The sequence below is a fragment of the Pseudomonas sp. TMW 2.1634 genome, assembly GCF_001703595.1.
In the GTDB taxonomy this organism is placed as follows: Bacteria; Pseudomonadota; Gammaproteobacteria; order Pseudomonadales; family Pseudomonadaceae; genus Aquipseudomonas; species Aquipseudomonas fragi.
The window spans coordinates 1,083,468-1,198,810 of sequence record NZ_CP016849.1 but is presented as its reverse complement, the minus strand read 5'-3'; the positions used below and the strand labels follow the sequence as shown (position 1 = coordinate 1,198,810).

General features: G+C 58.6%; 99 protein-coding genes, 2 pseudogenes and 2 riboswitches (2 of these 103 cut by a window edge). Of the genes and pseudogenes, 62 read left to right on the top strand and 39 right to left on the bottom strand.

The features are described 5' to 3' along the window. On the top strand, positions 1-293 hold the 3' end of the coding sequence (modB, locus tag BFC21_RS05695) for a molybdate ABC transporter permease subunit (RefSeq protein WP_088377389.1). The gene continues 388 nt to the left of window position 1, outside the view; 293 of the gene's 681 nt are visible here — the last part of the coding sequence; the start codon falls outside the window, past its left edge; it ends in the stop codon at positions 291-293. Between the two features lie 2 nt (positions 294-295). Then, positions 296-1,384 (top strand): molybdenum ABC transporter ATP-binding protein, encoded by a 1,089-nt coding sequence (modC, locus tag BFC21_RS05690; protein WP_088377388.1) that lies wholly within the window; start codon positions 296-298, stop codon positions 1,382-1,384. Here the strand turns inward: modC and BFC21_RS05685 are convergent. Continuing rightward, positions 1,359-2,651 carry a Wzz/FepE/Etk N-terminal domain-containing protein gene (locus BFC21_RS05685; RefSeq protein WP_256557650.1) on the bottom strand — a complete coding sequence of 431 codons (1,293 nt, stop codon included), beginning with the start codon at positions 2,649-2,651 and terminating at the stop codon, positions 1,359-1,361. The two genes, modC and BFC21_RS05685, sit on opposite strands and share 26 nt — an antisense overlap. Before the next feature lie 354 nt (positions 2,652-3,005). On the opposite strand from BFC21_RS05685, the gene BFC21_RS05680 reads away from it, so the two are divergent. Continuing rightward, the gene (locus BFC21_RS05680) at positions 3,006-3,941 is read left to right on the top strand and encodes a LysR family transcriptional regulator (RefSeq protein ID WP_083369518.1); all 936 of its coding nucleotides are present in this window, start codon (positions 3,006-3,008) and stop codon (positions 3,939-3,941) included. On the opposite strand, the gene surE is transcribed toward BFC21_RS05680, so the two are convergent. After that, on the bottom strand, positions 3,938-4,714 hold the full coding sequence (gene surE / locus BFC21_RS05675) for a 5'/3'-nucleotidase SurE (protein ID WP_088377386.1): 777 nt from the start codon (positions 4,712-4,714) through the stop codon (positions 3,938-3,940). The genes BFC21_RS05680 and surE overlap by 4 nt on opposite strands. A gap of 59 nt (positions 4,715-4,773) precedes the next feature. Beyond that, positions 4,774-5,748: a porphobilinogen synthase gene (hemB, locus tag BFC21_RS05670; RefSeq protein ID WP_016780925.1), complete on the bottom strand. Its 975-nt coding sequence runs from the start codon at positions 5,746-5,748 to the stop codon at positions 4,774-4,776. A gap of 237 nt (positions 5,749-5,985) precedes the next feature. On the opposite strand from hemB, the gene BFC21_RS05665 reads away from it, so the two are divergent. Next, positions 5,986-6,489: a PaaI family thioesterase gene (locus tag BFC21_RS05665; RefSeq protein ID WP_095004921.1), complete on the top strand. Its 504-nt coding sequence runs from the start codon at positions 5,986-5,988 to the stop codon at positions 6,487-6,489. A 61-nt stretch (positions 6,490-6,550) separates the two neighbouring features. On the opposite strand, the gene BFC21_RS05660 is transcribed toward BFC21_RS05665, so the two are convergent. After that, complete coding sequence (locus BFC21_RS05660; protein ID WP_256557627.1) at positions 6,551-6,859, bottom strand: RcnB family protein; 309 nt, start codon at positions 6,857-6,859, stop codon at positions 6,551-6,553. A 208-nt stretch (positions 6,860-7,067) separates the two neighbouring features. Between BFC21_RS05660 and BFC21_RS05655 the strand changes: the two genes are divergently transcribed. The 8 genes from BFC21_RS05655 to BFC21_RS05620 all read left to right on the top strand — a co-directional run bounded on the left by BFC21_RS05655 (position 7,068) and on the right by BFC21_RS05620 (position 15,370). Then, on the top strand, positions 7,068-7,841 hold the full coding sequence (locus BFC21_RS05655) for an SDR family NAD(P)-dependent oxidoreductase (RefSeq protein ID WP_095004920.1): 774 nt from the start codon (positions 7,068-7,070) through the stop codon (positions 7,839-7,841). A 36-nt stretch (positions 7,842-7,877) separates the two neighbouring features. Further along, positions 7,878-9,176 (top strand): MFS transporter, encoded by a 1,299-nt coding sequence (locus BFC21_RS05650; protein WP_088377384.1) that lies wholly within the window; start codon positions 7,878-7,880, stop codon positions 9,174-9,176. Between the two features lie 105 nt (positions 9,177-9,281). After that, the gene (locus tag BFC21_RS05645) at positions 9,282-10,439 is read left to right on the top strand and encodes a DUF1624 domain-containing protein (protein ID WP_088377383.1); all 1,158 of its coding nucleotides are present in this window, start codon (positions 9,282-9,284) and stop codon (positions 10,437-10,439) included. Between the two features lie 32 nt (positions 10,440-10,471). Continuing rightward, positions 10,472-10,671, top strand: a riboswitch (cobalamin riboswitch). 114 nt (positions 10,672-10,785) lie between these two features. Beyond that, positions 10,786-11,799 carry an ABC transporter substrate-binding protein gene (locus BFC21_RS05640; protein WP_120265781.1) on the top strand — a complete coding sequence of 338 codons (1,014 nt, stop codon included), beginning with the start codon at positions 10,786-10,788 and terminating at the stop codon, positions 11,797-11,799. Beyond that, positions 11,796-12,812: an iron ABC transporter permease gene (locus BFC21_RS05635; RefSeq protein ID WP_088377381.1), complete on the top strand. Its 1,017-nt coding sequence runs from the start codon at positions 11,796-11,798 to the stop codon at positions 12,810-12,812. Before BFC21_RS05640 ends, BFC21_RS05635 begins: the two co-directional genes overlap by 4 nt. After that, positions 12,809-13,570 carry an ABC transporter ATP-binding protein gene (locus BFC21_RS05630; RefSeq protein ID WP_088377380.1) on the top strand — a complete coding sequence of 254 codons (762 nt, stop codon included), beginning with the start codon at positions 12,809-12,811 and terminating at the stop codon, positions 13,568-13,570. Before BFC21_RS05635 ends, BFC21_RS05630 begins: the two co-directional genes overlap by 4 nt. A gap of 22 nt (positions 13,571-13,592) precedes the next feature. Next, positions 13,593-14,030, top strand: a complete 438-nt coding sequence (locus tag BFC21_RS05625; RefSeq protein ID WP_088377379.1) for a pseudoazurin — start codon at positions 13,593-13,595, stop codon at positions 14,028-14,030. Then, positions 14,027-15,370, top strand: coding sequence for an OprD family porin (locus BFC21_RS05620; RefSeq protein WP_120265780.1), 1,344 nt, complete (start codon positions 14,027-14,029; stop codon positions 15,368-15,370). Before BFC21_RS05625 ends, BFC21_RS05620 begins: the two co-directional genes overlap by 4 nt. A 167-nt stretch (positions 15,371-15,537) precedes the next feature. Here the strand turns inward: BFC21_RS05620 and BFC21_RS05615 are convergent, their stop codons facing one another. Continuing rightward, on the bottom strand, positions 15,538-16,002 hold the full coding sequence (locus BFC21_RS05615; RefSeq protein ID WP_088377377.1) for a copper chaperone PCu(A)C: 465 nt from the start codon (positions 16,000-16,002) through the stop codon (positions 15,538-15,540). A 29-nt stretch (positions 16,003-16,031) separates the two neighbouring features. Beyond that, positions 16,032-16,637, bottom strand: a complete 606-nt coding sequence (locus tag BFC21_RS05610; RefSeq protein ID WP_016780913.1) for an SCO family protein — start codon at positions 16,635-16,637, stop codon at positions 16,032-16,034. A 411-nt stretch (positions 16,638-17,048) separates the two neighbouring features. On the opposite strand from BFC21_RS05610, the gene arnT (BFC21_RS05605) reads away from it, so the two are divergent. Beyond that, positions 17,049-18,749: a lipid IV(A) 4-amino-4-deoxy-L-arabinosyltransferase gene (gene arnT / locus BFC21_RS05605; RefSeq protein ID WP_120265779.1), complete on the top strand. Its 1,701-nt coding sequence runs from the start codon at positions 17,049-17,051 to the stop codon at positions 18,747-18,749. Beyond that, complete coding sequence (locus tag BFC21_RS05600; RefSeq protein ID WP_371914938.1) at positions 18,746-20,272, top strand: ArnT family glycosyltransferase; 1,527 nt, start codon at positions 18,746-18,748, stop codon at positions 20,270-20,272. Before arnT (BFC21_RS05605) ends, BFC21_RS05600 begins: the two co-directional genes overlap by 4 nt. 107 nt (positions 20,273-20,379) lie before the next feature. Here the strand turns inward: BFC21_RS05600 and pssA are convergent, their stop codons facing one another. The 3 genes from pssA to BFC21_RS05585 all read right to left on the bottom strand — a co-directional run bounded on the left by pssA (position 20,380) and on the right by BFC21_RS05585 (position 25,006). Further along, on the bottom strand, positions 20,380-21,723 hold the full coding sequence (gene pssA, locus BFC21_RS05595; protein ID WP_088377376.1) for a CDP-diacylglycerol--serine O-phosphatidyltransferase: 1,344 nt from the start codon (positions 21,721-21,723) through the stop codon (positions 20,380-20,382). Between the two features lie 938 nt (positions 21,724-22,661). Then, a complete protein-coding gene (locus BFC21_RS05590) occupies positions 22,662-23,798 on the bottom strand; it encodes a glycerate kinase (protein WP_088377375.1) in 1,137 nt (378 codons plus the stop codon). 110 nt (positions 23,799-23,908) lie between these two features. Further along, positions 23,909-25,006, bottom strand: coding sequence for a sugar diacid recognition domain-containing protein (locus BFC21_RS05585; RefSeq protein ID WP_120265778.1), 1,098 nt, complete (start codon positions 25,004-25,006; stop codon positions 23,909-23,911). Between the two features lie 158 nt (positions 25,007-25,164). Between BFC21_RS05585 and BFC21_RS05580 the strand changes: the two genes are divergently transcribed. The 3 genes from BFC21_RS05580 to rarD (BFC21_RS05570) all read left to right on the top strand — a co-directional run bounded on the left by BFC21_RS05580 (position 25,165) and on the right by rarD (BFC21_RS05570) (position 28,746). Next, positions 25,165-26,478 carry an MFS transporter gene (locus tag BFC21_RS05580; RefSeq protein WP_088377374.1) on the top strand — a complete coding sequence of 438 codons (1,314 nt, stop codon included), beginning with the start codon at positions 25,165-25,167 and terminating at the stop codon, positions 26,476-26,478. A gap of 180 nt (positions 26,479-26,658) precedes the next feature. Then, complete coding sequence (rarD, locus tag BFC21_RS05575; RefSeq protein ID WP_088377373.1) at positions 26,659-27,543, top strand: EamA family transporter RarD; 885 nt, start codon at positions 26,659-26,661, stop codon at positions 27,541-27,543. Between the two features lie 321 nt (positions 27,544-27,864). Continuing rightward, positions 27,865-28,746, top strand: coding sequence for an EamA family transporter RarD (gene rarD / locus BFC21_RS05570; RefSeq protein ID WP_029611407.1), 882 nt, complete (start codon positions 27,865-27,867; stop codon positions 28,744-28,746). A 16-nt stretch (positions 28,747-28,762) separates the two neighbouring features. Here the strand turns inward: rarD (BFC21_RS05570) and BFC21_RS05565 are convergent, their stop codons facing one another. Both BFC21_RS05565 and BFC21_RS05560 read right to left on the bottom strand, forming a co-directional pair. Continuing rightward, positions 28,763-30,058 (bottom strand): ATP-binding protein, encoded by a 1,296-nt coding sequence (locus BFC21_RS05565; RefSeq protein ID WP_088377372.1) that lies wholly within the window; start codon positions 30,056-30,058, stop codon positions 28,763-28,765. Between the two features lie 4 nt (positions 30,059-30,062). Beyond that, positions 30,063-30,764, bottom strand: a complete 702-nt coding sequence (locus BFC21_RS05560) for a response regulator transcription factor (protein WP_016780901.1) — start codon at positions 30,762-30,764, stop codon at positions 30,063-30,065. Between the two features lie 170 nt (positions 30,765-30,934). Here BFC21_RS05560 and BFC21_RS05555 point away from each other — a divergent pair, with 170 nt between their 5' ends. Genes BFC21_RS05555 through BFC21_RS05545 form a run of 3 tightly spaced genes read left to right on the top strand, consistent with a single transcriptional unit; the run spans position 30,935 to position 35,881 of the window. Next, a complete protein-coding gene (locus BFC21_RS05555; protein WP_086797110.1) occupies positions 30,935-32,089 on the top strand; it encodes an efflux RND transporter periplasmic adaptor subunit in 1,155 nt (384 codons plus the stop codon). A gap of 2 nt (positions 32,090-32,091) precedes the next feature. Next, the gene (locus BFC21_RS05550) at positions 32,092-35,193 is read left to right on the top strand and encodes an efflux RND transporter permease subunit (protein ID WP_095004907.1); all 3,102 of its coding nucleotides are present in this window, start codon (positions 32,092-32,094) and stop codon (positions 35,191-35,193) included. 52 nt (positions 35,194-35,245) lie between these two features. Then, positions 35,246-35,881: a DUF1345 domain-containing protein gene (locus tag BFC21_RS05545; RefSeq protein WP_088377370.1), complete on the top strand. Its 636-nt coding sequence runs from the start codon at positions 35,246-35,248 to the stop codon at positions 35,879-35,881. A 164-nt stretch (positions 35,882-36,045) separates the two neighbouring features. On the opposite strand, the gene hppD is transcribed toward BFC21_RS05545, so the two are convergent. Further along, the gene (gene hppD, locus BFC21_RS05540; RefSeq protein WP_120265777.1) at positions 36,046-37,122 is read right to left on the bottom strand and encodes a 4-hydroxyphenylpyruvate dioxygenase; all 1,077 of its coding nucleotides are present in this window, start codon (positions 37,120-37,122) and stop codon (positions 36,046-36,048) included. A 335-nt stretch (positions 37,123-37,457) separates the two neighbouring features. Between hppD and BFC21_RS05535 the strand changes: the two genes are divergently transcribed. The 3 genes from BFC21_RS05535 (at position 37,458) to gloA (ending at position 40,854) form a co-directional block, all read left to right on the top strand. Further along, positions 37,458-39,005: an EAL domain-containing protein gene (locus tag BFC21_RS05535; protein ID WP_088377368.1), complete on the top strand. Its 1,548-nt coding sequence runs from the start codon at positions 37,458-37,460 to the stop codon at positions 39,003-39,005. 237 nt (positions 39,006-39,242) lie between these two features. Further along, on the top strand, positions 39,243-39,602 hold the full coding sequence (locus BFC21_RS05530) for a histone-like nucleoid-structuring protein, MvaT/MvaU family (protein ID WP_088379470.1): 360 nt from the start codon (positions 39,243-39,245) through the stop codon (positions 39,600-39,602). Between the two features lie 730 nt (positions 39,603-40,332). Beyond that, entirely contained in the window at positions 40,333-40,854 is a 522-nt protein-coding gene (gene gloA / locus BFC21_RS05525) for a lactoylglutathione lyase (RefSeq protein WP_016780893.1), read from the top strand. Between the two features lie 58 nt (positions 40,855-40,912). Here the strand turns inward: gloA and ahpF are convergent, their stop codons facing one another. The 3 genes from ahpF to BFC21_RS05510 all read right to left on the bottom strand — a co-directional run bounded on the left by ahpF (position 40,913) and on the right by BFC21_RS05510 (position 44,277). After that, on the bottom strand, positions 40,913-42,475 hold the full coding sequence (gene ahpF, locus BFC21_RS05520) for an alkyl hydroperoxide reductase subunit F (RefSeq protein WP_088377367.1): 1,563 nt from the start codon (positions 42,473-42,475) through the stop codon (positions 40,913-40,915). A gap of 127 nt (positions 42,476-42,602) precedes the next feature. After that, entirely contained in the window at positions 42,603-43,166 is a 564-nt protein-coding gene (gene ahpC / locus BFC21_RS05515) for an alkyl hydroperoxide reductase subunit C (protein WP_016780891.1), read from the bottom strand. 172 nt (positions 43,167-43,338) lie between these two features. Next, positions 43,339-44,277: a site-specific integrase gene (locus tag BFC21_RS05510; RefSeq protein WP_086797102.1), complete on the bottom strand. Its 939-nt coding sequence runs from the start codon at positions 44,275-44,277 to the stop codon at positions 43,339-43,341. Positions 44,278-44,456: 179 nt separating this feature from the next. On the opposite strand from BFC21_RS05510, the gene BFC21_RS05505 reads away from it, so the two are divergent. The 21 genes from BFC21_RS05505 to BFC21_RS05405 all read left to right on the top strand — a co-directional run bounded on the left by BFC21_RS05505 (position 44,457) and on the right by BFC21_RS05405 (position 66,141). Then, positions 44,457-45,464, top strand: coding sequence for a DNA-binding protein (locus BFC21_RS05505; protein WP_088377366.1), 1,008 nt, complete (start codon positions 44,457-44,459; stop codon positions 45,462-45,464). Positions 45,465-45,742: 278 nt separating this feature from the next. Continuing rightward, on the top strand, positions 45,743-46,585 hold the full coding sequence (gene efeU, locus BFC21_RS05500; RefSeq protein WP_095004902.1) for an iron uptake transporter permease EfeU: 843 nt from the start codon (positions 45,743-45,745) through the stop codon (positions 46,583-46,585). An 8-nt stretch (positions 46,586-46,593) separates the two neighbouring features. Then, positions 46,594-47,787, top strand: coding sequence for an iron uptake system protein EfeO (gene efeO / locus BFC21_RS05495; protein ID WP_088377364.1), 1,194 nt, complete (start codon positions 46,594-46,596; stop codon positions 47,785-47,787). 17 nt (positions 47,788-47,804) lie between these two features. Further along, entirely contained in the window at positions 47,805-49,115 is a 1,311-nt protein-coding gene (gene efeB / locus BFC21_RS05490) for an iron uptake transporter deferrochelatase/peroxidase subunit (protein ID WP_088377363.1), read from the top strand. 26 nt (positions 49,116-49,141) lie between these two features. Next, entirely contained in the window at positions 49,142-49,966 is an 825-nt protein-coding gene (efeO, locus tag BFC21_RS05485) for an iron uptake system protein EfeO (RefSeq protein ID WP_086797094.1), read from the top strand. Positions 49,967-50,445: 479 nt separating this feature from the next. Then, positions 50,446-51,459, top strand: a complete 1,014-nt coding sequence (arnC, locus tag BFC21_RS05480; RefSeq protein ID WP_088377362.1) for an undecaprenyl-phosphate 4-deoxy-4-formamido-L-arabinose transferase — start codon at positions 50,446-50,448, stop codon at positions 51,457-51,459. Then, the gene (gene arnA / locus BFC21_RS05475) at positions 51,456-53,447 is read left to right on the top strand and encodes a bifunctional UDP-4-amino-4-deoxy-L-arabinose formyltransferase/UDP-glucuronic acid oxidase ArnA (RefSeq protein WP_120265776.1); all 1,992 of its coding nucleotides are present in this window, start codon (positions 51,456-51,458) and stop codon (positions 53,445-53,447) included. Before arnC ends, arnA begins: the two co-directional genes overlap by 4 nt. After that, positions 53,447-54,331: a 4-deoxy-4-formamido-L-arabinose-phosphoundecaprenol deformylase gene (gene arnD / locus BFC21_RS05470; protein ID WP_086797092.1), complete on the top strand. Its 885-nt coding sequence runs from the start codon at positions 53,447-53,449 to the stop codon at positions 54,329-54,331. Before arnA ends, arnD begins: the two co-directional genes overlap by 1 nt. Further along, a complete protein-coding gene (gene arnT / locus BFC21_RS05465; protein WP_088377360.1) occupies positions 54,328-55,977 on the top strand; it encodes a lipid IV(A) 4-amino-4-deoxy-L-arabinosyltransferase in 1,650 nt (549 codons plus the stop codon). The genes arnD and arnT (BFC21_RS05465) overlap by 4 nt, the downstream gene beginning before the upstream one ends. Then, positions 55,974-56,318, top strand: a complete 345-nt coding sequence (gene arnE, locus BFC21_RS05460) for a 4-amino-4-deoxy-L-arabinose-phosphoundecaprenol flippase subunit ArnE (protein WP_095004896.1) — start codon at positions 55,974-55,976, stop codon at positions 56,316-56,318. Before arnT (BFC21_RS05465) ends, arnE begins: the two co-directional genes overlap by 4 nt. Next, a complete protein-coding gene (gene arnF / locus BFC21_RS05455) occupies positions 56,315-56,716 on the top strand; it encodes a 4-amino-4-deoxy-L-arabinose-phosphoundecaprenol flippase subunit ArnF (RefSeq protein WP_016780880.1) in 402 nt (133 codons plus the stop codon). The genes arnE and arnF overlap by 4 nt, the downstream gene beginning before the upstream one ends. Beyond that, positions 56,713-58,071: a UDP-glucose/GDP-mannose dehydrogenase family protein gene (locus tag BFC21_RS05450; RefSeq protein WP_088377358.1), complete on the top strand. Its 1,359-nt coding sequence runs from the start codon at positions 56,713-56,715 to the stop codon at positions 58,069-58,071. Before arnF ends, BFC21_RS05450 begins: the two co-directional genes overlap by 4 nt. Before the next feature lie 74 nt (positions 58,072-58,145). After that, complete coding sequence (locus BFC21_RS05445) at positions 58,146-59,753, top strand: glycosyltransferase family 39 protein (RefSeq protein WP_088377357.1); 1,608 nt, start codon at positions 58,146-58,148, stop codon at positions 59,751-59,753. A gap of 169 nt (positions 59,754-59,922) precedes the next feature. Next, complete coding sequence (gene pnuC, locus BFC21_RS05440) at positions 59,923-60,486, top strand: nicotinamide riboside transporter PnuC (protein WP_120265775.1); 564 nt, start codon at positions 59,923-59,925, stop codon at positions 60,484-60,486. Beyond that, positions 60,483-61,037, top strand: coding sequence for an AAA family ATPase (locus BFC21_RS05435; protein ID WP_120265774.1), 555 nt, complete (start codon positions 60,483-60,485; stop codon positions 61,035-61,037). The genes pnuC and BFC21_RS05435 overlap by 4 nt, the downstream gene beginning before the upstream one ends. 351 nt (positions 61,038-61,388) lie before the next feature. Further along, positions 61,389-61,829: a hypothetical protein gene (locus tag BFC21_RS05430; protein ID WP_095004890.1), complete on the top strand. Its 441-nt coding sequence runs from the start codon at positions 61,389-61,391 to the stop codon at positions 61,827-61,829. Position 61,830: 1 nt separating this feature from the next. After that, positions 61,831-62,400 (top strand): adhesin, encoded by a 570-nt coding sequence (locus BFC21_RS05425; protein WP_095004889.1) that lies wholly within the window; start codon positions 61,831-61,833, stop codon positions 62,398-62,400. A gap of 70 nt (positions 62,401-62,470) precedes the next feature. Beyond that, positions 62,471-63,250 (top strand): hypothetical protein, encoded by a 780-nt coding sequence (locus BFC21_RS05420; protein WP_095004888.1) that lies wholly within the window; start codon positions 62,471-62,473, stop codon positions 63,248-63,250. 64 nt (positions 63,251-63,314) lie between these two features. Beyond that, positions 63,315-63,995, top strand: a complete 681-nt coding sequence (locus BFC21_RS05415) for a C39 family peptidase (protein ID WP_095004887.1) — start codon at positions 63,315-63,317, stop codon at positions 63,993-63,995. Positions 63,996-64,038: 43 nt separating this feature from the next. Beyond that, the gene (locus tag BFC21_RS05410; protein ID WP_120265773.1) at positions 64,039-64,779 is read left to right on the top strand and encodes a hypothetical protein; all 741 of its coding nucleotides are present in this window, start codon (positions 64,039-64,041) and stop codon (positions 64,777-64,779) included. 48 nt (positions 64,780-64,827) lie between these two features. Continuing rightward, a complete protein-coding gene (locus BFC21_RS05405; protein ID WP_095004885.1) occupies positions 64,828-66,141 on the top strand; it encodes a hypothetical protein in 1,314 nt (437 codons plus the stop codon). A 50-nt stretch (positions 66,142-66,191) separates the two neighbouring features. Here BFC21_RS05405 and BFC21_RS05400 read toward each other — a convergent pair whose 3' ends face one another. Next, complete coding sequence (locus BFC21_RS05400) at positions 66,192-67,517, bottom strand: sigma-54 dependent transcriptional regulator (protein ID WP_120265772.1); 1,326 nt, start codon at positions 67,515-67,517, stop codon at positions 66,192-66,194. 297 nt (positions 67,518-67,814) lie between these two features. On the opposite strand from BFC21_RS05400, the gene BFC21_RS05395 reads away from it, so the two are divergent. Continuing rightward, positions 67,815-68,081, top strand: coding sequence for a hypothetical protein (locus BFC21_RS05395; RefSeq protein ID WP_016780868.1), 267 nt, complete (start codon positions 67,815-67,817; stop codon positions 68,079-68,081). Positions 68,082-68,130: 49 nt separating this feature from the next. On the opposite strand, the gene BFC21_RS05390 is transcribed toward BFC21_RS05395, so the two are convergent. From BFC21_RS05390 to cobW, 4 genes are all read right to left on the bottom strand, one after another. After that, entirely contained in the window at positions 68,131-68,673 is a 543-nt protein-coding gene (locus BFC21_RS05390) for a VWA domain-containing protein (protein WP_120265771.1), read from the bottom strand. Between the two features lie 110 nt (positions 68,674-68,783). Next, the gene (locus BFC21_RS05385; protein ID WP_095004882.1) at positions 68,784-69,791 is read right to left on the bottom strand and encodes an ATP-binding protein; all 1,008 of its coding nucleotides are present in this window, start codon (positions 69,789-69,791) and stop codon (positions 68,784-68,786) included. A 107-nt stretch (positions 69,792-69,898) separates the two neighbouring features. After that, positions 69,899-73,669, bottom strand: coding sequence for a cobaltochelatase subunit CobN (gene cobN, locus BFC21_RS05380; RefSeq protein WP_120265770.1), 3,771 nt, complete (start codon positions 73,667-73,669; stop codon positions 69,899-69,901). 3 nt (positions 73,670-73,672) lie between these two features. Beyond that, positions 73,673-74,743 carry a cobalamin biosynthesis protein CobW gene (gene cobW, locus BFC21_RS05375; protein ID WP_120265769.1) on the bottom strand — a complete coding sequence of 357 codons (1,071 nt, stop codon included), beginning with the start codon at positions 74,741-74,743 and terminating at the stop codon, positions 73,673-73,675. 93 nt (positions 74,744-74,836) lie between these two features. Next, a riboswitch (cobalamin riboswitch) is annotated at positions 74,837-75,018 on the bottom strand. 200 nt (positions 75,019-75,218) lie between these two features. On the opposite strand from cobW, the gene BFC21_RS05370 reads away from it, so the two are divergent. Next, a complete protein-coding gene (locus BFC21_RS05370; RefSeq protein WP_088377350.1) occupies positions 75,219-76,517 on the top strand; it encodes a glycosyltransferase in 1,299 nt (432 codons plus the stop codon). A gap of 24 nt (positions 76,518-76,541) precedes the next feature. Here BFC21_RS05370 and cobF read toward each other — a convergent pair whose 3' ends face one another. Continuing rightward, positions 76,542-77,294: a precorrin-6A synthase (deacetylating) gene (gene cobF, locus BFC21_RS05365; RefSeq protein WP_088377349.1), complete on the bottom strand. Its 753-nt coding sequence runs from the start codon at positions 77,292-77,294 to the stop codon at positions 76,542-76,544. 163 nt (positions 77,295-77,457) lie between these two features. Next, the gene (locus BFC21_RS05360) at positions 77,458-78,759 is read right to left on the bottom strand and encodes an OprD family porin (protein ID WP_120265768.1); all 1,302 of its coding nucleotides are present in this window, start codon (positions 78,757-78,759) and stop codon (positions 77,458-77,460) included. 282 nt (positions 78,760-79,041) lie between these two features. Here BFC21_RS05360 and BFC21_RS05355 point away from each other — a divergent pair. Beyond that, a pseudogene (locus BFC21_RS05355) lies at positions 79,042-79,893 on the top strand (sensor histidine kinase); the annotation flags it as partial. A 71-nt stretch (positions 79,894-79,964) separates the two neighbouring features. Continuing rightward, positions 79,965-80,240 (top strand): peptidylprolyl isomerase, encoded by a 276-nt coding sequence (locus tag BFC21_RS05350; protein ID WP_083369510.1) that lies wholly within the window; start codon positions 79,965-79,967, stop codon positions 80,238-80,240. 216 nt (positions 80,241-80,456) lie between these two features. Here the strand turns inward: BFC21_RS05350 and BFC21_RS05340 are convergent, their stop codons facing one another. From BFC21_RS05340 to BFC21_RS05320, 4 genes are all read right to left on the bottom strand, one after another. Continuing rightward, entirely contained in the window at positions 80,457-82,709 is a 2,253-nt protein-coding gene (locus BFC21_RS05340; protein WP_088377347.1) for an ATP-dependent DNA helicase, read from the bottom strand. Continuing rightward, entirely contained in the window at positions 82,706-84,355 is a 1,650-nt protein-coding gene (locus tag BFC21_RS05335) for a VRR-NUC domain-containing protein (protein WP_120266684.1), read from the bottom strand. Before BFC21_RS05335 ends, BFC21_RS05340 begins: the two co-directional genes overlap by 4 nt. A gap of 142 nt (positions 84,356-84,497) precedes the next feature. Beyond that, a complete protein-coding gene (locus tag BFC21_RS05325) occupies positions 84,498-85,958 on the bottom strand; it encodes a hypothetical protein (protein WP_120265765.1) in 1,461 nt (486 codons plus the stop codon). Positions 85,959-86,273: 315 nt separating this feature from the next. Then, positions 86,274-87,296 carry a zinc-dependent alcohol dehydrogenase family protein gene (locus tag BFC21_RS05320; protein WP_088377345.1) on the bottom strand — a complete coding sequence of 341 codons (1,023 nt, stop codon included), beginning with the start codon at positions 87,294-87,296 and terminating at the stop codon, positions 86,274-86,276. A gap of 277 nt (positions 87,297-87,573) precedes the next feature. Between BFC21_RS05320 and BFC21_RS05315 the strand changes: the two genes are divergently transcribed. The 3 genes from BFC21_RS05315 to BFC21_RS27760 all read left to right on the top strand — a co-directional run bounded on the left by BFC21_RS05315 (position 87,574) and on the right by BFC21_RS27760 (position 90,507). Continuing rightward, positions 87,574-88,488, top strand: a complete 915-nt coding sequence (locus BFC21_RS05315; RefSeq protein WP_120265764.1) for a LysR family transcriptional regulator — start codon at positions 87,574-87,576, stop codon at positions 88,486-88,488. Between the two features lie 153 nt (positions 88,489-88,641). Beyond that, the gene (locus tag BFC21_RS05310; RefSeq protein ID WP_070413575.1) at positions 88,642-89,910 is read left to right on the top strand and encodes a site-specific integrase; all 1,269 of its coding nucleotides are present in this window, start codon (positions 88,642-88,644) and stop codon (positions 89,908-89,910) included. A 306-nt stretch (positions 89,911-90,216) separates the two neighbouring features. After that, on the top strand, positions 90,217-90,507 hold the full coding sequence (locus BFC21_RS27760) for a LysR substrate-binding domain-containing protein (protein WP_153425704.1): 291 nt from the start codon (positions 90,217-90,219) through the stop codon (positions 90,505-90,507). A 181-nt stretch (positions 90,508-90,688) separates the two neighbouring features. Here BFC21_RS27760 and namA read toward each other — a convergent pair whose 3' ends face one another. Both namA and BFC21_RS05295 read right to left on the bottom strand, forming a co-directional pair. Further along, positions 90,689-91,756, bottom strand: a complete 1,068-nt coding sequence (namA, locus tag BFC21_RS05300) for an NADPH dehydrogenase NamA (RefSeq protein WP_120265763.1) — start codon at positions 91,754-91,756, stop codon at positions 90,689-90,691. A gap of 168 nt (positions 91,757-91,924) precedes the next feature. After that, positions 91,925-92,275 carry a helix-turn-helix domain-containing protein gene (locus BFC21_RS05295; protein WP_153332835.1) on the bottom strand — a complete coding sequence of 117 codons (351 nt, stop codon included), beginning with the start codon at positions 92,273-92,275 and terminating at the stop codon, positions 91,925-91,927. Between the two features lie 275 nt (positions 92,276-92,550). Between BFC21_RS05295 and BFC21_RS05290 the strand changes: the two genes are divergently transcribed. Together BFC21_RS05290 and BFC21_RS05285 are read left to right on the top strand one after the other, a co-directional pair. After that, positions 92,551-92,763 (top strand): hypothetical protein, encoded by a 213-nt coding sequence (locus tag BFC21_RS05290; RefSeq protein ID WP_070413572.1) that lies wholly within the window; start codon positions 92,551-92,553, stop codon positions 92,761-92,763. 61 nt (positions 92,764-92,824) lie between these two features. After that, on the top strand, positions 92,825-93,007 hold the full coding sequence (locus BFC21_RS05285; protein WP_070413571.1) for a hypothetical protein: 183 nt from the start codon (positions 92,825-92,827) through the stop codon (positions 93,005-93,007). A gap of 64 nt (positions 93,008-93,071) precedes the next feature. Here BFC21_RS05285 and BFC21_RS05280 read toward each other — a convergent pair whose 3' ends face one another. Beyond that, positions 93,072-93,890, bottom strand: coding sequence for a CHAD domain-containing protein (locus BFC21_RS05280; RefSeq protein ID WP_070413570.1), 819 nt, complete (start codon positions 93,888-93,890; stop codon positions 93,072-93,074). A gap of 110 nt (positions 93,891-94,000) precedes the next feature. Here BFC21_RS05280 and BFC21_RS05275 point away from each other — a divergent pair. After that, positions 94,001-94,575 (top strand): annotated as a pseudogene (locus tag BFC21_RS05275) (DNA/RNA non-specific endonuclease); the annotation flags it as partial. Positions 94,576-94,688: 113 nt separating this feature from the next. On the opposite strand, the gene BFC21_RS05270 reads toward BFC21_RS05275, so the two are convergent. Beyond that, positions 94,689-95,402, bottom strand: coding sequence for a histidine phosphatase family protein (locus BFC21_RS05270; RefSeq protein WP_070413569.1), 714 nt, complete (start codon positions 95,400-95,402; stop codon positions 94,689-94,691). A 336-nt stretch (positions 95,403-95,738) separates the two neighbouring features. On the opposite strand from BFC21_RS05270, the gene BFC21_RS05265 reads away from it, so the two are divergent. Further along, positions 95,739-96,889 (top strand): IS3 family transposase gene (locus tag BFC21_RS05265; protein WP_088500423.1). Its coding sequence is split into 2 segments (ribosomal slippage): positions 95,739-95,973 and positions 95,973-96,889, totalling 1,152 coding nucleotides; the frame shifts between segments, so codons are not numbered across the junction. On the opposite strand, the gene BFC21_RS27755 is transcribed toward BFC21_RS05265, so the two are convergent. Both BFC21_RS27755 and BFC21_RS05255 read right to left on the bottom strand, forming a co-directional pair. Continuing rightward, positions 96,825-97,118, bottom strand: coding sequence for an EthD family reductase (locus tag BFC21_RS27755; protein WP_120265762.1), 294 nt, complete (start codon positions 97,116-97,118; stop codon positions 96,825-96,827). The two genes, BFC21_RS05265 and BFC21_RS27755, sit on opposite strands and share 65 nt — an antisense overlap. Positions 97,119-97,423: 305 nt before the next feature. After that, entirely contained in the window at positions 97,424-98,491 is a 1,068-nt protein-coding gene (locus BFC21_RS05255; RefSeq protein ID WP_078468115.1) for an LLM class flavin-dependent oxidoreductase, read from the bottom strand. Between BFC21_RS05255 and BFC21_RS05250 the strand changes: the two genes are divergently transcribed. Genes BFC21_RS05250 through BFC21_RS05235 form a run of 4 tightly spaced genes read left to right on the top strand, consistent with a single transcriptional unit; the run spans position 98,468 to position 104,713 of the window. Beyond that, positions 98,468-99,574, top strand: a complete 1,107-nt coding sequence (locus BFC21_RS05250) for a DUF1329 domain-containing protein (protein ID WP_231740685.1) — start codon at positions 98,468-98,470, stop codon at positions 99,572-99,574. The two genes, BFC21_RS05255 and BFC21_RS05250, sit on opposite strands and share 24 nt — an antisense overlap. A gap of 20 nt (positions 99,575-99,594) precedes the next feature. Beyond that, positions 99,595-101,307, top strand: a complete 1,713-nt coding sequence (locus tag BFC21_RS05245) for a DUF1302 domain-containing protein (RefSeq protein ID WP_070413567.1) — start codon at positions 99,595-99,597, stop codon at positions 101,305-101,307. Between the two features lie 8 nt (positions 101,308-101,315). Beyond that, a complete protein-coding gene (locus BFC21_RS05240) occupies positions 101,316-103,715 on the top strand; it encodes an RND family transporter (protein ID WP_070413566.1) in 2,400 nt (799 codons plus the stop codon). Between the two features lie 17 nt (positions 103,716-103,732). Further along, a complete protein-coding gene (locus BFC21_RS05235; RefSeq protein ID WP_070413565.1) occupies positions 103,733-104,713 on the top strand; it encodes a YCF48-related protein in 981 nt (326 codons plus the stop codon). Between the two features lie 76 nt (positions 104,714-104,789). Here the strand turns inward: BFC21_RS05235 and BFC21_RS05230 are convergent, their stop codons facing one another. Together BFC21_RS05230 and BFC21_RS05225 are read right to left on the bottom strand one after the other, a co-directional pair. Further along, complete coding sequence (locus BFC21_RS05230) at positions 104,790-105,080, bottom strand: chorismate mutase (protein ID WP_054895786.1); 291 nt, start codon at positions 105,078-105,080, stop codon at positions 104,790-104,792. Between the two features lie 129 nt (positions 105,081-105,209). Then, positions 105,210-106,076 (bottom strand): fumarylacetoacetate hydrolase family protein, encoded by an 867-nt coding sequence (locus BFC21_RS05225; RefSeq protein WP_070413564.1) that lies wholly within the window; start codon positions 106,074-106,076, stop codon positions 105,210-105,212. Between the two features lie 687 nt (positions 106,077-106,763). Here BFC21_RS05225 and BFC21_RS05220 point away from each other — a divergent pair. After that, positions 106,764-107,714 (top strand): sugar kinase, encoded by a 951-nt coding sequence (locus BFC21_RS05220; protein ID WP_099421682.1) that lies wholly within the window; start codon positions 106,764-106,766, stop codon positions 107,712-107,714. A 117-nt stretch (positions 107,715-107,831) separates the two neighbouring features. Here the strand turns inward: BFC21_RS05220 and BFC21_RS05215 are convergent, their stop codons facing one another. The 5 genes from BFC21_RS05215 to glnT form a co-directional block, all read right to left on the bottom strand. Next, positions 107,832-109,169 carry an ammonium transporter gene (locus tag BFC21_RS05215; RefSeq protein ID WP_054895788.1) on the bottom strand — a complete coding sequence of 446 codons (1,338 nt, stop codon included), beginning with the start codon at positions 109,167-109,169 and terminating at the stop codon, positions 107,832-107,834. Between the two features lie 204 nt (positions 109,170-109,373). Further along, entirely contained in the window at positions 109,374-110,708 is a 1,335-nt protein-coding gene (locus tag BFC21_RS05210; protein ID WP_054895789.1) for an FMN-binding glutamate synthase family protein, read from the bottom strand. 15 nt (positions 110,709-110,723) lie between these two features. After that, positions 110,724-111,407, bottom strand: coding sequence for a protein glxC (locus tag BFC21_RS05205; protein ID WP_054895790.1), 684 nt, complete (start codon positions 111,405-111,407; stop codon positions 110,724-110,726). 11 nt (positions 111,408-111,418) lie between these two features. Then, complete coding sequence (locus BFC21_RS05200; RefSeq protein ID WP_054895791.1) at positions 111,419-112,324, bottom strand: glutamine amidotransferase family protein; 906 nt, start codon at positions 112,322-112,324, stop codon at positions 111,419-111,421. Between the two features lie 73 nt (positions 112,325-112,397). Beyond that, complete coding sequence (gene glnT / locus BFC21_RS05195) at positions 112,398-113,732, bottom strand: type III glutamate--ammonia ligase (protein ID WP_078468117.1); 1,335 nt, start codon at positions 113,730-113,732, stop codon at positions 112,398-112,400. Between the two features lie 275 nt (positions 113,733-114,007). On the opposite strand from glnT, the gene BFC21_RS05190 reads away from it, so the two are divergent. Together BFC21_RS05190 and BFC21_RS05185 are read left to right on the top strand one after the other, a co-directional pair. Beyond that, on the top strand, positions 114,008-114,613 hold the full coding sequence (locus BFC21_RS05190) for a helix-turn-helix domain-containing protein (RefSeq protein ID WP_054895793.1): 606 nt from the start codon (positions 114,008-114,010) through the stop codon (positions 114,611-114,613). A gap of 107 nt (positions 114,614-114,720) precedes the next feature. Further along, positions 114,721-115,343 carry the 5' portion of an AAA family ATPase gene (locus tag BFC21_RS05185; RefSeq protein ID WP_070413562.1) on the top strand. It continues 682 nt past the right edge of the window, so the window shows 623 of its 1,305 coding nt (coding positions 1-623); it begins with the start codon at positions 114,721-114,723; its stop codon lies off the right edge, out of view.

Genomic DNA, 115,343 nt, shown 5'->3' with positions numbered 1-115,343 from the left:
GGGCAACCCCCTGGGACAGTTTTTTCAACGTGATCCTGCCCCTGGCCCGGCCCGGGTTTATCACGGCCGCGATTCTCGGCTTTGCCCACACGGTGGGTGAATTCGGTGTGGTGCTGATGATTGGCGGCAATATCCCGAATAAAACCCGCGTGGTCTCGGTGCAAATCTACGACCACGTCGAGGCGCTGGAGTATGCGCAGGCACACTGGCTGGCGGGGGCAATGGTGGTGTTTTCCTTTCTGGTGCTGCTGGCGTTGTATTCCAGCCGCAAATCGCAAACCAGCTGGAGCTGAAGATGACGTCGCAGATCAACCTTCGCTTGCAGCATCACTATCCAGGTTTTGCCCTGGACCTCGACCTGCAACTGCCAGGCAAAGGGGTGACTGCGCTCTACGGTCATTCGGGCTCGGGCAAGACTACCTGCCTGCGCTGTATCGCCGGGCTCGAACGGGCCAGCCAGGCCTATGTCCAGATCAATGACGAGGTTTGGCAAGACAGCCAGCGTAAGCACTTCGTACCGGTACACCAGCGGGCGCTGGGTTATATTTTCCAGGAAGCAAGCCTGTTCCCTCACCTGTCGGTGCGGGCCAACCTGGAGTTCGGCCTCAAGCGCATCGCCCGCCAGGAGCGACGGGTGGACCTGGCCCATGCCAGCGAACTGCTGGGCATCACCCACCTCCTGCAGCGGGCGCCGCACAACTTGTCCGGCGGCGAACGCCAGCGGGTCGGTATCGCCCGGGCTTTGCTCACCAGCCCCAGGCTGCTGTTGATGGATGAGCCCTTGGCTGCGCTCGACAGCCAGCGCAAGAGCGAGATCCTGCCGTATCTCGAACGCCTGCACGCCGAGCTGGATATACCGGTGCTCTACGTCAGTCATTCCCAGGACGAGGTGGCGCGGCTGGCGGACCATATAGTGCTGTTGAGTGAAGGCAACGTCATGGCTAGCGGCCCGATTGGCGAGACCCTGGCCAGGCTCGACCTACCCCTGGCGCGAGGGGATGACGCCGGGGTGGTGATTGAGGGTCAAGTGGGTGCTTACAACCTCAATTATCAGTTGTTGACCCTGCAGTTGCCCGGCAGCACCCAGCATCTGAGGGTGACCCATGCCTCAATGGCCATTGGCCGGCCGCTGCGCGTCAAGGTGCAGGCACGGGACATCAGCCTGAGCCTGACCCCGGCCGAGCACAGCAGCATCCTCAATAGCTTGCGGGTAACGGTGGTCAGCGAAACCGCCGCCGACAACCAGGCCCATGTACTGATACGCCTGGATGCCGACGGCACCCCCCTGCTGGCCCGGATAACCCGCTATTCCCGGGACCAGTTGGGCCTGCATCCCGGGCAATGGCTGTGGGCACAGATCAAGTCGGTGGCAGTGCTGGCTTGATCCCTTGCTGGCGGCGCTGGATCAGGAAGCGCACGGTCGCGATCGTCAGCCCCAGCAACAGGCCCAGCACCACGGCCAGCCCGACAATCAGTGCCTTTTTCGGCTTGACCGGTTCCGTCGGGGCCTGGGCCTTGCGATCAATACTGACCAGGCCAAGATGGCTCATGTCCGTATTGAGCCGGCCAAGGCGCACCACCTCGGCGCGCAATGGCTCGATATCCTTGAGGAACACATCTTCGTTCGAACGCTTGGCGAGCATTTCGACCTGGCGATTGACCTCAAGCAACTGCATCTTTTTACGAATCTGCGAAATGCGGTTATCGGTAAAGTCATCGGTCGTACGCTTGAGCAGGGCTGCGCGCTCGGCTTCCAGGGCCTGGGAGCCCATAAAATACAAAGGCGTGCTTTGCGAGGTGATTTCGGTGCGCACCACTCTGGATGACGCGCCCTGTGCCGCATCGGCCATAGCTGCCGGCGTGGTCGGGCGGGTAATGCCCAGTGACTTGGCAATCGAAATGGCCTCGTCAAGCTGTTGGATTCGCGATTCGCGCTCCATTTTAAGCTGCAGGCGCAACGCCTTCAGCTCATCTTCCAGGCGGGCTTTTTGCAGCGCGTCAGCCTCGACCAAAGTTGCGATTTTTCCTTCTTTTTCAGAGTGATAGCTTGATCGTGCAGCATTTATCTGGGTGTCCAGCTCCCGGAGCCGGTTACTGATAATAACCTTGAGGTCGGCGCTGATTTGTTCACGCTGGTTATTGATCGCATAGTCAATAAAACCATTGAGGATTGCCACCCCATCAAGCGAGGCCGGGTAATTAAGTTCCAGCCTTATATAAGGACTGCTGGCCCCCCCCTTGTTGGCAGCAGGTTGTACCAGGGTAATGGCATCCCGGTTAAACATTTCGAAGCTTTGCTCCAGTGATCTGCCGGGCTGTTCCAGGGGTTTGAATAACTCCGGGTGATCGCGAAAAAAATTCAAGCGGTTTTCATAGGAATCAAGTGCCAGCCCCACTTTACCCAAAGCCTCAGCGGCAGGCAGGGTGTAGACCTCGGAACGATTCAGGGCATCCAGTTCGTTGATGGCTGCAGGGCGCAGCAGGCTGCTGGTTTGATAGATGTGTTGCGCAAAGGAAACATAGCCAATTGCCACTAATCCGGTTATTACCGCAGTGGCTGCAATCAGTTTTTTTTGTCGCCAAAAAGAATGGATCAATTCAAATAAATCGATCTCAGCGTCAACTTTTCGTCCTTTTGGGTACTGATGAATAGTCAAATGAATGCACCTTGTAGATAAAGCTTAGTCAAGCTGGCTGCTGAGGGCGTATCGACCACATGATGACGCAATGTGTTTGACAGGCTATTCCTAGGAAAATTCGCATCTATATAAATCAAGCACATAGAACAACAAAAGCAAGTAATTAGAAAATGATATCCAACTACTTTAATTGAAATAGGATGCATCCTGCCCTCTAATGAGAATTGCCTCACAAAAAACAGGGTAAAATCGCAGTGTCTTTGTGCCACTTTCATGTAATGCACACGTCACGACGGCACAGTGGCCCGGACTGTGTAATTATTGCCGCCACAAGAAAGCACGCTTACGTGTGGGGTAATAATCAGGATGGATATTTTTCAGGCGATGCGGGTGTTTGTCCGCGTAGTCGAAACCGGCAGCTTTACCGCGGCGGCGCAGGCGCTGGGTTATTCAACGGCGCAAACCTCGCGGCTACTGTCCGAGCTGGAGTCTTCGCTGCAAGCCCGGCTGTTGCAACGCAGCACACGGCGCCTGGCCCTGACCGAGGTGGGTGCGCGTTATCTGGAACGCTGCCGGATGATTCTGGGCGAGATCGAGGATGCCAATGCCGAAGCGGCGGGTGCGCACCTGATCCCCCGTGGCCATTTACGTGTGCAGTCCACCACCGGGCTGGGCATCCAGCTGCTGGCACCGTTGGTGGCCCGCTACACCGAGCTGTATCCGCAGGTACATGTCGACCTCACCCTGTCACAACGCCAGCCCGATCTGCTTGAAGAAGGCCATGACCTGGTGATTACCCTGTCGGCCCATCTGCCGGATTCGGAACTGATCGGCCAGCCGCTGGGCAGCATCTTCAGTGTTATCAGTGCAGCCCCCTCCTACCTCAAGGGCCGGGACATCCCGACGGTACCTGACGATCTGCACCAGCACCGCTGCCTGCACCTGGTCGACCCGTTATTTACCGACAGCTGGACCTTTCGCGATGATCAGGGCGAACAAGTGATCCGCCCCGGCAACGTGTTCCAGGTCAACGTGGCGGAAGCGATGGCCAAAGCGGCCGAGGCCGGGCTCGGGGTGTGCCTGTTGCCCGATTATGTGGCGGTAGGCTCTTATCAGCGCGGCTCGCTGGTGCGTCTGCTGCCGCATTACCGCCTGCACGAAAAAAGCATCTACGCGCTCTACCCTTCACGGCGGTTTCTGGATGCCAAGGTCAAGACCTGGGTGGAGTTCCTCAAGCAGGAAATCCCCAAGGTGCTTGAAGGGCACCAGGCCATCGTCGATGACCCGGCCCATTGGGCTTAACTGGCTTGCAGCGCGCTGCGCAGTTGTTCACGCAGGGTCATGGCGGTGCGATCGAACTCCAGTGGCGTGACCGAGATCCCGCCCTGGGTAACCACCTGGGTTTCGGTGTCGATGGCTTCGGCGTGCTGATGGCGGGTGATGCTGAGCCAGTAGTACTTGGCCTCGCGAAAGTCGGTGCGCTCGATGGCTTCCACACCGTCCATGCGCCCGGCACCCTGGCGGGTGATCTGGATCGGGCCGGCGTCATCGGCAGGTACGTCGGGGAAGTTGATATTCAGGCAGGCCGTTTGCTCCCAGCCCTTGCCGAGCAACTGCCGGATCACGCCGGGGGCAAGGGTGCGGGCGGTATCCCAGCGCACGGCACTGCGACGGGTAAAGTACTGGCTCAAGGCGATAGAGGGCACGCCCATCAACAAACCGGTCATGGCCGCGCCTACGGTACCGGAAAACAGGGTTTCAACCCCCAGGTTGGCGCCCTTGTTGATACCTGACAGCAGCAGTTGCGGCGGTTTGTCCAGCAACTGCTGCAAGGCCATCGCCACACAGTCGGCCGGGGTTCCGGAGACCGAGAAGCGTCGCTCGCCGCGCTGGGTGACGCGCAACGGGTGGTGAATGCTGATGGCCGTGGAGATGCCGCTTTGGTCATGGTCCGGTGCCACTACCCAGACTTCGTCCGCCAATTCGTGGGCCACGGCCTCAAGTGCTGCCAGACCCGGGGCGTCAATCCCGTCGTCGTTGGTAATCAGGATACGTTCGAGTCGGGCGTGGGGCATGGAGATCTCCTTTGGAAGAGGGGCGGCAAGCCAGCACGAGATTGCTTGCCGCCTGCAGCTTAGATGCCCTGCAGCGCCAGATCCATCGCAAAGTAGGTGAGGATCATGTCGGCACCTGCACGCTTGATCGAACCCAGGCTCTCGCGCACTACACGGGCTTCGTCGATGGCACCGGCCTGGGCGCCGAACTTGATCATCGCGTACTCACCGCTGACCTGGTAAGCCGCCAATGGCAGGTGCGAGGCCTGGCGGATGTCGCGGATGATGTCCAGGTACGCACCGGCGGGCTTGACCATCAGCACGTCTGCGCCTTCCTGCTCGTCCAGCAGCGACTCGCGGATGGCTTCGCGGCGGTTCATCGGGTTCATCTGGTAGGATTTGCGGTCGCCCTTGAGCGCACTGCCGCCCGCTTCACGGAACGGGCCGTAGAGTGCCGAGGCGAATTTGGTGGAGTACGCCATGATCGACGTGTCGCTAAAGCCGGCACCGTCCAGGGCGCTGCGAATGGCCTGCACCTGGCCGTCCATTGCTGCCGAAGGCGAGATAAAGTCGGCACCTGCAGCCGCGGCGGCGACCGCCTGCTTGCCCAGGTTGATCAGGGTCGCGTCGTTGTCAACGCCGTGGTCATGCATCACGCCGCAATGGCCGTGAGAGGTGTATTCGCAGAAGCAGGTATCGCTCATCACCACCATGTCCGGCGCGGCATCCTTGCTGATGCGCACCATGCGCGACACCAGGCCGTCTTCGCGCATGGCATCGCTGCCAGTGGCGTCCAGATGATGGGATACGCCGAACAGCATCACCGACTTGAGCCCCGCCCGCGCATAACGCTCGATCTCACCCGCCAGTTTCGACTCAGGTATACGCATCACCCCCGGCATGCTGGTGATAGGCACGAAGTCGTCGATTTCTTCTTCGACGAAAATCGGCAGCACCAGGTCGTTGAGGCTGAATTCGGTTTCCTGGAACATGTCGCGAAGGGTCTGGGAACGGCGCAGGCGGCGCGGGCGTACAGCGGGGAACTGGTTAGGCATCATGGTTCCTGATGGGCAGATTCAAAAAACAGACGAGCCTTGGCTCTATGGCGCAACAAATACAGGATTGATCCTGCAATTGCAAAAGATCCGGCCTATCTGCGGCCGCTTGTCACGCCGGGTTTGCGCAGTATGGCCCCGCTTGCCCTGCTCCTGCCTGACACACATCAAAGCCGTGCATCCATACCAACGTTTACGTTAACGTAAGGCATCCATCATTCCACGGACGATCACGCCATGCCTGAGCTTACCCCTTCGCTACAAGACACTGCTGCGCCAGATGGCGTGTGCTACGGCTGCGGCAGCAGCAACCCCGACGGCCTGCATATCAAGAGCTTCTGGGATGAAGACGGCGTGCATGTGCGCGCCGAGTACCTGCCCGACCCCAAGTACTGCGGCTGGCCCGAGCTGGTGTATGGCGGCCTGGTCGCCATGCTGGTCGACTGCCACTCCAACTGGACGGCAATGGCCTATCACTACCGCATGGAGCACCGCGAAGTGGCCAGCTTGCCGCGCATCAGCTGTGTGACGGGGAATCTGGGGATCAAGTTTATCAAGCCGACCCCGATGGGCGTACCGCTGACCCTGCGGGCCAGGGTCGAGGGCGATGTCGGGCGCAAGACGCGGATCCTCTGCGAGGTGTATGCCGGGGATGTGCTGACGGCGCTGGGTGACTCGATTTTTGTGCGCGTGGACACCGGCCAACTGGCGACTGCTGCCCACGGCCGCGCAGCGGGTTAAGCGCAAACTGGCAGGTACGGCGCGTTCCGGCCATCGCGAGCAAGAACGCGCCGCGCTGTGACTATTTACCCAGTACTTTGCCGTCCCGGGTACGGATTTCCTTGATCACGGCATTGACCCGATTGACCAGCACATAATGCCCGCTGATTTGCACCCATTGTTCATGCTCATCGGGTTGGGGCAGCCCCTTGGCCTTCCAGTCGCTGATCGCAACATCGTCCCGCGTGTACTGATCAGGTGCCTTGTCGCCGTGACCATAGCAACTGCTCAGGTCCATTGATTCGGCCAGGATCTGCCCGGGGTTGCAGTCTGCGGGTTTGGCATCATCGGCCTGCGCGGCATAAGGCGCGACACACAGGAAACCAGCCACTATCGATGCAGAAATCAAGCGCGCATGTTCACCTCAACGTATGGGAGTACAGGCTCAATGGACAAGCGCCGGCTGCAGTACGTTCCACCGCGATAATCAAAAATATTGATCACCATATCAACAATGACGATTGGACTGCACCGCGAGCCTGGGGTGAAGTAACCACAGGGCCGGTCAAAATAATAAACGGCCGTATGTGGAGAACAACATGTCATTCAATATCAGCAGCTTTCAGCTTGAGGGTCGCCGTGCCCTGATTACCGGTTCAGGCCAGGGTATCGGGCTGGAGCTGGCACGCGGACTGGGCGCTGCGGGCGCTACCGTGGTGATCAACACTCGCAATATCGAAAAATCCCTGGCGGTTGCCGCTCAATTACGCGATGAAGGCCTGAAGGCTGAATCCGTGGCCTTCGATGTCACCGACCGCGAACAATTGCTTGGCGCGATCAACAGGTTTGAGGCCGACATCGGTGCCATCGATATTCTGGTCAATAACGCCGGCATTCAGCGCCGCGCGCCGCTGGAGGACTTCAGCGCCAGCGACTGGCACGATGTGATGCGCACCAACCTGGACGGGGTATTTCATGTGTCCCAGGCCGTGGCGCGGCACATGATCGCCCGCGGTCGCGGCAAGATCATCAATATCTGCTCGGTGCAAAGCCAACTGGCACGCCCGACCATCGCCCCTTACGCCGCCTCCAAAGGGGCCGTGAAAATGCTCACCAAGGGCATGTGCGCCGAATGGGCCCGCCACGGCATCCAGGCCAATGGCCTGGCCCCCGGTTATTTCGCCACCGAGATGAACCGCGCCCTGGTCGATAACCAGGCGTTTTCCGAGTGGCTGTGCAAGCGCACGCCGGCAGGTCGCTGGGGGCGGGTTGACGAACTGTGCGGTGCAGCGGTGTTTCTGGCCTCCCCTGCCTCTGACTTTATCAACGGTCAAACCCTGTTTGTGGACGGAGGCCTGACCAGCGTTGTTTGACCCGCACCGGCAAAAAAACAATAACAAGGAACACCCATGAGCAACCTTAACGAACAGGCCCTGCCGGCACTCGCCCCTGGCAGCGCACAAGCAACGGGCAAGGGCTTCGCGACCCGGCGCTGGCTGTACCTGATCCCGCTGATTTTCATTACCTACAGCCTCGCCTACCTCGACCGGGCCAACTACGGCTTTGCCAGTGCGGCGGGTATCGAGCAGGACCTGGGCATTACCAAGGGCATGTCCTCGCTGATCGGCGCGCTGTTTTTCCTGGGCTACTTTTTCTTCCAGGTACCGGGGGCGATCTACGCGCAGAAGTACAGCGTGCGCAAACTGGTGTTCTGGAGCCTGATCCTGTGGGGCTTTTGCGCCATGGCCACAGGGCTGGTGACCAATATCCCGATGCTGATGGTTATCCGCGTGTCGCTGGGGATTGTCGAGGCGGCCGTGATGCCGGCCATGCTGATCTTTATCAGCAACTGGTTTACCCGCAAAGAGCGTTCGCGGGCCAATACCTTTCTGGTGCTGGGCAACCCGGTGACCGTGCTGTGGATGTCGGTGGTGTCCGGCTACCTCATCCAGGCCTGGGGCTGGCGCGAGATGTTTGTCATTGAAGGCGCGCCGGCGGTGCTCTGGGCCTTCGTCTGGTGGCGCATGGCGCGGGACAAGCCCGAGCAGGTCAACTGGCTGAGCGCGCAGGAAAAAGCCCGGCTGGCTGCCACCCTGGCCGATGAACAAAAAGGCATGAAGCAGGTGCGCAATTACCGCCAGGCCTTCACCAGCCCGGTGGTGGTGCAGTTGTGCTGCGTGCATGCGCTGTGGAGCATCGGCGTGTACGGTTTTATCATGTGGCTGCCGAGCATTATCAAACAGGCGGCCGCGGCGGATATCGTCACCGTTGGCTGGTTGAGTGCGGTGCCTTATGTGGCGGCGGTGGCAGCCATGCTGGCCGTGTCCTGGGCCTCCGACAAGACCCAGCAGCGCAAGCATTTTGTATGGCCGCTGCTGGCACTGGGGGCACTCGCGTTCTTTTGCTCGTACCTGCTGGGGTCTTCGCACTTCTGGCTGTCGTTCGCCCTGCTGACCCTGGCAGGGGGCGCGTTATACGCACCCTACGGGCCGTTTTTCGCGCTGATCCCGGAGATTTTGCCGGCCAACGTGTTTGGCGGCGCCATCGGCCTGATCAACGCCTGCGGTGCGCTGGGGGCCTTTGTCGGTTCGTGGATCGTGGGCTACCTGATCGGCCTGACCGGCAATCCGGGCGCAGCCTATATCTTTATGACCGCCGGGGTGCTGTCTTCAGCACTGCTGATGGCATGGGTGAAAGTGCGGCACTAGACACCCCGCCGACATTTGCGAATGTTTCTCGAAGGGATGACAGGGCAAAGAGGAATGTTATACAGTATCAATACTATATAACATTCCCTTGCCAGCGATCCCTCAATGACTGCCACTGCCCCTCCCTCACACCAGCGCCTGCTGTCCATCGATGCCCTGCGCGGGCTGGTTATCCTGTTTATGCTGCTGGACCACGTGCGCGAAACGTTTTTCCTGCACCGCCAGGTGGCTGACCCGATGAATGTCGAGATCACCGACCCTGCCCTGTTTTTCAGCCGTACCCTGGCCCACCTGTGTGCGCCGGTGTTTGTCTTGCTCACCGGCCTGTCGGCTTATCTGTATGGCGAAAAGTATCAGGGCAAGCGCGATGTCTCGGCGTTCCTGTTCAAGCGCGGGCTGTTTCTGGTGGTGCTGGAATTCACCCTGGTCAACTTTGCCTGGACTTTCCAGTTGCCGCCGTCGGTAATCTACATGCAGGTGATCTGGGCCATTGGCGTCAGCATGATCGCCCTTGCTGCCCTGGTGTGGCTGCCGCGCCCGGTGCTGCTGGTACTCGGCCTGGTGATCATCGCCGGGCACAACCTGCTCGACACCCTGCATTTTGCACCGGGGTCAGTGATGCATGTGCCTTGGGCGATTTTGCATGATCGTGGCTGGATTGAGGTGGGCGACAGCTTGCGCATGCGCACCTCCTACCCGGTGTTGCCGTGGATCGGCGTGATTGCACTGGGCTATTGCCTGGGGCCCTGGTTTGCCCGCTGCGCCCCGGCGGCCTTGCGCCAGCGCTATCTATTGCTCGCAGGCAGCGGTGCCCTGCTCGGTTTTGTTGCGCTGCGTTTGTACAACGGTTACGGCGAGGCGCCCTGGGGCAGCCATGCCGAGACCACACAAACCTTGATGAGCTTTTTCAATATCACCAAGTACCCGCCTTCCCTGCTGTTTCTGGCCCTGACCCTGGGCGTGGGCCTGTTGCTGCTACTGGCTTTTGAGCGGGTACAACAACGCAAGTGGATCAGCACCCTCGCCGTATTTGGCGCAGCCCCGATGTTTTTCTATTTGTTGCATCTGTATGCACTCAAAGTGCTGTACCTGGCCTGCGTCGCCCTGTTTGGCCTGAATCAGGCCACCTATTTCGGCTTCGACAGCATCGGTGCGGTATGGTTAACGGCAGTGCTGCTGGCCATTTCGCTGTACTTGCCGGTTCGCTGGTTCGCCAATTTGAAAGCCCGACGCCGGGATATCACCTGGCTTAAGTATTTCTGATTCTGACCGCGGCCCCATTAGCAAACAAGATCGATTATCATCCCACCGCCGGTCCCCCCACGCGGGGGGTTAAAAGGGAATCCGCAGTGCTGTTACAGCACCCAACGGAACTGCCCCCGCAACTGTAGATGACGAGCCTGCTCCGTGTTTGCCACTGGGATAACCCCCGGGAAGGCTGGAGCCAGGTGATGACCCATCAGTCAGGAGACCTGCCGGCAAAGTCCACAAACTAACCGGCGGGGTGTCCGGGGAGGCATCCTGCTTAGTACTGTTGCTGCAGCAGAACCGATGATGCATTCCCGACCGTGCACCTGTGCCCCGTGTACGATCAAATGGAGATTGCATCATGCTGTTGCACCGTGTTGTTACCCTCATGGCCACCCTGGCGTTGCCGGCACTGGCCCATGCCGCCCCCACGCACTACCCCCTGAGCCTGCAGAACTGCGCCAGCCCGCTGACATTCGAGCATGCCCCGAAAAGCGCGGTAACCATCGGCCAGGCCGGCACCGAAATGTTCTATGCCCTGGGGCTGGGCGACAGGCTGGTGGGAACGTCACTGTGGTTCAACGATGTACCTGTGCAATACCGGGCACAAAACGACAAGGTTGAGCGCCTGGCCGACAACGACCCGAGCTTTGAAGCCGTCATTGCCAAGCGCCCGGAGCTGGTGGCCGTGCAACTGGAGTGGATGGTGGGGCCGCAGGGGGTTGTGGGTACCCGTGAGCAGTTTCACGAACTGAACATCCCCACCTACCTGATGCCTTCGGATTGCGAAGGCAAGGACAACCTGGTCGGGGCCGACGGCACACGCCTGCAGCCGTTCAGCATAGACAGCGTCTACAAGAGCATCAGCCAGCTGGCCGAGATCTTCGATGTGCAGCAGCGCGGCGAACAACTCAACAGCCAGCTCAAGGCAAGCCTGGAAAAATCCATCACCTCACTCAAGGGCAAGGACCTGAGTTCCACCAGCGCATTGTTCTGGTTCTCCAGTGCAGACATGGATATTGACCCTTATGTTGCCGGGCGCAAAGGCATCCCCGACTTTATGCTCAACACCCTTGGCGTACGCAATGTCGTGGAGTCCGATGAGGAGTGGCCGACCGTTGGCTGGGAAACCCTGGCCAAGGCCAACCCGACGTTTCTGGTGATCGCACGCATGGACCGCCGACGTTTCCCGGCGGATGACGTCGAGAAAAAACTGGCGTTCCTGCGTACCGACCCGGTAACCCGCACTATGGATGCCGTGAAAAACAACCGCATCATCATCCTCGATGCCCATGCGATGCAGGCCAGCCTGCGCCTGTTCGACGGGATCGAAACACTCGCCACTGCCATCCGCCAACACGACCTGCCTAAATGACTGCACGCTTGCTACTGGCCTTGGCAGCCTGTGTTGCACTGTTACTGGCAGTGCTCGCCGGAGTGGCCATCGGTGAAACTCCGATCGCACCCGGTGTCGTGCTGCAGGTTCTGGCCAACAAGCTGTGGGCCGCCGGGCATGTGCTGGACCCGATCGACGAAGGGATTGTCTGGAGCTACCGCCTGACCCGAGCCCTGGTGGCTGCGGCCTGCGGTGCGGGGCTGGCCACCTGTGGCGTGGTGTTGCAGTCGTTGCTGCGCAACCCGCTGGCTGACCCCTACCTGCTGGGGATATCCGCCGGTGCTTCGACCGGTGCCGTACTGGTGGCAGTACTGGGGTTGGGCGCGGGGGCGCTATCACTGTCGGCCGGGGCCTTTGCCGGAGCCATTTGCGCCTTCGCCCTGGTGATTTTACTGGCACGGGCCAGCGGGCCCACCGGCGCTAGCGCCCAGATCATCCTGGCAGGCATCGCCGGTTCGCAGTTGTTTAACGCAATCACGGCCTTCCTGATCACCAAGTCGGCCAGCTCCGAGCAGGCCCGCGGGATCATGTTCTGGTTGCTCGGCAACCTCAGTGGCGTGCGCTGGCCTGCAGTGTGGCTGGCGGTTCCCGTGGCCGTGGCGGGGCTGGCCGTGTGCCTGTGGCATCGGCGGGCGCTGGATGCCTTCACCTTTGGTGCGGACTCGGCGGCGTCACTGGGCATCCCGGTGCGCCGGGTACAGCTGTTGCTGATCAGTTGTGCAGCGCTGGTCACGGCCGTGATGGTGTCGATTGTCGGCTCCATCGGCTTTGTCGGGCTGGTCATCCCCCACGCCGTGCGTTTGCTGGCAGGTACCGGGCATGGTCGCCTGTTGCCCGCCAGCGCCCTGGGCGGGGCGTTGTTCCTGATCGCCGCCGATGTCCTGTCGCGCACCCTGATAAAAGGCCAGGTGATTCCGGTCGGCGTGGTCACCGCCCTGGTGGGCGCGCCGGTATTTGCACTGATCCTGATCGGCCGGAGACATGCGCGATGACGGTACTGAGCTGTAGCGATCTGGGTTACCGCGTGGGTGATGCTCACCTGTTGCAAGGCATCACCCTCAGCGTGCAGCGCGGCGAGACCCTGGGGATTGTCGGGCCCAATGGCTCGGGCAAGTCCACATTGCTCAAGCTGCTGGCCAACCTGCGGGTGCCCGGCCAGGGCCAGGTGCTACTGCACGATCAGGCGCTGGGCAAAATCAGCCAGCGCACTATTGCGCAAACGCTGGCGGTGGTCGAGCAGCATGCCGACACCCATGACGCCATTGGCGTATTCGATGCTGTTGCCCTGGGCCGTACACCCTGGCTGTCGGCGCTAAGCCCGTGGTCGGCCAAGGACACGGCCATCGTCGAGCAGGCACTGGCCGATGTGGATGCCACCCACCTGCGCGACCGCAGCTGGCGTGGGCTGTCGGGGGGTGAGCGCCAACGCGTGCATATTGCCCGGGCCCTGGCGCAGCGCCCGCAAATCCTGTTGCTGGATGAACCCACCAATCACCTGGACATCCAGCATCAGCTGAGCATTTTAAAAACCGTACAGGCCCTGCCCGTGACCACCCTGATTGCCCTGCACGATCTCAACCAGGCCTTGAGCTGTGATCGCCTGGCAATTCTTGAGCGGGGCCGCCTGATGGCGCTTGGCAAACCCCTTGAAGTCCTGACCCCGCAACGGCTGCAGGCCACATTCGGGGTACAGGCGCACTACCTGACAGACCCTTTTGACGGCGCGCAGATCCTGCGCATGCGCGTTTGAACACTATTTAAGAGAGCCAACCATGCGTATTTCATCCCTGACCCTGCTGCTGACCAGTGCCCTGCTCTGCACCTCGGCACTGGCACAAACCCACGAAGTCAAAATGCTTACCCGCAGCGCCAATGCCGGCATGGTCTATGAGCCGGACTACCTGCAGATCGCCCCCGGCGACACGGTCAAGTTCATCCCCACGCAAAGTGGCCACAATGCTGCGACCCTGCCCGGGCTGCTGCCTGAAGGCGCACAACCCTTCAAGGGCAAGATCAATCAGGCGGTGGAGCAAACCTTCAGCGTGCCCGGCCTCTACGGCATTCAATGCATTCCGCACCTGGCAATGGGCATGGTCATGCTGATCCAGGTGGGCGAGCCCGCAGCCAAGCCCCCGGTACTGCCCGCCACACTGCCCAAGCGCGCACTTGACCGCTTGACTGCCGCACTGCAACAGCAGGTGGCGAAATGAGTGCCGTAAGCACGCGCTCCGCGATCCTGTTCGCCCTCGCCAGCCCCCTGGCGTTGGCGGAGTCGGCCCAGGAGCAGGCCAAGGGCTTGATCGAAGATACTACCTGGAGCGTGGTCAACCGTACGGTCTACGACAACCGTGAGTATCGCCACGGCGCCAGTAACAGCGGCGCTCGCAACGCATACAAACCACGCGCCGAACGCAATGGCTATGCCGAAGAATGGGCCTACGGCCTGATGGGCACCTTGCAGTCCGGTTTTACCCAGGGCCTGATCGGTGTCGGGGTGGATGCCCACGCCTATATGGGCCTCAAGCTGGACAGCGGCGGTGGTCGCGCCGGCAAGGCTCGCCTACTGGGCCTGGATAACGACGGCTACCCCAAGGACAACTACGGCCGCGGCGGCGCGGCGCTCAAGCTGCGGATGTCCAATACGGTACTGTCCTGGGGTGAACAACGGGTCAAGACCCCGGTGTTCAGTTCATCCGACAGCCGCTTGCTGCCGGAAACCGCCACCGGGGTGTTCCTCACCAGCAACGAGTTCAATGCCCTGAAAATGGTCGGCGGGCATTTCACCGAAAGCACCGACCGCAACGCCAGCAGCCACGACCAGGGGTTTGTAGTCAATTATTCCAACGGCCCCAAGGGCGATGCATTCGACCTGGCCGGCCTGGTGTATACCCCGGGCAAAACCTTCAGCGCCAGCCTTTACACCTCGCGCTACGAGAACACCTGGAACCAGCATTACCTGGGCGCCGTCTTCAGCCACGCGCTGGATGAAAACCGCTCGCTGTCGCTGAACCTCAACCTGTACCGCACCACCGATGAAGGCAAGGCGCTGTCGGGTACTATCGACAACACCACCTGGAGCTTGTTGAGCACCTACGCCCAGGGGCCGCACAGCTTCAGCCTGGGGTATCAGAAAGTGCATGGCGACACGCCATTTGACTATGTGACCCGGGGCGCGATCTTCCTGACCAACGCGGTGCAATTGTCTGACTTCAACGCCCCCAACGAACAATCATGGCAAGCGCGCTACGACCTGGCGATGACCCCCTGGGGCATGCCGGGGTTGGTGTTCAGCGCAGCGTATGTACGAGGCAGCCAGATTGACGGTACGCACGTTGACCCGCGGGGCGGCTATGCGTATCTGGGCTATGGCAAAGGCGGGAAACACTGGGAACGGGATCTGGAAGCACGCTATGTGGTGCAGAGTGGTGTGGCCAAGGGCACCATCATGTCATTGCGACACAATGTGCATCGAGGCAACACCGCACAGGCCGAACTGGATGCAGACCAGATCCGCCTTGCGGTCGAGTACCCGCTGACGGGGCGGTTTTGATGATTAACGGCCTATAACACTGTAGTCGCTGAGGAGCGAAGCGAGGCTGCGATCGGGTGCGCAGCGCCCGTAAAATCGAGTAGCGAGGTACACCGAGTGCTCAGGGTTCACGGGCGCAACGCACCCGATCGCAGCCTTCGTTCCTCGGCAGCGACTACAGGAAAACTTTAGTGCATCGAACCATGGTCGTGGTGCATCGGCATGCTGTTGAGTGCCCGCGCCTCGGCCTTGACCTCAATCTGCTCCTTGACCCCTTTGCTGTCTTCAACAATCAGGGTCAAGGGCACTTGATCACCGGCTTTCACCTGGTTCACCAAGTCAATCAGCATCACATGGTAGCCCTCAGGTTCAATGGCCACGCTCTTGCCTGCAGGCAACGCGACCGCTGCCACCGGCTGCATGCTCATCACATCGTTTTGCATTTTCGACTCGTGGATCTGCACCGTCCTGGCCACCGGCGAGCGGACTTCAACCAGCTTGCTGTCGGTGCTCGAAGTAATGTGCATAAAGGCACCGGTCGAAGGCTGGCCGGCCACGGTGGCGCGCACCCAGGCATCGTCCACTACGGTTTGCGCAGAAACATGCAGGCTCATGCCCAGCAGTGACAACAACAGATACTTAACAGGCTTCATAGGGTTGGCTCATTCCAAAGGGCACAGGATCAGCAGACTGACATCACTGTCAGCAGGTCTTCGGCACATTGCTTGGCGGACAGCGAAGGCGACAGGCCAAGGCGCAATACACCACGGGAATCGAACACGAAACTGGTCGCGGTGTGCGACAGGGTGTACGAATCGCCGGTCGGGATCTTCTCGTAAAACACCTTGAATTCCTTGGCCGTGGCCGCGGTTTCTTCCAGGGTGCCGGACAAGGCGATAAAACTCGGGTCGAAGGCTTTTACATACGCATCAAGCATCGCCGGCTTGTCGCGCTCAGGGTCCAGGGTGATAAACACCACTTGCAGGCGGTCACCATCGGGGCCCATCATTTTCTTCGCCTGGGCGGCACGGGCCAGCGCTGTCGGGCACACGGCCGGGCACTGGGTAAAACCGAAGAAAATCATCGGCATCATCCCGCGAAAGCTGCCCAGCATCATCTCGTTGCCTTGCGCATCCCTGAGCTTGAACTTGCGCCCGAGGATTTCATTGCTGAGGTCTTTGCCGTATTTGTATGACAAACCGCTGCCGGGGTCGCAACCTGCGATCAACCCCAGGCTGAGCAAGCCAAGGCCGGTGACTACGCGGCGGCGAGTCAGTAAATCATTCATGTCAGGTTCCTTTAAGCGGCCTTTTTCAACGAACAAGGCCTTTAACCTGCGCACTGTCAGGCAGGTGTGTACGCTGCCCGATGCCTGGAGTGACCGGCTCGGCGCGCACGATTGCTGTGGGGTAGACGTGTTGCATAGGCACGGAATTTACCACTGTCGCAGGTCTGTCGCACGGCAGCCATGCCCCTCAATGGTGCATGGCCTCGCCGCCAGCCCGTAAAACCGTGGGGTACAGCAATACCTGCGACAAATCGACACAGGCACGGTTTCTGGCGGATTCAACGCTTTGCGCTATGGGCAACCACCTGCCGCACCGCTAGACGCGCATTTTTTTCACATCGGCTTCACCTCCCTGCCACCTCCTCCCGATTAACGTGCCGGCCATAACTTACGTTGATAACAGGCGCGCAGATGGAAAGCATGGCTGGCGTTGTACCTCACACTACCCGCACTCAAGGTCTTGAGCGCTGGGCAATACCCGGATTGATCCTGGCGTTTGTGGTGTTTTACCTGTTGCCCCTGATGACCCACGGCTTGTGGATTCCTGACGAAACCCGCTACGCCCAGATCGGCCAGGACATGCTCCATAGCGGCAACTGGGTGGCCCCGCACTTTATGGGTTTGCGCTATTTCGAAAAGCCCATTGCCGGTTACTGGATGATCGCCATCGGGCAAGCCGTATTCGGTGACAACCTGTTCGGCGTGCGTATCGCTTCGGCGCTGAGTACCGGGCTGAGCGTGTGGCTGGTCTGGCTGATCGCCGGGCGGTTGTGGCGTGACCCGCGCAAGCGTTTCGCCAGTACCCTGATTTATATGAGCTTCGGCCTGGTGGCCGGGCAAGCCGGGTATGCCAACCTCGACCCGCAGTTCACTTTTTGGGTCAACCTCAGCCTGGTGGCCGTGTGGTTCGCCTTCGACAGCAGCACTCGGCGTGCGCGCCTGTGTGCATGGGCCGTACTGGGACTGGCCTGCGGCATGGGATTTATGACCAAGGGTTTTCTGGCCTGGTTACTGCCCGTATTGATCGCCGTGCCCTATGCCTTGTGGCAGCGGCGCATCAAGGAGGTGCTGAGCTATGGCCCGCTGGCGATCCTTGTGGCAGTGGCGATCTGCCTGCCGTGGGCGCTGGCGATCCATCATCAGGAGCCGGACTTCTGGCAGTTCTTTTTCTGGAACGAACATATCCGTCGTTTTAGCGCGGCGGATGCGCAACACACCCAGCCCTGGTGGTTCTACCTGCCGATCCTGCTGGCCGCCAGCCTGCCGTGGGCGGCCTTGTTGCCGAAAACCCTGGTGGATGCCTGGAAGCTCAAGCGCCAACCCGCGATCGCTTACCTGTTGCTGTGGTTGCTGCTGCCACTGGCGATCTTCAGCCTGAGCAAGGGCAAGCTGCCCACCTACATAATGCCGTGCCTGTTGCCTTTGGCGCTCCTGATGGGCCATGCCGTGGTGTTATGGAGGGAGCAGGCAAAGGGCCGCACCCTGCGTATCAACGGCCTGTTGAATGTGTTGTTGGCGGTGGCCGGGCTGGTGGGGCTGGCTTACCTGCAATTGAGTCGTCCGGTGTATGAGAACAGCGAGGTCTTCAGCCTGTCGCTGGCCTATATCGTGTTGCTGGGCTGGCTGCTGAGCAATGCCTTGCAAGCCCTGCGCCCGTTGCTGCTGTGGGCTGCACCTGCGGTGGGCATGGGAGTGCTGGTGGCGCTGTTGCCCGCCGCGATGCCCGGGGTGATCGTCAACAGCAAAATGCCCGATCAATTTATTGCCGAGCATGTGCAGGAGCTGAGCGAGACCAACACGCTGCTCAGCAATGACCTGGGCGCGGCATCGGCCCTGTCGTGGCGCCTGGGCCGGCCTGAAATTACGCTCTATAACACCACCGGTGAGCTTAAATATGGTTTGGGTTATGCCGATTCAGCCGGGCGTCAGGTTGATATGGATAACATCGATCGCTGGATGAAGGCGGCACGTTTACGCGGCTCGGTCGGCGTGGTCATGCGGGTTCATTCAGCGCTGGAAACCCACGAAGTCGAGTTGTTGCCGCAGGGCGGCAAGCGCTACGAACGCGGCGATCTGGCGATTTTCATCTTCCCCAAGGTTCAGCCTGAATGACTCTGATCAAACGCTGGAACAGCGAGCAAAAAGCCTTGCTGGTGTTGTTGGCCGTGTCTGCCCTGCTCTTGTTGCTGGGCCTGGGTTCACGGGAGCTGTGGGGGCCGGAAACCCGCTGGGCCAATATCGCCCTGCAGATGCTGCAAAGCGGTGATTACCTGGACCCATACCTCAAGGGTTCGCCCTACTACGACAAGCCCCTGCCCTCGTACTGGCTGATCACAGCCAGTGCCGGGCTGATGGGCGGTCTGGGGCATTGGTCACTGCGCCTGTCTTCAGTGATTGCCGCTTGGCTGAGCGTGTGGCTGGTGTACCTGATCGGCGAGCAGTTGTTTCGCAAGGGTACCGGGCTGATCGCTGGCTGGATGCTGGCCACGACTTTCTACTTTGTGTTCTGGGCGCGGGTGGCCACGGCGGACATCCTTACCGTGTTCGGCTTGCTGGCAGCCGTCTGGTGGTACTGGCGCGGCCCTGATGACACGCGTTTGAGTCGCTACTGCGTGTTTTTCCTGTTGCTGTCCCTGACTTCGCTGCTCAAGGGCCTGATCGGTTTTATCCTGCCAGGGCTGGTGCTGTTGCCTCATCTGCTGAGCGAGCAACGCTGGAAGCGCCATCTCAACGGGCGGCTGTTGCTGGCCCTGGTCATTGCCGGGGCCGTGTACATGCTGCCCTTCGTGCTGTCGCGCCTGTATGGCGCGCCCACCTATGGCGAGAGCGGGCTGGGGCTGGTGCTGCGTGAAAACGTGGTGCGCTTCTTCAACCCCTTTGACCATATGGGGCCGATTTACACCTACCTGATATACCTGCCGGCGTACACCTTGCCCTGGGCGCCGTTCTGGATGATCGGGCTGTGGGTTGCCCTGCGTCAGTGGCGTCAGATCGAGCCCAATACACGCTGGCTGGTGTGGGGGCTGGGTTTGCTGTTTGTGTTCTTTACCGCCAGCGGCAGCCGGCGCAGTTATTACGTGTTGCCGCTGGTGCCCTTTGCGCAACTGTTGGCTGCCTGGTGGGTGACCCGGCGCCTGGCGCAAGGCAAAACCACCCTGCGCCGCTGGAACATCGGTTTCGGCATGAGTGCGACGTTACTGCTGTTGGTGCTGGGGGTGTTCTATCCGTGGTCCAACGGTGGCGGCGGGGTTGTGCAGTTTGGCCAGGACGTCAAGGCGCAGGCCAGCGAGCAGGCGCCCTGGGATCAATGGCGCATGGTGATGATCGATGTGGACAACAAGCTGCCGATGTATGTGCAAAACGGCGGCGAACCGTTTTTCTATGTCGACCAGAGCCAGGATTACCCCCGCGATGGCGGCAGTGCTGCGTTGATGGCCTGGCTGGACAAAACCAGCGGCCAGCATTTCAACCCACAGCGCACGCTGATCTTTGCCCAATATCGCAGTGGCGATCCCCTGCCCCTTGGCTATTTGAGCGTGGATCACCAGACCCTCACCAGCCAGCCGGACAACGGCGACCGGTTATTGCACCAGCGTGAGGGTGGCAGCGTGGTGTATATCCCGCAAATGCGCTGACCCGACTTGGCATACTGTGGGAGCGGGCTTGCTCGCGATGGCATCGACGCGGTTTAGCTGACAGACCGCGCCGTTTGAATCGCGGGCAAGCCCGCTCCCACAAGTGTTTAGAGAATCCGGTAGAGCAGGCGTTCGATCCGCACCCGGCTTACACGACGCAGGAACTTGGCCACCGCTGGCGGGTAATCGACCAGGGTTTCCAGGTCCTTGAAATTGTCGATACGTTGCGTGTGGGCGAAGATCGCCTCCAGCTCCTTGCGCCGCGGCTCCAGCAGTTCGCGGCGCGGGTCGTCGATCAACAGGCCGTTTTCCAGATCCAGGCGGAATGCACGCGGGTTGAGGTTATTGCCGGTCAGCAAGGTGTAGCGGTCATCCACCCACATGCCTTTGAGGTGGTAGGTGTTGTCACCTTCGCGCCACAGATGCAGGTTAAGCAGGCCATTGTCGATCATCCGCTGATGGCTCTTGGCAAACCGGCGCAAGCTCATTTCATACAGGTACGGCAACGCCGCGATAACCCTGAATGGCTCGCTCGGAGGGATATAGAAGTCGTTGGCGGTCTTGTCACCGACCACGATATCAATGCGCACCCCACGCTCCAGGGCGCGATTGATTTCCCGGGTGACCGGCAAGGGCAAGTTGAAATACGGCGTGCAGATGGTCAGCTGTTGCTGGCTGCTGGCAATCAGTTCGCAAATCACCCGGCTCAGTTGATTATTCTTGCCTACCCCCAGCAGCGGGCTGACCGACAGGCCAAAGTGGCCGACCGTACCGGCGCTGGTGTCGTAGCTGGCTTTCTTCAGGTGGCTGCGAAAATCCCCGATGGCACTGCGCAGGCTGCGGGTGGTCGGCAATGTGGGCAGGTCGAGACGATGCACGGCCTTGCTGGCGATCAGGTCGTGTTCGACAAAACGCTGCATGGTGTCGGCCAGTTGCTTGTTGTGCAGCAGGTGGTAACGGTCGAAGCGATACTTGTCGAGCTTGTGCAGGTACACGTTGTTCAGGCTGGCGCCGCTGTAGATCACACAGTCGTCGACAATAAAGCCCTTGAGGTGCAACACCCCGAACAGCTCGCGGGTTTGTACCGGCACCCCATAAATGGGTACCTGGGTGGGGTGTGCTGCGGTTTGTGCCTGGTACCAGGCCGCGTTGCCGGGCTGTTTGCCGGCACCGATCAGCCCGCGCTGGGCGCGCAGCCAGTCAACCACCACGGCAATTTCCAGCTCGGGGCGTGCAGCCTTGGCCGCGTGCAGGGCATCGAGGATTTCCTGCCCGGCTTCGTCCTGTTGCAGGTACAAGGCCACCAGCGTGATGCGATGGCGAGCACCTGCAATGTGCTCCAGCAGGCAGCGACGAAAGTCCGCAGGGCTGGGCAGGATGCTTAGCGCATCGGCGGACAACGGAAAGCTGCGCAGTTTAGGCAGCAAGGAGCGTTTGAAGAGCGACGGCATAGGGCTCGCTAAGGGTCGAATGCGAAGAGCCGTAAAGCTTACACGATTCTGTGATGTGTAGCCTCAATGTGGGAGCTGGCATGCCTGCGATGCAGGCGACGCGGCCTGCCTGGTAAACCGCAGCGATGCCTTCGCGAGCAAGCCCGCTCCCACAGGGGAATCAGGTCAGCATCAGGCCTTGAGTACGCCGCTGAAACTGTGGGAGCTGGTTTGCCTGCGACGCGGTCTGTCTGGCAAACCGCAGCGATGCCTTCGCGAGCAAGCCCGCTCCCACAGGGGAATCAGGTCAGCATCAGGCCTTGAGTACGCAGCTGAAACTGTGGGAGCTGGCTTGCCTGCGATGCAGGCGACGCGGTCTGTCTGGTAAACCGCAGCGATGCTTTCGCGAGCAAGCCCGCTCCCACAGGGGAATCAGGTCAGCATCAGGCCTTGAGTACGCAGCTGAAACTGTGGGAGCTGTCTTGCCTGCGATGCAGGCGACGCGGTCTGTCTGGTAACCGCAGCGATGCCTTCGCGAGCAAGCCCGCTCCCACAGGGGAATCAGGTCAGCATCAGGCCTTGAGTACGCCGCTGAAACTGTGGGAGCTGGCTTGCCTGCGATGCAGGTTACGCGGTCTATCTGGTAAACCGCAGCGATGCCTTCGCGAGCAAGCCCGCTCCCACAGGGGAATCAGGTCAGCATCAGACCTTGAGTACGCCGCTGAAGCTGTGGGAGCTGGCTTGCCTGCGATGCGCGCGACGCGGTCTGTCTGGCAAACCGCAGTGATGCCTTCGCGAGCAAGCCCGCTCCCACAGGGGAGTCAGGTCAGCATCAGGCCTTGAGTACGCCGCTGAAACTGTGGGAGCTGGCTTGCCTGCGATGCGCGCGACGCGGTCTGTCTGGTAACCGCAGCGATGCCTTCGCGAGCAAGCCCGCTCCCACAGGGGGGGAGGTGTATTTAACTCCGGGCCAGCATCAGCAACCGCGCAATGTCTCGCGCCCGGTCGGTGAGCAAAGGCGCCGCCCGGGTGCAGGCGTCCTGCAGGGTCATCGGGCCGCTGGCAATTGCAAACGCCGCATTGATACCGTGCTCGTACAACGCCTGATAACCCTCGCCCAACGTGCCGGCCAATACCACGACCGGGACACCTTCAGCGCGGGCAATGCTCGCCACGCCAAAAGGGGTTTTACCTCGCAGGGTTTGCGCATCAAAACGGCCTTCCCCGGTGATCACCAGGTCAGCGCCCTTCACCGCTTCTGCCAGCCCCACAAGCTCAGCCACTACTTCAACCCCAGCGCGGAACTGCGCGCCAAAAAACGCCTTGGCCGCAAAACCCAAGCCTCCTGCAGCACCCGAGCCCGGCTCGTGGCGCACATCCTTGGGCAGCACATTTGCGCAGTGATCGGCAAAGTGCCCCAGCGCTTGATCCAGCAAGCGCACCTGTTCGGCCGATGCGCCCTTTTGCGGGCCGAAAATCGCCGAGGCGCCATGCTCGCCACACAGCGGGTTGTTCACGTCGGCGGCAATTTCAAAGCGCACTTCGGCCAGACGGGGGTCCAGGCCCGTCAGTTCGATACGCGCCACATGGGCCAGTGCCAGGCCGCCGCGCGGCAGGCTGTTGCCCTGGGCATCGAACAAGCCCAGGCCCAGGGCCTGCAACGCGCCAGCCCCGGCGTCATTGGTGGCACTGCCGCCGATGGCCAGGATCACCCGGCGAGCGCCGGCATCCAGTGCGGCCTTGATCAGTTCGCCGGTACCAAAGGTGCTGGTGATGCAGGCATTGCGCTGCTCCGGTTTGAGCAACTGCAGGCCGCTGGCTTCGGCCATTTCGATAATGGCCGTGTGGCTGTCCGGCAGCCAGCCCCAATGGGCCTCGACCGGTGCGCCCAGCGGGCCTTGCACATGATTGCGGCGCAACTGGCCATTACCGGCGGCGACAATCGCCTCCACCGTACCTTCACCACCATCGGCCATCGGGCATTTAACCAACTGCGCGTGGGGCATGACATCAGCCAGCCCTGCGGCGATCGCGTCGGCGACTTTTTCGGCGCTCAGGCTGTCTTTGAACGAGTCGGGGGCAATCACGATTTTCATGGGGCGAATCTCCAGTTCTTATGCCTTCCATGCTGCCAGCAACGGGGCGAAAACACGCCAGTCGGGCGCACAAGCAATCACGGGCTTTGTTGTTCATTTGGACAAGACGCTCAACCCTGAGGCAGCAGCTGCACCCCCAGATACAAGGCCAGCATGCCATTGAGGCTCAACGGATCAACCCCGCTCAGTTCCGCGATACGCTCCATGCGATAACGCAGGCTGTTGCGGTGGATCCCCAGTGCGTCGGCGCAGGCCTGGCTCTGGCCGTCGTGCTCACACCAACTGCGCAGCGTGGCGATCAGTTGCCCGTTAGCGTCCTTGGCCACCACTTTGTGCAGCGGCCCGAGCAGCTCTTCGAGGGCGTCGTCATTGCGATGGCGCCACAGCATCACCGGCAAGCGGTAGCGATTGAGGGTCAGCAGGCGGGTCTGCGGCAGCACATCACGGCCATAGGCCAACAAGTCACCCACGCGCCGGTAACAGCGCCGTAAGCCCTTGAGCGCATCGGCCTGACCGCCTGCCGCAATGCGCAGCACCTTCCAGCCCTGACCGTCGAGTTTTTCCAGCAGGCGCAGATCATCAATCACCGCCGTGGCCGGCCGGCACCACAACAACGAACCCGTGGCCGGGCACACACACCAGCTGTCGGGGTAGCGCGATTGCAGCCAGGCACTCAGGGCCTCGGCACTCTGCCCCTGGCCCAATTCAAACAGGTATGGAATCCGTGACAACTGCGGCTTGAGCCCCAATTGCTGCGCTTCATCGATCAGCCGCGGAGAATCACCGCCCTCACTGAGCAGCAACGCCACCAGATCATCACAACGCTGGCGGCGCCATTGTTGCTCGGCCTGCTGGAAGCGCTGGCCCACCAGCATTTCAGCGGTCATGCGCACCAGTTCGGCATAGGTGCGCAGCAGCTCGGGTTCGCCAGTCAGGCCCAGCACCCCGATCAGGCGCTGGTCGAGCAGCAACGGTAAGTTGATACCCGGCTGTACGCCTTTGAGGCATTTGGCGGTTTGGGCGTCGATTTCCACCACCCGTCCATTGGCCAGCACCAATTGCGCCCCTTCGTGCCGGGTGTTGATACGCTCTGGCTCGCCACTGCCCAGGATCAAGCCCTGGCTGTCCATGACGTTTACGTTGTAAGGCAATATGGCCATGGCGCGGTCAACGATGTCCTGCGCCAAATCGTGGTCCAGTTCAAACATGGGGTGACTATCCTTGGATACATTTGTTCACGGGCACAGGCGACGGAGCAAAATGCTGTGCGACAGCACAAAGACAGCGGCGTTGTGGTGACCGAGACTCAAGCTGCGGTCAACGTTACCCCTGGATCGTGAAAAAACATAATAAAGAGAGACATAAGATGTCACAGAGCGCCACCGCATCGCCGATCAGCGATGACGATAAAAACGCCATCTACAAGCGCATCACCCTGCGCTTGATCCCGTTTATTTTTATCTGCTATCTGTTCAATTACCTTGACCGGGTAAACGTTGGCTTTGCCAAATTACAGATGCTCGACGCACTCAAGTTCAGCGAAACCGTCTACGGCCTCGGTGCCGGGATCTTCTTTATCGGCTATGTGCTGTGCGGCGTGCCGAGCAACCTGGCCCTGACCCGGTTCGGCCCGCGGCGCTGGATCGCGCTGATGATGATCGCCTGGGGCACGCTGTCGACCTGCCTGATGTTTGTCACCACCCCCACCGGCTTCTACCTGCTGCGCCTGCTGACCGGCGCCGCCGAGGCGGGGTTTTTCCCGGGTGTGGTGCTGTATCTGTCGCAGTGGTTCCCGACCTTTCGCCGTGGCCGGATCATGGCCCTGTTCATGTGCGCCATTCCGGTTTCAGGCCTGATTGGCGGGCCGTTCTCCGGCTGGATCCTCAGCCACTTCGCAGCCGGCCAGGGCGGCCTGGCCGGCTGGCAGTGGATGTTCCTGCTGCAAGGCGTGCCTACCGTCTTGCTGGGCGTGCTGGCGATCTACCTGCTCAGTGACAGTTTTGCCAACGCCAAATGGCTGGGCGCCCACGAGCGGGCGGTACTGGAAGCTGACCACCGGCTGGATGCGGCGAGCAAACCGGCCTCTTCCACCGATTCGCTGCTGGCGGTGTTCAAGAACCCGGCCATCTGGGCCTTTGGCCTGATCTACTTCTGCATCCAGAGCGGCGTGTACGCGATCAACTTCTGGTTGCCGTCGATCATCAAGAACCTGGGCTTTAGCGACACCCTGGTGATTGGCTGGATCAGCGCCATTCCCTACCTGCTGGCAGCGGTATTCATGCTGCTGGTCGGGCGTTCTGCCGACTTGCACAAGGAACGCCGCTGGCACCTGGTGGTGCCGATGCTGATGGGCGCGCTGGGGCTGGTGATTGCGGTGAACTTCGCCACCCAACCGGCCATTGCGATTCTGGGCCTGACCATTGCGACCATGGGCGCGCTGACCGGTTTGCCGATGTTCTGGCCCGTGCCCACAGCGATGCTCAGCGCCGGTGCGGCAGCGGGCGGGCTGGCACTGATCAACTCGATGGGGCAGATGGCCGGTTTTCTCAGCCCGTACCTGGTGGGTTTTGTCAAAGACGCTGCAGGCTCCACTGATGTGGCCCTGTATCTGCTGGCGGCGGTGATCGTGGGTGGCAGCCTGCTGGCACTGCGCATGACCCGCGGGATCAAGAACGCTTAATCAAGCACAACCTGTGGGAGCCGGGCTTGCCCGCGATGGCAACACCGCGGTCTGACAGACAGACCGCAGCTCCCACAGATGCTCTGGCGCCCACAATCAATCAAGGATTTGCCCTACAGCCCGCCGAGCCTCAAGCTACGCACTTCTAATAATCAAAATGCGTGTTTCAACGAGGCTGTTGTGTCCAAAGGTATTGTTCTGTCTGTTCTGGCATCGAGCCTGTTCGGTGTCATGTATTACTTCACATCCCTGCTCTGGCCCTTGAGCGGCGCCGAGATCTTCGGCTGGCGGATGCTCCTGACCCTGCCCTGCATGACCCTGTTCATGTGCTTTTCCGGCGATTGGCGATTGATTCCGGTGATTTTCTCGCGGCTGCGCCAGCAACCCCGGTTCGCTGCGGTGCTGGTAGCATCCAGTGCCCTGGTGGGTGTGCAGCTCTGGCTGTTCCTCTGGGCGCCACTCAATGGCCACAGCCTTGACGTATCCCTGGGCTACTTCCTGCTGCCGCTGACCATGCTGCTCACCGGGCGCCTGGTGTATGGCGAGCAACTGTCCCACCTGCAAAAAATCGCTGCCGCACTGGCCACGCTCGGGGTCGCCAACGAAGTGTACCGGGTGGGCGGGTTCTCCTGGACGACGCTGGTGGTGGCTATCGGCTATCCCTTGTACTTTGTGCTGCGCAAACGCGCTGGCACCGACAACCTCGGCGGCCTGTGGGTCGACATGTTGCTGCTGATGCCGGTGGCCTGGTGGTTTGTGCAAAGCGGCGAGCAAGGCTTTGATGTGGCCAGCCATCGCCCGGCGCTGTATGCGCTGATCCCGATGCTGGGAGGCATCAGTGCCCTGGCACTGATCAGCTACATCCTCGCCAGCCGGATGCTGGCTTTCAGCCTGTTCGGCCTGCTCAGCTATGTTGAGCCGGTGTTGCTGGTACTGGTCGCATTGCTGCTGGGTGAAAGCATCAGCGCGGGGCAATGGCTGACCTACCTGCCCATCTGGCTGGCGGTGCTGGTACTGATTTATGAGGGGTTCAAGCACCTGGTGCGTCAGCGCCGGTCGGTGTAGCTACCCGGTTTCCATGTGGGAGCGGGCTTGCCCGCGATACAGGCGATGGGGTCTGCCCGATGCACCCCGTCCTCCGATCGCGAGCAAGCCCGCTCCCACAATCAGCCGCAAAACACACCGTTAATCAGTTTTTTTGAAAAACACGAACGCACGTTTTAAACGACTTTGGCCCAGTAATTGCTTGCGTTTTTTAAACTTAAACATCACCAACAAGAATCACTCCCAAGTAACTGGTTTAAAAGGCGTTTGCCAATGGCCTCCAACAGCCTCAAGCTATGTGCCCACTCACATGAGTAACGTTGTAGATCCATTGAGGTTGTTGTGTCTAAAGGCATTGTTCTATCGATTTTGGCTTCCTGCTTGTTTGGCGTCCTGTACTGGTTCACTTCCCTTCTCTGGCCCCTCGATGGCCAGGAAATCTTCGGCTGGCGAATACTGATCTCGCTGCCCTTCATGACCCTGTTTATCTGCCTCTCTGGCGATTGGAAATGGGTTCCTATCATTTTCAAGCGCTTACGCGATAAACCTCTACTGATTCCTTGCGTACTGCTCACCAGCTTCCTGGTGGGTCTGCAGCTTTGGATGTTTATGTGGGGGCCGCTCAACGGACACGGTCTGGATGTGTCGCTGGGCTACTTCCTGTTGCCCCTGACGATGATCCTCACCGGCCGCATCGTCTACGGCGAGCACCTGTCGCACCTGCAAAAAATCGCCACGGCCCTGGCCGTGGTCGGCGTGGCCAATGAGCTGTATCGCACCGGCGGGTTTTCCTGGACGACCCTGGTGGTCGCCATCGGTTACCCGATGTACTTCGTGCTGCGCAAGAAGATCGGCATCGACAACCTGGGTGGCCTCTGGCTGGACATGTTGCTGATGGTTCCGGCATCCCTGTGGTTTGTGCTGGCAGGGCCGCATATCGACCTTGGCGAGCAACGCCAGGCGCTGTATGCGCTGGTCCCGCTGATGGGCATCATCAGTGCTGCCGCCGGCTTCTCGTATATCCTGGCCAGCCGCCTGCTGCCCTTCAGCCTGTTTGGCCTGCTCAGTTATGTCGAACCGGTATTACTGGTCGCCGTCGCCCTGCTGCTGGGCGACAGCCTGCAAGACGGTCAATGGCTGACCTACGGGCCGATCTGGCTGGCAGTGGTGGTACTGATCATTGAAGGCTTGAAGCACGTGAGCCGTCAGCGCCGCTCCATCTAGGCCGCAACAGCCCGCTTCAAACCGGTAACCAGAGTTTGAAGCGGGCACCGCCCAGGGGCGATTGCTCGACGTTCAGCGTGCCGCCCTGCGCTTGCAAGGCGCGGCGGCTGATTGCCAGGCCCAGGCCAAAGCCGCCGGTCGCCCGGTCGCGGCTGCGGTCCAGACGGTAAAACGGCTCGAAGATGCGCTCGCGCTCCTGCTCGGGAATACCGATACCATCGTCATCCACCCACAGTTCGCAGCCCTGCGCAGTGACGTTGACCCCCACCTGAATGCGCCGGTCGCAGTAACGCATGGCATTGCGCAGCAGGTTTTGCAGCGCCCGCGCGGTCAGCCGTGGATCAAGGGCAAAGCGCTCCTGAGTACCGTGCAACAGCACATCCAGGACGATTTCCGGGGCCTCCAGCTCCTCATCGAAACTGCCGAGGATGCTGTCGATAAATTCATCCAGCGACACGTCGACCCGTTCCGGCAGCAACGCCGGGTTCTGCAGGCGGCTGAACGACAACAGTTCAAGCACCAGCTCATCCAGCTCGCGGATATGCCCCACCAGCACTTGCAGGCGCTCACGACTGGCTTCGGGCAGGTCATCACACAACACCAGGGCCAGGCCGAAATCCAGACGTGTCAAAGGCGTGCGCAGCTCATGGGACACCGCATTGAGCAAGTCACGCTGCTGGTTGAGCAGATGCTCGACATCCTGCGCCATCGCGTCAAACACCGTGGCCAGGCCATAAATATTGGAACGCTGGGAGATCTGCGTGCGTTCGCTCAACTGCCCCTGGCCAATGCGCGCCGCCGTCAGTTTGAGCCGTTCCAGGTCGCGCCAGTGCGGCCGCAGCCACAACAGCAGGCCGCCGAGCATGGCGGCACCGATCAGTACGTTGATGCTCCAGTACAGCACATTCATGTCAAACGGGTCAGGCGGCATGACCCATTCGATTGCCACCTGATCGTCCAGCGGTGAAACCACCAGTGTCCGCCAGCCCCACTCGCCAATGCGCAACACGCCCTGCCCCTGCTTCAACTGTTGTTGCTCGTCGGCAGTGAACTTGGCATCGGTGATGGGCAGCAGGTTGACTCTGATGGGCTGGAACTGCGTGTCGATTTCCCGGGCCAGGTCGGGCCATTGTTCAGCGGGCAGATGGTGGAACTGTTTGACCAGCAGGGCCTGCATGCCCCGCGACATGTCGATGTTGTAGTTCATGAAACGCTCGTGAAACAGCGACACGATCACCCCGGGCACCAGATAACTGGCCATGGCAAACGTCACGATGGTCACCAGATAGAGGCGTATCAGGATCTTGAACATGGCCTCAGCATTCCCACTCGGAGCGGCTGAACAGGTAGCCCTTGCCCCATACGGTCTTGATCTTGCGCGCTTCACCGGCGCAGTCGTCGAACTTGCGCCGCAGCTTGGAAATAGCCACGTCGACCGAGCGGTCCGTGCCATTGAACTCGATACCGCGCAGACGCTGCAAAATCTGGTCGCGGCTCAGCACTTCACCAGCGTGGCGGGCCAGCACCACCAACAGGTTGTACTCGCCGCTGGACAGCTCGACGGTCTGCCCGCGCCAGTTGACGGTGCGCTCCGACAGGTCGATGCACAGGTTGCCGATAATGATGCGGTCACTGGCCATCTGCGGCTCGGCCAGGCTGCTGCGACGCAAAAGAGTGCGCACGCGGGCCAGCAGGACGCGGGGCTCGCAAGGTTTTGTCACATAATCGTCAGCCCCCATCTCTAGCCCCAGCACCTGATCATGGCTATCGTCGCGGGCCGTCAACATCAGGATCGGCAGGCTTGCCGACTCGGTACGGAGCAAACGGCAGACTTGCAGGCCATCGAGGCCCGGCAACATCAGGTCAAGAATGACCAGGTCCGGGGGGTTGCTTCTTGCTCTGTCACATACTTGATCGCCGCGGGCAATCACGCTGACTTGATAGCCATTGCGCTCCAGATAGCTGGCAATCAGCTCCGAAAGTGCGGCATCGTCTTCGACCAGCAAAATAGTGGGCATAATAACTGCTTACAACCGGGGGAAACCCGAAGGATATACAACCTGGCAGGGATAGCCGCATAACCTTCACACTTTTTCACACACCCTCTACATAGCTTCACAACGCCCCTTGCGTGCTGCGCTTAGCATGCCAAACAGAAACATCCCGCATATTTCAGAAGGCACGATCGTTGAAAAAGCTCTTCGCCCCTCTATTTCTAACGGCCCTGGCCCTGGCCATCAGCGCCTGTGACAAAAGCCCGGTCGCTGAAACCCGGCCGCCTCTGGCCAAAGTGCGCACCGAAGTCATCGCCACGGCGCCACTGTCGGTCAATAACGAATTGAGCGGGCGCGTGGTCGCCCCGCGCGTGGCACAAGTCAGTGCCAGGGTCGCCGGCGTGGTGCTCAAGCGCGTGTACACCGAAGGCAGTGAAGTCAAACAGGGCGATGTCCTGTTCCTGATCGACCCTGCACCGTTTCAGGCCGATCTGGACAGCGCCAGTGCAGCACTGCGCAAATCCGAGGCAGTGGCCCTGCAGGCAAAACTGCAGGACCAGCGCTATGCCGAACTGATCGGCATCAATGCCATCAGCCGCCAGGACCATGACAACGCGCGCGCGGCAGCGCAGCAAGCCAACGCCGATGTGGCCGCCAACAAGGCCGCCGTGCAGCGCGCAAAACTGAACCTGGGGTATGCCACCGTGACCGCGCCGATTTCCGGGCGCATTGGCCGCGCGCTGGTCACCGAAGGCGCACTGGTCGGCCAGGGCGAGGTCACGCCGATGGCGCGCATCCAGCAACTGAACCCGATCCATGTCGACCTCACCCAATCCACCCGTGACCTGGACAACCTGCGCGAATCCTTCCGCGCCGGCGAACTGCAGCAAGTCGGCAAGCAGCAGGCCAGGGCCACCCTGATTCGCGACAACGGCAGCGCTTACCCGTTACCGGGCAAATTACTGTTCACGGATGTGACGGTGGACCCGAGCACCGGGCAGATCATCCTGCGCAGCGAATTCCCCAACCCCGACTATGACTTGCTGCCCGGCAGCTTTGTGCGGGTACGCCTTGAACAGGCCGTCAACAAGGAAGGCATCAGCGTGCCGCAACGGGCCATCCTGCGCGACAGCGCCGGTATCGCCCAGGTGCTGTTGATCGATGCCGACAACCGCGTGCAGTTGCAACCGGTACAACTGGGCGGCGCGCAAAATGATCGTTGGGCGGTCACCTCAGGGCTCAAGGCCGGTGACCGGATTGTCACTGAAGGCCTGCAACACGCCCGCCCGGGCGAACAAGTCCAAATCGATGACCCGACACTCCCTCTCGCACACTCCACGGATCGGTGAGCATGCCGCAGTTCTTTATCGACCGCCCGGTCTTCGCCTGGGTCGTTGCGTTGTTCATTCTGCTGGCGGGGGCCCTGGCCATCCCGCAGCTGCCTGTCGCCAAATACCCCGATGTGGCGCCGCCGCAGGTTGAGGTGTACGCGATTTACCCGGGGGCCTCGGCGCAAACCCTGGACGAAAGCGTGGTCAGCCTGATTGAGCAGGAGCTCAACGGCACTGACGGCCTGCTGTATTTCGAATCCCAGAGCAGCCTGGGCAGTGCCAGCATTACCGCGACGTTCAAGCCCGGCACTGATCCGGAAATGGCCCAGGTAGATGTCCAGAACCGCCTCAAGGCCGTCGAGTCACGCCTGCCCCAGGCGGTTATCCAGCAAGGCTTGCAGGTAGAGAAAATCTCCTCGGGCTTTTTGATGCTGGTGACCCTGACCGCCGACAGCACCAGCACCCTGGATGAAGTCGCGCTCAGCGATTACCTGGCGCGCAACGTGATGAACGAGGTCAAGCGTATCGACGGCGTGGGCAAGGCCCAGCTGTATGGTGCCGAACGGGCCATGCGCATCTGGATCGACCCGCAAAAGCTTATTGGCTTCAACCTGACCCCGGCGGATGTCAACCAGGCCATCGCCAGCCAGAACGCCCAGGTTTCGGCAGGCAGCATCGGCGACTTGCCGGGCCGCTCCACCCAGGAAATCACCGCCACGGTACTGGTCAAGGGCCAGCTCTCAACCCCGCAAGAGTTTGCCGATATCGTCCTGCGCGCCAACCCAGACGGCTCAACGGTACGCGTCAGCGATGTGGCCCGGGTTGAGATCGGCAGCCAGGAATACCAGTACGGCACCCGCCTGAACGGCAAGTCTGCCAGCGCCTTCAGCGTCAAGCTGGCCCCGGAGGCCAATGCGCTGAACACCGGCAACCTGATTCGCGCCAAAATGGACGAACTCAGCCGCTACTTCCCGGCAGGCGTGTCGTACACCATCCCCTATGACACCACCCCCTTCGTCAAAGTCTCGATCACCAAGGTCATCTACACCCTGGTCGAGGCGATGGTGCTGGTGTTCCTGGTGATGTACCTGTTCCTGCAGAACATTCGCTACACCCTGATCCCGACCCTGGTGGTGCCGGTGGCACTGATGGGCACGTTCGCCACCATGCTGGTGCTGGGGTTCTCGATCAACGTACTGACCATGTTCGGCATGGTGCTGGCCATCGGTATACTGGTGGACGATGCCATTGTGGTGGTGGAGAACGTCGAGCGGATCATGGTCAGCGAGGGGCTTTCGCCCCGTGACGCCACACGCAAGGCGATGACCCAGATCAGCGGCGCAATCGTCGGCATCACCCTGGTGCTGGTGGCCGTGTTTATCCCAATGGCCTTTATGCCGGGTTCGGTGGGCGTGATCTACCAGCAGTTTTCGCTGTCGATGGCGACCTCGATTCTGTTCTCGGCATTTTTGGCCCTGTCATTGACCCCGGCGCTGTGCGCAACCCTGCTCAAGCCGATTGCCAAGGGCGAGCATCACACCAAGGGCGGCTTTTTTGGCTGGTTCAACCGCAAGTTCGAGCACCTGAGCGCAGGGTATGAAAACTGGGTGGTGCATCTGATCAAGCGCAGCGGCCGCTATCTGCTGGTGTATGGCGCTTTGTTGGTGATTCTGGTGCTGTGCTTCGCACGCCTGCCCTCCTCCTTCTTGCCGGTGGAGGATCAGGGCTACATCATCACCGATATCCAGCTGCCGCCCGGGGCCAGCCAGAACCGCACAATCAACGTGGTCAAGCAGATCGAGGCGCACAACGCCAGCGAGCCCGGTGTGGGCAACACCACCATGATCCTGGGGTTCAGTTTCTCGGGCAGCGGGCAAAACGCGGCACTGGCCTTCACCACCCTGAAGGACTGGTCGCAGCGCGGCGCCAAAGATTCGGCAGCAGCGATTGCCGACCGGGCCAACGCGGCCTTCAGTGAACTCAAGGACGCAATTGCCTTTGCCATCTTGCCGCCCCCGGTCAGTGGCCTGGGTACCTCCAGTGGTTTTGAGTTCCGCCTGCAAGACCGCGGCGGGGTTGGCTACGACGCATTGATGCAAGCCCGCAGCGAGCTGCTGGCACTGGCGCAAAAAAGCCCGGTACTGGCCAATGTCCGCGAAGAAGCGCTGGCAGAGAGCCCGCAGGTGCAACTTGAAGTCGATCGCAAGCGCGCCAATGCCCTGGGGGTTTCCTTTGCCGACATTGGTGCCGTGCTGTCGACGGCCGTGGGTTCGGCCTACATCAATGACTTCCCGAACCAGGGGCGCATGCAGCGAGTCGTGGTCCAGGCTGAAGGCGATCAGCGCAGCCAGGTCGAAGACTTGCTGAAAATCAATGTGCGCAACGACCAGGGCAAAATGGTGCCACTGTCAGCCTTTGTCGAAGCCCGCTGGATCCAGGGGCCATCACAGTTGACGCGCTATAACGGCTACCCGGCCATCAGCATTTCCGGGGAATCGGCTGGCGGCCACAGTACGGGCGAAGCGATGGTAGAGGTACAGCGTCTGGTCGACCAGTTGCCTGCAGGCATGGGCCTGGAATGGACCGGTTTGTCGTTGCAGGAGCAGGTGTCCGGCGCCCAGGCACCGGTTCTGCTGGCCTTGTCGCTGCTGATCGTATTCCTGTGCCTGGCAGCACTCTATGAAAGCTGGTCGATACCGACTGCGGTTTTGCTCGTAGTGCCACTGGGTGTGCTCGGCGCCGTGCTGGCGGTAACGCTGCGCGGGATGCCCAACGACGTGTTCTTCAAAGTGGGTCTGATCACGATTATTGGTTTGTCAGCGAAGAACGCTATCCTGATCATCGAGTTTGCCAAGACCTTGTACGACGAAGGCCATGACCTGGTGGACGCGACCGTGCAGGCCGCCCGCTTGCGTCTGCGTCCGATTGTCATGACATCGCTGGCGTTTATCCTCGGCGTGGTGCCATTGGCCATTGCCACGGGGGCCAGCTCGGCCAGCCAGCAGGCCATCGGTACCGGTGTGATCGGCGGCATGATTGTCGCCACCCTGGCGGTGGTGTTTGTGCCGGTGTTCTTCGTAGTCGTCATGAAACTGACAAGAAGCAAGCCTCGCCAACGTTAAGCCAGCGCGGTGCGTGCTAAGGTGCTGCATTATTTGGTAACAGGGATTGTTTATGTCGCACCTTGCCCGCACCCATCCTCGCCTCACCATCGCCACCCTGCTCGGGGTGGCGGTCGGCATTTTCGCCCCCGCCTCCACACTGACCACCAAGTTCCTGCTGGGCTGGAATGCCGGGGTCTGGCTGTACCTGGCCATGACGCTCTGGCTGGTAATCCGCGCCAAAGCCTGTGACGTGAAAAGCACGGCCGAAGTGGAAGATGAAAACGCCAGCATGGTGTTAATCACCGTGTGCATTGCCTCGATTGCCAGCCTGGCGGCGGTGACCCTGGAACTGTCAGGCAGCAAGCTCAGCGATGGCGATCGCCTGATGCATTACGGTTTTACCGGGCTGACGGTGGTGGGATCGTGGTTGATGATCGGGGTGATTTTCAGCCTGCATTACGCAAGGCTGTTCTATAACAACGAAGGGACCGAGCCGGCGCTGCGCTTCCCTGAGGGAGAACTGAACCCGGACTACTGGGATTTCATGTACTTCTCTTTCACTCTCAGCGTTGCGGTACAGACAGCCGATGTGAGTATCGCCACCCGCGAAATGCGCAAGGCGGTGCTGGGGCATTCACTGCTGGGGTTTTTGTTCAACACGGCCGTGCTGGGGTTTTCGATCAATATTGCGGCGGGATTGTTTTAGGGGGCAATTCAAAGACCCTCACCCCAGCCCTCTCCCAGAGGGAGAGGGAGCCCGATCGGGTGGATATTAAAGAATCGACCATCTGATGGTATTGAGTTGAATTGCGCATCAACTCGGTCAGTCCCCTCTCCCTTTGGGAGAGGGTTAGGGTGAGGGGCTTTAAGCTAGTCAGTGCTCAACACACCACGACGCACCTGGTCGCGTTCGATGGATTCAAACAGCGCTTTAAAGTTGCCTTCACCAAAGCCGTCATCGCCCTTGCGTTGAATAAACTCGAAGAACACCGGGCCCATCAGGGTTTCCGAGAAGATCTGCAACAGCAGACGCTTGTCTTGCGAGTCAGATGAACCGTCCAGCAAAATCCCCCGCGATTGCAGCGCTTCCACCGGCTCGCCGTGGTTGGGCAGGCGGCCTTCGAGCATTTCGTAGTAGGTTTCTGGCGGTGCCGTCATAAAGCGCATGCCGATTTTCTTCAGGGCGTCCCAGGTCTTGATCAGGTCATCGCTGAGGAATGCCACGTGCTGAATGCCTTCGCCATTGAACTGCATCAAGAATTCTTCGATCTGCCCTGCGCCCTTGGACGACTCTTCGTTCAAGGGAATGCGGATCATGCCGTCCGGAGCGGTCATGGCCTTGGAGGTCAGGCCGGTGTATTCGCCCTTGATATCGAAATAACGAATTTCACGGAAGTTGAACAGCTTCTCGTAGAAGTTGGCCCAATACGCCATACGGCCGCGGTACACGTTATGGGTCAGGTGATCGATGATCTTCAGCCCCGCTCCCACCGGGTGGCGGTCTACGCCTTCGATAAAGACAAAATCAATGTCGTAGATCGAGCTGCCTTCACCGTAGCGGTCAATCAGGTACAGCGGCGCGCCGCCAATGCCTTTGATGGCTGGCAGGTTCAGTTCCATTGGTCCGGTAGGGATATGCACCGGCTGAGCGCCCAGTTCCAGCGCGCGGTTGTAGGCTTGTTGCGCGTTGCGCACGCGAAAGGCCATGCCGCAGACCGAAGGGCCGTGCTCGGCCGCAAAGTAGGACGCAACACTGTGGGGCTCGTTATTGAGGATCAGGTTGATATCGCCCTGACGGTACAGATGGACATCTTTGGAGCGGTGGGTCGCCACCTTGGTGAAGCCCATGATTTCAAACACAGGCTCAATGGTATTGGGTACAGGGGATGCGAATTCGATAAATTCAAAGCCCATCAGGCCCATCGGGTTTTCGTATAGATCTGCCATTTTCGGCGCCTCATCATGGTCATTTTTAGAATTAACAGGGGGTTATTCACTAACAATGCCGAGGCTGGCAGGAGGCGCACAGGAGATCCCGCGTACACTGCGCGCAAGGAAATCTCCGTAGATCAATTGCAACCCGAATCGCTTCATTTCGATCCATCTCTTACGCGGTAGGGCTTCTGGTGGCAGAAGTCGTTATTCTTGTATGCGTAAGCCGATTCTACATGGCGTAATCCGGTTTGTCCTACCCCATGTGAAATACCCGCAGGCAACGCTGGACATTTACTATTGTTCAGTAGCTTGCACCCAAGTCTTCCTAATGTGTACCAGGACTCTGAATGCCACTCACACTGAAACTGAGCCGTAAATGGACCGACCGCTACGCATTGATTGTGCTCAGTGGTCTGTTGCCGGTGGTGCTGGGGGTCCTGATCATTATCTGGCAGGCCCACCGTTCGCTTGAACTTGAAGCCACCCGCACCGCGACTGAAGCCGTGCGCCAATTCGACCTGATGCTCGACAATGCCAAACTGGCCGCGGATATCGTCTTGCCGCTGGCAGGCCAGGAGTGCCCTCAGGTTGAACTGGCCCTGCGCGAACAAGTTGTACGGCGCCCGTTTGTACGCTCAGTGATTCTGGTCTGGCACAACCAGGTTTACTGCACCTCCTTGTTTGGCAGTTTTAAAGCGGCGGTCAACCCTGACCTGTATAAAGATGGCGTGCTGTCACTGATGGACGGCACGGACGTAACCCCCGAAGACCCCGTTCTGGTTTACCGGCAAAACAACGGCGAGCGTGGCGTACTGATCGTGTTGTATGGCTCGCACCTGGTTAATCTACTGGCCCTGATCAATCCTAAAACCGAATTGATCATTGAAGTCGGCAACCACTGGATTGACCGCTATGGCCAGGTGCGCAACACGCCCACGCCTCAACCGCCTTCGGCACTGACTGCCGTGTCATCGCCAGCGTTTCCTTACCGGGTTGTGGCCGGTTTTGATAAAGATGAAGTATGGCGCCGCATTATTGTTGAATACCCGGGATTACTGGGTTTGTTGATCTTCCTGGGGCTGATCTCTGCTGCCACGGTTAACCGGCTTAAAAAACGCTCCTCTTCCCCGACCCATGAAATGCAACGGGCACTGGACGCTGCCGAGTTTATTCCTTACTTCCAGCCCGTTGTTCGCGGCGATACCAAACAATGGGCCGGGGCAGAAGTGTTGATGCGCTGGCAACACCCAAAAGAAGGCCTGGTGCGGCCGGACTTGTTTATTCCTTTTGCCGAGCACTCAGGGTTGATTGTGCCCATGACGCGCTCGCTCATGGCCCAAACCGCGCAGTGGCTGGCCCCCCATGCCAGCGAACTGGAACCCGGATTTCACCTGGCATTCAATATTGCCGCCCACCATTGCCAAAACCTTGAGCTGGTTGAGGACTGCCAGCGTTTTCTTGCCGCATTTCCCCCCGGGCATATCAATCTGGTGCTGGAACTCACCGAGCGCGAATTGATCGTGCCCAGTACCACCACTCACCACTTGTTCAGCCAGTTGCACGCCTTGGGGGTGATGATTGCGATTGATGACTTTGGCACCGGGCATTCAAGCTTGAGTTACTTGCGCGAGTTTAATGTCGACTACTTGAAGATCGATCAGAGTTTTGTCGCCATGATTGGCGCCGATGCATTGTCCAGGCATATTCTGGACAGCATCATCGAGCTGAGCGCCAAGCTGGATTTGGGGATTGTCGCCGAAGGGGTAGAAACACAAGAACAAAGTCAGTACCTGGCCGACCAGGGCGTTGATTTTTTACAAGGTTATCTGTTTGCCCGGCCCATGCCGCCCGCCGAGTTTATTCTGGCTTTGCAAGCACGCTTAACCCCTTCTTAATATAAAGCAGGCGTTGCCCATGAAACTTTTTCCAATCGACAGCCTGCAGCACTTGGCAGCGCAGCAATTAACATCTACAATTTTTTTGTGTCAACATGAACTTTTAAATGTTTGCATCAGCGGGCGCGGCAGCAAGTGGGTGGCACTTGCACGTTAGCCCTGTAAATCTTGTGCATTCCAAACATCATTAATTCGCTTCGGTGACATGCCACCGAACCTGTGAATGGAGTAATGACTTTGTCTAGACTTGCTGAGTTTCGCGCTGCTGAAAAAGCGCTACAAGAACAGCTGGCTCAATTGGAAGCCTTGAAAAATGATGCGGGACTGAAAAAAGAAATCGAGTTCGAAGAAAAACTTCAGGCCTTGATGAAAGCCTACGGCAAAAACCTGCGGGACATCATCGCCATTCTTGACCCCAACCCTGCTGCGTCAAAAGGGGTTGCGGCCCCCAAACAACGCAAGGCACGGGTGCTGAAGGTCTACCAGAATCCGCACACCGGCGAACTTATTGAAACCAAAGGCGGCAATCATCGCGGCCTGAAAGCGTGGAAAGAAGAGTACGGTGCTGCCACAGTGGACAGCTGGCTGCGCGCTTAAAGCCTGTACACAATCAAGGCCCCGCCAGAGCGGCAATGTTGTTTACTTAAGCGATTTGTGCATCTGTAGGAGCGGGCTTGCTCGCGATGGTCGTGAACGAAGACGCGTATTTACTGAGTAAATGCGCTGCTCTGAAGACCATCGCGAGCAAGCCCGCTCCCACACTTGAACTGCGTGACTCTTAAGTGAACAGCATTGCGCCAGAGCGGGGCTTTTTTTATCGCCAACGCCATTAAAGTTGTTTAATTACAAAGACTCCACTTCATTCAGCTTCGTTCAAGCCCCTACTTATCATCGGGTTGTTTGAGTGCAACACTCGAAGATCCCCCCCGTTAAACCCATGCACTATTTCATTCCTTGAACATGCCCGCACATTTAACTCCCCCATCAGCGCCTCAATAATCAATACCCTACGTCTAAAGCAGTAATACTTTGTAGGAATTGTCCTATTGTGCGATCCATACGACCAAATGGCTGTAAACGCGCCCGCACTTCACAATTTTTTCACATCAAGGGTCACAGGATAGAGGCTGCTAAAGGATTAGCGCCCCATGCCCGCTTCGGCGGGCTTCTTTTTGCCCGGGATTTGCCCGCCACCCTGCTCTGCCCCTTGCCGCAGACCGCCTGCACCGCTGAAAACGGGTTTGGCGCCAGACGTCACATTCCGTATCATTCGCCCATCACGCTCACCGTAGCGACCGATCACCTATGCATTATTTTCGGAGGGTTCATGAGCCTGCAAGACCTGAACAACATCCCCGGTGTCACTGCTGCCCCGGATAGCGCAACGCAAAATTTCGTATTCAACCACACCATGCTGCGCGTCAAGAACATCGAGAAGTCCCTGGACTTCTATACCCGCGTCCTGGGTTTCTCCCTGGTTGAGAAGCGTGACTTCCCCGAAGCCGAATTCAGCCTGTACTTCCTGGCGCTGGTCGACAAGGCTCAGATCCCGGCAGACGACGCAGCCCGCACTCTGTGGATGAAGTCGATTCCCGGCATTCTGGAGCTGACCCACAACCACGGTTCGGAAACCGACGACAGCGTGGTTTACCACAACGGCAACACCGACCCGCGCGGCTTTGGCCATATCTGCATTTCGGTGCCGGATATTCGCGCCGCCTGCGAGCGTTTTGAAACCCTGGGCGTGGACTTCCAGAAGCGTCTGAACGATGGCCGCATGAAGTCCCTGGCATTCGTCAAGGACCCGGACGGCTACTGGGTCGAGATCATCCAGCCGCAACCGATGTAAAAACCGGACGCAAAAAAAAAACCCATGATTGCTCATGGGTTTTTTTATGTCTGCGCGCTTAGTCCGGCGCAGAGGTGCGGATCAGATGATCAAAGGCACTCAGCGAGGCCTTGGCACCTTCACCTACGGCAATCACGATCTGCTTGTAGGGCACGGTAGTCACGTCACCGGCTGCAAAAATGCCGGGGATGGACGTTTCGCCGCGGGCATCGACCACGATTTCGCCGCGAGGCGTAAGCTCCACCGCCCCTTTGAGCCAGTCGGTGTTTGGCAGCAAGCCAATCTGCACAAAGATGCCTTCCAGTTCGACCGTGTGGGTCTCACCCGACTGACGATCCTTGTAACGCAAACCGTTAACCTTCTGGCCGTCACCGGTCACCTCGGTGGTTTGCGCGTTGGTGATGACCTTCACGTTCGGCAAGCTGTGCAGCTTGCGTTGCAACACGGCATCGGCGCGCAGCTTGGTGTCAAACTCCAGTAACGTCACATGGGCCACAATACCGGCCAGGTCGATGGCTGCTTCAACACCGGAGTTGCCGCCGCCGATAACTGCAACGCGTTTACCCTTGAACAGCGGGCCGTCGCAGTGCGGGCAGTACGCCACGCCACGGCTGCGGTATTCCTGCTCGCCCGGCACGTTCATTTCACGCCAGCGCGCACCGGTCGCCAGGATCACGGTCTTGGCCTTGAGCGAAGCGCCGCTGGCAAACTTCACCTCGTGCAACTCCCCTGCCTTGCCGGCAATCAGCTTGTCGGCACGCTGCAGGTTCATGATATCGACGTCGTATTGCTTGACGTGCTCTTCCAGCGCCGTGGCCAGCTTCGGCCCTTCAGTTTCCTGAACCGAGATAAAGTTCTCGATGGCCATGGTGTCCAGCACCTGACCGCCGAAGCGCTCGGCTGCCACGCCGGTGCGGATGCCTTTACGCGCAGCATAAATGGCCGCTGCTGCACCGGCCGGGCCGCCGCCGATCACCAGCACGTCAAAGGCTTCCTTGGCGCTGATTTTTTCGGCCTGGCGCTCAATGGCGCTGGTGTCGAGCTTGCCCAGGATCTCTTCCAGGCCCATGCGGCCCTGGCCAAAGTTGACACCATTAAGGTAGACGCTGGGCACCGCCATCACTTGACGTTCGGTGACTTCGTCCTGGAACAGGGCGCCGTCAATCGCCACATGGCGAATGTTCGGGTTTAGCACGGCCATCAGGTTCAGCGCCTGCACAACGTCAGGGCAGTTCTGGCAAGACAGCGAGAAATAGGTCTCGAAGTTGAACTCGCCTTTAAGGGAGCGAATCTGTTCAATCACTTCGGGACTGGCTTTCGATGGGTGGCCGCCGACTTGCAGCAAGGCCAGCACCAGCGACGTAAATTCGTGGCCCATGGGGATACCTGCAAAACGCAGGCTGATATCGCCGCCCGGGCGGTTCAGCGAGAACGAAGGCTTGCGCGAATCGTTACCGTTGTCCAGCAAGGTGATCATGCTGGAAAGGCTGGCGATTTCTTTCAACAGGTCATGCATTTCACGGGATTTCGCACCGTCGTCGAGCGAAGCAACAATCTCGATCGGCTGCGTGACCCGCTCCAGGTATGACTTCAACTGAGCTTTTAGATTGGCGTCCAACATACGGGCGATCTCCTTAATACTGAATTCTGTGTAAAAAAAACGCCCGAGCGAATGTCGCCCGGGCGTTTTGAGGGCGATGCTGCTTGCAACTCAGGTGCGGATCACCGCCCTAGGGTTCATCACAGACTTAGATCTTGCCGACCAGGTCCAGCGATGGAGCCAGGGTGGACTCACCTTCTTTCCATTTAGCCGGGCACACTTCGCCTGGGTGGGCAGCCACGTACTGAGCAGCCTTGATTTTGCGCAGCAGCTCGGAAGCGTCACGGCCAACGCCGCCATCGTTCAGTTCAACGATCTTGATCTGACCTTCAGGGTTGATCACGAATGTACCGCGGTCAGCCAGGCCTGCTTCTTCGATCAGCACGTCGAAGTTGCGCGAGATGGTCAGCGTAGGGTCGCCGATCATGGTGTACTGGATTTTGCCGATGGCTGGCGAAGTGTTGTGCCAGGCAGCGTGGGCAAAATGGGTGTCGGTCGACACGCTGTAGATTTCCACGCCGAGTTTCTTGAACTCTTCGTAGTTGTCAGCCAGGTCTTCCAGTTCGGTTGGGCAAACGAAGGTGAAGTCGGCTGGGTAGAAGAACACGACAGACCACTTGCCTTTCAGGTCAGCGTCCGACACTTCCACGAAGCTGCCGTTTTTGTAGGCAGTTGCTTTGAATGGTTTAACTTGGCTGTTGATGATAGGCATCGTTGACTCTCCGTCAGGGTTGAAAAGTTGATGGGGTGAATCCTAACAACTCATTGCGTATCTGGCTCATTGGCAAAGCTGATGCTGACGATTGGTTTTAGCTATCAGGCGTACCTATAAATAGCCGAAAACTAAATATGATCCACCTGAACAGGTTTCAACTTGATGTCGATCAGTTGCCGATGTTTTTTTGCGCGGTGATGCTCATCCCGGTAAACGGGGTGGCTTCAACATAGCGCATGGCTGACTTGATGTCTTTCCAGCCGACGTAATTCATCAGCGACTTCAGGTCCCAGCCACTTTGATGGGCCCATGTTGCAAAACCGCGACGCAAGGAGTGACTGGTGTACTGCTCGGCCGGGATGCCGGCGCGTTCCAGGGCCTGGCGCAGCAGCGGGATCACGCTGTTGGCGTGCAACCCCTCCTCTCCCAGGTTGCCCCAGCGGTCAATCCCCCTGAACACCGGGCCGCGTACCAGGGCTGCCGTGTTGAGCCATTCAATATAGGCGCGCACCGGACACAGGCGCAGCAAAGCCGGGGTCTGGAAGGTTTTGCCGAGGTTGTCGCGATCGCTTTTGCTGCGCGGCAGGTACAGGGTAATGCCTGCCCCCTCCACGGCCTGCACATGCTCGACTTGCAAGCGGCACAACTCATCACTGCGAAACCCGCGCCAGAAACCGAGCAGGATCAGGGCGCCATCGCGCCTTGCGCGCAACAACCCTGGCCGATCGCCGCAGGCTTGCGCAGACAGGGCCTCACCCTCCAGCCACTCGACCACTTGTTCAAGATGCTGCAATTGCAACGGGGCCGCCTGCTTCTCCTGTACCGGATGCAAGGCACGTATGCCCTTGAACACCTTGCGCACCACCGGCGCCTTGGTCGGGTCGGCAAAGCCCTGGCTGTTGTGCCACTGGGCAATGGCTGACAGGCGCAGCTTGAGGGTGTTGATCGACAGTTGCCCGGCATGGGCCACCAGATAGCGCGCCACGCTGTCGCTGGTGGCCGGCAGAAACCCGCCCCAGGTCACTTCGAAGTGCTCGATGGCAGCCCGATAACTGCGGCGGGTGTTGTCGCGGGTCGCAGCATTTAAATAGCGATCCAGCTCGCTCATGGGGCAGCTCTCTTGTGTGGCGTACTGAAAACGGGCCTTAAAAGCAGTTCCAAGGCTCTAACACGGGATAATACCAGTATATCCCGTGTTATTTTTAACAAAATAAACCAATAATAATGTGCTAATATAGTATGTAATTACATGATACATACCACAGTACATAATCGTAGGAGACAGGCATGGCGCGCGGCGGTGTAAACAAGGCAGTCGTACAAATTGCACGCACGGCGATCCTGGCCCGTGGCGAGCACCCGAGCATTGATGCGGTACGTATCGAAATGGGTAATACCGGGTCCAAGACCACTATCCACCGCTACCTGAAAGAGCTGGATGAGGTGGATTCGCGCCGTGGCGCGCCCCGCGAGCAGATCGATGACGAACTGACCGAGCTGGTCGCCCGCCTCGCCCAGCGCCTGCAAGAGCAGGCGCAAGAGCCCATCGACCGGGCCCAGGCGCATTACGAGCAGCTCAAGGTGCAGCTGCAGGCGCAATTGAGCGAGGCGCAGGACGCCCGTACTCAGCTGGAGCAGCAACTGGAAATCCAGGGCACGGCCCTGCAGCAGGAAAGCGCCAACCTCGACGCCACCCGCTCCATGCTGCAGGCCGAACAGACCCGCAATGCCGCCCTGAACCAGGCCTGCAGCGACTTTGACCTGCGCCTCAAGGACCGCGACGAGCAGATCCGTTCGCTGGAAGAGAAGCACCTGCACGCCCGCGACGCCCTTGAGCACTACCGCAGCGCGGTCAAGGAGCAGCGCGAGCAGGATCAGCGCCGCCACGAAGGGCAGCTGCAGCAAGTGCAGATGGAGCTACGCCAGGCACAACAAAGCGCACTGGTGCGTCAGGACGAAATCACCCAGCTGCATCGCGATAACGAGCGCGTATTGAGCGAGAGCCGTGCCCTGAGCAAGGAGCTGAACCAGGCCAGCGACCAGCAGCACAAGCTGGGCAACCTCAATGCACAGCTCACCGCCCAGCTCGGCCAACTGCAGAGTGAGCGCACCCTGCTTCAAGAGCGCCTGCGCGTGGCTGCACAGGAAAGTGAAGGGTTGAAGCAGGCCCACACCCAGATCCAGGAAAGCCACGCGGCCCTCTCCTTGCGCGCCATAAAGGCTGAAACCGCACTGGAAAGCCTGCAGGCGCTAAATAAAGATGCGGAGCAAAGCGTGCCCACCAAAGATCAGTAGAGCTACCTGACTCGATCCAGGCCCAACCCTGCGGGAGCGGGCTTGCTGTGGGAGCGGGCTTGCTCGCGATGGAGTCGCCGCGGTATGCCTGAGAGACCGCAGTGCCCGAATCGCGAGCAAGCCCGCTCCCACAAGCTGCCCGCCCCCACAAAAGCTGCATAGACACACCCATCTTCGTTCAGCTACCGTTCAGGCAATGCAATCGATTCTTGTTTGGCAATACGTATCAATAAGTTACAAATTAGCACCCTATCTAATTTGTGACGCGGTAGCCCACCATGCTGGTTCCATTTCTGATCATGCTGCGCGAAGGGATTGAGGCCGCGCTTATCGTCGGCATCATTGCCAGTTACCTCAAGCAAACCGGCCGTGGGCAATGGATGCCCGCTGTATGGATCGGGGTCTTCCTGGCCGCTGCGCTGTCATTGCTGGTCGGTGGCGGACTGGAGTTGATGAGCGCCGAATTCCCGCAAAAGCAGCAGGAACTGTTTGAAGGTATTGTCGGCCTTGTCGCCGTCGGCATTCTCAGCTCGATGGTGTTCTGGATGCGCAAGGTCGCGCGCTCGATCAAACACTCGCTGCATACCTCCCTCGACCACGCCCTCGCCGGCTCCAAACATCAGGTCACGGCCTTGATTGCAATGGTCTTCTTCGCTGTCGCCCGCGAAGGGCTGGAGACCGTGTTTTTTCTCCTCGCCGTCTTCCAGCAAAGCGAAGGCCCGGCCGCACCGCTGGGCGCCCTGCTCGGCTTGCTGCTGGCCATCGGCGTCGGCTTCGCCATTTACAGCGGCAGCATGCGCCTGAACCTGGGGCTGTTTTTCCGCTGGACCGGGCTGTTCATTCTGGTGGTCGCCGCAGGGATTCTGGCCAACTCGGTACAGGCACTGCACGAAGCTGGCGTGTGGAACCATCTGCAGGATGTGGTCTTCGACATCAGTAGCCACCTGCCAATGGATGGCCCGCTGGGTTCGGTGCTCGCCGGGATGTTCGGCTACCAGGACGCCCCCACCGTCAGCGTGCTCGGTGCTTATGTGATTTATCTGGTCGTGACGCTGGTGATGTTCTTTCGCTCGCCGGCACCGCCCAAGACCGCCCACTCTTCCTCAGTCACAACCCCATAAGGTCAAGCATGCCTACCCCTGCAAGCGGTACACCGCCACGCGCCTTGCGCTGGGCGGTGGCCGGCTCGGTGATCGTGATGATCGCGGCCGGCGGGTTGTTCTACTACGCCTCGCAACTGGCTGCGGCCAAGCGCAAGGTTCACGGCAATGAAGTCACCGTGACCATCCACCCCCATAGTTGCGAACCCAATGCACTGACGGTACCAGCCGGCTTTAACAGCTTTCGTATCGTCAATGCCTCCGAGCGCGCGGTGGAATGGGAAATTCTCGACGGCGTGCTGGTGGTCGAAGAGCGGGAAAATATCGCCCCGGGCCTGAGCCAGGTGATCAACGCCACACTCCCCCCCGGCGACTACGCGATCACCTGCGGCCTGCTCAGCAATCCGCGCGGCACCCTGCATGTAACCCCGACCGCTGCATCTGAAGCCAGCGCCAGGGCACGCCCCGCCTTGGTGGCATTTATTGGCCCGCTGTCGGAGTTCCGGGTTTACCTGAGCAGCCAGGGCAATGCCCTGACCGAGGCCGTCGATGCCCTGTCCCAGGCCATTGCCGCAGGCGACCTGGCTCAGGCCCAGGCCTTGTATGTACCGGCTCGCGAGGCCTACCAGCGCCTGGCCCCGGCAGCACAGCGCCTGGCCGAACTGGACAACAGCATCAACGCCCGCGCCGACTATTTCGAAAAACGCGAACAGGACCCGGGCTTTATCGGCTTCCACCGCCTTGAGTACGGCCTGTTCGAGCAGCGCAGCACCCAGGGCCTGACGCCCATTGCACAACAGTTGCTGGCCAATAGCGTACTGCTCAAGCAACAGTTGCTGGCCCAGTCGCTGCCGCCCGAGCAACTGGTCAGCATCGTCGCCCGCACCCTGCACAACCTGGCCGACACCCGTGCCAGCAGCGGTGAAGAAGAACGCTACAGCCATATCGACCTCAATGGCTTTGCCGCCAACCTGCAGGTAACGCACAAAGTGGTCGATCTGCTGCGCCCCCTGTTGAACAAGAACAATGCCGATCTGCTGCGCACCATTGATGACGCCAGTGCAGCGCTGGATGCCGAACTCGACGGTTTGAAAACGGCACAGGGCTTCCCCACCTACGACACCGTCAGTGCCGGGCAACGCCAGCAAATCAGTTACAAGGCCAAGGCTCTGGCCGATGCACTCGATGGAATCGATCCCGCCCTCGGCCTTAGCGGCCTGTAATTGCAGACGAGACGCACATGAGCGATTCAGAACACACCCCGAACGAGTTCAACCTGCAACGCCGGCGCATTCTCATGGGCATGGGCGTCGCCGGTGCCGCACTGGCCGGCGGTGCGCTAAGCTGCCCGGCCCTGGCCGCCAGCAACCCCGGCAATGCGCAAGTCGCCCAGGCCCCCAGCAGCGACAAGACCCAGGACCACCACGTCTTTTACGGCCAGCACCAGAACGGTATCGTCACCCCGCGCCCGGCCGCAGGCATGCTGGTGGCCTTTGATGTGCTGGCCACGAACCGTGAAGACCTCGAACGCCTGCTGCGCACCCTCAATGAGCGCATTGCCTTTCTGGTAAAAGGCGGGCCGGTCGCCCAGGTCGACCCCAAGCTGCCGCCCGTGGACTCGGGCATCCTGGGCCCGGTGGTCACCCCGGACAACCTGACCATCACCGTCTCCGTGGGCGAGTCCCTGTTTGATGAGCGTTTTGGCCTGTCCAAGGTAAAGCCCAAGCGCCTCAGCCGCATGCAAGGCTTCCCCAACGATGCCCTGGATCCGGCCCAGTGCCACGGCGATTTGAGCCTGCAGTTTTGCGCCAACACCGCAGACACCAATATCCACGCGTTGCGCGACATCGTGAAAAACCTGCCTGACCTGCTGCTGGTGCGCTGGAAACAGGAAGGCACCGTGCCGCCGCAAGCTCCGGCCAAGCCCGGTGAACCGGCGCAAAGTGCCCGTAACTTCCTGGGCTTTCGTGACGGCTCGGCCAACCCCGACTCCAACGACAACACGGCCATGAACCAGATCGTCTGGGTCCAGCCCGGCAGCGACGAGCCACAGTGGGCAGTCAATGGCAGCTACCAGGCGGTGCGCATCATCCGCAACTTCGTTGAACGCTGGGACCGCACCCCCCTGCAAGAGCAAGAAAGCATCTTTGGCCGCACCAAGGCCAGCGGCGCGCCTATGGACGGCACCCGGGAAACCGACGTACCGGATTACAGCAAGGACCCCCACGGCAAGCTCACCAAGCTCGACGCCCATATCCGCCTGGCCAACCCGCGCACCGCGCAAACGCGCAACAGCCTGATCCTGCGCCGGCCGTTCAATTATTCCAATGGCGTCAACAAAAACGGCCAGCTGGACATGGGCCTGCTGTTCATTTGCTACCAGCGCGACCTGGAGCAAGGCTTTATCGCCGTGCAAACCCGCCTCAACGGCGAGCCGCTGGAGGAATACCTCAAGCCTGTAGGGGGCGGCTATTTCTTCACCCTGCCGGGCGTACGCGACGGGCAGGATTTTATCGGCCGCTCGCTGCTTGAAGCTGCAACGCGCACCTGAACCTCAACCTCACCGGAAAAAGTCCCATGAAGAAGACCCCGCTCGCACTGTTCCTGGCCCTGGGCTTGCTCCACACCCCGCTCTCGGCATTGGCCGCCACCGCGCCCCTGGACTTGGTGCAACCTGTTTCGGACTACAAGATCTACGTCACCGAGCAACTGGACGAACTGGCCAGCAACACGCAAAAATTCACCGATGCAGTGAAAAAAGGTGATCTGGCCACGGCGAAAAAACTCTATGCGCCAACCCGTGTGTACTACGAGTCGATCGAACCGATTGCCGAGCTGTTCAGCGACCTTGACGCCTCGATCGACTCGCGGGTCGACGATCATGAAAAAGGCGTCACCGCCCCCGATTTCACCGGTTTTCACCGCATCGAATACAGTTTGTTCGCCCAGAACAGCACCCAGGGCCTCGACAAGCTCGCGGACGGCCTGAACAGCGACGTCAAGGACCTGCAAGCCCGCGTGGCCGGGCTGACCTTCCCGCCAGAGAAAGTCGTGGGCGGTGCTGCTGCGCTGATGGAAGAAGTGGCCGCCACCAAGATTTCCGGCGAGGAAGACCGTTACAGCCACACCGACCTGTATGACTTCCAGGGCAACGTCGACGGCGCGAAAAAAATCTTTGACCTGTTCCGCACGCAAATCGAGCAAAGCGACAAGGCCTTCGCTGCCAAGGTGGATAAAAACTTCGCCACGGTGAACACCATCCTGGCCAAATACAAAACCGCCGATGGCGGTTTTGAGACCTACGACAAGGTCAAGGAAAACGACCGCAAGGCCCTTGTCGGACCGGTCAATACCCTGGCTGAAGACCTGTCGACCCTGCGCGGCAAGCTGGGCTTGAACTGATTCAAGGCTTTTTACAGCGCCAACCGATGTGACTCACGTCACATATCCGCAGGTTGGCGCTGTGCCATTATCCCCGTATTTATTACTCACCTGGTTTAAAACCTGCATCAGGTCACTGTTCAAAATCGTTCAAGCAATGTAAGAATCTTCTGATTCATGAAAACCACTCTCGTCCTGTCATGCGAACTTTAGGTACTGTAATTACTTTCCTGAATAGCACCTGTCTAGCGTTTAGAAAGGACGCGCTGTTGATCCAACTTTCATAGGTTTTTCACAAGGAGGCGTTTAACGTATGCAGCAGCCCATCAGGCAAAGCCCGAAGAGTTTGCAACAAAATCATGTAGATAACGCTTTAGAACGACTTTACCTTTGTTAAAAACCGGCTTTACTCGTAAAGGGCCAGAGTCTTTGCAGTGCCCCGAGTTTGGTCAACAAAGACATGTCGTCTTGTGCCATTGAAACTGACTGGAACGAATACCTTGAAACCCTACCCAATCCAGTGTGTGTCGATCGTCATTCCGGTCTACAACGAAGAAGAAAGTTTGCCCGAACTCTTGCGCCGCACCGAAGCCGCCTGCGCCCAACTGAGCCAGGCCTATGAAATCGTGCTGGTCGACGATGGCAGCCGGGACAAGTCGGCGCAAATCCTCGAGGACGCCGCCGCGCGTGAAGGCAGCCCGGTGGTTGCCGTGATCCTCAACCGCAACTACGGCCAGCATGCCGCAATCATGGCCGGCTTTGAGCATTCCAAAGGCGATGTGGTGATCACCCTGGATGCCGACCTGCAAAACCCGCCGGAAGAAATTCCACGGCTGGTGGCACAGGCTGCATTGGGCTACGACGTGGTGGGCACCGTGCGCAACAACCGTCAGGACTCTGCCTGGCGTCGCTGGCCATCACGCCTGATCAACCTCGCTGTGCAACGCTCCACCGGGGTTGCCATGAGCGACTACGGCTGCATGCTGCGCGCCTATCGCCGCAGCATCGTCGACGCCATGCTGGCCTGCCGCGAGCGCAGCACCTTTATCCCGATCCTGGCCAACAGCTTTGCCCGCCACACCACCGAGGTGCTGGTTGAGCACGCCGAGCGCGAGCACGGCGACTCCAAGTACAGCGCCATGCGCCTGATCAACCTGATGTTCGACCTGATCACCTGCATGACCACCACCCCCCTGCGCCTGCTGAGCATCATCGGTTTCAGCATGGCCGCACTGGGCGCGCTGTTCGCTGTCGCGCTGATCATGTTGCGTCTGATCTTCGGTGCAAGCTGGGCAGGCGACGGCACTTTCGTGCTGTTTGCGGTGCTCTTCGTGTTTACCGGTGGCCAATTTATCGGCATGGGCCTTCTGGGTGAATACCTGGGTCGCATGTACAGCGATGTACGTGCACGGCCACGGTTTTTCATCGAAAAAATCGTGCGCGCCGAGCCTGCAACTTCTTCCGTTACACCTAGCAACCCGACTTCTTCTACTTCGACACAGGTCCAATCATGAGTTTGAAAGCCGTTGTTTTCGCCTATCACGATATTGGCTGCACAGGCATCGAAGCCTTGCTCAATGCAGGCTATGAAATTTCTGCTGTGTTCACCCATGCTGACGACCCCAAGGAAAACAACTTCTACGGTTCCGTCGCGCAACTGTGCGCGCGCAAAGGCATCCCGGTCCACGCCCCTGAAGACGCCAACCACCCGCTGTGGATCGAGCGCATTCGCAAGCTGAACGCCGATTACATTTTCTCGTTCTACTACCGCAACCTGCTGGGCGAAGAACTGCTGGCCAGCGTCAGCAAGGGCGCCTTCAACCTGCACGGTTCGCTGCTGCCGCGCTACCGTGGCCGCGCACCGGCCAACTGGGTGCTGGTCAACGGCGAAACCGAAACCGGCGTCACCCTGCACCGCATGGTCAAGCGCGCCGACGCGGGTGACATCCTGGCCCAGCAACGCATCAGCATCGAGCGCTCGGACACCGCCCTGAGCCTGCACGCCAAGCTGCGCGAAACGGCTGCCCAACTGCTGGCCGAGGCCCTGCCGCTGCTGCCGCAAGGCAAGCTGACCGAAACCCCGCAGGACGAATCCAAGGCCACCTACTTCGGTCGCCGCACCCCGGCTGACGGCCTGCTGCAATGGACCCGCCCGGCTGAAGAACTGTTCAACCTGGTGCGCGCTGTCACGCAACCGTACCCGGGCGCCTTCTGCGCCGTGGGCGAGCACAAACTGATCGTCTGGGGCGCCGAAGTGGTTGCCGGCAACCAGGGCCATGCACCTGGCCAGGTTATCAGCTGCGACCCGCTGCGCATTGCCTGCGGCACAGACTCGCTGGTCATCACTGCCGGCCAGCGCAATGACAACGGCCTGTTCCTGAGCGGCCCGCAACTGGCCCGCGAACTGGGCCTGGTGGAAGGTTCGCGCCTGCGTGGCGCTGAGTCCGGCCGCCCGGCACGCCGCACCCGCGTCCTGATCCTGGGCGTCAACGGCTTTATCGGTAACCACCTGTCCGAGCGCCTGCTGCAGGACGACCAGTACGAAGTGTATGGCCTGGACATCGGCTCCGACGCCATCGACCGCCTGCGCAGCCACCCCAACTTCCACTTCGTGGAAGGCGACATCAGCATCCACACCGAGTGGATCGAATACCACATCAAGAAGTGCGACGTGGTCCTGCCGCTGGTGGCGATCGCCACGCCAATCGAATACACCCGCAACCCGTTGCGCGTATTCGAACTGGACTTCGAGGAAAACCTCAAGCTGGTGCGCTACTGCGTCAAGTACAACAAGCGCGTGATCTTCCCGTCCACGTCCGAAGTGTATGGCATGTGCCAGGACAAGAACTTCGACGAAGACACCTCCAACCTGATCGTTGGCCCGATCAACAAGCAACGCTGGATCTACTCGGTCTCCAAGCAGCTGCTGGACCGCGTAATCTGGGCCTACGGCCAGAAAGGCCTGAAGTTCACCCTGTTCCGTCCGTTCAACTGGATGGGCCCGCGCCTTGACCGCCTGGACTCGGCACGGGTTGGCAGCTCGCGCGCTATCACCCAATTGATCCTGCACCTCGTGGAAGGTACCCCGATCCGTCTGGTAGACGGCGGCGAGCAAAAACGCTGCTTCACCGACGTGGCCGACGGCATCGAAGCCCTGGCACGCATCATCGACAACAAGGGTGGCAAGTGCGACGGCCAGATCATCAACATCGGCAACCCGGACAACGAAGCCAGTATTCGTCAACTGGGCGAAGAGTTGCTGCGTCAGTTCGAAGCGCACCCGCTGCGTGACAACTTCCCGCCGTTTGCCGGTTTCCGCGACGTTGAAAGCCAGTCGTTCTACGGCACTGGCTACCAGGACGTGAGCCATCGCAAGCCAAGCGTGGAAAACGCCCGTCGCCTGATCGACTGGACGCCGACCACAGAACTGAGCGAAACCATTGGCAAGACCCTGGACTTCTTCCTGCGTGAAGCCATGGTAGAAATCGCGGAAAAACGCTGATGCAAGCTGGACTACGCATTGATGTCGACACGTACCGCGGAACCCGTGAGGGGGTTCCGCGGTTACTCGAACTGCTCGATGAAGCCCAGATCAAGGCCACGTTTTTTTTCAGTGTGGGGCCGGACAACATGGGCCGCCATTTATGGCGGCTGATCAAGCCCCAGTTTTTCTGGAAAATGATGCGTTCCAAGGCCGCCAGCCTTTATGGCTGGGATATCTTGCTCGCCGGCACCGCTTGGCCGGGCAAACCGATCGGCAAGGATCTGGGGCATTTGATGCGCCAGACCCTGGCCGCTGGCCATGAGGTCGGCCTGCACGCCTGGGATCACCACGGCTGGCAGGCCAACACCGCACGCTGGAGCGAAGCGCAACTGATCGAGCAGATCCGCCGGGGTGTCGACACCCTGAGCGACATCACCGGGGAGGCGGTCGAATGCTCGGCCGCCGCCGGTTGGCGTGCCGACGAACGCGTGGTCCAGGCCAAGGAAACCTTTGGTTTTCGCTACAACAGTGATTGCCGCGGGCACAGTCTGTTTCGGCCAAGGTTGGCCGACGGCAGGCTGGGCGCGCCGCAAATCCCTGTGGATTTACCCACTTTCGATGAAGTGGTCGGGCCAGAGCTGAGTGCCGCCGATTTCAATTCATTCATTCTTGATCGCTTCAGCCCGCAAAAGCTGAATGCGTACACCATTCACGCTGAAGTAGAAGGGATTCTAATGGCCAACGACTTCCGTCAATTGCTGGCGCAAGCCCGTGCACGGGACATTCACTTTCACCCCCTGCGCGACCTGCTCCCCGCCGACCTCGACAGCCTGCCTGCCGGGCAGTTGAGCCGTGGCGTACTGGAAGGCCGTGAAGGCTGGCTGGGAGTGCAAAAGCCATGACGTCACGCTGGACAATACCGCTGCTGGTTCTGGCCTTTATTGCCTTTTACCTGTTGCCGCTGGGTACCCACGGCCTGTGGATCCCGGACGAGACGCGCTATGCGCAAATCGGCCAGCAAATCCTGATCGACGGCAACTGGGTCACGCCGCACTTCATGGACTTGCGCTACTTCGAGAAGCCGATTGCCGGTTACTGGATGATAGCCATCGGCCAGGCCATTTTTGGCGAAAACCTTTTCGGCGTGCGCATTGCCTCGGCCATCGCCACCGGCCTGAGCGTGTTCCTGGCCTATGCCGTAGCCCGCCGCCTGTGGAATGACCCGCGCAAGAGCTTTGCCTGTGCCCTGGTGTACATGACCTTTGGCCTGATTGCCGGCCAGGCCGGTTATTCCAACCTCGATCCGCAGTTTACCCTGTGGGTCAACCTGAGCATGGTAGCGCTGTGGTTTGCCGTCGACAGCCGTTCCAGCCGTGATCGCCTGATCAGCTGGGCCGTGCTGGGCTTTGCCTGCGGCATGGGTTTCATGACCAAGGGCTTCCTGGCCCTGCTGCTGCCGGTACTGATTGCCCTGCCCTACATGCTGTGGCAAAAGCGCTTCCTGGAGCTGGTCAAGTACGGCCTGGTGGCCATGCTGGTTGCGGCCATTGTCTCGTTGCCGTGGGTGCTGGCAGTACACGCCCAGGAGCCTGACTACTGGCGTTTCTTCTTCTGGCACGAGCATATCCGCCGCTTTGCCGGTGACGATGCCCAGCACGGACGCCCGTGGTGGTTCTACCTGCCGCTGCTGGTGGTCTCCAGCCTGCCTTGGGCAGCCCTGCTGCCGGTGGCCTTCAAGGACGCCTGGAGCAACAAGCGTCATGCAAGCATCGTCTTCGTGCTGTTGTGGCTGCTGCTGCCGCTGGGCTTGTTCAGCCTGAGCAAGGGCAAGCTGCCGACCTATATCATGCCGTGCATGTTGCCGCTGGCACTGCTGCTGGGCCACGCGATGATGCAACGGGTTGAGCAGGCCAAAACCTGCGCCCTGCGCTTCAATGGCGCGCTCAACCTGATCGGCGGCAGCGCGGCATTGCTGGCCCTGGTGTACTTCCAGGTCAAGCAGCCGTTCTATGACAACGAACCGCTGCACATGGCCCTGCTGGTCGTGGTGCTGCTGACGTGGATCATTACCGGCCTGCTGACATTGGCCAAACCGCTGAAAATGTGGGCTGCGCCGGCGCTGGCAATGGGTGTTCTGGTTCTGGTACTGCCGGCCGCCATGCCGACCAGCGTGGTGCACAACAAAATGCCCGATCAGTTCGTGCTTGAGCATATGGATGAGCTGTCCCAGGCCAAAACCTTCCTCAGTAACGACCTGGGCGCTGCTTCTGCCCTGGCCTGGCGCCTGCGCCGCCCCGACGTGACGCTCTACAACACCCAGGGTGAGGTCAAGTACGGCCTGACCTACGACGATGCCAAGGGCAAAAGCATTGGCCTGGCCGAAGTGGGCCCGTGGATGGCTGATGCCCGCCGCAAAGGCCCGGTCGGCGTGGTGATGCGCGTCAAGGACAGCGATGAAAGCCATGAAATGGACGAGCTGCCCAAAGATGCCAAACGTTATGACGAAGGCAACATGGTGATTCTGATTTACCCGCAGATTGCTCCATGACCCTGACGCTATTGCTGTTGGCATGCCTGTTGACCTGTGCCGGCCAGATCGCCCAGAAGTACGCGGTCGAAGGCTGGCGCGGGGTTGAAACCGGGATAGGGCAGAAACTGCGCTCGCCCTGGTTATGGCTGGCGCTGCTGTGCCTGGGCCTGGGCTTGCTGGTGTGGTTGCTGGTGTTGCAACGGCTTGAGGTCGGGGTTGCCTACCCGATGCTCAGCCTGAATTTTGTACTGATCACCCTGGTGGCCCGCTACCTGTTCAAGGAAACCATCGACCTGCGCCATTGGCTGGGCGTCGGGCTGGTGATCGCCGGGGTGGTTTTGCTGGGGCAACACGCATGAGCCTGTACCGTGGATTTGCTTTTGCTTCAGGCAGCGTGTTGCTGGTCAGTGGCGCCCAACTGGGCATGCGCTGGAGCATGACGCGCCTGCCCGAGCCGGCTCAATGGCTGGCCGCCATCAGCCAGGGCGATGTCTCTCTGATGGCTTTGGCCGTGGTGTTTGCCGCAATCGTTGCGTATGCCCTGTCGATGCTGTGCTGGTTGCTGGCCCTGCGCGACTTGCCGCTGGGCCGCGCCTATTCGCTGCTGAGTATCAGTTATGCATTGGTTTACCTGCTGGCGGCGAGCCTGCCGGTTTTCCATGAAAGCTTCACCCTTTCAAAAACCCTTGGAGTGACACTGGTCATTCTGGGGGTGCTGACCATCAATTCTCGACGTACCCGCAGGAACTGCGCATGAAAATCAGTGTATTTGGTAGTGGTTATGTAGGCCTGGTGCAGGCGACGGTTCTGGCGGAAGTCGGCCACGATGTGATCTGCATGGACATTGACCAGAAAAAGGTCGAGTCGCTGCAACAAGGCCACGTGAGCATTTTCGAGCCGGGGCTGTCTGCCCTGGTTCGCGAAAACCTCGAAAGCAAACGCCTGCGCTTTACCAGCGATGAAAAAACTGCCGTCGAACACGGCCAGGTGCTGTTTATCGCCGTAGGCACGCCGCCAAGCGAAGATGGCTCGGCTGACCTGGGCCAGGTGTTCTCCGTAGGTGACGCCGTTGCCCGCCACCGCAAGGAGCCGCTGATCCTGGTCGAGAAGTCCACCGTGCCCGTGGGCACCGGCGACGCGCTGACCGCCCATATCAACAAGGCCCTGGAACAGGCCGGGCGCACACTGCAATTTGACGTGGTGTCCAACCCGGAATTCCTCAAGGAAGGCTCCGCCGTCACCGACTGCCGTCGCCCGGACCGCATCATCATTGGCTGCGCCCGCGAAGAAGTACGCGAGGTCATGCGTGACCTGTACGCCCCGTTCAACCGCAACCATGACCGCATCATTTTCATGGACCTGCGCAGCGCCGAGCTGACCAAGTACGCCGCCAACTGCATGCTGGCGACCAAGATCAGCTTTATCAACCAGATTGCCGAACTGGCCGAGCACCTGGGGGCCGACATTGAAGCCGTGCGCCTGGGCATTGGCGCCGACCAGCGCATTGGTTATCACTTCATCTACCCGGGCTGTGGCTATGGCGGCTCGTGCTTCCCCAAAGACATGCGCGCGCTGATCCACAGTGCCCAGCAGGTCAATTGCTCCAGCGATTTGCTGCAAGCGGTCGAAGCGATCAACGAGCGGCAGAAGCACAAGCTGTTCGAGCGCATCAACGCGTTCTTCAAGGGCAACCTTGAGGGCAAGACCTTTGCGTTATGGGGGCTGGCGTTCAAACCCAACACCGATGACATGCGCGACGCACCCAGCCGCGTATTGATGGAGGCCTTGTGGGCTGCCGGGGCCAACGTGCGCGCCTTCGACCCCGAAGCCATGCAGGAAACCCAGCGCCTGTACGGCGACGAGCCGCGTCTTAGCCTGATGGGCACGCCGGAGTCGACCCTCAACGGCGCCGACGCATTGATCGTGTGTACCGAGTGGCAGCAATTCAAGGCGCCGGACTTCGACCTGATCAAGCAACGTCTGAATACTCCGGTGATCTTTGACGGGCGTAACCTGTATGACGGTGAGCGGCTGGCCAAGATCGGCTTGCAGTACTTCCCGATGGGACGAGGCGAGTCCTGCAACTTGCCGGTAGGCTCGACAGCCCTTTGATGATCTAGCAGCGCCGCCATTGGCAACAATGGCGGCGTTTTCATGTGCGCTGCGATGAGTCAAGGAGACTCGACATGCCTGCCGCTTTTACCTCCCCAACCCTGCTCACCCTGCGCAGGCAATCGCTGATGCTGGGCGCGCTCGCCCTGCTGCTGTTTATCCTGGGCAATCATCAGGAGGCAGCGATCGGCTTTGACTCGCGCTTTGTCATGTTTGCCAACGAAATGTTGCGCAACGGCCCCGGGTTTTTCCCGACCACCTATGGCCAGCCCTATGCGGATTACAGCGCCACCTCGACCGTGATCACCTGGTTGCTGTCGCTGCCTTTCGGCAAAGTCACCAGCCTGACCGCATGGCTGCCGTCGGCCTTTGCCAGCGCCACGATTGTGACCTTGATGTATCGCCTGGTTGCAGCGCAATCGCGAACCTGGGCGCTGGTCAGCGTTGCGCTGCTGTTATTGAGCATGACTTTTGTCACCGAAACCCGTGCGGTATCGTTGGACCAGATGCTCGCCGCCGTCAGTTTCAGTGCCTTTTACCTAGCCTACTCCCATGATCACTTTGCTGCACCGCGCCGACATTTCTGGCTGCTGGCCCTGCTGGTGCTGGGCTTCGCCATTCGCGGCCCGATCGGCCTGGTGATCCCCACCGGTATCCTGTGCAGTTACTACCTGCTCAATGGCCAATGGCGCCGCCTGATCAGCTTCGGGCTGCAAGCGCTGGTCCTGCTGATTGCGTGCATTGGCACCCTGCTGCTGCTGGCCTGGCTCAGTGGCGGCGAAGCCTTTGTTCACGAAGTGATCCGCATGCAAGTGACCGGGCGCATGGACGGCACCGAAGGCGCCAGTAGCGTGCTGTATTACTTCACCAGTTCCATGGGCAACTACGCGCTGGCCTACCCGCTCGCCGTGGCGGCGTTGCTGGCAATCCTGATTGCCGGGCGCAACCATTCTGGCCCGGCCTTGCAACTGGTCAAATACTGCGTAGCCGCGGGGTTGATCGTGATGATCGGGCTGTCGATTCCCCAGGCGAAAAAAGCCCGCTACCTGCTGCCCATGTTGCCGATGGCCGCGATTATTGCGGCCTACCCGTTCCAGGTCGTGAACGGGCGAGTGTTTGCTGGCCTGCGCGGCTTGATTCAAGGGTTGTTCCTGCTGCTGCCGGGCTTGCTGATAATCGGCCTGGTGGTGGTACGCAAGCGTTTTGGCGATGAGTTGCCGTCCCTGACGGTTATTTTCGTCGTGCTGGCGGTTCTGCAGGTGCTGGCCATTGCCTTGTTGTTCAAGGCCAAATGGCGTGTTGCCGGGCTGGCAGCCTGCGCCGTACTGGCGCTGTGGAGCAGCTACATCATGGTCTTCGAGCCCGCCGAGCACAGCCTGTATGACACCCGCACCTTCACCCAAAAAGCCCTGCAGTTGATCGACCAGGCCCCGGCGCCAGTAGTGCTGCACGGCATGGGCAAGGACGCCAAGGCGATCAAGTTCATGGTCAACGTCAACCGTGACCTGCTGCCACTGTTCACCCAGTCGCCAGCAGAGCTTGCAGCCTTGCCACCCCCGGCCTGGATCATCATGGACCTCAAGGATTATCAAGCCCTGCAAGGCACCGCGCTGGGCAATCTGGCCCCGGCACTGAGCGGGCGCTTCGACAAGAACGACTACGTGTTGCTGCATTTGCCTTGACCCTGTGGGAGCGGGCTTGCCCGCGATGCAAGCGCTGCGGTCTGTCAGGCAGTGCGCGTCGATACCATCGCGGGCAAGCCCGCTCCCACAACTACGGCAAAACGCCAGAGCACAAACATTGCGGCTGCGGTTACAATCCCCGCCCTTCTCTCTCATCCCAGGAATCCCAATGTCAGGGCTCGAACTGTTTGCCGCCGCACTCGGCGTCATTGCCGTCTGGTTGACAGTCAAACAAAACCCCTGGTGCTGGCCCATTGGCCTGGTGATGGTGCTGCTCTACAGCTGGATCTTTTTCGAGATCAAACTCTATTCGGCCATGCTGCTGCAGGTGTTTTTTGCCCTGTTGCAAGTCTATGGCTGGTGGCAATGGACTCGCGCAGGTGCGCAACACGAAGGCCGTGTGGTCAGCCGATTAAGCCCGTTGCAAGTACTCGGCGGCGTTGGTGCAGGCGCCATCGGCAGCGTTGCACTGGGCGCAGCAATGGCCCATTGGACAGACTCCACTTACCCCTGGTCAGATGCCACCCTGACTGCCTTCAGCCTGGTCGCCCAGTTGTGGATGGCGCAAAAACGCCTGCAGTGCTGGGCACTGTGGTGCGTGATTGACGTGCTCTACATCGGTTTTTTTGCCTGGCAAGACCTGTACCTGACGGCCGGCCTTTACGCGCTGTTCACTGTGATTGCGATCCAGGGCTGGCGTGACTGGCACCGCGACCCGGCGCTGCGCACATGAAGGTGGTGGTACTGGCCGGGCCGGAATCGAGCGGTAAAAGCTGGCTGTCGGCGCTGCTGCAACAGCGCTTTGGCGGCATTTTGGTGGGCGAATACGTCCGCTATTTTATCGAACAGAACCCCCGCGATACCTGCCTGGCCGATATCCCGGCCATTGCTCGCGGCCAGTTGCAATGGGAAGACCAGGCCCGCGCCCAGCAGCCCGAACTGCTGATTCTGGACACCCACTTGCTGAGCAATATCCTCTGGAGCAAAACCCTGTTCGATGATTGCCCGGCCTGGCTCGAAACCGAACTGCTCAAGCGCCATTACGACCTGCACTTGCTGCTGTCACCCGACGATGTGGAGTGGACCGCCGACGGCCAGCGCTGCCAACCGTCGCTGGCAGAGCGCCAGGCGTTTTTCGCGGCCAGTTATCAATGGCTGACCGAACATCACCAGCCCCTGCAAGTCATTACAGGCGACTGGCAGGCCCGGCAACTACAAGCCTGCGCGGCGGTAAAACAATTAATCAGCGGCCAGGAAACTTATTCAACAAGTATTAGTCAGTAAGTTATAGCGTTTGGATGCAGGCCATAACCTTAATGGTTTCAGCACTTGGAAACTGTCCACTATTGATACATGCAAAACCTTAAGGGCCTCTACAACGGGGCTTTCATAGCTTTGCGAGGCACTTGTAAAGCCCCTGAAACACCCGCTCTTATTGTTTTAAAACAGGCAAGTTATTGTTAACAATAGACTTGATCCGCGCCGGTCATTCTCAGGTTCTTTACACAGGTTGAGTGGCCAAACAGTCGCCGTGCGTTCAGTGCCTGTTTTCTAACATTAAATTAAAAGTGGCACAGCTCATGCTCCTTCCTTATCACGCTGACCAGGGCCAGCGTCGAACAAGGGGGCACGATCATGGGATCTATCTGTCGAGGCAATCATTACCTGCTGCTGGCTTGCAGCCTAAGCGCCTTGCTGGGCGTCTACAGCACCGTACAGGCCGCCGGTAATGGCGAGATCGTACTGACCCGTACCGTACAGCCTCACCCTGTGGGCAATCCGCCCATGCATCCCGATCCCGATCCTACCACCGTCAATGCCAGCCCGTCCGCCCAGATCATGGGGGCAACCCGTGAACTCAGTGACGGTGATTTTGCCGGCGTCAGCACAGGCCCCTCGATCAATCACGCCATGATGCATAACGGCAGCACACTGCCCGGGCTCGACACCAGCAACGGGCTGCCAGGCATGAGCAATGGTCATGGCGGCGGTAGCGGCGGCACGATGTCCAATACCATCGGCAACAGCATTGAACAGGGTATGCGCCCGCTCTCTGCATTGAGCCAGGGGAAATGACATGACCGTCTGCCGCCTGCCCCTGCTGATTGCCGCGCTGGTTGCCAGCTCCACCATACTGGCCGCCGCCGACAACGCCACGATCGACAATTCCGGCGCCGGTTACCACGGCAACGTCACCGTCAACCAGGCATCCGGCGACCAGCAGCAGCAGGTCAACGTGCGCGCCGTGGCCATCGGTACCGCGGCCAAGGCCACCACCTCCGTCAGCCAGAAGCTCAATACCCCGGGCGACCCCTCGCTCAATGCCAGGGCATCGATTGGCGGCAACTCATTCAGTAACGGCAGCGGCGTGATCGGTATCAACCAGTCCGCCGGAGCCAACAACCAGATGGTCAATGCAGTGCGGATCGGCATCAGCGCCCAGCCGCAAGGCGTAGACGACAGCGCCCTGTCACAACAGAACGTGGCGCTTCCAGACTCGGGTTCTGCACCCCCTGCCAGCGGCAGTCGCCAGGTCGTCACCGGCGATCAGGCCTTCACCGGCAGCCGTGGGGTGGTGCAGTTGAACCAGAGTGCAGGGGTGGGGAACCGCATGGCTAACACCCTAAATTTGCGGGTTGCTGACTGACCCGACAACAACGCAGTGCAATTAGAAAGTGCCAACACTTAACACAACTAATGAAGCACGGAGAATCACCATGAAACATTCAAGCGCTCTGAAACCTCTGGCTTTTGCTCTGGCCGCAATCATTTCCGTAGCGGCACAAGCAGGTGGCGGCCACAACGATGGCCCACCTCCATACACCATGGACCCGAATGCGGGTGCAGCGGCTGTCGTCAATGACGCGCAAAACAGTCACAACAACAATGTTTCCAACAAAGCCACCCAAAACACTGCGACCATCAAAAACTCGATCAAGGGTTCCGAGGGCAACGTGGGCGCCAACTCCGCGGCAGGCACAGGCAACCAACAAGACAACTCGGTGGCCATCGCCACCGCAGACGAAAGTTTTGTGTTCGGTACTGCGGCAGCCCTGACCAACGCTACCCAGACCAACAGTCACAACACTTCGCACAACTACGGCACCCAAAACAATGCCTCGCTCGACAGTTCCGGCAGCGGCGCTTCGGGCAACGTCGGTGCCAACGTTGCAGCCGGCGACTTCAACCAACAGAAAAACAACCTGGCCATCGCCGTGTCCAACGGCCGCATAGCCACCGCAGGTGCCAACACCTCGCAAACCTCCAACAACCTGTCGGTGATCAACGAAGCCGGTGCTTCTTACCTGAGCAATGTGTCCACTTGGGACCATGATCATGGCCACGGTGGCAACAACACCCCTGTCACCAACAATGCCTCCATGACCGGTTCGTTCAATGGTCTCTCGGGCAATGGCGGTGCCAACATCGCAGCCGGTGTGGGCAACCAACAAAGCAACTCCCTGTCCATCGCTGCAGGCTGCAAAGCTTGCATGTAATGGCGACAGCAAAAGGAGGGTCCCGTTTACGGGGCCCTTTCTCTACACCCAAGGCGTACTGATCATGCGTATTGTCGCCCTCAGCTTCATGCTCTGTCTGGCCGGCATGGCCCAGGCGGCACAGATGCCGGTTGCCGCCATGCCGGGTGGCATGCTGGTTTACAAGCACGTGCAGAGCATTCGTGAGCGGCGTTTTGCAGATATCGTCGAACAGAAGACCGACTTCAGTTGTGGTGCTGCCGCGCTGGCCACCGTGCTGCGCCAGGCCTACTGGCTGGATGTCAACGAAGACCAGATCATCAAGGGGATGCTGGCCCATGCAGACCAGGATCTTGTGCGTACCCAAGGGTTTTCCATGCTCGACATGAAACGCTACGTCGAAAGCATCGGCATGCGCGCCCGGGGTTACCGGATCCCGGCACAAAGCCTGGAAAGCGTGAACATTCCTGTTGTAGTGCTGCTCGACATTCGCGGCTACAAGCACTTTGTCGTGATGCAGCGAGCGCAAAAAGACTGGGTGTATATCGGCGACCCGGTGCTTGGCCACAAACGCTACTCCCATGAAGATTTCCTCAAGGGCTGGAACGGCATTGTGTTCGCCATCATCGGTCCCGGTTACGACAAGACCAATGCGCTACTGACGCCCCCTGCTCCACTGACCGCGAAAAACCAGCTGGATGCTTTCAGCCCGGTCAAAGATGCAGAACTCATGGACTTCGGTTTTATCCAAAGCGACTTTTTTTAGGTGCGCAGCATGACTACGGAGCCCCGGGCTCCTGGAGCAGCACATGAAAATGCCCATCTGGCTGATTGCCGCCTGCCTTGCGACCAGCCTGCCCGTCCAGGCAGCATCGGCCTTTAAACCGGTCGAATTGAAAGACCAGGAAATGTCCGAACTACGGGGCCGTTTTGTCATGCCCGGGCGCATCATCAGTTTCGGCGTGGTGATGAACAGCACCTGGACCAGCAGCAATGGTGATGTTATCGGCGCCAAGACCTCCATGACCGTACAAAGCACCGTTGAGCCCCAGTTCTATGTTTCCACCTACAGCTCGGCCGGTAACGGCGCTCACGTGTCTGCAGGGACCGGCTCGGTGACTGGCGGCGCGGGGCTGACCACGGGCCAGGGCGTCACCCAGAGCGTCAGGGCTGCGGGCGACAACAACACTGCCTACAACAACGTCGACATCAATGTCAGCGAGGCCAACCAGGCCCCTGTGGTCAGCCAGCAAGGCACTTTGCTCACCGCCGGCAACCCCGTCACCCAAACGGGCGGTGCTGGCAACCTGACCGTTTCCGCAACCGGTGGTGGCGTGCAGATGGCGATCCAGGCGAACAACAACCAGGGCAGTTCATTGCAACAAATCGCCCAAGGGGGCGTGTTGCAGAACACTACGCTACTGGGCGGCAGCAATGTGGTTAACAACCTCACCCAACTTAATGTGGTACTGCGCAACAACTTGCCCAGCACAGGTGCGCTGAACTGTGACCTGAATCCCTTAAAAGGTCTTCGCAATACGGGATATTGAACTAGGCTCAATTTCTTACAATTCGAGTTATTGTGGACGGCCTATTTCATGCATCGAACGCTTACCTTTCGCGCAGTTGTATGTATGAGCACTCTTTTCCCGTCAGCCCTGCTCTATGCAGCGCCTGATAGCGATGTAGAGCTACTAAAAAAAGAACTCATGGAGCTTCGCCAGCGTTACGATCAGCAACAAAAAGCCCTGGCTGTACTTGAACAGCGGGTTCGACAAGTGGAAGACCAGCCTGCAGCCCCGCCGCCCAAGCGACTGGCCAAGTCCCCGGCCGACATGAAAGGCAATCAGGGCATCGCCGCAGCCGCAGCCAGTGGTGGCGCGGCAGGTGGCGCGGGCGCTGCGGCGGTATCGGGCAGTTCTTATGGGCAAGCGCTCAAGGATGACTCCGCCCCGGCGCAAAGCGTGGTCAACCTCTACGATGAGGCCAGCGGGTTCTTCGGCGGTGGCAAGTTCAGCTTCGAAACCGGTATCACCTATTCACGCTATGACACTCGCCAACTGATCCTCAATGGTTTCCTGGCCCTGGACTCGATCTTCCTGGGCAACCTGAACCTGGACCGGATCAAGGCCGACAACTGGACCCTGGACCTCACGGGTCGCTATAACCTCGATAACCGCTGGCAATTCGACGTCAACGTGCCGGTGATTTACCGCGAGTCGACCTACCAGTCGGGCGGTGCCAATGGCGGTGATGCGCAAGCCACATCCGAGCAGACGGTCACCCGCGACCCGACCATCGGCGACGTCAACTTCGGCGTGGCCTACAAGTTCCTCGACGAGTCGGTCAACACCCCGGATGCGGTCTTCAGCGTGCGGGTCAAGGCACCTACCGGCAAGGACCCGTTCGGCATCAAGCTGATTCCATCGCCTGACAACACCAACATCTTCACCCCCGAAGACCTGCCGACCGGCAATGGCGTGTGGTCGATCAGCCCGGCCATTTCCCTGGTCAAGACCTTCGACCCGGCCGTGCTGTTCGGCACCCTGTCGTACACCCATAACCTGGAAGAGTCATTTGGCGACATCAGCTCCACGCAAAACCTCAAGCAGCCGGGCAAGGTCAAGTTGGGGGACAGCTTTCAGATCGGCGCGGGGGTAGCTTTTGCCCTCAACGAAAAAATGAGTATGTCGTTCTCCGTATCCGACCTGATCCAGAAAAAAAGCAAGCTCAAGCAGGATGGCGAGAGCTGGCAAACCGTCGCCACCAGCGATGCCAACGCCGGCTATTTCAACGTCGGCATGACGATTGCCGCTACCAACAACCTGACCATCGTGCCCAACCTGTCGATCGGCATGACCGAAGATGCACCGGACTTCACCTTCAGCCTGAAATTCCCGTACTACTTCTAGACCACAAAAAAAGGCCCGCAGCACGGGAATGCTGCGGGCCTTTTTGCTGCTCAGCGGATGCGATGCTTGTGCAGCAAGCGATAAAACGTCGGTCGCGAAACCCCCAGCACCCTGGCCGCCAGGCTCAAGTTGTCACCATGCCTGTTCAGCACCTCGCACAGCGCCTGGCGCTCGGCACGGTCCTTGTATTCTTCAAGGGTGCCAATCGCTCCGGTCTGTGACACCTGCGATTCCAGGCCCAGGTCATGGGCTTCAATCTGCCGGCCCTCGGCCAGCACCAACCCCCTGCGCACGCGATTGGCCAGCTCACGGACATTGCCAGGCCAGCCGTGATTGCCCATAGACATCAACGCATCATCGCTGAAGGTTCGCGGGCGACGCCCGGTTTCCAGGCTGTAATACCGGGCAAAGTGGCTGGCCAGCATGGCGACATCCCCTGGGCGCTCACGCAGAGGCGCCGTGACCACCTGCAACACATTCAGGCGGTAATACAAATCTTCACGAAACCGCCCATTGACAATGGCGGCTTCCAGATCGACATGGGTGGTCGCCAGTACCCGTACATCCACCGGGATCGGCTGGTTGCCGCCAACACGCTCAATGTGTTTTTCCTGCAAAAAACGCAGCAGATTGGCTTGCAGCTCAAGGGGCAGATCGCCAATTTCATCGAGGAACAACGTGCCACCATCGGCCGCTTCGATACGCCCGATCTTGCGTTGATGGGCGCCGGTGAACGCGCCCTTCTCATGACCGAACAGTTCCGACTGGATCAAATGCTCGGGTATGGACGCGCAATTGATCGCGACAAAGGGTTTGCCATTGCGTCGCGACTGGCGATGCAGGGTACGGGCGACCAGCTCCTTGCCGGTGCCGCTTTCCCCGCGAATCAGGATGGGGGACTGGGTGGGCGCGAACTTGCCGAGGATTTTGCGCAACTCGCGCATCGAGCGGCTGCCACCGAGCAGTTCGTCTTCTTCACGGGGCGCCCAGGCTGCCGTCTGGCCGCGCAGGCACGCCATGCCAAAGGCCCTGCCGAGGGTGACCTGCACCCGCGACACATCGAAGGGCAAGGTGTGAAAGTCAAAAAACCATTCGCAGACAAAATCTCCCACATTCCTCATTTTCAGGACATCCGGGGTCAGCACCGCAATCCACTCGGTGCCGCTGCGGCTGATCATGTCCTTGACGGCTTCGGGGCGCTCAAGGTGGGCAGGCTGCAACCGGAACAGGCCCACATCACACGAACGGTCGACAACCGCGGCCAGCGTACAGCTGTCGACTGCCCAGCCGATGGTGCGCAAGCCGGGGAAAATTTCATGACAATCTTCACAGGGATCAACCACAAGCAAACGACGTGGATTCGACATTGCAAGCATGACTGTTCCTTGACGCCAGAAAATTAAAACTGCAATAGAAACAATCCCTTGTTCGACCCATGCGTAACGTTAGCAACCCTGTAAGGCGCGTCAGGATCAATTCTTGATAACGCCAATAGCCAATTGAGCTGTCAGCGCCGAAAATTGATCTGGATCAGTGGGGTGAAAAAACTTTTAAAAAAGTGACGAAAGTGTGTGACCTGATGCCGGTCTGAGGTCATCAGTACAAGTAACCAACCGAACGGTAAGCCCAGCCGACGGTTAATCACTTGATGGGCATACTTGAGAGAAAACCCTATGAACGCCCCGCTCCGTTTCAACGAAGCACTTTTGATTGCCGGCCACGCCTTTGAACCTTTTCAATGCGTTGCCTGGGCTGCCCAGGATGGTCATGGCGAACTGAGCCTGACCGTAATTGACCGTACCAATACCCGTATCGGCCGCAAACAGATCCCGCGCAGCGCCTGCGCAGACGCTGCCCAGCTCGAAAGCCTGCTGGCCCAGGCCCGTGCCGAAATCAGCAGCGAAGGGTACGCCCTGCAGCCCTGGGTGATGCCTGCCTGATCTTGCTTGTATGGGAGCGGGCTTGCCCGCCCCCGCATTTGTTCAGCGTCTAGTCATCAATATGCAGATACTCTGCATTCAAGTCCGCCGCCATCTGGCGCGAACGTCCGAGACGAATCGGGCCCCGTTCGATATCGATCAACAGCCCCGGGCAGTCAATCGCGGGCAACGTCGACCACGCCTTCAAACGACCATCGGTCAGCAGTAAAAAGCGCTGCTGCTCCTGCGGTAACTGTTTGCGCCGCTTGCCCAGCCATTGCGCGACTTCCTGCAAGGCCTGCAGCAATGGCGTCCCGCCGCCGGCTCCCAATTGCTCCAGCCAGTCATTGAGCGCCCCGCCGGCTTTGGCCCCACTGACCTGCCACACCGGCACATGCCCACTGGCTGTCATCACTGCCACCCGGGCCCGCTGGCGATAGGCATCGTCAAACAATTGTGCCAACAGGCCCTTGGCATCGCTTAACGCCTGGTGCCGGCGGGTGGACGCAGACGCATCCACCACCACCAGCCACAGCTCTTGTGCAGCACTTTGCCGGGTTTTAAAGGCCAGGTCACCGCGCTGGCGCGGACGACCACGGAGCAGGGTTTGCACCCAGTCTACCCTCCCGCTGCCGGCACTGCGGCTGGCCCCTTGATTGCCTGTGGCAAGCTGACCGCTGCGAGGTCTGGCAACCGCCCCCGCATCAGATCGAGGGCGGATGCCTAGGGCTTTTTTGGCCAGCTCGGCACTTCACGGCGTACCCCCATCGGCTGGGGTGCTGCAGGCAATTCACCCCACTGGCCCTGCCCCGATTGCGCGGCCGCACGGGATGACTCGGGGCGCGATTGCGGCGGCTCTGGCGTCGGTGCCTGACCCTGTTGCTCGCGACGTCGATGGCGCAAGGCAAACTCGGCCACAGCATCGATATCGTCCAGGCTGATGGCCGTCGCCCCGCGCCAGGCGGCATGGGCCCGCGCTGCCCGTAGCCACACCAGGTCAGCACGCATGCCGTCTACCGCTGCGGCAAAACAGCGCTCGGTAATCACCGCGAGGGACTGATCGTCCAGAGCGATCTGTTCAAGCAATTCGCGGGCCTGCTGGCAGCGCTCGCGCAAGGCTGTTTGCGCAGCCTCCCATTGCGCGCAGAAGCGGTGCGGGTCGGCATCGAAATCCAGGCGCCGGCGGATGATTTCCCCCCGTTCGGCCGGCTGCGGCTGGCCACTCATGGCCACGTTGAGGCCAAAACGGTCCAGCAACTGCGGGCGTAACTCGCCCTCTTCCGGGTTCATGGTGCCGATCAGCACAAAGCGCGCGGCGTGGCGATGGGAGATGCCATCGCGCTCGACCACATTGGTACCGCTGGCCGCCACGTCCAGCAGCACATCCACCAGATGGTCGGCGAGCAGATTGACTTCGTCGACATACAGCACGCCGCCGTCGGCCTTGGCCAGCACGCCCGGGGAGAACTGCGCCCTGCCCTGGCCCAGCGCCGCATCGAGGTCGAGGGTACCGACCAGACGCTCTTCGGTGGCGCCCAGGGGCAAGGTGACAAACTGACCGCTGGCAAGCACGTCAGCCAGCCCGCGGGCCAGGGTCGACTTGGCCATGCCGCGGGGGCCCTCGATCAGCACACCGCCGATTTTCGGGTCGATGGCGGTCAGGCACAGCGCCAGTTTCAGTGAGTCCGCGCCGACCACCGCCGATAACGGGAAATGCGGGGTGTCAGTCATAATGTAAGTTCCAGATGATCAAATCATAAATCCTCTGTGGGAGCGGGCTTGCTCGCGATGATTCAATCGCGGGCAAGCCCGCTCCCACATAAAAACAGTGGTTGCCCTTACTCTTCCTCAATATCCAGCAACAGATTTTCCAGCGCCTCGCGGTACTCCCCCGGCTCGCTCCACAGCCCGCGCTGCTGCGCTTCGAGCAACCGCTCGGTCATGTCGCGCAGGGCATGCGGGTTATGCTCACGCACAAACTCACGGGTATCCGGGTCCAGCAAATAAGCATCCGCCAGCAACGCATATTGATGATCGTCGATCAGATGCGTGGTCGCATCGAAGGCAAACAGGTTATCCAGGGTCGCGGCCATTTCGAACGCGCCTTTATAACCGTGACGCTTGACCCCCTCGATCCATTTCGGATTGGCCGCCCGGGAGCGGATCACCCGGTTCAGTTCTTCCTTGAGAGTACGGATTTTCGGCAGGTCCGGCTGGCTGTGGTCGCCGTGATAACTGGCCGCCGCCTCGCCGCGCAGGCTTTCAACTGCCGCCAGCATGCCGCCCTGGAACTGGTAATAGTCATTGGAATCGAGCAAATCGTGTTCGCGATTGTCCTGGTTCTGCACCACCGCCTGCATCTGCCCCAGGCGTTGCGCAAACTGGCCACGGGCCGCCGTGCCTGCATCAAAGGCGCCATAGGCATAACCGCCCCAATTGAGGTACACCTCGGCCAGATCGTCGCGGCTTTCCCACAAGCGACCATCAATCGCGTTCTGCACCCCGGCGCCATACGCTCCGGGCTTGGCGCCGAACACTCGCCAACCGGCCTGGCGCGCCGCCAGTTCCGGGGCCAGCCCGTCACGTTCCAGTTGCTCGCGCTCACTGCGCACCCTGGCCGCCAGCGGGTTGAGGTCATCCGGCTCATCCAGCGCCGCCACCGCCTGCACGGCGGCATCGAACAGGCGGATCAGATTGGCGAACGCATCACGAAAGAACCCGGACACGCGCAAGGTCACGTCCACCCGCGGACGGTCCAGCAAGCTGACCGGGAGGATTTCAAAGTCATCGACCCGCTGGCTGCCCGTGGCCCACACCGGACGCACGCCCATCAACGCCATCGCCTGAGCGATATCGTCACCGCCGGTGCGCATGGTCGCCGTGCCCCATACCGACAGGCCGAGCTGGCGCAGGTGGTCGCCATGATCCTGTAAATGCCGCTCAAGAATCAGGTTGGCCGATTGGAAACCGATCCGCCAGGCCGTGGTCGTAGGCAGGTTGCGCACATCTACGGAAAAAAAGTTGCGCCCCGTGGGCAGCACATCCAGCCGTCCGCGGCTCGGCGCTCCGCTGGGGCCCGCCGGCACAAAGCGGCCACCGAGGGCATCCAGCAGGCCTTGCATCTCCGCCGGGCCACAGGCGTCCAGGCGCGGTGCCACCTGCTCCAGCAATGCGGCAAAAATGCTCCGTGTCTCATCCCACAGCGCAGTGTCCGGCAGCTGCAAGGTGCCCTGCAGCGCTTGCTCGATCAACTGCGCGGCATACAACTCCAGGCGCTCGCGGGTATCGCCTGCGGTACGCCACAGTTCATCGCGGACCGCACGCAAGGCCGCGGGCTGACGCGCCGTCCAGGGCTCGGCCAGGGCGCAGTCCAGCGGGTCGAAACCCAGCTCGAAAGCCTTGGCCAGCGCCCGCAGCAGGCTCGATTGTGCCCCGCGCCCGTCGCCCCGGGGTATACGCAACAGCGCCAACAGGGTGTCGATGCGCAGGCGTCCGGCCGGTGACTCGCCGAAGATATGCAGGCCGTCGCGGATCTGCGATTCCTTGAGATCACATAGATAGGTATCCAGCCGGGGCAACCAGATGGCCGCATCGGCTTCACTGTCCAGCGCACCGTCCAGTTGCAGCTCGCGGTCGATGCGGGTCTCGCGCACCAGCTTGAGAATGTCGCGCTGCAACTCCCGCGCACGGCGCGGGTCGAGCAGTTGTGCTTCGTAATATTCGTCGGCCAGCAGCTCCAGGTCGCGCAGCGGGCCGTAGGTTTCGGCGCGAGTCAGCGGCGGCATCAAGTGATCGATGATCACCGCCTGAGTACGGCGCTTGGCCTGCGCCCCCTCCCCCGGGTCGTTGACGATAAAAGGATAGACGTTGGGCATGGGGCCCAATATGGCGTCCGGCCAGCAATGTTCGGACAGCCCGACGCCCTTGCCCGGCAGCCACTCCAGGTTGCCATGCTTGCCCACATGCACCACTGCGTGGGCACCGTAGCTGTTGCGCAGCCAGAAGTAGAACGCCAGATAGCCGTGGGGCGGCACCAGATCAGGGTCGTGGTACACCGCGCTGGCATCCACCTGATACCCCCGCGCCGGCTGGATGCCGACAAAGGTCAGGCCAAAACGCAAGCCGGCGATCATCAGGCGACCGCTGCGAAACATGGGGTCGTTTTGCGGTTCGCCCCAGCGCTCGATCACGGCCTGACGATTGGCCTCGGGCAGGCGATCGAACATCGTCAGGTACTCTTCCAGCGCCAGGCTTTGCATGCACGGGCGCAGGTCGAGGCTGTCCAGGTCATTGCTGACCCCGCCCAGCAGCGCCTGAATCAGCCCGGTGCCGCTGTCGGGCAGCTCGCCTTCCAGCGGATAACCTTCGGCCTGCAAGGCACGCAGGATATTCAGCGCCGCGGCCGGGGTGTCCAGGCCCACGCCGTTGCCGATACGGCCATCGCGGGTCGGGTAGTTGGCCAGGATCAGGGCGATACGCTTTTGCGGGTTGGGCACCCGGGCCAGTTCGACCCAGCGCCGCGCCAGTTCGGCGACAAAATCCATGCGTTCAGGGTGAGCGCGATAACACACCACATCCGACTGGCTACGCTCGCTGCGCCAGGCCAGGTCCTTGAAGCTGATCGGGCGGCTGATAATCCGCCCATCCAACTCCGGCAAGGCAATGTGCATGGCCAAATCGCGCGGCCCCAGGCCCTGCTCGCTGGCTTGCCAGCCGGGCTGGTTATCCTGGGCACAGATGGCCTGGATCACCGGGATATTGCGGCGAAACGGGCGCAAGTGCGGAGCTTCGGGGCTGGATTGGGCAAAGCCGGTGGTATTGAGAATCACCCCGGCGTCCACCTCGTCGAGCAAATCCTGCACCACCGTCAGGCAGCCTGGCTCTTTAAGGCTGGCCACGGCAATCGGCAAGGGGTTGAGCCCCGCCGCCTGCAGACGCTGGCAGAACACATCGACAAACGCGGTGTTGGCCGCCTGCAAATGCGAGCGGTAGAACAACAGCGCGGCCACCGGTTGCCCCGGCTGCCAGTCGGCTTGCCAGTCCTTGAGTGCCGGGCTGGCATGAGCCGGATGATAAATCGCGGTACGCGGCAGGGTCTGCGGCTCGTCCCAGCCATAGTCACGGCCCAGCCATTGGTCGGCCAGGCAGCGATAGAGCTGCAGCGCATTGTGCCGCCCGCCCTGGCGCAAAAAGTGCCAGAGCCGCTCAGCCTGCTCGGCGGGCACAGTGCCCAGGGCGCTGAGTTCAGGGTCGGGACGGTCATCACCGGGCACCAGGATCAGGGTCACGCCACGCTCGGCCAGTTGCACCAGCCGCTCAATGCCGTAGCGCCAGTAGCCGATACCACCGTGCAACGACAGCAGAATCACCTTGGCGTGTTGCAAGACCTCATCGACATAAAGGTCGACCGAACCGTGGTTTTGCACCTGCATCGGGTTGGCCAGACGCAGGCTTGGATAATCTTCAGGCAACTGCTGCGCCGCTTCGGCCAGCAGGGCCAGGCTTGAATCACCGCTGCACAGGATCACCAGCTCGGCGGGGGTCTGGCCAAGGTCGGCAATATTGTCGTCCGCTACAAAGCCGCCGGGCTGGGTCCTGAGCAAATGCATGGTTTAGACGCTCAGCGCTGTACGCAAGGTGGATTCGAGCAGGGCCGCATCCAGGTCCTGGCCGATCAGTACCAGTTTGGTGCTGCGTGCCTCGTCGCGGCCCCAGGCGCGGTCGAAGTGCTTGTCAAAGCGCGTGCCCACGCCCTGGATCAGCAGGCGCATCGGCTTGCCCGGGATCGCGGCGAAACCCTTGACCCGCAGAATGCCATGTTTGACCACCAACGCGGTCAAAGCGTCCATCAACAGGCGCTCTTCAGCTTGTGGCAGTTCGATGGAGATGGAATCAAATGCATCGTGGTCGTGATCGTCGTGGTCATCATCGCCATCGTGATGATGGTCGTGGTGGCTGTGACGGCCATCAATATGGTCTTCAGACCCCGCGCCCAGCCCCAGCAACACGTCCAGTGGCAAGCGACCGCTGCTGGCTTCAATGACTTTCACCGCCGGTGGCAGTTCTTCAGCGACTTCGGCGCGCACTTTGGCCAGGTCTTCAGGGCTGATCAGGTCAGCCTTATTGAGGATCACCAGATCAGCGCTGGCCAGTTGGTCAGCAAACAGTTCGTGCAGAGGCGATTCGTGGTCCAGATTAGGGTCAAGCTTGCGCTGGGCATCGACTTGATCCGGGAAGGCCGCGAATGTGCCAGCGGCCACGGCCGGGCTGTCGACCACGGTGATCACCGCGTCAACCGTGCAGGCGCTGCGGATTTCCGGCCACTGGAAGGCTTGCACCAGCGGTTTTGGCAGGGCCAGGCCCGAGGTTTCGATAAGGATATGGTCGATATCGCCACGGCGCGCCACCAGTTCGCGCATCACCGGGAAGAACTCTTCCTGCACGGTGCAGCACAGGCAGCCATTGGCCAGCTCGTAGACGCGGCCATTGGCCTCTTCTTCGGTGCAGCCGATGGAGCATTGCTTGAGGATTTCGCCGTCGATGCCCAGCTCGCCGAACTCGTTGACGATTACGGCAATGCGCCGGCCCTGGGCGTTGTCCAGCATATGGCGCAGCAAGGTAGTTTTACCCGAGCCAAGAAAGCCGGTAACGATGGTGACGGGGGTTTTGGCCAGTGTTTTCATCGGATGCCCTTTGGCAAAACGGCGGGCATACGGGACGACGACCGCAGGCAGTGCGCGGTCAGTCTTCGCCACCGGATCACCCCGCCCGGTTGAAGTAAGAATCTGTCACGAGGCAGGTCTCCTGGCTTACGGCTGATACCTACCTTGCGCCTTCCCGCCTGTTTGGCAGTGGCAGTGCAAGATCAATGACCGTTTACAGTTGCGGGGGCAGCCGCGGCATACCGCGTTCCCTTCTTAGCTTCGCGCTGCGAAGAACCTCGAACGCGCAAGGCTACGCAGTGCTTTGTAACAGGTCAATGCGCAGCTGTGACCCATCGACTGTGGGAGCGGGCTTGCTCGCGATGGCATCACTGCGATCTGCCCGCAAAACCGGGGCGCCTGTATCGCGAGCAAGCCCGCTCCCACACAGGAATTTCGTTGCACATGTGTTCTAATTGCCGCCTTTTTTCAGCCACAGTGTTTCAAGGATCTGCCCATGCCGTCCACCCGCCCCACCCGCGTCCTGATTATCGGCTACGTGTGGCCCGAGCCACGCTCTTCGGCGGCAGGCGGGCATATGATGCAGATCATCGAAAGCTTTTTGCAGCGCGGCTGGCAGATTACCTTCAGCAGCCCGGCCGGCATCGGTGAGCACAAGGCCGATCTGGCCGGCCTGGGCATCGACGAAGTCGGTATCGAGCTCAACAACAGCAGTTTCGATACCTTTATCAGCGAGTTGGCCCCCGATATCGTGCTGTTCGACCGCTTTATGATGGAAGAGCAGTTCGGCTGGCGCGTCGAGAAGCACTGCCCCGACGCCCTGCGCGTGCTGGAAACCTCCGACCTGCAAAGCCTGCGCGACGCCCGCCAGCAACAGCTCAAGGCGCGCCTCAAAAGCAGTGCCGAGCTGGATGACTTCAGCAGCCTGTTCGCTCCGGCCCGGCGCGACACGTTTGAGCAGATGGCCGGCACCGACCTGGCCCAGCGGGAAATCGCCGCGATCTACCGCTGTGACCTGAGCCTGATGATCTCCGAGTACGAAATCGACCTGCTGGTTGAGCACTTCAACGTGCCCAGGGCCCTGCTGCACTGGTGCCCGCTGATGGTCGACAGCGTGCCCGCCACGTTTGTGCCTTTTGAGCAGCGTCAGCACTTTCTGAGCATCGGCAACTTTCGCCACGCGCCCAACTGGGATGCCGTGCTCTGGATGAAAGCCACTGTCTGGCCACTGATTCGCCAGCAACTGCCCGGCGCGCAACTGCATGTCTACGGCGCCTACACCCCGCCCAAGGCCACGGCGCTGCACAACCCGGCGCAGGGTTTTCATGTACTCAACTGGGCCGAAGATGCCCTTGAGGTGATGAGCCATGCGCGTATTTGCATGGCGCCGTTGCGCTTTGGTGCCGGGATCAAGGGCAAAATTGCCGACGCCATGCTCTGCGGCACGCCCAACGTCACTACGCCGGTAGGCGCCGAGGGCATGCATGGCGACCTGCCGTGGGCCGGAGCCATCGAACAGAGCGCCACTGCGATTGCCACGGCGGCTGTACACCTGTATCAGAACGCCGAAGCCTGGCATCAGGCCCAACAACACGGGCAGACCCTGCTGGCGCAACGCTATCTGCAAGCCAGCCACGGCCCGGCCCTGGTTGAATGCATCGAACGTTGCCGCACCGGACTGGAACAGCACCGGCGCAACAACTTCACCGGGGCGATGCTGCGCCACCACCAGCACAAGAGCACCCTGTACATGGCGCAATGGATCGAGGCCAAGAACCGCCCGCACACTCTTTGAACCACTCGGGACTAGCCCGCTGGGTCAATGACTGGTGCGCCTCAACAGATAGGTATCCATGATCCAGCCCTTGCGTAGGCGCGCCGCTTCGCGGACCTGCTTGATCTGCTCGCACACGTCGGCCAGCTTGCCGGCAATCAGGATTTCGTCCGCCGTGCCGATGTAAGCGCCCCAGTAGATATCCACGTTTTCGGCGACAAACGCGGCGAAGGCGCAATGGGCATCGAGCATCACCACCACATTGTCCAGATCCCCGGCGTGCAGCCGGCGCCCGGTGGTGATGCGGATCGGCTGGCCGATGCCGTTGAGCGCAATCCGATGACGCGCTGCCAGCGCCTGCACACTGCTGATACCGGGGATTACCTGGTAGTCGAAATCGTCGCAGCCCCCGGCCCGCACCCGGTCAAGGATGCGCAGGGTGCTGTCGTACAACCCGGGGTCGCCCCACAGTAAAAATGCGCCGAATTCGCCGTCAGCCAGTTCCTCGTCGATCAAGCGGGCAAACACCTCGGCCCGCTGCTCGTGCCAATGCTCGACACCCTCGGTGTAGGACGGCGTCGAGCTGTCACGCTGCGGATCACTGACCTGCACCACCCGGTAACCCGGTTCGCGGATATAGCGCTGGCAGATGTCCAGGCGCAGGCGCACCAGGTCGTTGGTGGCCTGGCCCTTGTCCAGCACAAACAGCACATCGGCACGGTTGAGCGCGTTGATGGCCTGCACGGTGATCTGTTCCGGGTCGCCGGCGCCAATGCCAATCAGCAAGAGTGTTTTCATCTGTCGATCCATCCAGCCCCGATACGGGGAGACTTGTCATGATCGCCAGCATAACAAAGGCCCACTGTGGGAGCGGGCTTGCTCGCGATGGATGCGACGCGGACATTCGTTTGAACCGCGTCGATCACAAGCCAGGCCGCTGCAGCAGGGCTTTACTTGAGGCTTACCAGATGGACAGGTTGTAGCTCACGATCAGGCGCGTTTCGTCCACGTCACGGGCGAACTGGGCGTAGTTGGTGCGGTAGGTGGCATTGCGCAAGCGCAGGCTGACGTCTTTGAATGTGCCACTCTGCACGACATACTTCAGCTCGCTGTCACGTTCCCACTCCTTGCCTTCTTCAGTGCGACCCACCACCTTGATATGGTCGCCATTGACATAGCGGGTCAGGAACGACAGGCCGTCAATGCCGATGGCCTTGAAGTCATAGTCGTAACGCAGCTGCCATGAACGTTCCTGGGCATTGGCGAAGTCGTTGACCTGCAGGTAGTTGACCAGGTACGGGTTGCTGCCATCCAGGTACGGCATCGAGGTATCGCCGTTCATGCGCTGCCAGCCGGCACTGAGCTTGTGCCCGGCCAGGGAGTAACCGAGCATGGCGCCCAGGGCACGGTTGTCGATATTGCCGGCCCTGGCCGAACCCGAATCGTCACTCTTGAGCAAGCGCACATCTGCCGACAGCACGCCCGGGCCCACCGGCTGCGTGGCCAGCAAACCGACAAACTGCTGGCGGTAGATGTCCTGCAACTCGCCATAATGATACTGCGCGGTCAGGCGCTCGTTGACCTTGTAGTCCAGGCCGTACATGGTGAAGTGATCGGCAGTGATGTTGCAGCCATAGCGCTTGTTCTTGCAGTTCAGGCGCAGGTCCTGGGAGTCCGTGGAATCCCGGGCGGTATAGCGATCAAGGCGCGAGGCCATGAACTTGAGGTCCTTGATTTCCTGGGACACCAGCATCGCGCCGTTGAACATGTTCGGCAGCAAACGGCCATCGTTGTACTTGAGCAAAGGCAGGTCGGGCAGCAACGCGCCGTACTTGAGCACGGTGTCGGACACGCGCATCTTGGCCGTCAGGCCGAACTTGGCGTATTGGTCCTTGGAACGACGGGGATCGTTACCGGTCGAAGGCAACAGGCCGCTGTTGCTGTCGGCAGGGCTGGAATCCAGCTTCAGGCCCAACATGCCCAGGGCATCGAGGCCAAAACCCACGGTGCCTTCGGTGTAGCCCGATTGCAGATTGAGGATAAAACCCTGCGCGGTTTCATCGCGCTTGGAAGCGCCCTGGGGGTTTGAGCTTGAGCCATCGCGAAAATCGCGGTTGAAGTACACCGTGCGCGCTTCCAGTTTGGCGCTGCTGTCTTCAAAAAAACCGCCGGCCTGTGACGGTGCGGCAAAACCGGCACACACTGCGAGCGCGCCCAAGCGTGTTACCCGGCTCTGCGCCAACAATGAAAAAGGAACAACCATGTACAAGCTCCAGCAGCCAATCATTGGCAAGGTGAAAACGATCGCAGGCACGCCCGGCATTACCCTCGGCGTGCGCAATCAAAAAAAGGGGCGCAATTGTACGAAAGGCTAAGCTCAAGCCTCATTCGACCTTAGTCGAACGGTCAAGACTGCACCTTGCAGCAAGGTTTATAGCCTTGAGCCGGTATCCGGCATTACATACACTGACTCACAGATTCAAACCCGGGAACTACCATGGCAATCAAGAGTTCTAGGCGCCGCCAGCGTCTGCAGGCCACGGCCACCGAACAAGCCTTGCTTGAGCTTAACGAAACCCTTGAGCAACGCGTGGCCGAACGCACCCGGGCGCTGGCCGAGGCCAACCTGCAATTGCAGTGCGAGATCCTGGAGCGGGCACGGGCCGAAGAAGCCCTGCGCCACGGGCAAAAAATGGAGGCCGTGGGCCAACTTACCGGTGGCATCGCCCACGACTTCAACAATATGCTTACCGGGATCATTGCCAGCCTGGACTTGATGAAGCGTTATATCGCCGCTGGCCGCATTGACGAGGTCGAGCGTTTTGCCGATGCCGCCGTCAACTCAGCGCAGCGCGCCGCCGCGCTGACCAACCGCCTGCTGACCTTCTCCCGGCGCCAGTCACTGGACCGCAAGCCACTGGACCCTAACCAGTTGGTGAAGTCGCTGCAGGCGTTGTTCAGCAGCACCAAAGGCGCGCATATCGAGCTGATCCTGGAGCTGGGGCAACACATCTGGTCGGTCAACACCGACACCGGCCAGCTGGAAAGTGCCCTGCTCAACCTGATGATCAACGCGCGTGACGCGATGCCCGACGGCGGCACACTGCGGGTCAAGACGGCCAATCACTACCTCGATGCCAGTGACCTGGGCACGCTGGAGTCGGTCAGTTCGGGGGACTACGTCATGCTGGAGGTCAGCGACAACGGCACCGGCATGAGCCCGCAGATTCTGGCCAAGGCCTTTGACCCCTTTTTCACTACCAAGCCGGTGGGCCAGGGTACCGGGCTTGGGCTGTCGATGATTTACGGCTTTGCCCAACAGTCGGGTGGGCATGTCAGTATCAGCAGCAAGAGCGGCTGTGGCACCCGGGTGTGCCTGTACCTGCCGCGCCATCACCACTTCGAGGCGAAAACTCAGGCATAATCCGCGCCCGCGCACTATGCCCCACAGTTCCAAGGTAAAGACCCATGAAAGCTCAAGCCCGCCATATCCTGGTGAAAACCGCCGAAGAGGCCGAATCGCTCAAGCAACGCATCGCCAAGGGCGAAGCCTTCGATGTGTTGGCGAAAAAATTCTCCACCTGCCCTTCGGGCAAGCGCGGCGGTGACCTGGGCGAAGTGCGGCCGGGGCAAATGGTCGGGATCATCGACCAGATCATCTTTAAAAAACCGCTGCGGGTGGTACATGGCCCGGTCAAGAGCAAGTTCGGCTATCACCTGGTTCAGGTGTTTTACCGCGACTAAAACGCAGCAAAAGAAAAAAGCCCGAAACAACACACCTCCCCCCTGTGGGTGCGGGCTTGCCCGCGATAGCAGCACTTCGATCATCCAGATAGAACGAGGTGCCTGCATCGCGGGCAAGCCCGGCTCCCACAGAAAACAAATGGCGTTATCCAGCTACGAGTCAAACGCCAATGCCGGCTATGCACCCGGTACCCAAGTTAACCCCGACAACCGATTTCACCCCAATCGCCACCAACGCGGCAGCAACTGCTGCACCTTGGGCTCGGCAAAACGGTCATCGATCAGAAACAGCGTGCCCTCATCGCTCTGGGTACGAATCACCCGCCCGGCAGCCTGCACCACTTTTTGCACACCGGGGTACAGGTAGGTGTAGTCATAGCCAGCACCAAACAGGGCGCCCATGCGCTGTTTGATCTGCTCATTGACCGGATTCAACTGCGCCAGCCCCAGGGTCGCGACAAACGCGCCAATCAGCCGCGCGCCGGGCAAATCAATGCCCTCGCCAAATGCCCCGCCCAACACGGCAAAACCGACGCCCTGGCTCGACAGGGTGAACTGATCAAGAAAACCTTGGCGGGCGCTTTCGTCCATGCGCCGCGCCTGCGCCCACTGGGTGACGTGCGGGTAGCGCTCGGCGAGCAACCCGGCCACCTGTTGCAGGTAATCAAAGCTACTGAAAAACGCCAGGTAATTGCCCGGGCGCTGTTCGAACTGGCGGGCAATCAATTCCACAATCGGCGCCAGGGAAGCCTGGCGATGGACAAAGCGGGTGGATATCTGGCTGACCACCTGTACCTTCAACTGCTCGGCCTGAAACGGCGACTCCACATCCATCCATACCGTATCCGCAGGCAAACCGAGCAGGTTGGCGTAATAGGTTTGCGGGCTCAGGGTGGCCGAGAACAACACATTGCTCTGCGCGCTGGCCAGCCGTGGCCCGATAAAACCGGCGGGCACGATATTGCGCAGGTTCAGCTGCGACAGGCGCCGTTTGCCGTCTTCGCGCAGGCTGATATCAAACAGAAAATGCCCGTCAAACAACTCCGCCACCCGGTTAAATTGCAGCGCTTCGAAGTAAAACGCCTGCAGATTGGCGCTTAGCCCCTGAGGGTGATCGTTGAGGTAATCGCCAATGGCGGTAATGCACAGCGACAAGGCCGCCAGCCATTTGCCAGGCAAGTGCGAATGAACCTGATACGGACCTACCTGTTCCTTGTGCAGGGCATTCCATTCACGGTTCAGGCGCTTGAAGGGCTTGTCCAGCGGCGCCGGGGCCGAGTACCGCACAGTGTTCAAGGTTTGCTGGTCCAGGCTTGCGCTGTACATCTGCCGTGCCCGCTCCACCAGGTTGTGCGCTTCGTCCACCAGGGTCGCCAGCCGCCATTGGTTGGCCTGGCCCAGGCCGTAGAGCAACGCCGTGAAATCGAAGTAATAGTTGTAATCGGCAATCACCACATCTGCCCAGCGTGCCATCTCCTGGCTCAGGTAGTAGGGGCATACTTCATGGGCCAGGGCGACGCTGCGCAAGGTCTGTTGATCGAGCGGCGAGCGGGCCACAGCGGCCATGCGCGCTGCGGGCAAGCGATCATAAAAGCCTCTGGCCAGCGGACAGGCGTCGCCATTGCAGGCGTTTTCGGGATATTCGCAAGCCTTGTCCCGCGCGACCAGTTCCAGTACCCGCAAAGGCACAGGTTGCCCGGGAGGATAGAGCACTTGCGCCGCATCGAGCGCCAGTTTGCGCCCCGGGGTCTTGGCAGTCAGGAACAGCAGCTTGTCGAGTTGCTGGCCCGGCATGGCCTTGAGCAGCGGAAACAGGGTGCCGATGGTTTTGCCAATCCCGGTCGGCGCCTGAGCCATCAGGCAGCGCCCGGTACTGGCCGTTTTGTACACGGCCTCGGCGAGTGTCCGTTGCCCGGTACGAAAGTGCTGATGGGGAAAGGCCAGTGTGCGGGCGGCATCATCCCGCGCCTGCCGATGGGCCATTTCTTGCTCGGCCCAGGCCAGAAACAGTCCGCATTGCTGCTCGAAGAACGCCTGCAGAGCCGTTGCTGACCAGGTTTCCTGGAGGCGGGTTTCCTTTTCGCTGACGATATCAAAGTACACCAGCGCCAGATCGACCTGCGCCAGCTGCAGGCTCTGGCACAGCAACCCGCCATAGACCCGGGCCTGCGCCCAGTGCAATTGGCGATGATTGGCCGGGATCGCGGTGAAGTCGCCACGAAAAGTCTTCACTTCCTCCAGCACATTGGCCACCGGGTCATAGCCGTCTGCCCTGCCACGCACGGTCAAAGCACCATACTGGCCTTCAAGGCTCAGCTCGGCCTGGTACTGTGCATGGCGGCGTGCAGCCACCGTGCGATGCCCGGCAATCCCCTGTTGCGCCGTAGGCGAGGGGGTAAAGCGCAAATCCAGGTCACCCGCCTTGGCTGTGAACTCGCACAGGGTACGCACAGCAACGCGATAACTCACTGCGCCGGCTCCTGCCATTGCACATAGCACACCGTCACCGGCATCTGATGCGCTTGGCAAAAGGCCAGCCAGCGCAACTGGTTGTCTTGCAGGCGATCGCCCGGACCCTTGACCTCTATCATGCGGTAGGTTTTTTGCTCGGGGTACAGCTGGATCAGGTCAGGCATGCCTGTGCGATTGGCCCTTATATCCAGCAACAAACGCCGGAACCACAGTTTCAAGTGCGCCGCAGGCAGGCACTCCAGCGCCTCTGCCAGCAAGCCGGGGGGCAGGTGATTCCAGGCGACAAAAGGCGATTGCAAGCCCTTTTTGGCGGCATAGGTCTCGCCAATCGTGGCCCGGTAACGACCATCATCGAGCTGCGCCAGGCAGCGCTCGAACAACTCGGTACGCTGATGATAAAAATCGTCTTCGTGCAAGTCTGCGGGGCCGACTTGATACGGGTGAAAAAAAGCCCCCGGCAGCGGCGCAAAGATGGCTGGCCAGCACAGCAAGCCGAACAGGCCGTTGATCAGGGTGTTCTCCACATAATGCACCGGTGCCTGGCCAGTATGAAGATGCGCCACCACCTGCTGTTCCACGCTGCTGGCATCGTCCCGTGGCAGGCACAGGTCGAGGCGATCCGGGGCTGTCGATTTGACCACCGCCAGGGCTGCCAGCCCCAATTTGCGCCGCAGGCGCGGGATAATCCGCAACAGATGCTGATGCTCTGCGTCGTTGACTGGCCCCTGTTGCGCAACTTGCGCCAGGCTCAGCGCGGCCTGGTAGTGTTCCTGGCGCTCAAGCACGCGGATACTGCGCTGGCGCGCGTCTGGGTGCTGGCTGTGCTGGTACAACTGCAATGCCCGGTCCAGCGCCCCTGCCCGCTCCAGATGCTGGCCGAGCTGAAACAGCAAGCGTGCGCGACGGCGCTGCAACCAGCGGTTATCCACCTCGTAGTCCAGCACCTGTTGCAGCACGGCCTCGGCATCGCCGCTGAGCTCAAACTGCTCGCGACAGGCGTAAAGGTGCAAGTAACCTTCAATATCGGCCCGACAGCGCAACGCCCGGGATTCAGGGCTGAACTCGACCCTTTCATAGCTGAACAGGCCCAGGTCTGCCAGCACCAGGTCCGACCAGCTCTGCCCCAGGTTGCCAAAGAACATCAACCGCAGGCGATCGCACAGCGCCCGGTGGTTGAGGCTATAAAGTGCTTCACCAAGCCCGGGATGCCACTGCCCCAGGCTCTGCTGCTGGGGGAAAACGCCGGCCAGTTCCTCGAGCCAGTCCGATTTCCTGGCCTTGGGCCGAGTGATATGTGCGCTGAAACGGGCGAGAATCTCCGGTTTTTGCAGCAGTTCAAACACCTCGGCCAACCCCAGGGGCGCCTGATCGTCCAGCCAGCCCAACGCCAGCAATGCCGTTGCGGCCCGTGACGGCTCGCCGATCTCCGGGTAATTGAGCTTGCTGGCGCGAAAATGCTCGCCCTTGCGCATCACCATGCGCACCCACAACGCCTGCGAGGCCACGGGCAGCTGGGCAAAACCCGTAATAAAACACTGCTCGTCGACGCTCAGGACATCGTCATAACGGGCGGCGATCCAGTCGAGAACATGCTGGAAGTTCTTCAGGTAATAAAACGGGTCTTCGAGGGGATTGGAAATCACGGGCAAAACGGACCACTGGCTTTGAATACTGGATATGCGTACAGATACCAGCTTGCCCGGCACTCTGGCAAATCCTATTGGATGAGCGGTTTACAGGCGGGCAGCCCGTCAGGCTGGCTAACGGGCCTGCTGAACGCGGGTATCAACCCGTCGGCGTCGTCTGCCAGGGTTTCTTGCCTGGATCGTGTGCCGACAGGTTGGCGATCAATGAGTCGCATTGCTTGAAGTCGATTCTTTGCATCTGATACAGCGCCTGCAACGACGCCAGCGACAGGCCGCTGACGGACTCGAGCCAACCGGCATCCACCTGCGTCGAGGAGCCGCTCGCCATTAACAACTGGCGGAAGTCCTGGAGAAAACGCAGCTTGTCGGGGTAACAATTATGTAAAAAGGCTTCCAGCCCACAGGCCTGATTGACAAACGGCGAACAGATAAAGCACCCCAGTTGTTCATCATTGACACCGTGCAACTCGCTCAGATATTGCGTGGCCACGCCGTGCAGTTTGTTGATTCTTTTGGGTGTATTGAAGGTTGCTCCCAACTGCTTGATCAACTGCCCTTTGAAACGATCATTGGCCTTGTTTTCCAGATAAGCACGGCGCAAATACGCATCCGCCCCCACGCTGTATTCCACACCATATTGATATGTACCGCGCAAACCGTGGACATGGGCGGCCAATAATACGACCGCAGCCTGGGGTTCTTCGATATCAAACGCTTTGATATTCCACGGTCCCTCTACAAACATCAGCACTTGCGAGTGCAACACATCCACTTCATGGCACAGGCAATCAAATATATTGATCACATTGATATGCGTGCCGACACCGGCAACCGTCACTTCGCCACTGGGCGCCGGAGCCAGATGCAACAACTGCTTGTAGTCATCATCCAGCTGGCTGCACAACTTGACTGCCATTTCAAAGCCGTCCCGCCCGCCGCCCTTTGGCCAATGTCCCTGCCGGTGGGCAACCTCCTGAATCCAGGTCACATACTGGCCAAGATGGCTGGGCGGGCGGCGGTCAATCAACGCGTCGACCTTGCCTCCCCACTCGCAGGCATGCCGATACAGCTTGGCGCGCCCCAGCAGGTCGGCATAAAAGAACGTTGCCCGGGCGTCGCCTTGGGTCAAATGCCCCGACATCAATACCTGGGTTCGGTTCAGCTCCGATGCCTGGCTCTGAAAAGCAGCCGGCTTATGCAACCTGCCAAGGCCCTTTTCATCGACCAGCAATAACTCCACGCGATCATCGTCATAAATAAACAACTCACTGCATTGGGTCTGGATGCGCTCCATCACATTGGCCGTCATCCGCGGCTGACGCAGTATTGCAATGCGCAATATAAAGGTGTGCGGCGAGCGCCCGGCGATACTCAGTTGTGCCGCGCGTAAAAACGCCAGGGTATAAGCGCACTCCTTGCCGCCTTCATGAACAATCATCACCCGATAGCGCCCTATTCGCTCAAGTCCCCCGGCTGCCACCATTAAACGTTGAATCAACAACTGCAAGGCAATGCGCTCAGGGCGGCTGAAAAAGCCCAGGAGTCGGTGCAGGACTTGTTGATAGACAAAACTCATGGCTTGTTCATGAAAGTTATTCATGGGCTATCCCTCCATATCGAGGGTCTTATTATCGACAGCCCGATTTGACGCGCCCACATTTACATCAACCCTGCTGGTCAGAACAGACTAGGCGCACATACGCACAGGAATAACCCTACAAGAAAACCTTCAAATAAATACATGTTGTGCTATATGACAACTTTATGAATTACTTTTGCCCTTTCATTCCACACTGAAATGCATGTACTCATCCTGGGCTGCTGAACCCGACACGCGGCCAAAAGACGTTTTTCGCCAGCAAAAAAAACGCCCCTGAACACTGCGTTCAGGGGCGCGTTTATCACCCTGTATTTGTCAGACCGCAGCCAACTGCAAGGCCACCCGACCGCGACATGGGCAATCGTCCATATAGCGATGGGCTTCAACAAAGTTTTCAAATGGAAAAACCTTGATCTCCAAGGGCGTCAGTACCCCGTCGGCGGTGAGCTGGTTGATATCACGCAAGGCACGTTTCATCGCTTCTTCGTCCTGGGCGATGCCCAACTCGGGCTTGCCGGTGAAGTTGCCGATGCAGTGGACGAAAAACTTGATGTTCTTCTGGAAGCACGCACAGCCCGGGAACCCCGTTTGGTTACCGCCCTGCAAGCCATACAGCACCAGGCTGCCACGCGGTGCCAGCACATCACCCAGCACCGACATTTGCGGACCGCCCAGACCATCGAGCACCACATCCACGCCCTTGCTGTCGGTGATCTTGTTGATCTGCATCAGCAGATCTTGCTCTTCGGTGACAATCACATGGTCGGCACCCAGGGTCAGCAGGCACTCGCGTTCGCTGGCGTCCTTGGTCGCGGCAATCACCTTCAGGCCCAGGGCCTTGCCCAATTGCACGAAGGAAGGCCCGGCACAGTGGCTGGCATCGGTAATCAGCACGCTCTGCCCGGGCTTGGCCTGCGCCAGGTCGACATAGGCAAAATAGGCAATCAGCAGCGGCGTGTAATGCACGCTGGCCTCGACCGCAGACAACACGTCCGGGTAGCGGGTCAGGGTGGAGCGCGGCATCAAGATCAGCTCGCCATAGGTCGGGTAGTCGTTGGCGCTCTGCCCGGGGAAGCTGGCGACCTTGTCACCAATGGCCAAATCATCCACACCGGCCCCCACGGCGGTGACGACACCCGCCATTTCATGGCCGATACCCGCAGGCAAACGGGCGTGACTGGGGGCCAGATTCTGGCGCCACAGGACGTCATACCAACTGATGCCAATGGCCTCGACACGGACCTGTACTTCGCCAGGCGCAGGCGCAGCGACTTCGTGCTCTTCGCACTTGAGCACCTCGGCCGGTCCAAACTTGTGAAAACGGATCGTGCGCGACATTACCAACCTCGCCTAATTAATCGCTAATACCACGGGACTTTATCCGGGCTTTGTGCGCAAGACTAACAGACAGCATTAATAGTCGACATGCCTGACATTGATCCGCCGACAGGTTGGCCCGCACCACATCCCGCAAAAACCCGGCAAAACCGCTTTAAACAGGTGATAAAGCGCTTGCGGAAAAGTAAGAAAAAAATCTACCGAGTGACGAAAAATCGTTTTTGCCAGTAAGATCCGTTACTTGACTACCTGTTGAACCCCCAGCGAAGCCTGCCTGATGAACCGTAACGACTTGCGTCGCGTCGATCTGAATTTGCTGATCGTCTTTGAAACCCTGATGCATGAACGCAGTGTGACCCGCGCAGCCGAGAAGCTTTTTCTGGGGCAGCCGGCCATCAGTGCGGCATTGTCACGCTTGCGCAACCTGTTCGACGACCCGCTGTTTGTGCGTACCGGGCGCAGCATGGAACCGACCGCCCGGGCGATCGAGATCTTCGCCTTGCTGTCGCCGGCGCTGGACTCGATCTCCACGGCTGTCAGCCGTGCGTCCGAGTTCAACCCGGCCACCAGCACCTCGGTGTTTCGCATTGGCCTGTCGGACGATGTCGAATTCGCCCTGCTGCCCCTGCTGCTCAAGCGCTTGCGCGCGGAAGCGCCGGGTATTGTCCTGGTGGTTCGCCGGGTCAACTACATCCTGATGCCGCCGTTGCTGGCCTCGGGGGAAATTTCCGTGGGCGTCAGCTACACCAGTGACCTGCCGGCCAACGCCAAACGCAAGGTATTACGCCGCAGCCGTCCCAAACTGCTGCGTGCCGACACCATGCCCGGCTTACTGAGCCTGGACGATTTCTGCGAGCGGCCCCATGCCCTGGTGTCTTTTGCTGGCGACCTGAGCGGGTTTATCGACACCGAACTGGAAAAAATGGGCCGCAAGCGCCATGTGGTCCTGGCCGTGCCGCAGTTCAACGGGCTGAGCACCCTGCTGGCGGGCACCGACATCATCGCCACCGTCCCCGACTACACGGCCGAAGCCCTGACGGCTGCGGGCGGCGTACGCGCCGAAGACCCGCCGCTGGACACACAAAGCTTCGAACTGCATATGGCCTGGCGCGGCGCCCAGGACAACGACCCGGGGGAGCGCTGGTTACGGTCACGGATCCAGATGTTTTTTGGGGACCCCGATAGCCTGTAACGGAATTCCACTAAATTCCATAAAACCTTTTAATAACAACAATTTATTGGTTATTTAAGTCCATAGCCGCCTGTCTAAATCCAATGGATTCCACGACTCATGGGGGCATAATTGGGGGCAAATTTCGGTTCCTTAAAAAGGATGCCCCCACCGATGCCCCCAGATAATGCGGTTGTTTTCAAACGAAAACTCAGCGATGCCTTGATCCGGTCACTGACCGAACCTGGCAAACACGCCGATGGCGAAGTTCCTGGCCTCTACTTGGAGGTGAGGGCGTCGAGTAAGGTCGGCAAATCTCCTTCCAAGGTTTGGCGATTGAAGTATCGGCTGCATGGGAAGGAAAACCGCTTCTCCATCGGCGCTTACCCCGACATTAGCCTCAAGGAGGCGCGCGACATTGCCCGCGGCGCACGCCGCGACGTGGCTAACCACACCGCTCCGCTCAAGGCCAAGACCGCCAAGATCGAGGCACAGTTGCTCAATGAAGAGCGCACCTTCGCTTACGTGGCCGAGCAATGGTTGGCATTCAAGTCTGCCGAACTGGTGACCAAATCCATCTCGGGCTTTACCGGAGCGCTGAACAACCACATCTTGCCTGCCATTGGCAAAAAACCGATCAGCGAGATCAAGTTGGAGCACATCACTACGATCATCACTGAGTTGCGCCGCCAGCGGACCATGGCCATGGCCCGGCGCGTGCGCACCATCATACGTGCCGTTCTGGGATTTGCCGAAGGTCGCGGCTGGGTGGAGCGCAACGTGGCGCTCAGCAACATTGAGGAGTTGAAGATTCGCCACATCGTGACCAGCAACCCGGCGATCGAAAGGCCGTCCGACCTAGGCAGGTTTCTTCTACGGCTTGATGACTGCAACGACGGCAGCGTAGCCGCAGCAATGCGGCTGCTGGTCATGTTGCCGGTTCGCCCAGGCGAACTGGTGCAGATGCGCTGGGAAGATGTCGACTTGGTGGGCGCCGATTGGCGTTATGTGGTGAGCAAGACCAAGCACCTGGACAAGAGCAAACACATCGTGCCGCTGCCTGAGCAAGCGTTGGTCCTGTTACGAGAGCTACATAAAACCCGCGTGGTGGATGAAGACGGCAAAGGCTGGGTGTTCGTCTCGCCGGTCTATCCAGGCCGCCCCATTAATCCTACCTCCATGCTCAAGTCCTTCCAGCGTATCTGGCCTGAGTACGACATCACTGCCCACGGCTTTCGCGCTACCTACCGGACCATTGCCCACGAGCACTTGGGTATAGACCCCATCGTGCTCGAACTGTCGTTATCCCACCGTATGCCAGGCGCGTTGGGAGCTGTGTATGCGCGCGCGCAACTGCTGGTACAGCGCCGGGAGGCGGCTCAACAATGGGCTGACTACCTAGACCAACTGCGGCACAACGCAGCTCAAGTGAGGAAAGACTGACGACACAGCGAAAACAATCAGAAGATTTGAGCTGGAAACGATATTGATAGCCCATTTGCTCGCCCATCGCTTGCCTGAATTCCGGGCCAAATATCCAGAAATCACACTTTAGATGTCTGCACAGCCTCAACAGGTATCGTTGAGCCGACGCGAAGCTAGGTGGCATTACGCCTGACCCGTCCCGAAGAACCCAATGATGTTGTGCGCAAAATTGGCCATATTCCGTATGCCTTGCATGCCAGTCCCAACTAAACATTCTTTGATAGTCCAGACAGGTGGGCATTCATCGTTTACGACGCACAATTTGTGGATCTGCCGCAACAACAGTGGCTTCTGAACATTGCTGGCGAGCGTCGAATTGGATGTGAGCTAAGCGATGTTAGTAGTCAATTGGTGGTTGCATGCTCTGGAGCTGGGATTGCTGGATCACCAAGATTTCTCGGCGATGCACAACCAGGACTGAAACGCATCGAATATGACGGCGCACCCTTTTCAAGAAACGTCTGGCTAGTGGTTCACCACGATTTGAAACGCTCGGTTCCTATCAGAGCTGTGATGGACTTTCTTACCCACACGTCAAAATCCGTACGCCTGTAATTGCTGACAGCCTCAAACACTGAATATCCCTGGAGCCCGATCTCGAAGATGGCGCTATACCCAGTAAAACTGAACAGACTAAGATTGACCGCCTCGCCTGAGCAGAAACGGATCGTAAAACCCCTGACGCTGCGTGGCGCATCAGGGGTAAATTTAACAAGCCTTTATGTTTTTAGGCGCATCAGTTTTCGGTCAAAGGAGCTGCTGGCAACGGCGGCTGACTGCGCTGCCACACCGAACCGTAGCGGGTGTATTGCGGAGGCACAGGGATAGCTGTGCGCAACTCATCGGCGGCAGTGCGAGCCCAGAAGGGATCTCGCAACATATCTCGGCCAACCAGCACTATGTCTGCCCTACCGTTCTGGACGATCTCTTCCGCCTGACGACCACTTTCGATCAGGCCCACCGCCCCCGTCATGATGCCCAGTTCACGACGCAGCAATTCAGCCGCAGGAACCTGGTAGGCAGGAAAAGCGTTCACTTTGACCATTGCAATGCCAGCCGATGAACAGTCGATGAGGTCAACTCCCTGCTCTTTCATCCACTTGCCGTAGATCAGGAAATCTTCAGGAGTATTGCCGCCTTCGGTGTAATCGGTCGAAGAAATACGGACAAACAACGGGCCTTTCCATTCGGACCGAACAGCGTCAATTACTTCTCGGACGATACGATAACGATTCTCGTGACTGCCGCCATATTCGTCGGTGCGATGGTTAGCCAGCGGAGAGAGAAACTCGTTCAGGAGGTAGCCATGTGCGGTATGTACTTCTACAACATCGAAATCAGCTTCGCGGGCGCGACGTGCGCCTTGGCGGAATGCCTCAACGACGCCTTTGATGCCGTATAGGTCGAGCGCCTGAGGTACTTGCGAATCCTTGGTAAACGGAATAGCCGATGGGGCAATAGACGGCCCCGGAACGCCCAACTGACGACCTGCGTGGCCCAGCTGACAGCCTGCCTTGGCGTCAAAGCGTTGAATGGTTTTCACCAGCCTTGCCAGCCCCCCAACTTGTGCATCGTCCCAGATACCGATATCGCCGGGGCCAATAACGCCGTTGCAAAGGATGGCTGTGGTTTCCAAAAAAACGAGCCCTGCGCCGCCCAATGCTCGAGCACCGTAATGCACGGTATGAAAATCAGTGACGCATCCGTCTTCGCTTGCCGAGTGCATGCACATTGGAGACATTGCAATTCGGTTGCGAAGTGTTAACCCACCAATGGTTACGGGTTCAAAAAGTTTTGCGGCCAAAATTCAGATACTCCAATAGTTTGCTCAAGAATGCGCGGGGCACGTGCTTCTGCTCTCTACGCGTTTTGAACAAGGCTATCGAAGATAATAAAAACGTAAATACTGCAAAAATTTGCATATAGTACGCTTAAGCGTACTGCAAGAGTCCGAGCAACTGGCCTTAAGCTTCTAGCTAATCATGGGGGCGATGTCGGACTTTCCGCCAGGTGGCTGCTCGTCCGCCCTCATCTGAGCGGCAGTGGTCATGCCCCGACGCTTCAACCACGCATCTCCCCAGTCACATAGTCCCAGGATAAAAGGCTCAAGGCTTCGGCCCTCATCACTAAGTGCGTATTCGACCTTGGGCGGTACTACTGGGTAGACAGTTCGCACTAGGAGACCGTCTTCTTCCATATCCCGAAGCTGCTTGATCAGCAACCTAGGCGGCACTCCAGTGAGACGTCGCTGCAATTGGTTGAAACGGTGTGTGCCATCCAGTAGCAGGTGATAAAGGATTACGCCCTTCCACTTTCCACCCATGATGTGCAGTGCGGCCTCTATAGAGCACCCAGGGGCACCATCATAATTACGAAGCTTGGTCACAACGGTCTCCAAAGGGCAGTACGCTTTATGGCACTACCTACAAATTTATGGCGTTTTTCTAACAAGACCCAGTGACTGTACCACGTCCGAAGTGGCCAACACGTCTTGGGCCGATTACTCTCGGCTGCACCACCTACAAGGGATAGGTTGATGATTCAGCACACCCTACCTGACGCTGCTAGTCTTCCAGTTCACTCCGAGGAAATGTCGACATGTCAGCCCCTCCCCAATTACCGGACATACTTGAAACCCTCCACGAAAACGAACTCGCGCTTGCCGACGCCATTGAGTCGATAGCAATGTGGATAGATCAGAGGGGATCCATCGGCGTTTCCAGCACCGCCCTCGGTGGTATCACCACGCTCGAATTGAATGCCGAGTCCGTCAGAAAGGGCATTGAACCACCGAGAGAAACCGCCAAATGAAACCTAGTTACTCATTCTCTGTATCGCTTGAGAATCGATACCTCATGAAAGGATTCTCGTGATGCTGATCAAAATCGAAGAGACAGAGACGCCCGAAGACTGGCTCGTGTGGATGAATGCATGGCGCGTTAAGTTTCACAGTTATGCCGAAGCCGAAGCCTTCGTCAAAAGGCTGGAGGGTCGCATAAATGCAGCCCACCCTTTACCTATCAGCATAAGTAGACCTATGGCTGAAGTGTCTTGAAGAGAATTCGTTGCCAGATCAAAAAACGTCATCGCTTTGTAACCCTCCAGCCGTAATACTGCGTCTATTCAACGCCTGCTGTTTTTTCTGCTGCCACATTAGGCGGCTTTTTTTTGCCTGAGGACGTTGGCAGCAATTTCTCCAGGTCAGCTAACTGAGCCTCAGCTTTCTCGAGCGCCGTCGCGGCGCATCGCCGCCAGACCTCTTCCAGCTGGTGTAGATCTGATTCGACCAATGCTTTTTGACACCACTGATAATGGTCGTGCCAGGCACCCAGGGCCGATTGAAGGGCCTTGAGAGAGCTTGCCGCCTTACCCGAAAGCGGTGACAGCTTGGGAAAAGCCTCTGTCAGGTAGCGAGTTCGCTTGACCAGGATTCTCAACTCGTGCCGATCAGATTCAGCGTCATCTACCGCCGCATGCAATCGGTCGATCTGCTTAGTCAGTGATTTTTCAATTTGAGACTGGACGTGCTGCAAACCGCCGTTGATCTCAGCCAAGCGAAAGATTGAAGGCCACTCATCCAACTGAGTGAACAGATTCTTGAGGGCCGGGCTTTTTAGAATCTTTGAATAGTCATAATCCAAGTGCGCTTTGCGGAACTGCGCAAGGTCAGGAAAGCCCCTTTCCTCTAGCTCCTCAATCAACACCTCAAGATCGCGCGCCGGCGTGGTTAGCCTTCCGACTTCCGCCGCAACATTATTCAGCGCCATGACTTCGCTAATCGAACGCATCGGTCGGAGTAGGCTCCGGATGCGCCTCACAGATATTCTGAGGTCATGCAAAGCCTCGCTGTCAGTCCTCGCTTCCAACCGTGCACGGGAGTGATACAGGGCGATCTGAAGGGTCAGTATCTCAGCAACGAACTCGTCAACGAAGGACATGCAGTCATCTCTTTGAAGCGTTATGGATACGAGCTTAGCAGAAGCGCAAGTCGTCAAATATTGATCCTGCTCGCGATTTGATAAGGCCATCAATGACCTAGCCTGAATGCTATGATGGTCGTGTGCCTATGAGCGCCCAGGTGGGCAACGAGCTCTACGCGAGCAACGGCCTGGACCGTGGCCATTTGGTGCGCAGGCAAGACCCTATAGGGGCGAAGAAGCGACCATCGCCAACCTCGACACCTTTCACTTCACTAACTGCTCGCCGCAGATGAGCGCGTTCAACCAGAAGACCTAGTTGGAACTTGAGGAGTACATTCTCGACAATACACGGCGCTGGAAGGCCCGAGCCACTGTGTTTACAAGCCCGGTGCTGGCTGAAGATGACCGTGTTTACCGTGGTGTCAAAATCCCCAAAGCATTCTGGAAAGTGGTGGCCTATTTGGGGGATGACGGCAAACCTTCCGCTAGCGCTTATATGATCGACCAGAGCCGTCACCTCGATCAGTTGGACTCGGTGTTTGGCCAACTCAGAACCTACCGCCGCAGCGTGTTGCAAATCGAGCAAATGGCCTGTATTCGTCTTGCCAACTTGGCCGACTATGACGGGTTCAGCAACGAAGAACGCGCGACGGGCACGCACATTGAAGCGCTTATCCAAGGAACAGAGGATATCCGGCTTTGAGCAACATAGCCGCAGGTGGACAAAGCTTATCTGTGCTGTGATGCAGGCTACTTGCCTTAGAACGGTGCTTGGGCCAAGTTTGAACCGGACGCCAATAAGTAACGCGGGTGTGGTCAGCTAACCGTCAATACCGTCTGTGAGTCGGCGACTTTGCAAAGGTCGTAGGGCGTTATGTTGATTCCTCGCACCAGTCGCTTCAATACCTGAGTACCCACTACGTCGAGGTCAATGATATTGAGGCATGCAGAGTCCTGCTTCAGAGAACTCATGATATGACGATCTGAACCCATAGCCCAGGCCAGCAACACACGGCCAACCGCGTCGTGGCTGACGAGTAGAAGCGATCTCCATGCTGGCTCGCCAATGAGCCGAAAAAATTGCTCAAGCACCCGATTTTCAAAGCTGTCCCAATGCTCTCCCCCCAAAAATGTGCCATCACCTTCGCCTATGGTTTCGTAGGCCTGGCATACTCGGTCATCAGGGTGCTGTGGGGTGATTTTACTGAAGCAACCTGCTTTTATATCGCTAAACGCTTTAGCTTGCTCAAGCATGCTTTCCTGCTCGTCCAGCAAGATATTTGCGGTTTGTCGAGCACAAGAATAATCGGAGCACACAGCCCGATCGAAAGCCACATGTTGCATCATCACCGAGAGCTCTCGGACCTGACGAACTCCTTTATCAGACAGGTCGACACTCCGAGGATCCAGCGCCATACCGTCATCGCTTAGCCGCTTCACATGCCCGCTAATGACTAGATAACAACGTCTCCTGCGAAGATTCGCCGGGTAGACCGGAGTATGTTCGGCTGCATGTGCGTCGATTTTCATAGCGCCACCCTGTGATTGCTTATGCTTAGAGACAAGAACGCCGATCGCGTTGAACCCTCATCAGGTCATGATCCACGTTTGACCGCTATCGGACATTGCAGCAGCAATAAAGTCACCAATACATGACCGCACCGAAGAGAAGCTCAGTGCGGTCACGGTCTGGCTCGTTACTGAAGGCTATCTTTGACTTCCATTACCAACGCAGTCATGCCCCCGGTTGCGAAATTGGCAGCGTCCATTGATGCCTTCATCCCCTCAGACGAGTACTGAGAGTTGAATCGCCCCTAGTTTCGTAGACACCTCCAAGCCTTAAAATGAGGCCCATTAGGAGGTGCCATGAGCAACCAGCGATATCCCGAAGAATTCAAAATCCAGGCGGTCAAACAAGTGACCGAAAAGAAGCTTCCTGTCTCGGAGGTGGCTGCACGATTGGGTGTGTCCGTGCACAGCCTCTATGCCTGGGTTAAGCGCTACACCAAGCCCCAGGAACAGCGCGTTGAGGAGGATGATCAGAGCGCTGAGGTTCGTCGTCTACGGGCCGAGCTGAAACGGGTGACGGAGGAGCGAGACATCTTAAAAAAGGCCGCCGCGTACTTTGCCAAGGAGTGCGGCTGAAGTACGCCTTTATTAAGCAGCAAGCGGGTCATTACGCGATTCGACGGCTTTGCCTGACGCTCAAGGTTCATCCCAGCGGCTACTACGCGTGGCTATCAGAACCAAAATCTGCGCGAGCCAAGGACGATCAGCGACTGCTTGGACTGATCAAACACTCCTGGTTGGAAAGCGGTGGTGTTTATGGCTATCGCAAGATCCATGATGACCTGCGAGAGGTTGGTGAGAGCTGTGGCCGTCACCGGGTAGCTAGGTTGATGCGCCTTGAAGGTTTACGTTCTCAGACTGGGTATCGACGGAGGCCGGGAAAATATGGCGGTAAACCAGCCGTTGCCTCACCGAACTTACTGAAGCGCCAATTCGATGTCAGAGAACCCAACAAAGTCTGGGTCACAGACATTACCTACATCCGAACATATGAAGGCTGGCTGTATTTGGCCGTGGTGCTCGATCTGTTTTCACGCCAGATCATTGGTTGGTCAATGAAGTCGCAGATGACCAGCGACGTAGCCATTGATGCACTGCTGATGGCGGTTTGGAGACGTAAGCCGAAGCAAGAGGTGATGATCCACTCGGATCAAGGCAGTCAGTACAGCAGCTCAGACTGGCGAAGCTTCTTGAAAGCTAACAACCTGGTAGCCAGCATGAGTCGTCGAGGTAACTGCCACGACAACGCTGTGGCGGAGAGCTTTTTCCAGCTGCTAAAGCGGGAGCGGATCAAGCGTAAAATCTACACTACACGCCAGGATGCTCGGGATGATGTGTTCGATTACATCGAGATGTTTTACAACCCAAAACGACGCCACAGTTTCAACAATCAGCTGTCACCGGTAGAGTTTGAAAAGCGTTACGCAGCGAGCCTGGAGAGTGTCTAGGAAACCTGGGGCGATTCAAGTCTTCTAACGACTTGAGATCTTCATAACCTAGCAAGGCGATACGATAGTAAGGACCTCCGCCACCAATGATGGTTATAGGGCCCTCACTAACAGAGAAGCTTTTCAGATGCGGCATTTTCTGGACCAGTGGAATATGAACATCTTTGTAATACTGATCGAACGCTTCTGAATCCGTTGGAACGCCATAAAGCACTATAATTTGGTACATGGATTATCCTCGCTCTATTAATGGTAGATCTTTATATGACAACGGCTCCCTTAAGATCATTGACAGTCAGTATTCGGGCATAAAAGCTTACCCGTGCACTGTTCAAGACCGTCAACTGCCCAGTTTCGCCTTATAACATCACCGCTTTACTCCACATCGACCTCATTGCCTTACAGCGCTGCGAACCCTATACACAAACGCGCACGCAGCCAGAAATTTCAGCTCTTTAGCTTGACTCGAAAATCGATGTGGCAACCAGGTCCCCCAATAACAGGCGCGAGACTTTCTTACCTGATGGGGTCTACTCAATTCTTATGAAAATGAGGAAGAACGTGCTCTCCCAGAAGATTGAGAGTCTGCATGTGCTGTTCGTGGGTCATCGCATCAACAGTCAAAATGACCTCATCCACTCCGCGTCTCTCGAGCGCCTTCAGAGATTCAATAATATCATCAGGCGTGCCCACCATAATGGATGGACTAAGTTCTATAAGCTTCTCAAGATTGCGCTTATATTCCTCAATCTTCTGGATACCACCAAAGTATTCGTATGAAGATTCTTTCGCCAGAGGCAAGTAGATATCCAGAATGAACTGGACATAGCCGTAAGCCCTCATCCGTACTTCCGCCATCGCGGTCGCCCGATCTTTTGCGCAATGAACGATTGGTACATAATAGCCATAAGAATTGTTTACTTGGCCATTCACGGGTTTAGCACTTCCGATTGAATCGCGGTAAGCACCGATGCATTCGTCCACGTAGTCCCACCCGAAAAAATTGTCAAAGGTAAGAATTCCAACACCGTACTCAGCTGCCAATTTGTGAGACTCGGGGCCAGAACTTACGGAGAACAGATGGGGAGAAGGTTTTTGCAACGCCCTCGGGTTAACCTTAACCTCTTCGAAAGGCCAATACTGACCATCAGAGTTTGACACAACGCCTTTTGTCAAAGCCTGGCCAATAATGGTTATGGCCTCTTTCCACCGATCCCTAGTCTCGGACGGCTTGACACCAAATGCTTGCATTACGAGCTTGTTGTTACCGCGCGCCGTACAAAGCTCAGCCCGCCCTTTCGACAATATGTCAAGCGTGGCCAGGCGCTCTGCTACTGTAATTGGATTGTGGAAGGGGATCGTTACAGCCATGTACCGAATAATGATGTCTTTGGTAAGCGCTGCAACAGCGCCATAGAGCGCGTCGGGGGCTGAGATGGTCGGACCATCAATGAAGTGGGCTTCAGAGGTGCCCCAGCAATAAAAACCTAGCTCGTCCGCACGTACCGCCTCGCGGATCATGTCATCAAATCTGATGCGCCGCTGTACACGGTCGATGCCAGTAATGTTGATAAGTATGTGGGCCTGCTGAACCCCGGCCAAGCCGCTCTTGTCAAGGGTATCAAGGGCTACAGCATGCCCGTGTATCCATCACGTCGAACATGTGGCGTGCCTGACTTTGTAGCAGAGAACACTAAGAAGAACCTCGGGTTTGCAAAGATGAGTGCCGATGGCACGGCCCTGGCCGATGCCTACACGCCCGGCGTCCCCTTTCTCGAGCCTAAAACAGGGGCCGAGGCGATGTGGAATGCAAAAATGCGTTACCGCGGCGTAGGGATGGAACTAAGCCGTCTGACCACGTCCATTTCACCGCGTAAGGGTGGCTCGGATTGGATAAAGCTTACATCCGATCTATACACCTATATGCCGTGGGCGATAAAGAACGGAACAAAGTTTGCGGACGCAGGCAATGTAGAGGCGATGACGTACTTCAGTTACGTCTCCCCTGTGGCATTGGCGGGCCAGGCTGCAACCTACACGAGCAGCGCTGATAAACCGGCGGAGGTTTTCTACTATTTCCCAGGACAACGGCGCACCCGTCGCATGCCTACGTACTCTTACGACGCTCCGCAGATTGGCTACGAAAATCAGTACAACGTTGATGAGTCGTACACGTTTTCAGGTTTACTGGACCGTTTCGACTGGAAACTCGTAGGCAAGAAAGAGATGGTGGTTCCCTACAACGCCTTGGGGATGTACGACTTCAATGCCAAGCATGAAGACGTATTGCAGCCTGAGTTTGTCGCCGCCGCACAGCGTCGCTATGAATTACACCGTGTATGGGTCGTCGAGGCGACGGTAAAACAAGGCATGCGCCATTCTGCTCCGAAGCGGACCTTTTACATAGATGAAGACAGTTGGGCGCTCCTTGGTGCTGTTGATTACGACGCTCAGGGCAATATTTCGAAAGTACGCGAAGGATACGTAATCCCCGTGTATGAAACCGGAACATGCGATTCTCTTGCATTTGCTCAATATAACTTATCTGAAGGCCGCTACTTGGTAGATGGGTCACCGATCGGAAGTGGCAAAGACATTAAGTGGATTGTTGATGGTGCCGGAAACCCTCACATGAAAGCGGGATTTTATACGACTGAAAACCTTCGTGCTATGAGCGAACGATAAAATCACGAGAAATAAATATCATGAAGAATTTTTCGATCCACTACGATGAAGTGTATGTGTTTTCTGTTAAAGCTGCAGCTACAGCCTTGCTGGTGGTTGGCAGCAGCAATGCAAGCGCTTTCAACTTCTCTAACGATGCCGACACGATTCGCGGCAGCCTAGATTCTACAATATCCGCAGGCTCAGGCATTCGCACTGACTCGGCCAGTAAAAGTCTTGTAGCGCCTACTTACAACTCGGCCACCGGGGCAAAGACCGGAAATGGCCATATGGGGCAACTTAGTGGCTTAAGCGATCAAGGTGACATCAACTATGACAAAGGTGATGCATTTACCACATACTTGAAAGGCAGCCACGAACTGCTACTCAAGATGCCTGCCGAAGGATTGTCTTTCATGGCCCGAGGAACGTGGTTGCGTGATGTATCGGCGACAGATACTACAGGCGACACCAGCGGGCAAGATGCCTTCGCCGCGGCCCCACCGGATATCAGGGACGGCCTGGCGTCACACGCGCGAGAAAAACTGGCTTTTCAGTCTCGGTTGCTTGATCTATGGATAAGTAAGACGTTTGACATCGGTGATCAACAAGCCAGAGTTCGAGTCGGCAACCAAGTCATAAGCTGGGGTGAAAGTATTTTCGAAGTCGGCGGTATCAATGCCACAAACGGTATCGATGTTAACCGGGCTTCGCAACCTGGCGCGCAAATCAAAGAGTTCGTATTGCCTGCGCCAATTCTCAGTGTCGCTTCCGGGCTAGGTAATGGATTTAACGCCGAAGTCTATATCCAAGGGCATTGGAACGAGAGCTACTTGCCTCCTGTGGGTAGTTATTGGTCAACCTCCACGGTAGGACCAGGAAGCGGTGCATACGGTGTCCGAACTGAGTCTGCACGCGATAGTGGGCAATATGGATTGTCCTTACGGTACCAACCCGATGGCGCAGCTCTCAGCTTAGGAGTTTATGCCATCACTTACCACGATAAACTTCCGCAAATATCACTCGATGCGAGTGGCACCACGGTTTACATGTATCCGGAAGACCGTCACATGTTCGGTGTTAGTGCAAACTTTCCATTGGGCGATTGGGCGATCGGAACCGAGTTATCCTATCGCCCCAAAGATGCGGTTTCTCTAAATGCTTCTAGCGGTTGTGTTTCGCAGGAGGGCAAATGCTGGGTGGACGAGAAAAAATTCCAATGGCACTTAACATCGCTGTTTACGCTTCAACCCTCAAATTCTGGCGGGCTTCTGAAGTTACTTGGCGCCGATACCGCCACACTGACAACAGAGACCGTGGTAATCGCTTATCCTGGGCTGCACGACAGTTATCAAGGATCGCCAATTGCCGCCGGTGGTTGGCTCTGGGGCAATCAGTCAAACGACCTGGCAGTAACCGGCGCTCTAAATAGCCCAGGTGATTCCAAAGGTACAAAGTACTCGGGTGGGTTGGATGTCGATTTTAACTGGATCTACGATGGCTCGCTAATTGGTGGATGGCAAGTTAACCCAGGGGTTTATGTTCGCAGGGGGATGTTTGGCTATACGCCTAACATTAGCGAACAATTCATGGAAGGAGTCACTTCGGTGAATATGTATGTCAACTTCATACAGAATCCGGCGGACTGGCAGGTCGGTATGAATTATACAAAGTTCCTCGGGCCATCTGATCCGCTCACCAATCCACTCCGCGACCGTGACTTCGTTGGCATCAACGTATCCCGTAATTTCTGAGGCGCTATATGAAGGCATTACCCGAGGCCGAATCCGCGCAGCCGGACTTGCTAGTTCGGATATTGAAAAAGCTCGAGAACATACTTTTCGGTCACAAGCAGCTGGTGCTGGGAGTGCTGATTTTATTCACGACGTTAATGGCGTTTTTTGCCGTTCAGCTACGAATGGATGCTGGATTCGAGAAGCAACTTCCAATGGGTCATGAGTATGTTGCAACGTTCAACCAGTACCGCGGAGAGCTCTTGGGGGCGAACCGACTGACCGTGGTCGTCAGGGCTAGGAATGGTGCCATTTGGACGCAAAATGGATTGAAGCGCGTTTATGACGTTACCCAAACACTCAAGTTTTTACCACACGTGGCGGCCAGTAGCGTTCAATCCCTGTGGACACCAAACTCTTTCGTCACGGAGATCACGGAGGACGGGTTCAGAGCTGACCCGATTATTCCGGGCACTGTGACCCCGGATAGCCTGGACGCCGAATCCATCGCCTCCATTACCGCATCTGCAGTCCAAGGCGGCTTTATTGGCAACCTAGTGGCTCGTGATCAAACCAGCGCGATGGTGACTGCCGACCTGAACGAGGTCGATGCTAAGGGTGAGCATATTGATTATGTCGATTTCGACCGAGAATTGGAGGCACAGCTTCGATCTAAGTTCGAAGACGATCAGTTCGAGATTCAGATCATCGGCTTCGCCAAACAGATTGGTGACATCGCAGAAGGCGCCTCCTCCGTCCTCGAGTTTTGTATCATTGCTTTGTTACTCACTGCTCTGGCTGTCTACTGGTACTGTCGTTCAGTCCGCTTAACGTTGCTACCGCTGGCCTGCTCTCTCGTATCGCTCGTTTGGCAGTTTGGCACTCTGCGCTTGCTTGGCTTCGGGCTTGATCCGCTCGGTGTCCTCGTCCCCTTCCTGGTGTTCGCGATTGGCGTTTCACATGGTATCCAACAGATCAACTTCATCGTTCGTGAACTGGCAAGTGGCAAGTCAATGGACGCGGCTGCCAGATCGAGTTTCAGTGGACTCTTAGTGCCTGGGACACTCGCTTTGGTCACGGCATTTGTCTCGTTTATAACCTTGATTTTGATGCCTATCCCGATGGTCCGAGAGCTCGCCATCACGGCCTCGCTTGGCGTTGCATACAAGATAATCACCAATTTGATTATGCTGCCCTTGTCAGCATCCCTGTTGAAGGTGAGCCATAGCTACGCGCAAGGTGCGGAATTGAAGGCGACTCAGCGCGCGCGCTGGTTGCGGGTTTTGGCACGCATTGCAAAACCTCGAAATGCTGCTGCAGTCTTGTTCATTGCTTTAACAGTGTTTGCAACGGCGGTTTGGCAGAGTCGAGATCGCGTAATAGGAACGCTGCAAGCAGGCGCCCCTGAACTTCGACCGGAGGCACGATTCAACAAGGATGCGGTGTCAATCGCTTCAAGTTATGACGTCGGATTGGACTGGTTAACGGTTGTGTTTGAGGCGCCTCCCATGTCATGTGAAGACGTCCAGATTGGCGTCTACCAAGACCGATTTGTGTGGGCTATGCAGTCTGTAGAAGGCGTCATGTCGGTCCTGTCCTTTTCTTCGCTCTTACGCCAGTACAATGAAGGCTATAACGAAGGAAACCCTAAGATGTCTGTAGTGCCGATCGACTCGGCTAACTACTCCTCAATGGGGGTAGAAATTGCTCGAGTTCCCGGCATCATGCGTAAGGATTGCAGCATGACTGCGGTGCACATCTATCTCACGGACCACAAAGCAACGACCATCAGCCGCGTAATCGAGGCGGCGAAAAAATTTCGCGATAAAGACAAGCTGGCAGGTGTCACCATTCGATTGGCATCGGGCAACGCGGGCATCTTGGCGGCTGTCAACGAAGAGATCGAGCACAGCGAGCTGCCTATGATGCTTTACGTGTATGCGACGATCATTTTGCTGGTGTTTTTCGCCTATCGTGATTTTCGCGCAGTTCTCGCGTGCTGCCTTCCGCTCACAATCGGAACCTTCATTGGTTATTGGTTTATGAAGGAACTGCAGATAGGTCTGACCGTAGCAACGCTCCCTGTGATGGTGCTCGCCGTCGGTATCGGTGTCGACTACGCGTTCTACATATATAACCGGCTGCAGCTTCACATGGCCAATGGTGTAGGTGTCGTCCAAGCTTTGGAACAGTCAATCTTAGAGGTAGGAACTGCCACCATTTTTACCGCCATTACGCTGGCAGTAGGCGTCGCGACCTGGTCATTTTCGGAACTCAAGTTCCAAGCGGACATGGGTAAATTGCTCGCGTTTATGTTCATCGTGAACATGGTGATGGCGATCACTGTTTTGCCTGCTTTCGCGGTTTGGCTTGAACGACTTTTCCCGCGTCGCCGCCCCGTCCGCGTCCCCGGGCTGTTGGCACACTGACCTCTGGAGCAGATAGTATGAAAACGTTATTTAAGCGACAGGCGCGTGTTTTGGCGATTGGCACGGTCGTGATCATGGTTTCAGCATCTTCATTTGCGGATATTGTTGGCCCTCTCGAGCCTACGCCAGCAACGATATCCCCCATAGCGACTCAAGCAGCGATGCTGGCCGCCACCTGGGCTGGCCAGAGAGCTGTGAGTGTTGGCGACAATGGCACGATTTTGTTATCCGACAATCACGGAGCGTCCTTTCAGCAAGCCCAATCGGTGCCGGTCAGTTCAACGCTGACTGGCGTGAGCTTCACTGACGACAAGCATGGTTGGGTTGTGGGGCATTGGGGCGCGATTCTGGCAACGGTCGACGGTGGTGAGCAATGGCAGATCCAACGGCTCGCGCTGACGGAAGATCGGCCGCTGTTCGCAGTCCACTTCTTTGATATTAAACAGGGGCTCGCTGTGGGCCTGTGGTCACTCGTTTTGACCACTCAGGATGGTGGAAAGACCTGGACCGAACAAAAGCCCAACCCTATGGACAAGTCACTGTCTGACCTGAACTTGCTGAGCTTGTTTCCTGATATTAAAGGTGGCGTATACGCAACCAGCGAAAGGGGCCGGTTGCTTCACTCAACCGACGCTGGGCGCAGTTGGGACTACTTGGATACGGGCTACGAGGGTTCTCTGTGGTGCGGGAGGCAGTTAGTCGACGGTACGCTTTTAGTCGGCGGGCAGCGTGGGACAATGCTTCGCAGTGAGGACGATGGAAAGACTTGGGTGCGAGTACCGATTGGCAGGAAAAGCTCGATTACCTCTATCGACGTAAGCGGTCGAGAAGTAATTGCCGTTGGGCTGGATGGACTGCAGATGAAGAGCCTTGACGGTGGCCACACGTTTACAGACATTGCAGCCCCGAATAGAGAATCACTAACTGCGGCTCTTGCTACAGAAGATGGCAAATGGCTGCTCTTTTCCCGCCACGGAATCGTCCATCAGGTTGAATAGTGTTAAGCACGTAGAATGTTTGGAGTACTATACAGCAATGATGCGTGTGCTTACTTAAGGACAAGCACACCCTAGCCTACTTGACCTTACTTTCACTAATGGCCTGGTGATTCACCACGACCTCATCAATAATGGCTCTGAACACCTTTTGGATCACTTCTATGGAGACACCGTGACGTAAAGCCAGGAGGGAATACCTCCTCATTTGCTCAGCTTCGCGAGAAGGATCTACCGCCTCCAGGCACCGGGTGGCCTTTATAACGCCAATCTTGCCCGTAGCGATGAATCTTAGCGCAAGTGTCCTGATGAGTTCCTCATCCAATGTATCAATTTCCGCCCTCAAAATACTCAACTGGTCGTTACTCATACGGGTTGCCTCGTAGACTAGAGCCGCCACACAAGTGTCAGCCTTCGTTTATAACCCCGTCCTTGAAGTTCGCATTTGGGTGACGTTGCACTGCCTGTCCCTAAGAGGTAAGCAACGCATGTTGCCAAGTCAGCATCTATATTCTTCACTTCCCGGATGTGCCACAACGTACTGGCGCTGAAGGCCCAAACCCTGGATCCCTAACTCCATCACATCACCGGCTTTCAAGTAAACCGGAGGTTTTTGTCCCAAGCCGACTCCCGGTGGCGTGCCGGTGCTAATCACATCTCCTGGCATCAGGGTCATATAACGACTGATATGACTGACAAGCTCTGCAACACCAAATACCATCGTACGCGTGTTCCCGCTCTGGTAGCGATGACCATTCACCTCCAACCACATGGATAGGTTCTGCGGGTCCGGTACTTCATCTTTGGTCACCAACCACGGTCCGATAGGGCCAAAGGTGTCGCAGCTCTTCCCTTTTACCCACTGACCACCGTGTTCGAATTGAAAATCACGCTCGGATACATCGTTGATCACAACGTAGCCTGCTACATGACGTAGCGCATATTCAGGAGCTACGTCGCGTGCAACATCGCCAATCACAACACCCAGCTCTACTTCCCAATCACACTTACTCGCCCCCTTCGGTATGATCACAGCGTCGTAGGCCCCGCAGATGGCGGTAGTGGCCTTCATAAATAATATTGGCATCTCTGGCACTGCAACTCCCGAATCGGCAGCATGATCGGCGTAATTAAGCCCTACACAAATAAACTTGCCGACCTGCCCAACAGGAGGCCCGTAACGTACGTTCCCCTCAACCAGAGGAAGAAAAGACGTGTCTATTTCACGTAGCCTTCGGAGGCCGATCTCGGAGAGGTGCGCACCAGCAATATCGTCAATGAAGGCTCCGATGTCGCGCAAAGTCCCTGAAGAGTCCAATATTCCTGGCCTCTCGCTACCCGGTTTACCATAACGGAGCAACTTCATTGTAGGTCCTCTCGAAGCACCAAATTGGATCGACAGCAATGTCAACGATCCATCGGGATCGCGTGCATAGCCCTTGTTAAATAACGTTAAAATTGCATGGTCCTCAGGTATGGCATTAAAAATGCGTTTCCGTGACGCACTGTGGTCTATGCGGCTAGCCGTGTCTGGTTATCGCATGCCCGCTGAAATCGCACGGCATCCTCGATCCAAAATAGTAAATCTGCACCCTCGTCTCCCGCCATCCTGCCCTCTCCCCTGCACTTCTCAGCGGCGAGACCAATGCTGCGCGACAAGCCAATGACCCGACCATCTCACACCAAATGTTACAATATAACGATGCATCCATAAATGGCAAAAAACCGGCAAAGCACGAAGGCCAATCCTCCAGAGCCTTCACATTCAAGACACAGCCTCCGTAGTTATAATGTAACAATTGCTAGGTTAATTTGCGCGTTCCGGTGAAGGAGACCAGCCGCCTCGTCAGACGTCGCCTAAACAAGCGGACAGAACGAAGAGGTCCACTCCAGGCGGATACATAGAGATCGAGGCCAGTCGAATGTGCCTAATTCTTACGACACACGTAGTGATTATTTCGGCAGCAAATTTGAACGGGTGATTCGGAAAGTGAACCAAAGAGAACTAAGGATGGCCGCGGTCTTGCTACCGAGATAAACCGGAGGTTTTGAGATGGGCGAATTGATGAGAACACAGAACTCGCGCATCGCCGCAATCGGTGAGTGCATGATAGAGCTGCGCCAAAACAGTGACGATACTCTGCATCATGGATTTGGTGGCGATACGTTAAACACTGCGATTTACATGGTTAGATTATTAGGAGACCGTGCAAAAATTGACTATTTTACGGCATTAGGTAATGACAGCTTCAGTGATTCGATGTGCCGTGCGTGGGCTAAAGAAGGTATCGGATTGACAGGGGTGCAGCGCCTTCCTGGCCGTTTACCCGGACTTTATTGCATTCAGAACGATGCCGCAGGGGAACGCCGATTCTTATACTGGCGCACTGAAGCTGCTGTTCGCGATTGTTTCGCCACTCTGCAGTCGAAAGAGATTCTCGAAACCTTGACACAGTACGACCTGCTTTATATCAGTGGCATTACTTTGGCAATTTTAGGCGAACACGGTCGAGGTCGCTTGTTACCTGCGTTGCGTCGAGCACATGAAGGAGGCACGCGGATCGCTTTTGACAATAATTATCGACCTCGCCTATGGTGCAGTGTCACAGAAGCACGAATAGCGTACCGAAATATATTGCCGATTACTGATGTGGCGTTAGTGAGCGAAGAGGATGACCAGGCATTGTTTGGCTACTCTACCACTGAACAGCTACTTTCAGCTTACGCCGAGTTTGATATCGAGGAAATCATAGTTAAGAGAGGTTCAAACAGTTGCCTATTAGATTGCGAAGGGGAACGAGCTGAGATTGATAGTCAGCGGGTCGATCAAGTGATTGACACAACCGCAGCCGGAGACTCGTTCGGAGCAGCTTATCTGGCGTCGCGCATCCTTGGTAGAAGTCCTGGATTATCTGCGGTCAATGGTCACCGACTTGCTAGCCTGGTGATACAGCATCCCGGAGCCTTGATTTCGACAGAGCTGATGGCTAATTTCGCAATATGAAATACATCTTAAGCTTTCCAATTTTCATTGTTCGACTTCAAGCGTTTTTTCTACATAGAGCCCTATGAAACCGGGTGCGTCCCTTTATAGTTGACGATCACCCGGCGAGGGCAGAAGTTAATGGTTATAAGCGCTTTCGTTATGCTCAGCCAAATCCAGCCCCATTTCCTCAACATGCTCATCTGCCCGCAAACCAATCAGCGCCTTGATCACTTTTAGGATGATCCAGCTGACTGCGAAACAGTACACCGTGGTGAACAGCACCCCTTTTATCTGTGCCACTACCTGACCACCCAACGTCACACCTTCCACCAGACCACCCAGCGACGGCAGGCAGAACACGCCGGTTAGCACCGCGCCAATCATGCCGCCGATGCCATGCAGGCCGAACACGTCGAGGCTGTCGTCGTAACCGAAGCGTTTCTTCAGCACGGTCACGCTGAGGTAACAGAACACGCCGCACAGCAAGCCAATAGCCAAGGCGCCGCCGACTCCAACGTACGCACACGCCGGAGTGATGCCGACCAGACCTGCCAGCGCACCACTGGCCAGACCCAACGCGCTGGGTTTGCCGACCTTGAACCACTCGGTGAACATCCAGCCTAGAATCCCGGCACACGCGCCCAGTTGGGTGTTGAGCATGACGATCCCGGACAGACCATTCAGCCCGCCGCCCGAACCTATGTTGAAACCGAACCAACCGACCCAGAGCATCGCCGCACCGACCATGGTCAGGCTCAGGTTATGAGCGGGCATCGGCGCGTTTGCGTAGCCCTTGCGCTTGCCCAGCATCAGGCACGCTGCCAGCGCCGCAACGCCTGCGTTGATGTGCACCGCGGTGCCGCCAGCGAAATCCAGCACGCCCCAGTTGTGCATCAGCGCACCCGCTCCGCCCCAGACCATATGCGCTACCGGCGCGTAAACCAGGGTGAACCACACGGCCATGAACAGCAGCGCCGCCGAGAACTTCATGCGCTCGGCGAACGCACCAGCGATCAGCGCTGGGGTGATGATGGCGAAGGTCATCTGGAAGGTCACGAACACGCCTTCGGGGATATCCCCCACCAGGCTTTCAGGCGTCATCCCGGCCAGAAACGCGCGACTCAAGCCGCCGACGAAGCTGTTGAAGCTGACCTGACCTTCGACCATGTTAGTGGTGTCGACCACCATGCTGTAGCCGTAGATCACCCACAACACGCCGACTAGTCCGGCCACGCCGAAGCACTGGGTGAACAGCGAAAGCATGTTCTTGGCCCGTACCAGACCGCCGTAAAACAGTGCTAGCCCCGGCAGGCACATGAACAGTACCAGCACCGCCGCGGTGATCATCCACGCGGTGCTGCCAGTGTTGAGCGTCGGGGCGTCGGCCGCCTGAGCCAGAGGAACGAAAGCGCCGAGCGCCCCGGATGTAAAGGCAGAGAGAAGAAGGGATTTGCCGGAAAGATGGTTAACCATTTTCGAAGCTCCTGCAATGAATGGAAAAGTGCCTGGCAGAAAGCGATGTGATGAAGCGTCGGGCCTGGTTGGCCTCTTTTAATTTGATGAGCGTGATCCATGTAGGAGCGCGCTTGCCCGCGATGGCTGTATGTCTGCAAAAAATGCGTTGTCTGACACGACACTATCGTGTTCAAGCGCGCTCCTACAGGGCCGTAGCGCCTTTTAGTACCCCTGCCCCGGAATCCACGAAGTCCCTGCCAGTGGCACCCGAGCCATGGCCGCCGACTCAACGGTCAGTGCCACCAGATCCTCGGGATCGAGGTTGTGCAGGTGCGATTTGCCACAGGCGCGGGCCATGGTTTGCGCTTCCAGCACCAGTACACGCAAATAGTTGGCCAATCGGCGACCGCCCTCGACCGGATCAAGACGCTTGGACAGCTCCGGATCCTGGGTGGTGATACCGGCCGGGTCTCGACCGTTCTGCCAGTCGTCATAGAAACCCGCCGCAGAACCGATCTTCTTCAGCTCTTCGTCCAAACGCGGATGGTTGTCGCCCAGGGCGATCAACGCAGCCGTACCAATGGCCACGGCATCAGCGCCCAATGCTATTGCTTTGGCCACGTCGGCACCGTTGCGAATGCCACCCGAGACAATCAACTGCACCTTGCGGTGCATACCCATCTCCTGCAGCGCCTGAACTGCTTGCGGAATGGCCGGCAGAATCGGAATGCCAACGTGCTCGATGAACACTTCCTGAGTCGCCGCCGTACCGCCCTGCATGCCGTCGAGCACGATGACATCAGCCCCGGCTTTCACGGCCAGCTTGACGTCGTAGTAGGGGCGGCTCGCGCCGATCTTCACGTAGATCGGTTTTTCCCAATCGGTGATTTCGCGGATCTCGGCAATCTTGATCGCCAGATCGTCCGGGCCGGTCCAGTCCGGGTGACGACAGGCCGAGCGCTGATCGACGCCAATCGGCAGAGTGCGCATGCCAGCCACACGTTCAGTCACTTTCATGCCCAGCAGCATGCCGCCGCCACCGGGTTTGGCACCCTGTCCCAGCACGATCTCGATGGCATCGGCTTTGCGCAGATCGTCCGGATTCATGCCGTAGCGGGACGGCAGGTACTGATAGACCAGATGCTGCGACTGACCGCGCTCTTCCGGGGTCATGCCGCCGTCGCCGGTGGTGGTGCTGGTGCCCGCGATGGTTGCGCCACGGCCCAGGGCTTCCTTGGCGTTGGCAGACAGCGCGCCGAAGCTCATGCCCGCGATGGTCACCGGAATCTTCAAGTGAATCGGCTTCTTGGCGAAGCGGTTGCCGAGGATCACATCGGTGCCGCATTTCTCGCGATAGCCTTCCAGCGGATAGCGCGAAACGCTGGCGCCGAGCAGCAGCAGATCGTCGAAATGCGGCAGCTTACGCTTGGTGCCGCCGCCGCGAATGTCATAGATGCCGGTTTCCGCGGCACGCTGGATTTCCTGGATTGTCAGGCGATCGAAAGTGGCCGACTCGCGCAGGACGGGTGGGGCTTTTGGAGTATTGGACTCGCTCATGTTCTTGCTCCTGAATCAGTACGCGGAGGCGTTATCGACTTTGAAGTTGTACAGCTGACGGGCCGAGCCATAGCGCTTGAAATCCGAAGCCTTCTCGTTGAATCCGGCGCGATTGAGCAGCTCTTGCAGCTCTTCGATGTGCTCGGCGCGCATCTCTTTCGCGATGCAGTCCGAGCCCAGCGACTCGACGTTGCCTTTGACGTAGATGCGGGTCTCGTACAGCGAGTCGCCCAGCGCATCGCCCGCATCGCCGCAGACCACCAGGCGACCGGCCTGCCCCATGAAGCAGCTCATGTGGCCGATGCTTCCGCCGACCACGATGTCGATGCCCTTCATGGAAATCCCGCAACGGGCGCCGGCATCGCCTTCAATCACCAGCAGACCGCCGTGGGCCGTGGCGCCTGCCGCTTGCGAAGCGCTGCCTTTGACGCGTACATAGCCCGACATCATGTTTTCGGCACAACCCACGCCGACGTTGCCATGCACGGTGACTGAGGCTTTCTGATTCATTCCGGCGCAGTAGTAGCCGGCGTGCCCCTGAATATCGATGGACACCGCTTCGTTAACGCCGACCGCCAGGTTGTGCGCACCGTTGGAATGGGTCACGACCCACTCACGGTCCTGCACGTTGTTGACTTGATCATGTAGCGCCTGATTCAGCTCACGCACGGTGGAGGTAGAAAGATCGATAGTTTTCATATGTGCGTTCCTTAGGCCGACTCGCGTTCCCAGATGTACATGGTGGCGGGAACGGGTTCCCAGACTTTGGCCTTCTCGATGCCCGGCAGGCTCGACAGCGCCTGATATTCCGAGGCCATGGCAACGTAATCGTCGGTCTCGGCGAGGATCGCCGGCTTGCAGGCAATCGGGTCGCGGATCACCGCAAAACCGTTGCGCGTGCCGATCGCGAAGGTGAAGAAGCCATCCAGCGCTTCCAGCGAACTGTCCAGTGCGGTCTTCAGCGAATCGCCCTGTTGCAGACGCCAGGCCAGGTAACCGGCGGCGACTTCGGTGTCGTTCTCGGTGTCGAAATTGATCCCTTCGCGGCGCAATTCCTGACGCAGACGGAAGTGATTGGAGAGCGAGCCGTTGTGCACCAGACACAGGTCCGCACCGGTGGAAAACGGATGGCTGCCTTCCATGGTCACGGCGCTTTCCGTGGCCATGCGGGTGTGACCGATGATGTGGCTGCCTTTCATGCTGCCCAGACCGAAGCGCTCGGAAATTTCTTTCGGCAGGCCCATGCCCTTAAGGATTTCTATGCTCTTGCCAGCGCTCATGATGCGCACGGTCGGCGCCAGTTCACCCAGCGCGGCACGTACTGAGGCTTCTTCAGCCTTGATCTTCAGGACGATGGCGCTGGCGTTCTGGAACCAGTCCAGCGAAGCACTGAGCTTGCCTTCAAGCGCTGCGATGAGCGCCTTGAAATCGTAGTGTTCAGTGGTCGCCTGCAAGGTCAGCTTGACCCAGCCATCGCCCACTTCATCGCCATAAATGGCAAAACCTGCGCTGTCCGGACCGCGATCGGTCATGGCTTCGAGCATCGGCTCGAAGAGCTTGCCGAGCTGGGATTCCAGCGCCGGATTCTTGAGATAAAGACCTACGATTCCACACATATTCATAACTCCTGGGCAGATGACGCCCAACCCATTGGCAAGCGTCAGAAACGGGTTTGTTAAAACGAGGGGATTAGAAAAACTCTGTGTAGCGCTTCACTTCCCAATCACTCACATGCCGGCTGTATTCCACCCACTCCATGCGCTTGAGCTTGATGAATTCACCGACGATTTCGTTGCCCATCACTTCGGCAAACAGCGGGTCGGCTTCCAGTGCATCGCAGGCTTCTTTGAGCGACTGCGGCAGGGTCTTGATGCCGCGTGCGGCGATTTCTTCGAGGCTCAGTTTGTAGAGGTTCTCGTTGCAGACCTGATCGATTTCCAGCTGACGATCGATGCCGTCCAGGCCGGCGGCGATGATCGCGGCGCTGACCAGATACGGATTGCAACCGGCATCCGGCAGGCGGAATTCGAGGCGGCCGTAAGGCACGCGGACCATGGCCGAACGGTTGTTGGAGCCAAAGGCGATAAAGGCTGGTGCCCAAGTCGCGCCGGACAACGAGTTGCCGACCACCAGGCGTTTGTAGGAGTTGACCGTCGGCGCGGCGAACGCACACAACGCCGGGCCATGGGCTAGCAAACCGGCAGCGAAGTGGTAGGCCATCTTCGACAGGCCCATGCCACTCGGGTCGCTGGCGTCGTGGAAGAGGTTCTTGTTGGTGGCGCTGGCGATGGACAGGTGGAAGTGCATGCCATTACCGGCGCGCTTCGGGTCGGGCTTAGGCATGAACGAGCAGATCATGCCCATGTCATTGGCGATTTCACCGGCGGCCATGCGGAAGAAGGTGAAGCGGTCCGCCGACTCCATGGCATCGCTGTAGGTGTAATTGATCTCGAATTGGCCGTTGGCGTCTTCGTGGTCGATTTGGTAGATGTCGAAACCCACTGGCTGCAGCGCTTCGGTCAGGCGTTCGAGGAATTCACGGGAGCGCGACAGGCCTTTGTAGTCGTAGCAAGGTTTGTCCAGCGAATCGCTAGCGTCGACCAGTTGCAGGGCACCCGCGGCGTCGCGCTTGAACAGGCTGAATTCAGGTTCAAGGCCGGTGTTGAGGATCCAGCCACGGTCGCTCAGACGCTCCACCTGCTTTTGCAGCACGTAACGACTGTCGTACGGCCATGGCTTGCCTTCGACGTGACCGATGCACACTACCCGGCCATATCCCTTCTGCCATGGCACTGGGGTCAGTGACGACAGATCGCCCTTGGCCATAAAGTCCGGCCCGTGGGGCTCCATGCCCATGCCACAAATGGCGAAACCAGCAAAACCTGCGCCGTCTTCAGCGACCATTTGCAGGCCCGAGATCGGCACCGATTTGGTCTTGGACGAACCATGGATATCGACAAACTGGGCCAGCACGTACTTGATGCCGTGCTCCTCGATCAGCCGCTGTGTTTCGGGTGGCAACATGTTCATTCACTCCTGGTGAAAAACTACGCATGAGAGTTTTGTTGACTGATGGCTTTTATTCCAATCAGGAAACTATCTTTCTCATCAGGAATGCAAACCTCTTGCCAACTTGCCAATGCATACAAAGAAAGGCTGATGAAGGGGAATTTGCCCTCTATATATGGGAAACTCGTTTTCACTAGGGGAATATGCTGTCGCAGACAGAGCATCCAGAAATCAAATCGCACATTCCTGGTGCGAATTTAAAATTATTGAACGGAAACCGTGCGCAGCCGATGAATACGCCAGTAGAACAACAACCGAAGTTGAAGCTTGAGCAATATCTGGGTATTCAAATCAAGCGCCAGCGGCAAGCGCAGGAGTTGAAACTGTCCGATGTTGCGCGCATCGCAGGAATCAGCCAGGGCATGTTGAGCAAGATCGAGAACGCCCAGGTCTCCACCAGCCTGGAGAACCTGAGCCGCCTGTGCGACGTGCTCGGCATGCCCATGTCCAAGCTGTTCAGTCAGTACGACCAGCAAGGCAGCAGCGCCCTTTTGGTCAAGCATGACGAAGGGCTGGAAGTGGTGCGACGCGGCACCGAGAAAGGCCACACCTATCACCTGCTCAACCACACCCGCGGGCCGAAGAAGAGTTTCGAGGCCTACATGGTGACCATGGACGACGCCAGCGAAGAATTCCCGACCTTCTCCCACCCCGGCACCGAGTTTCTGCACTTGCTGGAAGGCGAACTGGTGTATCGCCACGGCAATCAGCTGTACCACATGGAAGCGGGCGACAGCCTGACCTTCGACGGCGACATCCCCCATGGGCCGGAAGAGCTGGTGCAAGTGCCAATACGCTTATTGTCGATCATGAATTACGGCGCACAGGGAGAGTAAGTAAGGGCCTCGACATAGGGATATTGAATAGTTTTGTACCGGCTGGTGATGGACCATCCTCTCAGCGTGACGCAAAATGCCCCCCTAGCCTTGAACCGGATTGCACCATGTACCTAACAAAACTCGAAATTTCCGGCATTCGCTCTCACAAAAACTTCGTGTTCCAAGTACCCGAAGAAAAACCTTGGGGTTGGCACGTTATCCTCGGTGATAACGGCGCTGGTAAGTCAAGCTTTGTTAAATCGTTGGCGCTCGCGCTGGCAGGCCCCACTGAGGCCCGAGCATTGCGTCAGGACTGGAGCACTTGGTTGAGTGTAGGCAGCGAGCAAGCCATTGTGACTGCTCATCTAACATGGAACCCTGAAGTTGACTCGATCACAGGTCAGGGCCGTGCCCCGGTTAAGAAGCTGGTCTGCCAGATCATGATCGAATCCAACGATGAGGCCCTGAGTACCGGAGCAATTCTAGTGGAGGGGAAGCACAAGTCGAAAGGGCTCGAACGCACCCTATGGGGCCGAAGCAGTGGGTGGTTTTCCGCATCCTTCGGACCATTTCGCCGCTTCACCGGCGGCAATCGTGATTACGAGCGCATGTTCTACACCAACCCTCGCCTGGCACCGCACCTTACCGCCTTTGGTGAGGACATCGCGTTGACTGAATGCTTGGAATGGCTTAAATCGCTGCACATCAAACAACTCGAAAGCAGAGATGACTCGCAGTTCCTGGACAG

Coding starts and splice junctions, on each gene's coding strand:
- modC (WP_088377388.1), top strand. CDS start 296: ATGACGTCGCAGATCAACCTTCGCTTGCAGCATCACTATCCAGGTTTT.
- BFC21_RS05680 (WP_083369518.1), top strand. CDS start 3,006: ATGGATATTTTTCAGGCGATGCGGGTGTTTGTCCGCGTAGTCGAAACC.
- surE (WP_088377386.1), bottom strand. CDS start 4,714: ATGCCCCACGCCCGACTCGAACGTATCCTGATTACCAACGACGACGGG.
- hemB (WP_016780925.1), bottom strand. CDS start 5,748: ATGCCTAACCAGTTCCCCGCTGTACGCCCGCGCCGCCTGCGCCGTTCC.
- BFC21_RS05665 (WP_095004921.1), top strand. CDS start 5,986: ATGCCTGAGCTTACCCCTTCGCTACAAGACACTGCTGCGCCAGATGGC.
- BFC21_RS05655 (WP_095004920.1), top strand. CDS start 7,068: ATGTCATTCAATATCAGCAGCTTTCAGCTTGAGGGTCGCCGTGCCCTG.
- BFC21_RS05650 (WP_088377384.1), top strand. CDS start 7,878: ATGAGCAACCTTAACGAACAGGCCCTGCCGGCACTCGCCCCTGGCAGC.
- BFC21_RS05645 (WP_088377383.1), top strand. CDS start 9,282: ATGACTGCCACTGCCCCTCCCTCACACCAGCGCCTGCTGTCCATCGAT.
- BFC21_RS05640 (WP_120265781.1), top strand. CDS start 10,786: ATGCTGTTGCACCGTGTTGTTACCCTCATGGCCACCCTGGCGTTGCCG.
- BFC21_RS05635 (WP_088377381.1), top strand. CDS start 11,796: ATGACTGCACGCTTGCTACTGGCCTTGGCAGCCTGTGTTGCACTGTTA.
- BFC21_RS05630 (WP_088377380.1), top strand. CDS start 12,809: ATGACGGTACTGAGCTGTAGCGATCTGGGTTACCGCGTGGGTGATGCT.
- BFC21_RS05625 (WP_088377379.1), top strand. CDS start 13,593: ATGCGTATTTCATCCCTGACCCTGCTGCTGACCAGTGCCCTGCTCTGC.
- BFC21_RS05620 (WP_120265780.1), top strand. CDS start 14,027: ATGAGTGCCGTAAGCACGCGCTCCGCGATCCTGTTCGCCCTCGCCAGC.
- BFC21_RS05615 (WP_088377377.1), bottom strand. CDS start 16,002: ATGAAGCCTGTTAAGTATCTGTTGTTGTCACTGCTGGGCATGAGCCTG.
- BFC21_RS05610 (WP_016780913.1), bottom strand. CDS start 16,637: ATGAATGATTTACTGACTCGCCGCCGCGTAGTCACCGGCCTTGGCTTG.
- arnT (WP_120265779.1), top strand. CDS start 17,049: ATGGAAAGCATGGCTGGCGTTGTACCTCACACTACCCGCACTCAAGGT.
- BFC21_RS05600 (WP_371914938.1), top strand. CDS start 18,746: ATGACTCTGATCAAACGCTGGAACAGCGAGCAAAAAGCCTTGCTGGTG.
- pssA (WP_088377376.1), bottom strand. CDS start 21,723: ATGCCGTCGCTCTTCAAACGCTCCTTGCTGCCTAAACTGCGCAGCTTT.
- BFC21_RS05590 (WP_088377375.1), bottom strand. CDS start 23,798: ATGAAAATCGTGATTGCCCCCGACTCGTTCAAAGACAGCCTGAGCGCC.
- BFC21_RS05585 (WP_120265778.1), bottom strand. CDS start 25,006: ATGTTTGAACTGGACCACGATTTGGCGCAGGACATCGTTGACCGCGCC.
- BFC21_RS05580 (WP_088377374.1), top strand. CDS start 25,165: ATGTCACAGAGCGCCACCGCATCGCCGATCAGCGATGACGATAAAAAC.
- BFC21_RS05565 (WP_088377372.1), bottom strand. CDS start 30,058: ATGTTCAAGATCCTGATACGCCTCTATCTGGTGACCATCGTGACGTTT.
- BFC21_RS05560 (WP_016780901.1), bottom strand. CDS start 30,764: ATGCCCACTATTTTGCTGGTCGAAGACGATGCCGCACTTTCGGAGCTG.
- BFC21_RS05550 (WP_095004907.1), top strand. CDS start 32,092: ATGCCGCAGTTCTTTATCGACCGCCCGGTCTTCGCCTGGGTCGTTGCG.
- BFC21_RS05545 (WP_088377370.1), top strand. CDS start 35,246: ATGTCGCACCTTGCCCGCACCCATCCTCGCCTCACCATCGCCACCCTG.
- hppD (WP_120265777.1), bottom strand. CDS start 37,122: ATGGCAGATCTATACGAAAACCCGATGGGCCTGATGGGCTTTGAATTT.
- BFC21_RS05535 (WP_088377368.1), top strand. CDS start 37,458: ATGCCACTCACACTGAAACTGAGCCGTAAATGGACCGACCGCTACGCA.
- gloA (WP_016780893.1), top strand. CDS start 40,333: ATGAGCCTGCAAGACCTGAACAACATCCCCGGTGTCACTGCTGCCCCG.
- ahpF (WP_088377367.1), bottom strand. CDS start 42,475: ATGTTGGACGCCAATCTAAAAGCTCAGTTGAAGTCATACCTGGAGCGG.
- ahpC (WP_016780891.1), bottom strand. CDS start 43,166: ATGCCTATCATCAACAGCCAAGTTAAACCATTCAAAGCAACTGCCTAC.
- BFC21_RS05510 (WP_086797102.1), bottom strand. CDS start 44,277: ATGAGCGAGCTGGATCGCTATTTAAATGCTGCGACCCGCGACAACACC.
- BFC21_RS05505 (WP_088377366.1), top strand. CDS start 44,457: ATGGCGCGCGGCGGTGTAAACAAGGCAGTCGTACAAATTGCACGCACG.
- efeU (WP_095004902.1), top strand. CDS start 45,743: ATGCTGGTTCCATTTCTGATCATGCTGCGCGAAGGGATTGAGGCCGCG.
- efeO (WP_088377364.1), top strand. CDS start 46,594: ATGCCTACCCCTGCAAGCGGTACACCGCCACGCGCCTTGCGCTGGGCG.
- efeB (WP_088377363.1), top strand. CDS start 47,805: ATGAGCGATTCAGAACACACCCCGAACGAGTTCAACCTGCAACGCCGG.
- efeO (WP_086797094.1), top strand. CDS start 49,142: ATGAAGAAGACCCCGCTCGCACTGTTCCTGGCCCTGGGCTTGCTCCAC.
- arnA (WP_120265776.1), top strand. CDS start 51,456: ATGAGTTTGAAAGCCGTTGTTTTCGCCTATCACGATATTGGCTGCACA.
- arnD (WP_086797092.1), top strand. CDS start 53,447: ATGCAAGCTGGACTACGCATTGATGTCGACACGTACCGCGGAACCCGT.
- arnT (WP_088377360.1), top strand. CDS start 54,328: ATGACGTCACGCTGGACAATACCGCTGCTGGTTCTGGCCTTTATTGCC.
- arnE (WP_095004896.1), top strand. CDS start 55,974: ATGACCCTGACGCTATTGCTGTTGGCATGCCTGTTGACCTGTGCCGGC.
- arnF (WP_016780880.1), top strand. CDS start 56,315: ATGAGCCTGTACCGTGGATTTGCTTTTGCTTCAGGCAGCGTGTTGCTG.
- BFC21_RS05450 (WP_088377358.1), top strand. CDS start 56,713: ATGAAAATCAGTGTATTTGGTAGTGGTTATGTAGGCCTGGTGCAGGCG.
- BFC21_RS05445 (WP_088377357.1), top strand. CDS start 58,146: ATGCCTGCCGCTTTTACCTCCCCAACCCTGCTCACCCTGCGCAGGCAA.
- pnuC (WP_120265775.1), top strand. CDS start 59,923: ATGTCAGGGCTCGAACTGTTTGCCGCCGCACTCGGCGTCATTGCCGTC.
- BFC21_RS05435 (WP_120265774.1), top strand. CDS start 60,483: ATGAAGGTGGTGGTACTGGCCGGGCCGGAATCGAGCGGTAAAAGCTGG.
- BFC21_RS05430 (WP_095004890.1), top strand. CDS start 61,389: ATGGGATCTATCTGTCGAGGCAATCATTACCTGCTGCTGGCTTGCAGC.
- BFC21_RS05425 (WP_095004889.1), top strand. CDS start 61,831: ATGACCGTCTGCCGCCTGCCCCTGCTGATTGCCGCGCTGGTTGCCAGC.
- BFC21_RS05420 (WP_095004888.1), top strand. CDS start 62,471: ATGAAACATTCAAGCGCTCTGAAACCTCTGGCTTTTGCTCTGGCCGCA.
- BFC21_RS05415 (WP_095004887.1), top strand. CDS start 63,315: ATGCGTATTGTCGCCCTCAGCTTCATGCTCTGTCTGGCCGGCATGGCC.
- BFC21_RS05410 (WP_120265773.1), top strand. CDS start 64,039: ATGAAAATGCCCATCTGGCTGATTGCCGCCTGCCTTGCGACCAGCCTG.
- BFC21_RS05405 (WP_095004885.1), top strand. CDS start 64,828: ATGCATCGAACGCTTACCTTTCGCGCAGTTGTATGTATGAGCACTCTT.
- BFC21_RS05400 (WP_120265772.1), bottom strand. CDS start 67,517: ATGCTTGCAATGTCGAATCCACGTCGTTTGCTTGTGGTTGATCCCTGT.
- BFC21_RS05395 (WP_016780868.1), top strand. CDS start 67,815: ATGAACGCCCCGCTCCGTTTCAACGAAGCACTTTTGATTGCCGGCCAC.
- BFC21_RS05385 (WP_095004882.1), bottom strand. CDS start 69,791: ATGACTGACACCCCGCATTTCCCGTTATCGGCGGTGGTCGGCGCGGAC.
- cobN (WP_120265770.1), bottom strand. CDS start 73,669: ATGCATTTGCTCAGGACCCAGCCCGGCGGCTTTGTAGCGGACGACAAT.
- cobW (WP_120265769.1), bottom strand. CDS start 74,743: ATGAAAACACTGGCCAAAACCCCCGTCACCATCGTTACCGGCTTTCTT.
- BFC21_RS05370 (WP_088377350.1), top strand. CDS start 75,219: ATGCCGTCCACCCGCCCCACCCGCGTCCTGATTATCGGCTACGTGTGG.
- cobF (WP_088377349.1), bottom strand. CDS start 77,294: ATGAAAACACTCTTGCTGATTGGCATTGGCGCCGGCGACCCGGAACAG.
- BFC21_RS05360 (WP_120265768.1), bottom strand. CDS start 78,759: ATGGTTGTTCCTTTTTCATTGTTGGCGCAGAGCCGGGTAACACGCTTG.
- BFC21_RS05350 (WP_083369510.1), top strand. CDS start 79,965: ATGAAAGCTCAAGCCCGCCATATCCTGGTGAAAACCGCCGAAGAGGCC.
- BFC21_RS05325 (WP_120265765.1), bottom strand. CDS start 85,958: ATGAATAACTTTCATGAACAAGCCATGAGTTTTGTCTATCAACAAGTC.
- BFC21_RS05320 (WP_088377345.1), bottom strand. CDS start 87,296: ATGTCGCGCACGATCCGTTTTCACAAGTTTGGACCGGCCGAGGTGCTC.
- BFC21_RS05315 (WP_120265764.1), top strand. CDS start 87,574: ATGAACCGTAACGACTTGCGTCGCGTCGATCTGAATTTGCTGATCGTC.
- BFC21_RS05310 (WP_070413575.1), top strand. CDS start 88,642: ATGCCCCCAGATAATGCGGTTGTTTTCAAACGAAAACTCAGCGATGCC.
- BFC21_RS05295 (WP_153332835.1), bottom strand. CDS start 92,275: ATGGGTGGAAAGTGGAAGGGCGTAATCCTTTATCACCTGCTACTGGAT.
- BFC21_RS05290 (WP_070413572.1), top strand. CDS start 92,551: ATGTCAGCCCCTCCCCAATTACCGGACATACTTGAAACCCTCCACGAA.
- BFC21_RS05285 (WP_070413571.1), top strand. CDS start 92,825: ATGCTGATCAAAATCGAAGAGACAGAGACGCCCGAAGACTGGCTCGTG.
- BFC21_RS05280 (WP_070413570.1), bottom strand. CDS start 93,890: ATGTCCTTCGTTGACGAGTTCGTTGCTGAGATACTGACCCTTCAGATC.
- BFC21_RS05270 (WP_070413569.1), bottom strand. CDS start 95,402: ATGAAAATCGACGCACATGCAGCCGAACATACTCCGGTCTACCCGGCG.
- BFC21_RS27755 (WP_120265762.1), bottom strand. CDS start 97,118: ATGTACCAAATTATAGTGCTTTATGGCGTTCCAACGGATTCAGAAGCG.
- BFC21_RS05245 (WP_070413567.1), top strand. CDS start 99,595: ATGAAGAATTTTTCGATCCACTACGATGAAGTGTATGTGTTTTCTGTT.
- BFC21_RS05240 (WP_070413566.1), top strand. CDS start 101,316: ATGAAGGCATTACCCGAGGCCGAATCCGCGCAGCCGGACTTGCTAGTT.
- BFC21_RS05235 (WP_070413565.1), top strand. CDS start 103,733: ATGAAAACGTTATTTAAGCGACAGGCGCGTGTTTTGGCGATTGGCACG.
- BFC21_RS05230 (WP_054895786.1), bottom strand. CDS start 105,080: ATGAGTAACGACCAGTTGAGTATTTTGAGGGCGGAAATTGATACATTG.
- BFC21_RS05225 (WP_070413564.1), bottom strand. CDS start 106,076: ATGAAGTTGCTCCGTTATGGTAAACCGGGTAGCGAGAGGCCAGGAATA.
- BFC21_RS05220 (WP_099421682.1), top strand. CDS start 106,764: ATGGGCGAATTGATGAGAACACAGAACTCGCGCATCGCCGCAATCGGT.
- BFC21_RS05215 (WP_054895788.1), bottom strand. CDS start 109,169: ATGGTTAACCATCTTTCCGGCAAATCCCTTCTTCTCTCTGCCTTTACA.
- BFC21_RS05210 (WP_054895789.1), bottom strand. CDS start 110,708: ATGAGCGAGTCCAATACTCCAAAAGCCCCACCCGTCCTGCGCGAGTCG.
- BFC21_RS05205 (WP_054895790.1), bottom strand. CDS start 111,407: ATGAAAACTATCGATCTTTCTACCTCCACCGTGCGTGAGCTGAATCAG.
- BFC21_RS05200 (WP_054895791.1), bottom strand. CDS start 112,324: ATGTGTGGAATCGTAGGTCTTTATCTCAAGAATCCGGCGCTGGAATCC.
- glnT (WP_078468117.1), bottom strand. CDS start 113,732: ATGTTGCCACCCGAAACACAGCGGCTGATCGAGGAGCACGGCATCAAG.
- BFC21_RS05190 (WP_054895793.1), top strand. CDS start 114,008: ATGAATACGCCAGTAGAACAACAACCGAAGTTGAAGCTTGAGCAATAT.